Source organism: Shinella zoogloeoides, from assembly GCF_020883495.1.
In the GTDB taxonomy this organism is placed as follows: Bacteria; Pseudomonadota; Alphaproteobacteria; order Rhizobiales; family Rhizobiaceae; genus Shinella; species Shinella zoogloeoides.
On sequence record NZ_CP086610.1, the window covers coordinates 1201433 to 1315228 of the forward strand.

At 64.6% G+C, this 113796-nt stretch carries 105 protein-coding genes and 3 tRNA genes (2 of these 108 only partly in view); 64 read left to right on the forward strand and 44 right to left on the reverse strand.

The genetic code is table 11. The annotated features are described in order from the left end of the window. The 3 genes in view from K8M09_RS06035 to K8M09_RS06045 are tightly spaced (at most 45 nt apart) and all read left to right on the forward strand, a layout consistent with a single transcriptional unit that may run on beyond the window. Positions 1–536, forward strand: the 3' portion of a protein-coding gene (locus tag K8M09_RS06035; RefSeq protein ID WP_160784796.1) for an enoyl-CoA hydratase. 280 nt of this gene lie to the left of the window's left edge; only the last 536 of its 816 coding nucleotides appear in the window; its start codon lies beyond the left edge, outside the window; the stop codon is at positions 534–536. 45 nt (positions 537–581) lie between these two features. Next, positions 582–860, forward strand: coding sequence for a type II toxin-antitoxin system RelE/ParE family toxin (locus K8M09_RS06040; RefSeq protein ID WP_160784795.1), 279 nt, complete (start codon positions 582–584; stop codon positions 858–860). Positions 861–871: 11 nt separating this feature from the next. Continuing rightward, the gene (locus K8M09_RS06045; protein ID WP_160784794.1) at positions 872–1159 is read left to right on the forward strand and encodes a HigA family addiction module antitoxin; all 288 of its coding nucleotides are present in this window, start codon (positions 872–874) and stop codon (positions 1157–1159) included. Between the two features lie 4 nt (positions 1160–1163). Here K8M09_RS06045 and K8M09_RS06050 read toward each other — a convergent pair whose 3' ends face one another. Next, positions 1164–2000, reverse strand: a complete 837-nt coding sequence (locus K8M09_RS06050; protein ID WP_160784793.1) for an EamA family transporter — start codon at positions 1998–2000, stop codon at positions 1164–1166. A gap of 246 nt (positions 2001–2246) precedes the next feature. Here K8M09_RS06050 and K8M09_RS06055 point away from each other — a divergent pair, with 246 nt between their 5' ends. From K8M09_RS06055 to K8M09_RS06070, 4 genes are all read left to right on the forward strand, one after another. Beyond that, positions 2247–2684, forward strand: a complete 438-nt coding sequence (locus K8M09_RS06055) for a CoA-binding protein (protein WP_160784792.1) — start codon at positions 2247–2249, stop codon at positions 2682–2684. Between the two features lie 63 nt (positions 2685–2747). Continuing rightward, on the forward strand, positions 2748–3176 hold the full coding sequence (locus K8M09_RS06060) for a CoA-binding protein (RefSeq protein ID WP_160784791.1): 429 nt from the start codon (positions 2748–2750) through the stop codon (positions 3174–3176). A 116-nt stretch (positions 3177–3292) separates the two neighbouring features. Next, positions 3293–4576, forward strand: coding sequence for an O-acetylhomoserine aminocarboxypropyltransferase (locus tag K8M09_RS06065; protein WP_160784790.1), 1284 nt, complete (start codon positions 3293–3295; stop codon positions 4574–4576). Between the two features lie 56 nt (positions 4577–4632). After that, on the forward strand, positions 4633–4977 hold the full coding sequence (locus K8M09_RS06070; protein WP_160784789.1) for a cupin domain-containing protein: 345 nt from the start codon (positions 4633–4635) through the stop codon (positions 4975–4977). Positions 4978–5078: 101 nt separating this feature from the next. Here K8M09_RS06070 and K8M09_RS06075 read toward each other — a convergent pair whose 3' ends face one another. Together K8M09_RS06075 and ggt are read right to left on the reverse strand one after the other, a co-directional pair. Next, on the reverse strand, positions 5079–6329 hold the full coding sequence (locus K8M09_RS06075) for a cytochrome P450 (protein WP_160784788.1): 1251 nt from the start codon (positions 6327–6329) through the stop codon (positions 5079–5081). A gap of 66 nt (positions 6330–6395) precedes the next feature. Next, positions 6396–8147, reverse strand: a complete 1752-nt coding sequence (gene ggt, locus K8M09_RS06080) for a gamma-glutamyltransferase (protein ID WP_160784787.1) — start codon at positions 8145–8147, stop codon at positions 6396–6398. A 287-nt stretch (positions 8148–8434) separates the two neighbouring features. Here ggt and clpP point away from each other — a divergent pair, with 287 nt between their 5' ends. The 3 genes from clpP (at position 8435) to clpX (ending at position 10997) form a co-directional block, all read left to right on the forward strand. After that, entirely contained in the window at positions 8435–9067 is a 633-nt protein-coding gene (gene clpP, locus K8M09_RS06085; protein WP_160784786.1) for an ATP-dependent Clp endopeptidase proteolytic subunit ClpP, read from the forward strand. Between the two features lie 23 nt (positions 9068–9090). Further along, positions 9091–9447 (forward strand): MmcQ/YjbR family DNA-binding protein, encoded by a 357-nt coding sequence (locus K8M09_RS06090; protein ID WP_160784785.1) that lies wholly within the window; start codon positions 9091–9093, stop codon positions 9445–9447. A 272-nt stretch (positions 9448–9719) separates the two neighbouring features. Further along, positions 9720–10997, forward strand: coding sequence for an ATP-dependent Clp protease ATP-binding subunit ClpX (gene clpX, locus K8M09_RS06095; RefSeq protein WP_160784784.1), 1278 nt, complete (start codon positions 9720–9722; stop codon positions 10995–10997). A gap of 36 nt (positions 10998–11033) precedes the next feature. On the opposite strand, the gene K8M09_RS06100 is transcribed toward clpX, so the two are convergent. Then, positions 11034–11411 (reverse strand): YgiW/YdeI family stress tolerance OB fold protein, encoded by a 378-nt coding sequence (locus tag K8M09_RS06100; RefSeq protein ID WP_160784783.1) that lies wholly within the window; start codon positions 11409–11411, stop codon positions 11034–11036. Between the two features lie 372 nt (positions 11412–11783). Between K8M09_RS06100 and lon the strand changes: the two genes are divergently transcribed. The 3 genes from lon to K8M09_RS06115 all read left to right on the forward strand — a co-directional run bounded on the left by lon (position 11784) and on the right by K8M09_RS06115 (position 17036). Then, positions 11784–14207, forward strand: coding sequence for an endopeptidase La (lon, locus tag K8M09_RS06105; protein ID WP_160784782.1), 2424 nt, complete (start codon positions 11784–11786; stop codon positions 14205–14207). 182 nt (positions 14208–14389) lie between these two features. Then, positions 14390–14665, forward strand: a complete 276-nt coding sequence (gene hupB / locus K8M09_RS06110) for a DNA-binding protein HupB (protein WP_023516583.1) — start codon at positions 14390–14392, stop codon at positions 14663–14665. 178 nt (positions 14666–14843) lie between these two features. Next, positions 14844–17036 carry an esterase-like activity of phytase family protein gene (locus K8M09_RS06115; RefSeq protein ID WP_160784781.1) on the forward strand — a complete coding sequence of 731 codons (2193 nt, stop codon included), beginning with the start codon at positions 14844–14846 and terminating at the stop codon, positions 17034–17036. Between the two features lie 79 nt (positions 17037–17115). On the opposite strand, the gene K8M09_RS06120 is transcribed toward K8M09_RS06115, so the two are convergent. Beyond that, positions 17116–17583, reverse strand: a complete 468-nt coding sequence (locus K8M09_RS06120; protein WP_229342175.1) for a MarR family winged helix-turn-helix transcriptional regulator — start codon at positions 17581–17583, stop codon at positions 17116–17118. Positions 17584–17853: 270 nt separating this feature from the next. Here K8M09_RS06120 and K8M09_RS06125 point away from each other — a divergent pair, with 270 nt between their 5' ends. The 4 genes from K8M09_RS06125 (at position 17854) to secD (ending at position 25793) form a co-directional block, all read left to right on the forward strand. Then, positions 17854–19119: a metallophosphoesterase family protein gene (locus K8M09_RS06125; RefSeq protein WP_160784779.1), complete on the forward strand. Its 1266-nt coding sequence runs from the start codon at positions 17854–17856 to the stop codon at positions 19117–19119. Between the two features lies 1 nt (position 19120). Then, entirely contained in the window at positions 19121–22585 is a 3465-nt protein-coding gene (locus K8M09_RS06130) for an ATP-binding protein (RefSeq protein ID WP_160784778.1), read from the forward strand. 139 nt (positions 22586–22724) lie between these two features. Then, positions 22725–23147, forward strand: coding sequence for a hypothetical protein (locus tag K8M09_RS06135; protein ID WP_160784777.1), 423 nt, complete (start codon positions 22725–22727; stop codon positions 23145–23147). Positions 23148–23255: 108 nt separating this feature from the next. Further along, a complete protein-coding gene (gene secD / locus K8M09_RS06140; protein WP_160784776.1) occupies positions 23256–25793 on the forward strand; it encodes a protein translocase subunit SecD in 2538 nt (845 codons plus the stop codon). 52 nt (positions 25794–25845) lie between these two features. On the opposite strand, the gene K8M09_RS06145 is transcribed toward secD, so the two are convergent. The 9 genes from K8M09_RS06145 to hutI all read right to left on the reverse strand — a co-directional run bounded on the left by K8M09_RS06145 (position 25846) and on the right by hutI (position 36228). Then, on the reverse strand, positions 25846–26970 hold the full coding sequence (locus K8M09_RS06145; protein WP_160784775.1) for an NAD(P)/FAD-dependent oxidoreductase: 1125 nt from the start codon (positions 26968–26970) through the stop codon (positions 25846–25848). Between the two features lie 78 nt (positions 26971–27048). Beyond that, positions 27049–28005, reverse strand: a complete 957-nt coding sequence (locus tag K8M09_RS06150) for a LysR family transcriptional regulator (RefSeq protein WP_160784774.1) — start codon at positions 28003–28005, stop codon at positions 27049–27051. A gap of 401 nt (positions 28006–28406) precedes the next feature. Then, positions 28407–29183: an ABC transporter substrate-binding protein gene (locus tag K8M09_RS06155; RefSeq protein WP_160784773.1), complete on the reverse strand. Its 777-nt coding sequence runs from the start codon at positions 29181–29183 to the stop codon at positions 28407–28409. 113 nt (positions 29184–29296) lie between these two features. Then, positions 29297–30283 (reverse strand): aldo/keto reductase, encoded by a 987-nt coding sequence (locus K8M09_RS06160; protein ID WP_160784772.1) that lies wholly within the window; start codon positions 30281–30283, stop codon positions 29297–29299. 71 nt (positions 30284–30354) lie between these two features. Beyond that, entirely contained in the window at positions 30355–30933 is a 579-nt protein-coding gene (locus K8M09_RS06165) for a HutD/Ves family protein (protein WP_206366643.1), read from the reverse strand. Next, a complete protein-coding gene (gene hutU / locus K8M09_RS06170; RefSeq protein WP_160784771.1) occupies positions 30933–32609 on the reverse strand; it encodes a urocanate hydratase in 1677 nt (558 codons plus the stop codon). Before hutU ends, K8M09_RS06165 begins: the two co-directional genes overlap by 1 nt. A gap of 16 nt (positions 32610–32625) precedes the next feature. Further along, positions 32626–33426 carry an N-formylglutamate deformylase gene (gene hutG, locus K8M09_RS06175; RefSeq protein WP_160784770.1) on the reverse strand — a complete coding sequence of 267 codons (801 nt, stop codon included), beginning with the start codon at positions 33424–33426 and terminating at the stop codon, positions 32626–32628. 1 nt (position 33427) lies between these two features. Next, complete coding sequence (gene hutH / locus K8M09_RS06180; RefSeq protein ID WP_160784769.1) at positions 33428–34963, reverse strand: histidine ammonia-lyase; 1536 nt, start codon at positions 34961–34963, stop codon at positions 33428–33430. Between the two features lie 41 nt (positions 34964–35004). Next, complete coding sequence (gene hutI, locus K8M09_RS06185; protein WP_160784768.1) at positions 35005–36228, reverse strand: imidazolonepropionase; 1224 nt, start codon at positions 36226–36228, stop codon at positions 35005–35007. A 112-nt stretch (positions 36229–36340) separates the two neighbouring features. Between hutI and K8M09_RS06190 the strand changes: the two genes are divergently transcribed. The 3 genes from K8M09_RS06190 (at position 36341) to K8M09_RS06200 (ending at position 39005) form a co-directional block, all read left to right on the forward strand. Then, complete coding sequence (locus K8M09_RS06190) at positions 36341–37684, forward strand: formimidoylglutamate deiminase (RefSeq protein WP_160784767.1); 1344 nt, start codon at positions 36341–36343, stop codon at positions 37682–37684. A gap of 42 nt (positions 37685–37726) precedes the next feature. Continuing rightward, positions 37727–38524 (forward strand): histidine utilization repressor, encoded by a 798-nt coding sequence (hutC, locus tag K8M09_RS06195; protein WP_160784766.1) that lies wholly within the window; start codon positions 37727–37729, stop codon positions 38522–38524. A 217-nt stretch (positions 38525–38741) separates the two neighbouring features. After that, entirely contained in the window at positions 38742–39005 is a 264-nt protein-coding gene (locus tag K8M09_RS06200) for a hypothetical protein (RefSeq protein WP_160784765.1), read from the forward strand. 107 nt (positions 39006–39112) lie between these two features. Here K8M09_RS06200 and K8M09_RS06205 read toward each other — a convergent pair. Further along, a tRNA-Val gene (locus tag K8M09_RS06205) sits at positions 39113–39188 on the reverse strand. Between the two features lie 244 nt (positions 39189–39432). Between K8M09_RS06205 and K8M09_RS06210 the strand changes: the two genes are divergently transcribed. From K8M09_RS06210 to K8M09_RS06325, 24 genes are all read left to right on the forward strand, one after another. Further along, a tRNA-Asp gene (locus K8M09_RS06210) sits at positions 39433–39509 on the forward strand. 47 nt (positions 39510–39556) lie between these two features. Then, positions 39557–39633 (forward strand) — tRNA-Asp (locus K8M09_RS06215). 429 nt (positions 39634–40062) lie between these two features. Further along, positions 40063–40428, forward strand: a complete 366-nt coding sequence (locus tag K8M09_RS06220) for an NADH-quinone oxidoreductase subunit A (RefSeq protein ID WP_160784764.1) — start codon at positions 40063–40065, stop codon at positions 40426–40428. Continuing rightward, on the forward strand, positions 40419–41000 hold the full coding sequence (locus K8M09_RS06225; protein ID WP_160784763.1) for a NuoB/complex I 20 kDa subunit family protein: 582 nt from the start codon (positions 40419–40421) through the stop codon (positions 40998–41000). Before K8M09_RS06220 ends, K8M09_RS06225 begins: the two co-directional genes overlap by 10 nt. Before the next feature lie 18 nt (positions 41001–41018). Then, positions 41019–41624, forward strand: coding sequence for an NADH-quinone oxidoreductase subunit C (locus K8M09_RS06230; RefSeq protein WP_160784762.1), 606 nt, complete (start codon positions 41019–41021; stop codon positions 41622–41624). Between the two features lie 48 nt (positions 41625–41672). Further along, positions 41673–42863 (forward strand): NADH-quinone oxidoreductase subunit D, encoded by a 1191-nt coding sequence (locus K8M09_RS06235; RefSeq protein ID WP_160784761.1) that lies wholly within the window; start codon positions 41673–41675, stop codon positions 42861–42863. A 192-nt stretch (positions 42864–43055) separates the two neighbouring features. Next, positions 43056–44192 (forward strand): NADH-quinone oxidoreductase subunit E, encoded by a 1137-nt coding sequence (locus K8M09_RS06240; protein WP_160784760.1) that lies wholly within the window; start codon positions 43056–43058, stop codon positions 44190–44192. An 11-nt stretch (positions 44193–44203) separates the two neighbouring features. After that, complete coding sequence (gene nuoF / locus K8M09_RS06245; protein ID WP_160784759.1) at positions 44204–45508, forward strand: NADH-quinone oxidoreductase subunit NuoF; 1305 nt, start codon at positions 44204–44206, stop codon at positions 45506–45508. A gap of 4 nt (positions 45509–45512) precedes the next feature. Then, positions 45513–46157 carry an NADH:ubiquinone oxidoreductase gene (locus tag K8M09_RS06250; RefSeq protein ID WP_206366642.1) on the forward strand — a complete coding sequence of 215 codons (645 nt, stop codon included), beginning with the start codon at positions 45513–45515 and terminating at the stop codon, positions 46155–46157. Between the two features lie 120 nt (positions 46158–46277). Continuing rightward, complete coding sequence (nuoG, locus tag K8M09_RS06255) at positions 46278–48356, forward strand: NADH-quinone oxidoreductase subunit NuoG (protein ID WP_160784758.1); 2079 nt, start codon at positions 46278–46280, stop codon at positions 48354–48356. A 20-nt stretch (positions 48357–48376) separates the two neighbouring features. Further along, positions 48377–49423 carry an NADH-quinone oxidoreductase subunit NuoH gene (nuoH, locus tag K8M09_RS06260; RefSeq protein ID WP_160784757.1) on the forward strand — a complete coding sequence of 349 codons (1047 nt, stop codon included), beginning with the start codon at positions 48377–48379 and terminating at the stop codon, positions 49421–49423. 34 nt (positions 49424–49457) lie between these two features. Beyond that, positions 49458–49949, forward strand: coding sequence for an NADH-quinone oxidoreductase subunit NuoI (gene nuoI, locus K8M09_RS06265; RefSeq protein ID WP_023513863.1), 492 nt, complete (start codon positions 49458–49460; stop codon positions 49947–49949). Positions 49950–50048: 99 nt separating this feature from the next. Further along, positions 50049–50663 (forward strand): NADH-quinone oxidoreductase subunit J, encoded by a 615-nt coding sequence (locus K8M09_RS06270; RefSeq protein WP_160784756.1) that lies wholly within the window; start codon positions 50049–50051, stop codon positions 50661–50663. A gap of 25 nt (positions 50664–50688) precedes the next feature. Further along, a complete protein-coding gene (nuoK, locus tag K8M09_RS06275) occupies positions 50689–50997 on the forward strand; it encodes an NADH-quinone oxidoreductase subunit NuoK (protein WP_160784755.1) in 309 nt (102 codons plus the stop codon). Between the two features lie 7 nt (positions 50998–51004). Further along, complete coding sequence (gene nuoL, locus K8M09_RS06280) at positions 51005–53002, forward strand: NADH-quinone oxidoreductase subunit L (protein WP_160784754.1); 1998 nt, start codon at positions 51005–51007, stop codon at positions 53000–53002. Next, positions 53002–54513 (forward strand): NADH-quinone oxidoreductase subunit M, encoded by a 1512-nt coding sequence (locus K8M09_RS06285; protein WP_160784753.1) that lies wholly within the window; start codon positions 53002–53004, stop codon positions 54511–54513. The genes nuoL and K8M09_RS06285 overlap by 1 nt, the downstream gene beginning before the upstream one ends. A gap of 14 nt (positions 54514–54527) precedes the next feature. Further along, positions 54528–55970, forward strand: coding sequence for an NADH-quinone oxidoreductase subunit NuoN (gene nuoN / locus K8M09_RS06290; RefSeq protein ID WP_160784752.1), 1443 nt, complete (start codon positions 54528–54530; stop codon positions 55968–55970). A gap of 23 nt (positions 55971–55993) precedes the next feature. Next, complete coding sequence (locus K8M09_RS06295; protein ID WP_160785008.1) at positions 55994–56734, forward strand: biotin--[acetyl-CoA-carboxylase] ligase; 741 nt, start codon at positions 55994–55996, stop codon at positions 56732–56734. A gap of 15 nt (positions 56735–56749) precedes the next feature. After that, positions 56750–58417: a ribonuclease J gene (locus K8M09_RS06300; RefSeq protein ID WP_160784751.1), complete on the forward strand. Its 1668-nt coding sequence runs from the start codon at positions 56750–56752 to the stop codon at positions 58415–58417. Positions 58418–58658: 241 nt separating this feature from the next. After that, positions 58659–58928 carry a DUF1467 family protein gene (locus tag K8M09_RS06305; RefSeq protein WP_160784750.1) on the forward strand — a complete coding sequence of 90 codons (270 nt, stop codon included), beginning with the start codon at positions 58659–58661 and terminating at the stop codon, positions 58926–58928. 236 nt (positions 58929–59164) lie between these two features. Further along, the gene (locus tag K8M09_RS06310) at positions 59165–59422 is read left to right on the forward strand and encodes a hypothetical protein (RefSeq protein WP_160784749.1); all 258 of its coding nucleotides are present in this window, start codon (positions 59165–59167) and stop codon (positions 59420–59422) included. 211 nt (positions 59423–59633) lie between these two features. Continuing rightward, a complete protein-coding gene (gene proS / locus K8M09_RS06315; protein WP_160784748.1) occupies positions 59634–60962 on the forward strand; it encodes a proline--tRNA ligase in 1329 nt (442 codons plus the stop codon). Between the two features lie 28 nt (positions 60963–60990). Further along, positions 60991–62295 (forward strand): lipoprotein-releasing ABC transporter permease subunit, encoded by a 1305-nt coding sequence (locus K8M09_RS06320; RefSeq protein ID WP_160784747.1) that lies wholly within the window; start codon positions 60991–60993, stop codon positions 62293–62295. Positions 62296–62305: 10 nt separating this feature from the next. Further along, entirely contained in the window at positions 62306–62992 is a 687-nt protein-coding gene (locus tag K8M09_RS06325; RefSeq protein WP_160784746.1) for an ABC transporter ATP-binding protein, read from the forward strand. A 21-nt stretch (positions 62993–63013) separates the two neighbouring features. Here the strand turns inward: K8M09_RS06325 and K8M09_RS06330 are convergent, their stop codons facing one another. Beyond that, a complete protein-coding gene (locus K8M09_RS06330) occupies positions 63014–63592 on the reverse strand; it encodes an FG-GAP repeat protein (RefSeq protein WP_160784745.1) in 579 nt (192 codons plus the stop codon). A gap of 347 nt (positions 63593–63939) precedes the next feature. On the opposite strand from K8M09_RS06330, the gene dnaE reads away from it, so the two are divergent. Beyond that, a complete protein-coding gene (dnaE, locus tag K8M09_RS06335; protein WP_160784744.1) occupies positions 63940–67440 on the forward strand; it encodes a DNA polymerase III subunit alpha in 3501 nt (1166 codons plus the stop codon). Positions 67441–67515: 75 nt separating this feature from the next. Here the strand turns inward: dnaE and K8M09_RS06340 are convergent, their stop codons facing one another. After that, a complete protein-coding gene (locus K8M09_RS06340; protein ID WP_229342318.1) occupies positions 67516–68361 on the reverse strand; it encodes a LysR substrate-binding domain-containing protein in 846 nt (281 codons plus the stop codon). A 102-nt stretch (positions 68362–68463) separates the two neighbouring features. On the opposite strand from K8M09_RS06340, the gene K8M09_RS06345 reads away from it, so the two are divergent. Then, entirely contained in the window at positions 68464–69360 is an 897-nt protein-coding gene (locus K8M09_RS06345; RefSeq protein ID WP_160784742.1) for a DMT family transporter, read from the forward strand. Positions 69361–69372: 12 nt separating this feature from the next. Here K8M09_RS06345 and K8M09_RS06350 read toward each other — a convergent pair whose 3' ends face one another. The 3 genes from K8M09_RS06350 to K8M09_RS06360 all read right to left on the reverse strand — a co-directional run bounded on the left by K8M09_RS06350 (position 69373) and on the right by K8M09_RS06360 (position 72557). Beyond that, positions 69373–70680, reverse strand: a complete 1308-nt coding sequence (locus tag K8M09_RS06350) for a L,D-transpeptidase family protein (RefSeq protein ID WP_160784741.1) — start codon at positions 70678–70680, stop codon at positions 69373–69375. A gap of 131 nt (positions 70681–70811) precedes the next feature. Then, complete coding sequence (locus K8M09_RS06355; RefSeq protein WP_160784740.1) at positions 70812–72158, reverse strand: DNA polymerase IV; 1347 nt, start codon at positions 72156–72158, stop codon at positions 70812–70814. A 99-nt stretch (positions 72159–72257) separates the two neighbouring features. Continuing rightward, positions 72258–72557, reverse strand: a complete 300-nt coding sequence (locus K8M09_RS06360) for a DUF3572 domain-containing protein (protein ID WP_160784739.1) — start codon at positions 72555–72557, stop codon at positions 72258–72260. 141 nt (positions 72558–72698) lie between these two features. Between K8M09_RS06360 and K8M09_RS06365 the strand changes: the two genes are divergently transcribed. Next, positions 72699–73070: a response regulator gene (locus K8M09_RS06365; RefSeq protein ID WP_003547430.1), complete on the forward strand. Its 372-nt coding sequence runs from the start codon at positions 72699–72701 to the stop codon at positions 73068–73070. 7 nt (positions 73071–73077) lie between these two features. Continuing rightward, on the forward strand, positions 73078–74445 hold the full coding sequence (locus K8M09_RS06370) for a PleD family two-component system response regulator (protein WP_160784738.1): 1368 nt from the start codon (positions 73078–73080) through the stop codon (positions 74443–74445). 701 nt (positions 74446–75146) lie between these two features. Here K8M09_RS06370 and rpmG read toward each other — a convergent pair. The 6 genes from rpmG to topA all read right to left on the reverse strand — a co-directional run bounded on the left by rpmG (position 75147) and on the right by topA (position 82902). After that, positions 75147–75314, reverse strand: a complete 168-nt coding sequence (gene rpmG, locus K8M09_RS06375) for a 50S ribosomal protein L33 (protein WP_023512792.1) — start codon at positions 75312–75314, stop codon at positions 75147–75149. A gap of 93 nt (positions 75315–75407) precedes the next feature. Beyond that, positions 75408–76592: an MFS transporter gene (locus K8M09_RS06380; protein WP_160784737.1), complete on the reverse strand. Its 1185-nt coding sequence runs from the start codon at positions 76590–76592 to the stop codon at positions 75408–75410. 13 nt (positions 76593–76605) lie between these two features. Continuing rightward, the gene (locus K8M09_RS06385) at positions 76606–77268 is read right to left on the reverse strand and encodes an NUDIX hydrolase (RefSeq protein ID WP_170299400.1); all 663 of its coding nucleotides are present in this window, start codon (positions 77266–77268) and stop codon (positions 76606–76608) included. Beyond that, a complete protein-coding gene (locus K8M09_RS06390) occupies positions 77265–77735 on the reverse strand; it encodes a DUF983 domain-containing protein (RefSeq protein ID WP_160784736.1) in 471 nt (156 codons plus the stop codon). The genes K8M09_RS06385 and K8M09_RS06390 overlap by 4 nt, the downstream gene beginning before the upstream one ends. Before the next feature lie 138 nt (positions 77736–77873). Continuing rightward, positions 77874–80225 (reverse strand): ribonuclease R, encoded by a 2352-nt coding sequence (gene rnr / locus K8M09_RS06395; RefSeq protein ID WP_160784735.1) that lies wholly within the window; start codon positions 80223–80225, stop codon positions 77874–77876. 4 nt (positions 80226–80229) lie between these two features. Continuing rightward, positions 80230–82902 (reverse strand): type I DNA topoisomerase, encoded by a 2673-nt coding sequence (gene topA, locus K8M09_RS06400; RefSeq protein WP_160784734.1) that lies wholly within the window; start codon positions 82900–82902, stop codon positions 80230–80232. 268 nt (positions 82903–83170) lie between these two features. Here topA and K8M09_RS06405 point away from each other — a divergent pair, with 268 nt between their 5' ends. Continuing rightward, positions 83171–83479 carry a hypothetical protein gene (locus tag K8M09_RS06405; RefSeq protein ID WP_407697073.1) on the forward strand — a complete coding sequence of 103 codons (309 nt, stop codon included), beginning with the start codon at positions 83171–83173 and terminating at the stop codon, positions 83477–83479. On the opposite strand, the gene dprA is transcribed toward K8M09_RS06405, so the two are convergent. The 4 genes from dprA to K8M09_RS06425 all read right to left on the reverse strand — a co-directional run bounded on the left by dprA (position 83411) and on the right by K8M09_RS06425 (position 87579). Then, positions 83411–84562 (reverse strand): DNA-processing protein DprA, encoded by a 1152-nt coding sequence (dprA, locus tag K8M09_RS06410; protein ID WP_160784732.1) that lies wholly within the window; start codon positions 84560–84562, stop codon positions 83411–83413. The genes K8M09_RS06405 and dprA overlap by 69 nt on opposite strands. Positions 84563–84564: 2 nt before the next feature. After that, positions 84565–85170, reverse strand: a complete 606-nt coding sequence (gene plsY, locus K8M09_RS06415; RefSeq protein ID WP_229342322.1) for a glycerol-3-phosphate 1-O-acyltransferase PlsY — start codon at positions 85168–85170, stop codon at positions 84565–84567. 178 nt (positions 85171–85348) lie between these two features. Then, entirely contained in the window at positions 85349–86641 is a 1293-nt protein-coding gene (locus K8M09_RS06420) for a dihydroorotase (RefSeq protein ID WP_160784730.1), read from the reverse strand. After that, positions 86638–87579 carry an aspartate carbamoyltransferase catalytic subunit gene (locus tag K8M09_RS06425; RefSeq protein WP_160784729.1) on the reverse strand — a complete coding sequence of 314 codons (942 nt, stop codon included), beginning with the start codon at positions 87577–87579 and terminating at the stop codon, positions 86638–86640. The genes K8M09_RS06420 and K8M09_RS06425 overlap by 4 nt, the downstream gene beginning before the upstream one ends. Positions 87580–87770: 191 nt before the next feature. Between K8M09_RS06425 and K8M09_RS06430 the strand changes: the two genes are divergently transcribed. After that, positions 87771–89417 carry an acyl-CoA dehydrogenase family protein gene (locus K8M09_RS06430; protein ID WP_160784728.1) on the forward strand — a complete coding sequence of 549 codons (1647 nt, stop codon included), beginning with the start codon at positions 87771–87773 and terminating at the stop codon, positions 89415–89417. Here the strand turns inward: K8M09_RS06430 and K8M09_RS06435 are convergent. Continuing rightward, positions 89399–90334 carry an AEC family transporter gene (locus K8M09_RS06435; RefSeq protein WP_160784727.1) on the reverse strand — a complete coding sequence of 312 codons (936 nt, stop codon included), beginning with the start codon at positions 90332–90334 and terminating at the stop codon, positions 89399–89401. The two genes, K8M09_RS06430 and K8M09_RS06435, sit on opposite strands and share 19 nt — an antisense overlap. Positions 90335–90512: 178 nt before the next feature. Between K8M09_RS06435 and K8M09_RS06440 the strand changes: the two genes are divergently transcribed. Together K8M09_RS06440 and K8M09_RS06445 are read left to right on the forward strand one after the other, a co-directional pair. Continuing rightward, positions 90513–90674, forward strand: coding sequence for a hypothetical protein (locus tag K8M09_RS06440; protein WP_160784726.1), 162 nt, complete (start codon positions 90513–90515; stop codon positions 90672–90674). Further along, on the forward strand, positions 90671–91000 hold the full coding sequence (locus K8M09_RS06445; RefSeq protein WP_160784725.1) for a DUF6105 family protein: 330 nt from the start codon (positions 90671–90673) through the stop codon (positions 90998–91000). Before K8M09_RS06440 ends, K8M09_RS06445 begins: the two co-directional genes overlap by 4 nt. On the opposite strand, the gene ruvX is transcribed toward K8M09_RS06445, so the two are convergent. Both ruvX and K8M09_RS06455 read right to left on the reverse strand, forming a co-directional pair. Then, positions 90943–91431 carry a Holliday junction resolvase RuvX gene (gene ruvX, locus K8M09_RS06450; protein ID WP_160784724.1) on the reverse strand — a complete coding sequence of 163 codons (489 nt, stop codon included), beginning with the start codon at positions 91429–91431 and terminating at the stop codon, positions 90943–90945. The genes K8M09_RS06445 and ruvX overlap by 58 nt on opposite strands. A 9-nt stretch (positions 91432–91440) precedes the next feature. After that, complete coding sequence (locus tag K8M09_RS06455) at positions 91441–91737, reverse strand: alkylphosphonate utilization protein (RefSeq protein ID WP_160784723.1); 297 nt, start codon at positions 91735–91737, stop codon at positions 91441–91443. A 111-nt stretch (positions 91738–91848) separates the two neighbouring features. On the opposite strand from K8M09_RS06455, the gene K8M09_RS06460 reads away from it, so the two are divergent. The 5 genes from K8M09_RS06460 to K8M09_RS06480 all read left to right on the forward strand — a co-directional run bounded on the left by K8M09_RS06460 (position 91849) and on the right by K8M09_RS06480 (position 95521). After that, positions 91849–92553, forward strand: coding sequence for a metal-dependent hydrolase (locus K8M09_RS06460; RefSeq protein ID WP_160784722.1), 705 nt, complete (start codon positions 91849–91851; stop codon positions 92551–92553). Between the two features lie 105 nt (positions 92554–92658). Continuing rightward, a complete protein-coding gene (gene gatC / locus K8M09_RS06465) occupies positions 92659–92946 on the forward strand; it encodes an Asp-tRNA(Asn)/Glu-tRNA(Gln) amidotransferase subunit GatC (protein WP_160784721.1) in 288 nt (95 codons plus the stop codon). 3 nt (positions 92947–92949) lie between these two features. After that, positions 92950–93414 carry a GNAT family N-acetyltransferase gene (locus K8M09_RS06470; RefSeq protein WP_160784720.1) on the forward strand — a complete coding sequence of 155 codons (465 nt, stop codon included), beginning with the start codon at positions 92950–92952 and terminating at the stop codon, positions 93412–93414. A 17-nt stretch (positions 93415–93431) separates the two neighbouring features. Further along, the gene (gene gatA / locus K8M09_RS06475; protein ID WP_160784719.1) at positions 93432–94913 is read left to right on the forward strand and encodes an Asp-tRNA(Asn)/Glu-tRNA(Gln) amidotransferase subunit GatA; all 1482 of its coding nucleotides are present in this window, start codon (positions 93432–93434) and stop codon (positions 94911–94913) included. Between the two features lie 98 nt (positions 94914–95011). Next, positions 95012–95521, forward strand: coding sequence for a GNAT family N-acetyltransferase (locus K8M09_RS06480; RefSeq protein WP_160784718.1), 510 nt, complete (start codon positions 95012–95014; stop codon positions 95519–95521). A gap of 39 nt (positions 95522–95560) precedes the next feature. Here K8M09_RS06480 and K8M09_RS06485 read toward each other — a convergent pair whose 3' ends face one another. From K8M09_RS06485 to K8M09_RS06500, 4 genes are all read right to left on the reverse strand, one after another. After that, positions 95561–95821, reverse strand: coding sequence for a YjhX family toxin (locus K8M09_RS06485; protein ID WP_160784717.1), 261 nt, complete (start codon positions 95819–95821; stop codon positions 95561–95563). A gap of 191 nt (positions 95822–96012) precedes the next feature. Further along, the gene (locus K8M09_RS06490; protein ID WP_160784716.1) at positions 96013–96915 is read right to left on the reverse strand and encodes an NAD(P)/FAD-dependent oxidoreductase; all 903 of its coding nucleotides are present in this window, start codon (positions 96913–96915) and stop codon (positions 96013–96015) included. A gap of 87 nt (positions 96916–97002) precedes the next feature. After that, a complete protein-coding gene (locus K8M09_RS06495) occupies positions 97003–97446 on the reverse strand; it encodes an RrF2 family transcriptional regulator (RefSeq protein WP_160784715.1) in 444 nt (147 codons plus the stop codon). 56 nt (positions 97447–97502) lie between these two features. Further along, positions 97503–97808 carry a DUF1294 domain-containing protein gene (locus K8M09_RS06500; RefSeq protein ID WP_160784714.1) on the reverse strand — a complete coding sequence of 102 codons (306 nt, stop codon included), beginning with the start codon at positions 97806–97808 and terminating at the stop codon, positions 97503–97505. Between the two features lie 129 nt (positions 97809–97937). On the opposite strand from K8M09_RS06500, the gene gatB reads away from it, so the two are divergent. From gatB to K8M09_RS06520, 4 genes are all read left to right on the forward strand, one after another. Continuing rightward, positions 97938–99440, forward strand: coding sequence for an Asp-tRNA(Asn)/Glu-tRNA(Gln) amidotransferase subunit GatB (gatB, locus tag K8M09_RS06505; RefSeq protein WP_160784713.1), 1503 nt, complete (start codon positions 97938–97940; stop codon positions 99438–99440). 4 nt (positions 99441–99444) lie between these two features. Next, positions 99445–99945, forward strand: coding sequence for a GNAT family N-acetyltransferase (locus K8M09_RS06510; protein WP_160784712.1), 501 nt, complete (start codon positions 99445–99447; stop codon positions 99943–99945). Positions 99946–100096: 151 nt separating this feature from the next. Further along, the gene (locus K8M09_RS06515; RefSeq protein WP_160784711.1) at positions 100097–100495 is read left to right on the forward strand and encodes an NADH:ubiquinone oxidoreductase subunit NDUFA12; all 399 of its coding nucleotides are present in this window, start codon (positions 100097–100099) and stop codon (positions 100493–100495) included. Between the two features lie 73 nt (positions 100496–100568). Next, positions 100569–101009 carry a DUF2155 domain-containing protein gene (locus tag K8M09_RS06520; protein ID WP_160784710.1) on the forward strand — a complete coding sequence of 147 codons (441 nt, stop codon included), beginning with the start codon at positions 100569–100571 and terminating at the stop codon, positions 101007–101009. A gap of 243 nt (positions 101010–101252) precedes the next feature. Here the strand turns inward: K8M09_RS06520 and aat are convergent, their stop codons facing one another. The 5 genes from aat to K8M09_RS06545 form a co-directional block, all read right to left on the reverse strand. After that, positions 101253–101867: a leucyl/phenylalanyl-tRNA--protein transferase gene (aat, locus tag K8M09_RS06525; RefSeq protein WP_160784709.1), complete on the reverse strand. Its 615-nt coding sequence runs from the start codon at positions 101865–101867 to the stop codon at positions 101253–101255. 13 nt (positions 101868–101880) lie between these two features. Continuing rightward, complete coding sequence (gene accC / locus K8M09_RS06530) at positions 101881–103227, reverse strand: acetyl-CoA carboxylase biotin carboxylase subunit (RefSeq protein ID WP_160784708.1); 1347 nt, start codon at positions 103225–103227, stop codon at positions 101881–101883. 10 nt (positions 103228–103237) lie between these two features. Then, a complete protein-coding gene (accB, locus tag K8M09_RS06535; protein WP_160784707.1) occupies positions 103238–103708 on the reverse strand; it encodes an acetyl-CoA carboxylase biotin carboxyl carrier protein in 471 nt (156 codons plus the stop codon). 22 nt (positions 103709–103730) lie between these two features. Next, positions 103731–104168 carry a type II 3-dehydroquinate dehydratase gene (aroQ, locus tag K8M09_RS06540; protein WP_160784706.1) on the reverse strand — a complete coding sequence of 146 codons (438 nt, stop codon included), beginning with the start codon at positions 104166–104168 and terminating at the stop codon, positions 103731–103733. 149 nt (positions 104169–104317) lie between these two features. Next, positions 104318–105076, reverse strand: coding sequence for a DsbA family protein (locus K8M09_RS06545; RefSeq protein ID WP_160784705.1), 759 nt, complete (start codon positions 105074–105076; stop codon positions 104318–104320). Positions 105077–105283: 207 nt separating this feature from the next. On the opposite strand from K8M09_RS06545, the gene K8M09_RS06550 reads away from it, so the two are divergent. Beyond that, the gene (locus K8M09_RS06550) at positions 105284–106423 is read left to right on the forward strand and encodes a pyridoxal phosphate-dependent aminotransferase (RefSeq protein ID WP_160784704.1); all 1140 of its coding nucleotides are present in this window, start codon (positions 105284–105286) and stop codon (positions 106421–106423) included. Positions 106424–106498: 75 nt separating this feature from the next. Here the strand turns inward: K8M09_RS06550 and K8M09_RS06555 are convergent, their stop codons facing one another. Next, positions 106499–107263 (reverse strand): SDR family oxidoreductase, encoded by a 765-nt coding sequence (locus K8M09_RS06555; RefSeq protein WP_160784703.1) that lies wholly within the window; start codon positions 107261–107263, stop codon positions 106499–106501. Positions 107264–107390: 127 nt separating this feature from the next. After that, positions 107391–110252 (reverse strand): Rne/Rng family ribonuclease, encoded by a 2862-nt coding sequence (locus K8M09_RS06560; RefSeq protein WP_160784702.1) that lies wholly within the window; start codon positions 110250–110252, stop codon positions 107391–107393. A 636-nt stretch (positions 110253–110888) separates the two neighbouring features. On the opposite strand from K8M09_RS06560, the gene K8M09_RS06565 reads away from it, so the two are divergent. Together K8M09_RS06565 and K8M09_RS06570 are read left to right on the forward strand one after the other, a co-directional pair. Continuing rightward, on the forward strand, positions 110889–112127 hold the full coding sequence (locus K8M09_RS06565) for an N-acetylmuramoyl-L-alanine amidase (RefSeq protein ID WP_160785006.1): 1239 nt from the start codon (positions 110889–110891) through the stop codon (positions 112125–112127). Positions 112128–112402: 275 nt separating this feature from the next. Further along, on the forward strand, positions 112403–113796 hold the 5' portion of the coding sequence (locus K8M09_RS06570; protein WP_160784701.1) for a penicillin-binding protein 1A. 1054 nt of this gene lie beyond the right edge of the window; only the first 1394 of its 2448 coding nucleotides appear in the window; the start codon lies at positions 112403–112405; its stop codon lies off the right edge, out of view.

Below are 113796 nucleotides of genomic sequence, written 5' to 3' on the forward strand. Positions count from 1 at the left end.
AGAAGACCGTGCGCATGGCGGCCGATATCATGCTGAAGATCGCCGCGCTGCCGCAGCCCGTGGTGGCCGAGATCGACGGCCTTGCGACCGCCGCCGGCTGCCAGCTTGTGGCGAGTTGCGACCTTGCCATCTGCACCGACACCTCCACCTTCTGCACGCCGGGCGTCAATATCGGCCTCTTCTGCTCGACGCCGATGGTCGCCGTCACCCGCGCCGCCCATCCCAAGCAGGCGATGGAGATGCTGCTGACCGGCGAGACGATCGACGCCTCCACGGCCAAGGATTTTGGCCTCGTCAACCGCATCGTGCCGCAGCAATACCTACGCCAGGTCGTCGACAAATACGCCGCCGTCATCGCCGCCAAGTCGCCGCAGGCCCTGCGCATCGGCAAGGCGGCCTTCCGCGCGCAGGCCGGCCTGCCGGTGGCCGATGCCTATGATCTGGCCGTGGCGACGATGGTGGACAACCTGTTCGCCGACGATGCGAAGGAGGGGATCAGGGCGTTCCTCGACAAGCGTATGCCGGAGTGGAACTGACGTTTTACGTTAGACGTACTCCGGAAAGCGGAGTATGCTTGGCGGATGATCAAGTCCATTGCGGATACCGCAACACGGCAGTTCATCGAAGCGGGAAAGTCCCGATATTCCGGGCTCGATCCAGGCAAGGCAATGGCGCGCCTGAATGTGCTCAACGCGGCGCGGAGCCTGGACGATATATCTCCCTTGCGCTCGATCGGACTTCACAAGCTGAGCGGTGATCGCAAGGGACAATGGGCCATGACGATCAACGGCCCGTGGCGTCTGTGTTTTCGCTTCGAGAACGGTGACGCCTACGATGTCGAGATCGTCGATTATCACTGAGGAGAAAGCGGATGTTCGAGGTTCATCCCGGTTCCATCCTGAAGGAAGAGCTTGAGGCGCGGCAGATGAGCGGCAATGCACTTGCGCTCGCATTGCGCATCAATTCCGGGCGGGTGTCGGAGATATTGAGCGGAAAGCGTGGGGTTTCGGCCGATACGGCACTTCGTCTCGGTCGCTATTTCGGCAACGACCCACAGTTCTGGCTTGGGCTGCAGGCGGCCTACGACCTTGCCGTCGCCCGGCGTGAGAGCGGTGAACGGATTCTGCTCGAGGTTTTGCCGGCCCAGACAGCGGCCTGATGCTTCACGCCAGCTTCAGCAGCAGCACGCCGCAGGCGATGACCGCGCCGGCGACGTAGCGCCAGACGCTTGCCTTCTCCTTGAGGATGACGACGGAGATGAGGAGGGCGAAGATGATGGCGGTTTCGCGCAGCGCTGCGACGGTGGCGACGGGGGCCTTGGTCATGGCCCAGAGCGCAAGGCCGTAGGAGGCGATGGAGCCGGCGCCGCCGAAGAGGCCGCGCGCCCAGTTGCGGCGCACATGGTTCCAGACCGTGAACCGGCCACGGCGCGCGACGGCCCAGGCGAAAAGCAGTACCGGCGGCAGCAGCGCCATCCAGAGCGTGTAGGAAATCGCATTGCCGGAGGCGCGAGCGCCCGCGCCATCCACAAAGGTATAGGTGGCGATCACCATGGCGTTGGCGAGCGCCAGCAGGATGGCGTTGCGGCTGCCGTGGCGCGCCTCGAAGGCGAGCGTCAGCACGCCGGCCGAGATGGTGAGCACGCCCGCCATGGCGGCTGGCGTGAGGTGTTCGCCGAGCACCACGCCGCTCGTCGTGGCGACCAGCAGCGGGGCCGCGCCGCGCATCAGGGGATAGACGAGGCCGATGTCGCCGGCCCGGTAGGCGGCGGCGACGAGCTGGAAATAGGCGAACTGCAGGAAGGCCGAGACGAGGATGAAGGGCCATGCCTCGGGTTTCGGCAAGGGCACGAAGGGCAGGAAGGCAAGGCCCACCGCGCCTGCGCCAAGCGCCACCATCGCCGCGTCGAGCGATTTGTCCGTGCCGGATTTGACGAGGGCATTCCAGGTCGCATGCAGGGCCGCGCCGAACAGCACGAGAAAGAGAACGTCTAGCGGCAATCTGGGACCTCGGAGGGGCAGGCATGCGGACGGGAAGGCCCTTTCATCCGCCCAAAGCAGGCGATTTGCAATCGGCAATTTCGCTCTTTGCGCCGCGTGGCCGCCAAAACCCGGAAATCTGTGCAGGTTTGGCACAGAAGCTGCGGGCGAGGGCGCTGGCGGGCGGTCGTCTTCTTTAAGATTTCGGGCTAGATTGGGGCGGTGAAGAAACGTGCGAGACGGTCGCGAATGCCGGAGGAGGCTGCGATGAACCACGATCACTATTCCGATGGCTACATCCGCCACATCCTGAAATCCGTGCATACCATCGCCGTGCTCGGCGCCTCGCCGCAGGACGGGCGGCCGAGCCATGGCGTGATGGGCTTCCTGCTCGGCAAGGGCTATCGCGTCATCCCGGTCAATCCGGGCCATGCCGGCAAGACGATCCTCGGCCAGACCGTCTATGCGCATCTCGCCGATATTCCCGAACCTATCGATATGGTCGACGTCTTCCGTGCGGCGAACCAGTTTTCTGCCGTGGTGGACGAGGTTATGGCGCTTCGCCCGCTGCCTTCCGTGATCTGGGGCCAGTTCACGGTGCGCGACGATGCCGCCGCCACGCGGGCGGAAGCCGCCGGCATTCAGGTCGTCATGGACCGTTGCCCGGTCACGGAATATCCGGTGATGATGCTCAAGGCGTCCTGAGCGCCCGATATTGACTTCACGCAGCGTTACCCCAATTGTCCGCGCAACAAACGGGGCAGCGCCATGAATCACGATTCCTATCCGGACTACTATATCGCCGATATCCTCCGCTCGACGAAGGTGATCGCGCTCGTCGGCGCTTCGCCGAACCCGGAGCGCCCGAGCTATCGGGTCATGGCCTTCCTGTTGCGCAAGGGCTACCGCGTCATTCCGGTCAATCCCGGCCAGGCCGGCAAGGAAATCCTCGGCCAGCCGGTCGTCGCCCGCCTTGCCGATATCGTCGAGCCGGTCGACATGGTCGATGTCTTCCGCGCCGCCGATGCGCTGCCGGCCGTGGTGGAGGAGGTGCTGGCGCTTTCCCCGCTGCCCAAGGCCATCTGGGGCCAGCTTTCGGTGCGCCATGACGAGGCGGCAGCCGCGGCGGAAGCGGCCGGTATCAAGGTGGTGATGGATCGTTGCCCGGCCATCGAATATCCGCGCCTCGTCGCCTGAGACTTTCCGATGCGCAAAGCGCTTCGCCGTGCCGTCGCTTTCACGGAAAATCTTTCTTTGACCGGCCTTTAACTCTCTGAAATAGTCGCCCCGAATTTCATTTTGGGAGGCTATTTATGACCAAGAACAAGCCCGGATTTTCTACGCTCGCCGTTCATGCCGGTGCGCAGCCGGACCCGACGACCGGCGCGCGCGCGACGCCGATCTACCAGACGACGAGCTTCGTCTTCAACGACACGGACCACGCCGCCTCGCTCTTCGGTCTCCAGGCCTTCGGCAACATCTATACCCGCATCATGAACCCGACGCAGGCCGTGCTCGAAGAGCGCGTCGCCGCGCTCGAAGGCGGCACGGCTGCGCTTGCCGTCGCCTCCGGCCACGCTGCCCAGCTCCTCATCTTCCACACGATCATGCGCCCGGGCGACAATTTCATCGCCGCGCGCCGGCTCTATGGCGGCTCGATCAACCAGTTCGGCAATGCCTTCAAGAGCTTCGACTGGCATGTGCGCTGGGCCGACACCGCCGATCTTGCGAGCTTCGAAAGCCAGATCGACGACAAGACCAAGGCGATCTTCATCGAGAGCCTCGCCAATCCGGGCGGCACCTTCGTCGATATCGCCGGCATTGCCGAGGTCGCCCATCGCCACGGCCTGCCGCTCATCGTCGACAACACCATGGCGACGCCCTACCTGCTGCGCCCGCTGGAGCATGGCGCGGATATCGTCGTGCATTCGCTGACCAAGTTCATGGGCGGCCATGGCAATTCCATGGGCGGCGTCATCGTCGACGGCGGCACCTTCGACTGGTCCGCCTCCGGCAAGTATCCGGCGCTTTCCGAGCCGCGCCCGGAATATGCCGGCGTGGTGCTGCACGCCACCTTCGGCAATTTCGCCTTCGCCATCGCCTGCCGCGTTCTCGGCCTGCGTGACTTCGGCCCCGCCATCTCGCCCTTCAACGCCTTCCAGATCCTCAACGGCATCGAGACGCTACCGCTGCGCATGCAGCGCCATTGCGACAACGCGCTCGCCGTCGCCACATGGCTGAAGGCCCATGACAAGGTCTCGTGGGTCAACTATGCCGGCCTCGAGACGGACCCGAACCATGCGCTGCAGCAGCGCTATTCGCCGAAGGGCGCGGGCGCCGTCTTCACCTTCGGCCTGAAGGGCGGCTACGAATCCGGCAAGCGCTTCGTCGAGGGGCTGGAAATGCTCTCGCACCTCGCCAATATCGGCGACACGCGCTCGCTCGTCATCCACCCGGCCTCCACCACCCACCGCCAACTCAGTGAGGAGCAGCAGACTGCCGCCGGCGCGGGTCCGGATGTGGTGCGCCTGTCCATCGGTATCGAGGACGCCGCCGATATCATCGCCGATATCGAACAGGCCCTCGCCAAGGCCTGATGCCAATCGGGCGGTCCTTTCGGGCCGCCCTTTTCTTTTCAGCGAATGGGTAAAGCATGAGCAAGGCGCAACTTTTCGACACCTCCGGCATCGAGGCGGAGGAGGGCCGTCCGGCCGCCGATCGCCTCATTTCCGGCGATCCGGTCTTCACCACCTGGAATATCGAGGAGGCCGAGGGCGGCATCTATTCGGGCATCTGGCAATCGACGCCCGGCAAGTGGCGCATCCAGTATGACGAGTGGGAATATTTCCACATCCTCGAAGGTCACTCCATCGTGACCTCCGAGGAGGGGGAGACGTTCCATCTGAAGGCAGGCGACCGCCTGATCCTGAGACCCGGCTTCAAGGGAACCTGGGAAGTCGTTGAAACGACTCGCAAGGACTACGTCATTCGCCTCTAGAGTTTGTCAGGTTCATTCTGAACCAGGCAAACTCTAGATTCCCTTGTTTTCGTTTGTCTTATCGGGAAAACCGGATTCCACTTTTCCCTGACAAACTCTCGTCACCAGGTCAGGTCCAGCGCCTCCAGCCCGTGGAAATGGTACACATCCTTGACCACGGGGGCCTTGGCGATCTTGAGGCCCGGCAGGCGCTGGAAGAGGATCGGCAGGGCGATGTTCAGCTCTAGCCGGGCGAGCGGCGCGCCGATGCAGAAATGGATGCCGGCGCCGAAGGAGAGGTTCGCGCCCTCGTCGCGATCCGGCTTGAAGGCGAGCGGTTCGCTGAACTTCTTGGGATCGAGATTGGCGGCCGCGAGGATCATCGCCACCTTGTCGCCACGGCGGAACTGGATGCCGTCGAGTTCCACGTCCTCGAGCGCGTAGCGCTGGAAGATATGCACCGGCGCGGAGATGCGCAGGCACTCTTCCACCGTGCGTTCCGTCGCCTTCGCATCGGCGAAGAGCACGGCCGGATCGGCGTCGTTTTCGAGGATGGTGCGCACGGCATTGCCGATCTGATGCACCGTCGCCTCATGGCCGGCATTGAGCAGCACGATGGTCGTCGAGATCAGCTCGTCCTCGGTGAGAAGCTGCCCCTTATGCTCGGTGTGGACCATGTGCGAGAGCAGGTCGTCGCGCGGCTCGGCCCGGCGCTCGGCGATGACGCCGCGCACATAGTCGGAAAACTCCTGCGCGGCCCTGTCGGCGGCAAGCTCGTCCTCGCGGGTGCGGCCGAACATGTACATGCGCACATAGGCATGCGACCATTCCAGGAGCTGCGGCCCCATCTCGTCGGGAATGCCGATCATGCGGGCGATCATCGTCACCGGCAGGATATCGGCGAAGGCGGCGAGCAGTTCGACGCGCCCGTCCTTCTCGAAGCGGTCGATGGCCCGGTGGCAAAGTTCCGCGATCTCCGGCGTCAGCCGCTCGATCGTGCGCGAGACGAAGGCGCGGTTGACGAGGGTGCGCAGCCGCGTGTGCTCCGGCGGCTCCAGCTCCAGCAGCGACCAGGCCTCGGCCGCATCGAAGTGCCGCACATGGTCCTGCGGTTCCGGCATGCCGAGTTCTTCCCGCGTCGCCACATGCAAAATCTGCCGGCCGAAACGGCGGTCGCGCAGCAGGCCGTTCACATGGTCGTAGCCGGTGAAATACCACTGCTTCTGCTCTTCCCACCAGAAGGTGGGACAGTGCGCGTGCAGCGCCGCGTAGACCGGGTTCGGATCGCGGTAGAAATCGGGATTGCGGCCGTCGAGCGAGACGCGGCGGCTGGCGGGATCGATGGAGAGGAAGGGGAGATGTGTCGTTGTCATGATGGCTATGACCTAGCGGATTTCACCCTGCCGGGAAAGCGGGACGATCCGCGTTCAACAGCCGCGTCACTGTCCGACCGCCACGCCCTCCCGCCGCGGGTCCGCGGCACCCTTGAGGCCGTCTGCCGTCAGTTCGATGGCGTGCAGGCCGGAGTTCAAGTCGCGGGCCTGCACCTCGAAGCCGAGCGCCTTTAAAGGTTCGGCCAGCTTTTCGGCGTCGGTGCCGGCTTCCAGGTCATAGGGGCCGAAGCGGTTGATGAGATGGGGCATGGCGACGATCTCGCCGACATCCATGCCCCAGTCGATATAGGCGATGAGCGCCTGGGCGACATAGCCGATGATCTGGCTGCCGCCGGGCGAGCCGATGGCGAGCAGCGGTTTTCCATCCTTCAGCACGATGGTCGGCGACATGGAGGAGCGGGGGCGTTTGCCGGGTTCGACGCGGTTGGCGACGGGCACGCCCTCGTCATGCGTCTCGAAGGAGAAGTCGGTGAGCTCGTTGTTGAGCAGGAAGCCGCCCGTCATCAGCCGCGAGCCGAAGCCGTTCTCGATGGTGGTCGTAATGGAGACGACATTGCCGTCCCTGTCGACGATGACGAAATGGCTGGTGGAGGGCAGTTCGATGGCGGCGTCGCGGCCGAAGTTGAGGGCATGGTCCCATTCCGGCTCGCCGGCCGTTACCGCGTCGGTCCCGAGCGCCCTGTCGCCGTCGAGCAGTCTCGCCCGCTCGCCGAGATAGGTTTTTGCGAGGAGGCCCTTGATCGGGGCCGGTACGAAATCGGTGTCGGCGAGGTAGCGGCCCCGGTCCGCGAAAGCGAGGCGTTGCGCGTCGCCGATCAGCCGCCAGCTTTCGGGATTGTCCCTGCCGAGCGCCTTGAGGTCGAAATTCTCCAGCATGCCAAGCATCTGGCCGATGGCGACCGCGCCGGAGGAGGGCGGTCCCATGCCGCAGATATCGAGCGCGCGGTAGCGGGCGCATATAGGCTGCCGTTCCCTTACCCGGTAGTTCGCAAGGTCTGCGAGCGACAGCACGCCGGCATTCTTGCCGGACATGCGCACGGTATCCACGATCGCCTCCGCGATGGGGCCTGTGTAGAAGGCGTCGGCGCCGCCCTTGGCGATGGCCGCGAGCGTTTCGGCATAGGCTGGGTTCCTGAGCACGGCGCCGGCCTTGATCGGCGCGCCGTCGGCGCCGAAGAAATAGGACGCCGTCGCTTCGAAGGTCTTCAGGCGGTCGCCTTCGGCGGCGACAAGGCTGGCGAGGCGGGGAGAGACGGAAAAACCCTCGCGCGCCAGCGTCTCTGCGGGAGTGAAGAGGTCTTTCCAGTCCTTGCGGCCCCAGCGCTTGTGCGCCTCCTGCATCAGCATGACGGTGCCGGGCGTGCCGACCGAGCGTCCGCCGACGACGGCGTCGAAGAACTCCATCGGCTTGCCCTTGTCGTCGAGGAAGAGCGTGGGCGTGGCATCCATCGGCGCCGTCTCGCGGCCGTCGAGCGTGACGATGCGTTTTGCTGCCGCATCGTAGTAGACGAGGAACGCGCCGCCGCCGAGGCCGGAGGATTGCGGCTCGACGAGGCCGAGCACGGTCTGGATGGCGACCATGGCGTCGATGGCGCTGCCGCCTTCGGCAAGGATTTTCTCGCCGGCCTGCGCCGCCAGCGGATGCGCGGCGGCGACCATGTGCTCGCGCGCCGTGACGACCTTCGCCGCCGCAAGGCCGGTCGCGCGTTCGGGCGCAATGGTGTCCGAAGCCTGCTGGGCGGGCGCAACCGTGGCGGTCAGCAGGAAAAGCCCGAGGGCGACGAGGGATCGTTTCATCGTGATTGCCTCCGCTGGGGCGGATATAGTGCAGGCATTTACGCGGTGGAGGCAAGGCGGATGGGGAATTCACCCTTTCTTCACCCTGCCGCCACTTGGGTCGACGCCCGGCTTGTGGAAATCCTTGTCTGCCGTTGCGTGAGTTAACCGCATTCTCGCATAGAGCCTCGCAAAACGTGGGGCCGTCTTGAAGTCCGATACCCTGACACTCTATGTAGGGAAGACGAAACTTGCTGATTCCCAACGCTTGGCGAGGGTTTCAGGGCCACTTGAGATGAAGGATTGATATGAGAAATCCCGTAGATACCGCCATGGCTCTGGTGCCGATGGTCGTCGAGCAGACCAACCGCGGCGAGCGTTCCTACGACATCTATTCGCGCCTCCTGAAGGAACGCATCATCTTCCTGACGGGTCCCGTCGAGGATCATATCGCAACGCTCGTCTGCGCGCAGCTTCTCTTCCTCGAGGCTGAAAACCCGAAGAAGGAAATCGCGCTCTACATCAATTCGCCGGGCGGCGTCGTGACCTCGGGCATGGCGATCTACGATACGATGCAGTTCATCAAGCCTGCCGTATCGACGCTCTGCATCGGTCAGGCCGCCTCCATGGGCTCGCTGCTGCTGGCCGCCGGCCACAAGGACATGCGCTTTGCCACGCCGAATGCCCGCATCATGGTCCACCAGCCCTCCGGCGGCTTCCAGGGCCAGGCATCGGATATCGAGCGCCATGCCAAGGACATCCTCAAGATGAAGCGCAAGCTGAACGAGGTCTATGTCAAGCATTGCGGCCGCACCTATGAGGAAGTCGAGCAGACGCTCGACCGCGACCACTTCATGAGCGCCGACGAGGCGAAGGACTGGGGTCTGGTCGACCGGGTCATCACGAGCCGCGAAGTGATCGAGGGGCCCGACGCCACGTAATCCCGATTGCGCTGCGGGGTCCGATGACACTCGACGACTACAACGCCTTCTGTGCTTCGCTCCCCGCCACGACGCATGTCGTGCAATGGGGCGGGGCGCATGTCTGGAAGGTCGGCGACAAGGTGTTCGCCATCGCCGGATGGAGCGAGGCGGAAGGGCTTGGGGTCACGTTCAAGGTGTCCGAACTCGCCTACGACATTCTGCGCGAGCAGCCGGGGTGCCGCCCGGCGCCCTATCTTGCCTCGCGCGGCATGAAGTGGATCCAGCGGCAGACGGGCGAATCGGTTGATGATGCGGCCCTGTGCGACTATTTGTTGGAAAGCCACGGTCTGGTGGCGGCAAAGTTGACGCGCAAGGCTCGCGCCGATCTCGGCTTGTGACGGGAGTGTGAAGGGCCTTACGCGATTGTAATGATCGCGGGGCTTTATCCTCGCCACAAAGCCGGTAATATTGGCCGTTAATGCTATGTTGATTTGTAACGGCATAGCATTCGGTGTTTAGACGGGGAATGCGTTGCAATCGGTTCAAGGGCGTCGCCCGGGCCGGTCAGTACCCCTGGAGCCTTTGAAGGGCGCAAGCGCTTCCGACAAGGGCGGTTTGAGTGGTCCGGCCATCTTGCGAGGGATGGGCGGCGTGCTGGAAGGAAAGTGATATGAGCAAGGTCAGCGGCAGCAACGGCGGCGACTCCAAGAATACCCTTTACTGCTCCTTCTGCGGCAAGAGCCAGCACGAGGTCCGCAAGCTGATTGCCGGACCGACGGTGTTCATCTGCGATGAATGCGTCGAACTGTGCATGGACATCATCCGCGAGGAGAACAAGACCTCGATGGTGAAATCCCGCGACGGCGTTCCCACGCCCCAGGATATCATCAAGGTCCTCGACGAATATGTCATCGGCCAGCAGCAGGCCAAGCGCATCCTGTCGGTCGCGGTGCACAACCACTACAAGCGTCTGGCGCATGCCGCCAAGGGCTCGGATGTGGAACTGGCGAAGTCGAACATCATGCTGGTCGGCCCCACGGGCTGCGGCAAGACCTATCTCGCCCAGACGCTCGCCCGCATCATCGACGTGCCCTTCACCATGGCCGACGCCACGACGCTGACCGAAGCCGGTTACGTGGGCGAGGACGTGGAGAACATCATCCTGAAGCTGCTGCAGGCGGCCGACTACAATGTCGAGCGCGCGCAGCGCGGCATCGTCTATATCGACGAAGTCGACAAGATCTCGCGCAAGTCCGACAACCCGTCCATCACCCGTGACGTGTCGGGCGAGGGCGTGCAGCAGGCGCTTCTGAAGATCATGGAAGGCACGGTTGCCTCGGTTCCCCCGCAGGGTGGCCGCAAGCATCCGCAGCAGGAATTCCTGCAGGTCGATACGACGAACATCCTGTTCATCTGCGGCGGCGCCTTCGCCGGCCTCGACAAGATCATCTCCGCCCGCGGCGAGAAGACCTCCATCGGCTTCGGCGCGACGGTCCGCTCGCCGGAAGATCGCCGCGTCGGCGAAGTCCTGCGCGATCTGGAGCCGGAAGATCTGGTAAAGTTCGGCCTCATCCCGGAATTCATCGGCCGTCTGCCCGTTCTGGCGACGCTGGAAGACCTCGACGAGGATGCGCTGATCCAGATTCTGTCCGAGCCGAAGAACGCGCTGATCAAGCAGTACCAGCGCCTGTTCGAGATGGAAGACGTCGAACTGACCTTCCACGAGGACGCGCTGCGCGAGATCGCCCGCAAGGCGATCGTCCGCAAGACCGGCGCGCGCGGCCTTCGCTCGATCATGGAAAAAATCCTGCTCGACACGATGTTCGAACTGCCGACGCTGGAAGGCGTTCGCGAGGTCGTCATCTCCGACGAGGTGGTGAAGGGTTCGGCCCGTCCGCTCTACATCTATTCCGAGCGCACCGACGAGAAGGCCAACGTTTCGGCCTGAAGAAAAGCCCTCCCCGAAAGGGGAGGGCTTCGACCGTCATTCGATGATGGTCATACGATCCACGTCGAAGTCGGTTTCCTTGACGCGATGGGTATCGACCTCGCCTTGCAGCCGCACCCGGGTGGTCTCCGAGACAGGCTGGGCGGGAAAGTCGTCGTCGTCGATCTCGACCCGGATTTCACCCGTATCGTCCGCAAAGAGATATTCCTCGTCCGCCAGCTTGCGGATGATCCTTCCCTCGATCGTCGCTTTCGTTTCGTCCTCGGCGCCGGCCTTGATGGCCTCGACGGTCATGGCCGGATATTTCGCATCTCCGCCCTGCTGCACATCCGAAGGGCCGGTGAATTGCGCCAGGGCGGCCCCGGCGGGAAGGGCGAGAAGGATGGCGAGGGTGGCGAAGACGGGTTTCGACATTTGCGACTCCTGAGTTTGCTTGCAATCGGGCATAATGCCGGTACGGGCCATTCGGGTCCACACCCTTGGCGGCCCCGCTGCATATCGGCCGTTGCGAAACGCGCCGCGCCGCGCGATTATGGAAGACTTCGATTCTGTTCTGCGTATGCTCCGGCAATGAATGCCGGGGGAAGGCCGTAAGTTCCGCGACAGCGCGGAAGACTAGACTTCCCATGTTGGTTCGTCTTGTTCGGCGCGGGGTGGGGCACCCCGGCGCCGGGCTTGAAAATGCGTTTGCCGCACGCCACTTGTGGATGGAAAAGATCGCCGGCCCGGTGCCCCAAGCACCGACAGGACCGGTTCCCGGAAACGGGACGTTTGAAAGGAAATGACATGACGAAAAAGACGTCTGCGCCGCACGATTCCACGGCCTTCCCGGTCCTGCCCCTGCGCGACATCGTGGTGTTCCCGCACATGATCGTGCCGCTGTTCGTCGGTCGCGAAAAGTCGATCCGCGCGCTGGAAGAGGTCATGGGCACCGACAAGCAGATCATGCTTGCCACCCAGATCAACGCTTCCGACGACGATCCGGAGACCGACGCCATCTACCGCATCGGCGCCGTCGCCAATGTTCTCCAGCTCCTGAAGTTGCCCGACGGCACCGTCAAGGTTCTGGTCGAGGGCCGCGCCCGCGCGGAGATCGACGGCTATACCGATCGCGAGGAGTTCTACGAGGCGCTGGCCCATGTGCTGCCCGAGCCGGAGGAGGACCCGGTCGAGATCGAGGCGCTGTCGCGCTCGGTCGTCTCCGAGTTCGAGAACTATGTGAAGCTCAACAAGAAGATTTCGCCGGAAGTCGTCGGTGCCGCGAGCCAGATCGAGGATTACTCGAAGCTCGCCGACACGGTCGCCTCGCACCTGTCCATAAAGATCGTCGAGAAGCAGGAAATGCTCGAGACGACCAGCGTCAAGCTGCGCCTCGAAAAGGCGCTCGGCTTCATGGAAGGCGAAATCTCGGTTCTGCAGGTCGAAAAGCGCATCCGCTCGCGTGTCAAGCGCCAGATGGAGAAGACCCAGCGCGAATACTACCTCAACGAACAGATGAAGGCGATCCAGAAGGAACTCGGCGACGGCGAGGACGGCCGCGACGAGATGGCCGAACTGGAAGAGAAGATCGCCAAGGCCAAGCTCTCCAAGGAGGCCCGCGAAAAGGCGGATGCCGAGCTGAAGAAGCTGCGCCAGATGAGCCCGATGTCGGCGGAAGCCACGGTCGTGCGCAACTATCTGGACTGGCTGACGGGTATTCCGTGGGGCAAGAAGTCGAAGATCAAGACCGACCTCAACGCTGCGGAAAAGATTCTCGACGAGGATCATTTCGGTCTCGACAAGGTCAAGGAGCGCATCGTCGAATATCTCGCCGTGCAGGCCCGCTCGACCAAGATCAAGGGTCCGATCCTGTGCCTCGTCGGCCCTCCGGGCGTCGGCAAGACCTCGCTCGCGAAATCGATCGCCAAGGCGACCGGCCGCGAATATATCCGCATGGCGCTCGGCGGCGTGCGTGACGAGGCCGAAATCCGCGGTCACCGCCGCACCTATATCGGCTCGATGCCCGGCAAGGTCATCCAGTCGATGAAGAAGGCGAAGAAGTCCAACCCGCTCTTCCTGCTTGACGAGATCGACAAGATGGGCATGGACTTCCGCGGCGACCCGTCTTCGGCCCTGCTGGAGGTGCTGGACCCGGAACAGAACTCGACCTTCATGGATCACTACCTGGAAGTCGAATACGACCTGTCCAACGTCATGTTCGTGACGACGGCGAACACGCTGAACATTCCCGCGCCCCTGATGGACCGCATGGAAGTGATCCGCATCGCCGGCTACACGGAAGAAGAGAAGCTGGAAATCGCCAAGCGGCACCTGCTGCCCAAGGCGATCCGCGACCACGCGCTGCAGCCGAAGGAATTTTCGGTCACCGACGGCGCGCTGATGGCGGTCATCCAGCAGTACACCCGCGAGGCGGGCGTCCGTAACTTCGAGCGTGAACTGATGAAGCTCGCCCGCAAGGCGGTGACCGAGATCATCAAGGGCAAGGCGAAGAAGGTCGAGGTCACGGCGGAGAACATCCACGATTTCCTCGGCGTTCCGCGCTTCCGCCACGGCGAAGCCGAGCGCGAGGATCAGGTCGGCGTCGTCACGGGTCTTGCCTGGACGGAAGTCGGCGGCGAGCTGCTCACCATCGAAGGCGTCAGCCTGCCGGGTGGCAAGGGCCGCATGACGGTCACGGGCAACCTGAAGGACGTGATGAAGGAATCGATTTCGGCGGCGGCATCCTATGTCCGCTCGCGCGCCGTCGATTTCGGCATCGAGCCGCCGCGCTTCGACAAGACGGACATCCACGTGCACGTGCCGGAAGGCGCGACGCCGAAGGACGGCCCGTCGGCCGGTATCGCCATGGCGACCGCCATCGTTTCCATCATGACCGGCATCCCGGTCTCGAAGGACATCGCGATGACGGGCGAAGTGACGCTGCGCGGCCGGGTTCTGCCCATCGGCGGTCTCAAGGAAAAGCTGCTCGCAGCGCTTCGCGGCGGCATCAAGAAGGTGCTGATCCCGGAAGAGAACGCCAAGGACCTGGCGGACATTCCGGACAATGTGAAGAACAGCATGGAGATCGTTCCGGTCTCCCGCATGGGCGAGGTGATCGAGCATGCGCTGCTGCGCCGGCCCGAGCCGATCGAGTGGGACGGCACGCTTGAAGCGGCCAAGGTCCCGCCGGTCGAATCGACCGACGACGGCGCTGGCGCCATCGCGCACTAGGCTCTTTTGGACGCCAAACTGTGAAAGACCGGCCTTCGCGCCGGTCTTTTTCGTTGAAAAGCGTGTGTAACCCCCGGATTCTCAGGCTTTCCGGGCGAAATATTCTTGCGAGGCGAAGGCCGATGCGTATTCTGCCCCCGACTTGTATGAGTCGTTTCAAACCGTAAGAAAGGGGTGGAAACATGAACAAGAATGAACTCGTATCCGCAGTGGCTGAGAAGTCCGGCCTCTCCAAGACGGACGCAGCATCTGCTGTCGACGCCGTTTTCGAGACGATCCAGGGCGAACTCAAGAACGGCGGCGACGTTCGTCTCGTCGGTTTCGGCAATTTCTCCGTGTCGCGTCGCGAAGCTTCGAAGGGCCGCAACCTTTCGACCGGCGCCGAGATCGAGATCCCGGCTCGCAACGTGCCGAAGTTCTCGGCCGGCAAGGGCCTGAAGGACGCCGTCAACGGCTGATCCTCAGTTCGGGCAGAGCGGTTATCCACTCCGCCGCCAATCCTGAAATTCAGGGTCGGGGGTCCGGTTTTCCGGACCCCTTTTTATTTGCGGGGACGTGCGGGCGCATTGTCATGCGGCTGTAACACGAAGGCCTCAGAACCGCCGGGTTCCAATCGACCGGATTCCGGAGGCATTCATGAAGACCCGTTCGCTCACCGCTGCGCTGGCAGCGGTTCTCGCCGCATCGGTGGCCCCTGCCGCCAGCGCCGAGCCTGTATTCAACCGCATCGCATCCTTCGCCGTTGCCGGTAACCTGCCGGAAGGCGTGGACCGGGCGACGCCGAGTTCGTCGGAAATCATCGCCGCATCCGAGGACGGCAACACGCTCGTCTATTCCGACAGCCCCAACAAGGCGGTCGGCTTCATCGACATCACCGATGCGAAGGCCCCGAAGGCCGGCGGTTCCGTCGCCTTCGACGGTGAGCCGACCTCCGTGGCCTTCGCCGCCGGCAAGGCGCTTGTCGCCGTCAACACGCGCGAAAGCTTCGTCAAGCCGTCCGGCATTCTCGCCCAGGTCGACGTCGCTTCGAAGGCAATCGAAGCGACCTGCGATCTCGGCGGCCAACCGGATTCCATCGCGCTCAACAAGGACAAGACCCTTGCCGCGATCGCCATCGAGAACGAGCGGGACGAAGAGGTCAATGACGGCGACCTGCCGCAGATGCCCGCGGGCGATCTCGTTCTGCTGTCGCTGAAGGATGGTGTCGTCGATTGCGGCTCGATCCGGCACGTCGCCCTGACGGGCCTTGCCGAGGTTGCCGGCGAAGACCCGGAACCCGAATTCGTCTCCTTCAACAGCCTCGACGAAGTTGCCGTCACGCTGCAGGAGAACAACCATATCGTCATCGTCGATGGCAGGACCGGCGCGGTGAAGAGCCATTTCTCCGCCGGCACCGTCAGTCTTGAAGGCGTCGACACCAAAAAGGACGGTGCGCTGAAGTTCACCGGCAAGGTCGAGGAAATCGCCCGCGAGCCGGACGCCGTGAAGTGGCTGGACGACGACCGCCTCGTCGTCGCCAATGAAGGCGACTGGAAGGGCGGCGCCCGCGGCTTCACCATCTTCGACAAGCAGGGCAAGGTTCTCTACGAGAACGGCGCGGCCTTCGAGCGCGAGATTGCGAAGATCGGCCACTACCCGGACAAGCGCAACAAGAAGGGCGTCGAGCCGGAAGGTCTGGAAGCGGCGAAATTCGGCGAGGACAACCTGTTCTTCGTTCTGGCCGAGCGCGCCTCCATCGTCGGCGTCTACAAGGATACCGGCGCGGAGCCTGAGCTTCTCCAGCTCCTGCCCTCGGGCATCGCGCCCGAAGGCGCGGTCGCCATTCCGGGCCGCAATCTCCTCGTGACGGCCAACGAAGCCGATCTTGTCGAGGACGGCGGCGCGCGCTCGCATGTCATGATCTATGAGCGCGCGGAAGGGGAGGCTGCCTATCCGCAGATCGTCTCCGGCGAGAAGGACGGCGAGCTGATCGGCTTCGGCGCGCTTTCGGGCCTTGCTCCCGTCAAGGACAAGCCGGGCATGCTCTATGCCGTCAACGATTCCTTCTACGCCGCGCAGCCGACGATCTTCACGATCGATGCAACGGCCAAGCCGGCGAAGATCGTCGATGCCCTGCGCATTACCCGCAACGGGGCTCCAGCGCAAAAACTCGACAGCGAAGGCCTGACGCCGGATGGCGAGGGCGGCTTCTGGCTCGCCAACGAGGGCGATGCCGACAAGCTCTATGCCCATGCCATCATCCACGTGAACGAAAAGGGCGAGATCGACAAGGAAATCGCCATTCCCGCCGAGCTGCGCGCCGGTGAAAAGCGCTTCGGCTTCGAAGGCATCACCCGCGTCGGCGAAGGCGACGACACGGTGCTCTGGATGGCGATGCAGCGCGAATGGGGCGACGACGATAAGGGCTTCGTGAAACTTGTCTCCTACAAGCCTTCCGACAAGGAATGGGGCGCGGTGCGCTATCCGCTCGACAAGACGGAAAGCGGCTGGGTCGGCCTTTCGGAAATCAGCGCGAACGGCGATCATGCCTATATCATCGAGCGCGACAACCTCATCGGCGAAGCCGCGAAGCTGAAGAAGCTCTACCGCGTCGCGCTTGCCGACCTGAAGCCCGCCAAGCTCGGCGGCGACCTTCCGGTCGTGAAGAAGGAGGAGGTCCGCGACCTCATTCCGAACCTCAAGGCCACCAATGGCTATGTCGTCGACAAGGTGGAGGGCTTCGCCATCGATGCCGCCGGCAATGGCTATGTCGTGACCGACAATGACGGGGTCGACGATTCCTCGGGTGAAACGCTGTTCTTCGGCATCGGCCCGATCAACGCGATGTAATGTGCCGGAGGACGCGTGCCGCAAATGAAAAGGCCGGGATCGTGAGGTCCCGGCCTTTTCTGTTCTGTTGCGGCCCGGCTTAGCCGACGGCCTGCAGGGAGCGCGTGGATGCCGCCGCGGACGGGTCGCCTGCGTTCTGGTCTCTTTCCCGTTGCAGCTCTTCGGTCTTCTCGCTGAGACAGCGGATGATTTCCTTCATATGCTGCTTCTGGTCGTCGGTGAGGACGTTGAAGATCGCCTCGATCGTCTTGTGCTGCGGCTGCTGGGCGGCCGAAATGACCGTCCGGCCCATATCCGTGATCGAGACGATCTTGGCGCGGCGGTCCTTCGGGTCCGGCTCGCGCATGACGAGCTTGTCCCGTTCCAGACCGTCGATCGCTTCCGTCACCGTGCGGGGTGCGAAACCAAGCGCGCAGGCGATATCCGTCGACCGCTGCGGTCCCTGGCATTCCAGAAGAAGCAGGAACTTGCTGCGGGCGAGCGACACGCCTTCGTCCATCATGCACTCATTCACCAGGCGGCTCACCTGATGGTAGAGTTTGAACATGCCTTGGGAGATTTCTATCGTGCTATTCATGAGGGGAAATATAGGTATTATGAGGGACCATGTCAAATGATCGTGATGTATTTCGCTGTTCTCGATCATAGATATTGAACGATACCTGTAAATGCGACGGGCGGGGTCCCGGCGTGATTTTCCCGTCTCTTCTTTCGCTTTTGCGGTAAGGGGCGATTCTTTCCTGCATAACCTGCCCGCGTCTTGCCGGATGCTGCTGCAAGCATTGACCCGGAGAAGGGCGGAGGCGATGGTCCGGCCATGCCTTTCCGCTTCATCCATACAGCCGACCTGCATCTCGATTCGCCGCTCGCCTCGCTCGCCCTGCGCAATGCCGATCTCGGCGATCTCGTGCGCGGCGCGACGCGCAAGGCGCTGGAGCGCATCGTCGATCTCGCCATCGCCGAAGAGGTGGATATGGTGATTGTCGCGGGCGATCTCTACGATGGCTCGCAGACCTCCATGGCGACCGCGCTCTTCCTGATGGCGGAGATGCGGCGGCTGGAGGCGGCGGGCATCCGCGTCTTCATCATCCGCGGCAACCACGATGCGCAGTCGCAGATCACGCGCGAACTGACCTTTCCGCCGAACGTGCATGTCTTCGACGGGCGCGGCAAGCCGGTGAAGGCGGGCGCGCTTGCGAGTGGCCGGGAGGTTCACGTCCACGGCATCAGCTTCGCCCAGCCGCACGCGCCGAACTCGCTGCTGCCGGCCTTCCGCGCGCCGGTGCCGGATGCCGTGAATATCGGCCTCATGCACACCAGCCTTGCCGGTGCGAGCCGTCACGATCCCTATGCGCCGGTCGGCATTTCCGACCTTGCGGCGCATGGCTTCGATTACTGGGCGCTCGGCCATATCCACCAGCGCCGGGTGCATTCGCAGGCCCCATGGATCGTCATGCCCGGCAATCCGCAGGGAAGAGACATCAACGAGGGCGGGCCGAAGAGCGTGACGCTCGCCACCGTCGCCGAGGACGGCACGATCTCCTGCGAGGAGCGCCCCGTCGCCATCGCGGTCTTCGAGCGGCTTTCCGTCGATCTTTCCGGCATCGAGGACTGGCATGGCATGCTCGACCGCGTCGAGACCGCCCTTGGCGCGGCGAAAGCCGCCGCCGGTGCGCATCTCGTCGCCCGCCTGTCTTTGACGGGAACGACGCCGCTTGGCTGGCGGCTGCGGCGCGACGAGGACCTGCTTTCCGGCGAACTGCAGAACCTTGCCGCCTCGCTCGGCGATTGCTGGATCGAGGCGGTGGAGCTGGCGGTGGTCCAGCCGCAGGCCGTTACGGAGGCCGATGCCGGCCCGCTGGCGGAACTGGGCCGCCTGATGCATGACGATGTTGCGGCAAGCCACGCCTACCGCGAGGAACTGCGCGAGACGCTGGGCGATCTCCTGCGCCAGCTTCCCCGGGAGGCGCGCAGCCTGCTTGCGCCGGACGAGGCGGCGGAGGAAGCGCTGCTCGCGGAGCTTGCCCTTCACGGCGCCGACGCCGTGCTTGCCCGCCTCGGCGGCGAGAGCGGGAGGGCATAGGATGCGTCTCGACCGCCTCGATCTTGTCCGCTACGGCAAGTTCACCGACCGCAGCCTCGATTTCGGCGTGGCGGAACCCGGCAAGCCGGATTTCCACCTCGTCTACGGCCCCAACGAGGCGGGCAAGTCGACGCTGTTTTCCGCCTATCTCGACCTGCTCTTCGGCATCGAGAAGTCGAGCGCCTACGGCTTCCTGCATGCCTATGGCCTGATGCGCGTCGGCGGCCGGCTCTCCATCGGCGCAGAGCGGCACGAGGCCTATCGGCTGAAGCGCAACCAGGCCTCGCTGGTGTCCGCCGATGACCGGCCGCTGCCGGATACGCTCTTCGCCTCCGTGCTGGGCGGCATGGACCGCAATGCCTATCGGACCATGTTCTCGCTGGACGACGAGAGCATCGAGAAGGGCGGCGAGGACATTTTGAAGAGCGAGGGCGAGCTTGGCTCGATGCTCTTTTCCGCCAGTTCCGGCCTTTCCGACATGGCGACGGGCCTTGCGGCGCTGAAGCTGGAGGCGGATGAATTCTACCGCCCGTCCGGCCGCAAGCATGGTCTTTCCGCGCTCAAGGCCGAGATCGAGGCGCTGGCCGCCGAGCGCAAGGCGCTGGATGTGGCGGCGCGCGACTACGGCGCGCTGGTGCGCGAGCGAGACGCGGCCCTGCAGCGCCACGAGGCGGTGACGGCGGCCCGCGCCGAGGCGCGCACGGCGCTGGCGCAGCTCGAACGCAGCCTCTCGGCTCTTCCCAACCTGCGGCGCCTGCGCGCGCTGCGGGCGGAACTCGGCGCGTTCGACCTTGGCGCCTCGCCGCCCGCCGGGTGGCGCTCCCTGCTGGCCGACCTCGCCCGCGAGGAGGCGCAGATCGCGGCGCGCGCGACACGGGTCGTGACCGAGCGGGAGCAATGGGGCGAGGAACGCGCGGGGCTTGCCGAGGACGACGCGGTGCTGGCCGCCGAGGCGGATATCGCGGCGCTGTCCGGCTCCACGCTCGAAGCCCGCTTCCGCACCGCCGCCATGGACCTTGCCGCCCGCGAGGCCGAGCGCGACGGGCTTGCCGCGACCATCGGCGCGGCCATCGCCGCCCTCGGCCTGCCGCCGGAGGCCGATGCGGCGGAGATCGTGCCTCCCGCCGGGCAGGTCGAAAGGCTCAACGCGCTTCTCTCCCGGCACGCCACGCTGACCGAGCGCGGCGAAAGCGCCCGGCGCGAGCAGGCGGAAGCGGAAAAGGCGTTGGACGCCATCCTTCGCTCCGCTGCCGTTTCGGCTGAAGGGGCGCAGAACGACGAGACGCTTCAGGTCGCCCTCGGCGCAGCCCTGCGAGCCGCCCGTACCGCCGATTTGCCGGCCCGCCTGCGGGAAGGCCGCCGTCACGTCCTCCTCGCCGCGCAGGAGGCGGAAGGCGCATTGGCGCGTCTTGCGCCGTGGGACGGGGACGCTACGGCGCTTACGGCCATGAATGTTCCGACGCTGGAGGCCATCGAGAGCCTGCGCAAGCGCTCCGACGCGGCGGCAGAGGCTCTGCGCCGGCAAGGCGAACAGGTCGCTACGCTGGAACTGGAGGTCGCTTCGGCCCGCGCCGTGCTCGAGGCGCTGCAAAAGGCGACGGGCGCGACCGGCGAGGAGCAGGCATTGCAATTGCGCTCGGTGCGCGAGGCCGCATGGAGCGCGCATCTCGGCGCGCTCGACGCCGGCTCTGCCGCCGCATTCGAAAAGACGATGCGCGAGGACGATCGGGCGACGGAAGCGCGCCTGCGCAACGCCGACCGGCTTTCGGAAATCCGCGTCGTGGAACGCACGGTCGCGGAAGGGGCCGCGCGGCTCGATGTTCTTGGCGGCGAGACTGCCCGGCTGCTACGGGCGAAGGCGGATATCGACGCGGAGGCGGCCGCGATTGCCGGTGGCATCGGGCTTGCGCCGGTGTCCCTGGCGGAAGTGACCCACTGGCTCGGGCAGCGGCTTGTGGCGCTGGAGGCGTTGGAAACCCTCGCCCGGCGGAAGGGCGAGACGGGTCTTGTGGAAACGGAAGCGCGCGCGCTCGTGACGCGGCTCGCCGCCTTCCTGCCGGCCGGCATCGCTGCGGAGACGCCGCTGGATGAGGCGCTTTTCCTCGCCGAGGACCGGCTGGAAGGGTTGAAGGCGGCCGTTCAGGCGCGGCAGGCCGCTGCCGAGCGTCTGGCCCGGGCGAAGGCGGATGCCGAAACGCGCGAGAAGGCCGCGGAGGAGGCGACTGCCGGGCTTGCCGCTTGGCAGGACGCATGGGACCGCGAAATTGCCGGAAGCTGGCTGGCGAGCGAGGGCGCGCCGGCCGGGCCGGACCGTCTTGCCGCGCTGCTGCCCGCCCTGCAGGCGCTTGGCCGCAATATCGAGCGGCAGCAGGAACTGGAGCGCCGCATCGCTGCCATGCGCCGCGACCAGCAGGATTACTCCGCCCATGCGGAACGGCTTGCCGCGCGCCTGTCGGAGCGGTTTGACGCGAACGACCCGCTCTCCACCGTTGCCGGCGTCGCCGGCCGTCTGGCCGAGGCGAGGACGATCCGCGAGCGGCGCGAGGCGATAGACAAGGCGCTGGCGCGCCTTGCCGAGGAGGACGGGGCGCTGGAGGAGCGGCGCGCGGTCCTCGTCTCGCGCCAGTCCGAGGTCTTTTCCTTCCTCGGCTGCGACACGCTGACGGAAGCCGAAATGCTGCTCGAAGCCTATCGCAAGCGCGACGAGGTCTTGGGCCGCGTCGAGGATGCGGCGCGCACGCTGTTGCAGCAGATGCGCACCGAGACCGTCGAGGAGGCCGAGGCGCTGCTGTCCGCGGTCGACGACGATCAGTTGACGAGCGAAAAGGCCGACCTTGCCGCGCGCCTCGATGCACTGGACCGGGAGGTGCAGGAACAGCATCTGGCCCGCGTGCGGGCGGAGGAGGCGCTGGCCCGGATCGCCGGCAGCGATGCGGCGGCGGCGCTGGAGGAGAAGCGGCGCACGGCGCTCATCGACCTTGCGGACAGATCGCGCCGCTACCTTGCGACCCGCGCCGGCATTCTGGCGGCGGAGCAGGCGTTGCGGCTCTATCGCGAGCGTCACCGCAGCGCGATGATGGAGCGCGCCTCCAGGACCTTCCGCGAGATTACCGGCGGCGAATATGCCGGGCTTTCCACGGTGCTGGAGAAGGACAGCGAATTCCTCGTCGTCAACGCGGCCGCCGGCGGCTCGAAGCTGGCGAAGGATCTTTCCAAGGGCACGCGCTTCCAGCTCTATCTCGCGCTGCGCGTTGCCGGCTATCACGAGATCGCCGCCAGCCGCGAGATCGTGCCCTTCATCGCCGACGACATCATGGAGACCTTCGACGACCGGCGCGCGCTGAATGCCCTCAGCGTGATGGGCGAGATGGCAAGGGGCGGGCAGGTGATCTATCTTACGCACCACCAGCATCTGCGCGACCTTGCGCTGGAGGTCTGCCCGGACGTGACGCTCCATGAATTGTGAGGGCTGAAACGTCGATAGACGAGGCGGCCGGCAGGGCCGCGAACTTGACTCGGCGGATGGTAAATGGTTCTTGGCGCACCATCGCGACCGTGGCGAAGCATGCTTCGCCGGGCGCCGCGCCCTGGATGAACGGACAGGCATGACGATGAGAACCGGGAAAGAGGCGAGGATGTGGGAGCGGGGCCTTGCGCCTGCCGGCTTCCTCGTGCTGCTTTTCACCCTGTTCCTCTCGCAGTTCTCGCTGCCGGAAAGCATCGGCGGGCCGCGCCATCCGCAGCGCGCGGCAACCGAGGGCGGCGTCGCGCCGTCTCCGCTCACCGGCGCTGCCGATGAACTCTGGTTCCCCGCCAGCGGCCATGCCGAACGGCGCGCCGCCAAGGCCAAGACCGGCCTTCCCGATGGCGATGCCGGCGGCAAGGCGCTCCTTCCGGGCGCAGGCAGGCTGATCTACCCCTTCGAGACCGTCGCTGCGGAAGCGTCCCCGGCGGTTGACGATCCGGCGCAGGCCCGATCCGGCCCCGCGTCCTTCCGCAGCCGCGCGCCGCCCGTTCGCGCCGTCTGAGGCCCTGTGGCGTTCCTGACGCCGCGCCATTCGATTGAAATTCCGATCCCCACGGAGGACGCCGGCCCATGATGTCGCGTCCTTCCGGCAGTTGAAGTGGAACAACCCATGAAAACCTCCAAATGGGCATTGTTCGTCTCCGCCGCCATCATCCTCTTCGGGATGCTCGCGGCCGTGCCGAACGTGCTGACGCCTGAACAGCAGGCGCGATTCGGGCGCTACCTGCCCGCTAACCCCGTCACCCTCGGCCTCGACCTGAAGGGCGGCTCGCATCTCGTTCTGGAGGTGGATTCCGCCGCGCTCCGCAAGGCGCGCATGGACACGCTGCTCAACGATACGCGCGCCATCCTGCGCACGGCCGGCGAGCGCGCCTCCGCCGCGCGCCTGAGCGGTACGACGCTGACGATCACACTGCCGGACCAGGCCGCCTTCGACAAGGTCCTGCCGGAAGTGCGCAAGCTGGCCGCGCCGACCTCGACCCTCGGTTTCGGCGCCGGTTCGTCCGATATCGACGTCGCGACCAATGACCTCGTCATCAACGTCACGCTGACGGAAGCGGGCGTCAACGAGCGCATGTCGGCCGCCGTCGAGCAGAGCCTCGAGATCATCCGTCGCCGCGTCGACCAGGTCGGCGTTGCCGAACCGCTCATCCAGCGCGTCGGCGGCGACCGCATCCTCGTCCAGCTTCCGGGCCTGCAGGACCCGACGCGCCTGCGTCAGCTCCTCGGCTCGACCGCGCAGATGAGCTTCCACATGGTCGACCAGACCGTGGACCCGAACGGCGTCGCCCCGCGCGGCGTGATGATCCTGCCGGGCGCCAACGACAACAACAAATATGCCGTCGAAGAGCGCGTCGCCATTTCCGGCGACCGTCTTTCCGACGCCAAGGCGGGCTTTGACCAGCGCACGAGCGAGCCGATCGTCTCGTTCAGCTTCGATTCCACCGGCGCGCGCCAGTTCGCGGAAATCACGCAGGCCAATGTCGGAAAACCCTTCGCCATCGTCCTCGACGGCAAGGTGCTGACGGCGCCGGTCATCCGCGAGCCGATCATCGGCGGCCAGGGCCAGATCTCGGGCAACTTCAACCCGCAGGAAGCGACCGTGCTTTCGGCGCTGCTGCGCTCCGGCGCGCTGCCGGCCCCGCTCACCATCATCGAGGAGCGCACCGTCGGCCCGAATCTCGGTTCGGACTCGATCCGCATGGGCCTCTATACGGGTCTTGCCGGCCTTGCCGCCGTCGTGGTGCTGATGCAGGTGCTCTACGGCTCCTGGGGCATCATCGCCAATCTCGGCCTCGTGCTGCACACGATCCTGACCATCGGCCTGCTCGGCCTGCTCGGCTCGACGCTGACCCTGCCCGGGATTGCCGGTATCATCCTCGGCATCGGCATGGCGGTGGACGCCAACATCCTGATCAACGCCCGTATCCGTGAAGAGACGGCGGGTGGGGCAGGGGCCATGAAGGCGCTCGATGTCGGCTTCAACAAGGCCTATGCCACCATCGTCGACGGCAACATGACGACCATGGTCGGCATGATCCTGCTGTTCATGTTCGGCTCGGGTCCGGTGCGCGGCTTCGCCATCACCATGATCATCGGCCTTGCGATCTCGATGTTCACCTCGATCACCTTCGTGCGCTTCCTGATGCGCGAGGCGGTCATCGTGCGCAAGATGAAGAAGATCGAGATTCACTCGCTCTTCGGCAAGGTCTGGGAAATCCCGACCTTCTCCTTCATGCGCGGCCGCTATATCGCAATCGCCATGTCGGCCTTCATCTCGACGAGCTCGATCATCCTGTTCTTCACGCCGGGCCTCAACTACGGCATCGACTTCGTCGGCGGTATCCAGGTGGAAGCGACGTCCAAGACGCCCATCGACCTCGCGCCGCTGCGCACGAAGATGGAAGAGCTGAACCTCGGCGAAGTGGCGCTGCAGGAATTCGGCCAGGGCACGTCGGTCCTCGTTCGCGTCCAGCGCCAGCCGGGCGGCGAAGAGGTGCAGACCGCAGCGCTCCAGAAGATCCGCGACGGCGTTGCCGAAGTGATCCCGGACGCCAATTTCGAGCGTACGGAAGTGGTCGGCCCGACGGTCAGCACCGAGCTTGCCCGCTCCGGCTTCCTCGCCGTCGGCCTCGGCATGCTCGCCATCCTGATCTACATCTGGTGGCGCTTCGAATGGCACTTCGCCGTGGGGGCCATCGCGACGCTGATCCTCGACATCACCAAGATGATCGGCTTCTTCTCGCTGATGCAGATCGACTTCAACCTGACGGCCATCGCCGCCGTGCTGACGCTGATCGGCTACTCGGTGAACGACAAGGTGGTGGTGTACGACCGCATGCGCGAGAACCTGCGCAAGTACAAGTCGATGCCCTTCTCGGACCTCATCGACCTGTCGATCAACCAGGTGGTCATGCGATGCATCTTCACCTCACTCGCCGTCGCGGTCTCGCTGCTGCCGATGGCGATCTGGGGTGGCGATACGGTCAAGCCCTTCGCCTGGCCGATGCTGTTCGGCGTCATCGTCGCGACGACCTCGTCGATCTATATCGGCGGCCCGATCCTGCTGTTCCTCAACCGCTTCTGGAAGGACCGCGAAGGCTCGCGGGCGCCCGGTTCGGCCGGAACGCCGGCTGCGGAAAGCTGAAACAGAAACGGGCGCCCTCGGGCGCCCGTTTTCGTATCGGGAGAATTTCGTATCAGGAGAAGCGTGCGGGACTGAAGGTTTCCGCCCCGATGCCCTCGCGGGCGAGCGGCTCCGGCACCGGCTGGCCGGCAAGGAGCGCGGCGGCAAGGCTGCCGAGGGCGGGCGAGGTGAGGATGCCGTAGCCGCCCTGGCCCGCGAGCCAGAAGAAGCTCGGCTCGTCCGGCGCGGGGCCGACGACGGGCAGGCGGTCGGCGGCAAAGCTGCGCATGCCGGCCCAACTGCTGAAGACGCGCCGCACCTGCACGGTCGTCGCCTCTTCCACATAATGGGCGGCATAGGCGATATCGAGTTCTTCCGGCTGCACGTCGGCCGGTTCGCAGGGCGTCTCGTCGGCGGGCGAGGCGAGCAGGCGGCCGCCCTCCGGCTTGAAATAAAAGGTGTCCTCGATCTCGTTCATCTCCGGCAGGCGGCCGGCATCGATGCCCTCGGGCAGGTCGATAGTGACGGCCGTGCGCCGGTTCGGCACGACGCCGAGGGGGGCGACGCCCGAAAGCGAGGCGACGCTGTCGGCCCAGCCGCCGGCCGCGTTCACCAGAATGTCGGCCGCGATGGTTTCGCCGTTCGTCTCGATCAGCCATTTCTCGCCGACCCGGCGGGCGCTCGCGAAGGCGCGATTTTCCAGAATCTGCGCGCCCTTGTGCCGGGCATGGCGGGCATAGGCCTGCAACAGGGCGTCGACCTCGATATCCCAGTAGCTCGGGTCGAAATAGGCGGCGGCGCAATAGGCGGGGTTGAGGATCGGCGCGCGGGCCAGCAATGCCGCCTCGTCGAGCCATTCCACGGCCACGCCGAGCGCCGTCGCTTCCTCGAAGCGCTTTCGCACCAGCGCTTCCTTGCCCTGCGTGCCGAAGATGATGCTGCCGCGCGCAATGAGCAGGGGAACGGCGACGAAGCCTTCCGGCGGCGTCGTCATGAAGGCATGGCTGGCCCGGGCGAGGGCATTCACGAGGGGCGGGTTGTCACGCAGGGTGAATTCGGCGGCCGACCGGCCGGTGCTATGATAGCCGAGCGCGCTTTCCTGCTCCAGCACAGCGACGGACCGATGCGGGGCGAGGAAATAGGCCAGCGAAATGCCGGCGATGCCGCCGCCGATGATTGCGATGTCGAACGTCTGCATGACCGCCTCCTGTCGTTTGTCCTTCTGGCGTAGGGAAGCGCTCGCCATTCTTCAAATTTATAAGAGTGAAGGTCGATATCAGTTGGATTGATGTGGCTCGCCCCAGTGCCACGGCGCGACGTCCGCGACATGGGCAAGGAAGGCCCGTTCGGCCGGATTGAGCGCCGAGCCGGGATTGGTGATGCGGAAGGTTTCCGTGACGGGAAGGTTCTCGTGGGGCGGCAATTGCCAGAGTTCGCCGGCGGCAAGAGCCGGCCCGGTGAGATGGATCGGCAGCATGCCGATGCCCGCATTGGCAACGACGAGCCGCAGCACCTCCTCGACATTGAAGGCGAGCGCGCGCACCTGCTGGCCGAAGGAGCCGACCGCGCGCACCGCCGTCACCGGCCCCATATGCGGCCCGCCGAGAACATCGGCGAGGAAGCTGACATAGGGCTCGCCCCGCAGATCCTCCAGCCGGGCGTCCGGCGCGCCGAACAGCCGGTGCCCGCGGCCGCAATAAAGCGCATAGCGCTCGTAGCAGAAGGGGGCCTTGTCCAGCCCTTCCGGAATGATGCCGTCCGAAAGGCCGAGCGTCGCCACGCCCCGCTCCACGGAACGGATGACGTCGGTCGTCGTCTCGATCGTCACGCCCACGGTGACGCGCGGATGCAGCTGGAAGAAATCGGCGATGGCCCGGTCCCAGGCCGGGTTCAAGGCGTGGCTGACGGCGTGGATGGCGATGTGCCCGGCAATGTCCTCGCCGGAGGAGACCATGGCTTCCGGCAGGCGCACGATGGCGGTGAAGATGTCGTGACAGAGCGTATGCAGGCGCTCGCCGGCCTCCGTCAGCTCGAAGCGGCCCGGTCCCCGGTCGATCAGCCGGTGGCCTACCGATTGTTCCAGCCGCTTCAGCGCCATGCTGACGGCCGGCTGTTGCAGGAGCAGCCGGTTCGCCGCGCGCGTGATCGAGCCTTCCTCCACCACGACGACGAAGGTGCGCAGCAGATTCCAGTCGAGATTGTGGGCGAAGCGTTCGAGGCGGTTGATCGGCATGCGTGTAGCTAGGACGGGCGCGTGGCGAAAGGCAAGGGGAGGCGGAAACGAGTGGACCGATTATAGGAGCGAATCGGTGCTTTTTTCAGGGAACGAAAACAGCGCCCGCGCATTCCCACGCTTCGGAAGATGGGGAAATGCATTATGTGGGAAAGGTTTAGCTCCAGCGGGCTCGCGGGGAGCTATGTCGATGAATTGTCGAAGGCTGGCGTGAGGGCCGCAATGGAATTCCGGCCGCGGCGGGCGCTGGATCCCTATCCGTTTCTGGTCACTGCGGTGGAAGGAAATGGAGAGGAGACGCCTCCGTCCTGGCCCTGGCACGGGGATACGGGGGAAGGCGATATACAGGCCGGCTCGTAAGAGCGGGCGGCAGGAGGCGGCCGAAGCCGCCTCCGCGTCGCTTACTTCATCGTGTAGACGTCGATGGAGAAGTACTTGTCGTTGATCTTCTTGTAGGTGCCGTCTTCGCGGATCGCCTGCAGGGCCGCATTCAGCTTCTCGCGCAGGTCGTTGTCGTCCTGGCGCACCGCGATGCCGACGCCTTCGCCGACGAACTTCTTGTCGGTGATCGGCTCGCCGATCAGCTCGCAGCAGGCCTTGCCATCCTCGTTCTTGGTAACCCAGTCGAGCAGCGGGATCATGTCGCCGACCTGTAGGTCGAGGCGGCCGTTCACCATGTCGAGGTTCACTTCGTCCTGCGTCGGGTAGAGCTTGACGTCCGCATCGGGATAGGTGGCCGTGGCGTAGTCGGCCTGCGTGGTGCCCTGCTGGGCGCCGATCGTCTTGCCCTTCATGCCCTCATTGGTGAAATCCGTGATGCCGGAATTCTTCGGCGCGGCATGGGTCATGGCGGCGAGATAGTAGGGATCGGTGAAGGCGACCTGCTTCTTGCGCTCGTCGGTGATGAACATCGAGGCGATGATCATGTCGTACTTTTTGGCGAGAAGGCCCGGAATGATGCCGTCCCAGTCCTGGCCGATGACTTCGCACTCGACCTTCATCTTCTCGCAGAGCGCAAGGCCGATCTCGACGTCGAAACCGCCGAGCTTGCCGTCCGCAGTCTGGAAGTTGAAGGGCGGGTAGGCGCCTTCCGTGCCGATCTTCAGCGTCTCGGCCGAAGCCTGCGCGGAAAGGAGCGTGGAGCCAGCAAGAGCCAGTGCGAGCAGTATTTTCTTCATGGTCTTCCCCTGTTCTGATTGTGACCGGAAGGGACGGTAGCGCGCGCAAGCGCATAAACGAAATAGATAGCCATGATGTTCGCTATTATTCTCGTTTATGCGCTCTGCGGCGTTTACCAGCGCTGGTGAACGTGGGGCGCGACGAGGCGGTCGTAGACCGCGCGCGTTGCGTCCATCACGTCCTGCGGGATGGCGGGCAGGCCGGCGGCGGCCGCATTGGCCTTCGCCTGCGCGGCGTTGCGTGCGCCCGGAATGACGACGCTGACGGCATCCGCCATCAGGATCCAGCGCAGCGCGAAGGCGGCCATGCTTTCGCCCGCCGGCACCAGCGCGCGGATTTCCTCGACGGCTTCAAGGCCCGTCTCGAAGGGCACGCCGGCAAAGGTTTCGCCCACGTCGAAGGCCTCGCCCTGGCGGTTGAAGTTGCGATGGTCGTCGGCGGCAAAGGCGGTGTCCCGCGTGATCTTGCCGGAGAGCAGGCCGCTTGCCAGCGGCACGCGGGCGATAACGGCGACCTGCCGGCGGGCGGCTTCCTGGAAGAAGAGCCGCGCCGGGCGCTGGCGGAAGATGTTGTAGATGATCTGCACGCTGACGACGCCGGGATATTCGATGGCCTTCAGCGCTTCCTCGACCTTCTCGACGCTGACGCCGTAATCGGCGATCTTGCCGGCGGCCTTGATCTCCTCGAGCGCCTGGAAGACTTCGGGGCGGTAGTAGACTTCGGTCGGCGGGCAATGAAGCTGCACGAGGTCGAGGCACTCGACGCCGAGGTTCTTCAGGCTCCGGTCGATGAAGCCTTCGAGATTGGCCCTGGTATAACCGTCCGCGACATGCGGGGAGAGCCGGCGGCCGGCCTTGGTCGCCACCATCGGGCGGTCGCCGCCGCGTTCCTTCAGCACGTCGGCGATGATCTTTTCCGAGCGGCCGTCGCCGTAGACGTCGGCGGTGTCGATGAAGGTCATGCCGGCATCGAGCGCGGCGTGGAGGGCGGCGCGGCCATCCGCCTCGCTGACGTCACCCCAGGCGCCGCCGATCTGCCAGGCGCCGAAGCCGATATCCGTGGTGACGAAATCCGTGCGGCCGAACTTGCGATGTCTCATGAAAATCTCCCGGCAAAAATGAATTTGCCGGGAGGTAGCACCCTCGGGAGAGGCGGACAAGGAAGCGCCGGTCAGACCGGCGCGATTTCGACAAGGTAGAAAGCGGCGTTTTCTCCTGCCGGCACCACTTCGGCCGCTTCCGCGCCGCCGAGCAAAAGGGCATCGAGCGGCTGGAGGCCGGTGAGGCCATCCACCGTGGAGACGCCGAGCGGTTCAAGCGCCAGCAGCAGACGCTGGCCCGACGATGCCGGGAGCGCCTTTGCGCCCGTGGCTATGTGGTGGACAAGCGTGTGCCGGAAAACGCCGCGCCGCGTCATCACGTTGAGGTCGGTAATCGGCCCGCCGGGAAGGCGAGCCGATGTCGGTGCATCGGCCGGGAAGGGCAGCGGCGCGGATTGCGGCGTCAGCAGCCTCTCGCCAAGCCCTTCGATGGACAGTTCCATCCCGTCGCCCGTCAGCACCGCCAAGGTGCGGTCGATGCCGGGGAAGACGGAGAAGGGACCGTCGCTCGCCACGCCCGCCATGCTGACGCGCCAGCCGAAATCCGAAAGGCTCGCGCCTTCCGGATGGACGATCACCTCGACCGTCTCGCCGCCGCCGTTCTTCCACGGCATGCGGCGATGGTCTGCGTTGCGGAGCAACCGGCTCATCAGTTGCCGAGGATGCCGGGCAGACGCAGGCCCTTTTCGCGGGCGCAGTCGAGCGCGATGTCGTAGCCCGCATCGGCGTGGCGCATGACGCCGGTCGCCGGGTCGTTCCACAGCACGCGGCCGACGCGCTCGGCGGCTTCATCCGTGCCGTCGCAGCAGATGACGACGCCCGAATGCTGCGAGAAGCCCATGCCGACGCCGCCGCCGTGGTGGAGCGACACCCAGGTCGCGCCGGATGCGGTGTTGAGCAGGGCGTTGAGCAGCGGCCAGTCGGACACAGCGTCCGAGCCGTCCTTCATGGCTTCCGTCTCGCGGTTCGGCGAGGCGACGGAGCCCGAATCGAGGTGGTCGCGGCCGATGACGATCGGAGCCTTCAGCTCGCCGTTCTTCACCATCTCGTTGAAGGCGAGGCCGAGGCGGTGGCGGTCGCCGAGGCCGACCCAGCAGATGCGCGCCGGCAGGCCCTGGAAGGAGATGCGCTCCTTCGCCATGTCCAGCCAGTTGTGCAGGTGCTTGTTGTCGGGCAGCAGCTCCTTCACCTTGGCGTCGGTCTTGTAGATGTCTTCCGGATCGCCCGAGAGAGCGGCCCAGCGGAACGGGCCAATGCCCTGGCAGAACAGCGGGCGGATATAGGCCGGAACGAAGCCCGGGAAGGCGAAGGCGTTCTCGAGGCCCTCGTCCTTGGCGACCTGACGGATGTTGTTGCCGTAGTCGAAGGTCGGGATGCCCATGTCCTGGAAGGCGATCATGGCTTCGACATGCTCGCGCATGGAGGCGCGGGCGGCCTTCTCGACAGCCTTCGGGTCGCTTTCGCGCTTGGCCTTCCATTCGCCCATCGTCCAGCCCTTCGGCAGGTAGCCGTTGATCGGGTCGTGGGCGGAGGTCTGGTCGGTGACCATGTCGGGGCGGATGCCGCGGCGGATCATCTCGGGAAGGATTTCGGCGGCGTTGCCGAGCAGGCCCACGGACTTGGCTTCACCGGCCTTCGTCCAGCGGTCGATCATCGCCATGGCTTCGTCGAGCGTCTCGGCCTTCTCGTCGATGTAGCGGGTGCGCAGGCGGAAATCGATCGAGTCCGGGTTGCACTCGACGGCAAGGCAGGAAGCGCCGGCCATGACGGCTGCGAGCGGCTGGGCGCCGCCCATGCCGCCAAGGCCGCCGGTGAGGACCCACTTGCCCTTGAGGTTGCCATTATAGTGCTGGCGGCCGGCTTCCACGAAGGTCTCGTAGGTGCCCTGAACGATGCCCTGCGAGCCGATATAGATCCACGAGCCGGCCGTCATCTGGCCGTACATGGCAAGGCCCTTCTTATCCAGCTCGTTGAAGTGATCCCAGGTAGCCCAGTGCGGCACGAGGTTGGAGTTGGCGATGAGAACGCGCGGCGCATCCTTGTGCGTGCGGAAGATGCCGACCGGCTTGCCGGACTGCACGATCAGCGTTTCGTTGTCTTCAAGGTCGCGCAGCGAGGCGACGATCTTGTCGAAATCGGCCCAGGTGCGGGCGGCGCGGCCGATGCCGCCATAGACGACCAGTTCGTGCGGGTTTTCCGCGACGTCGGGGTCGAGGTTGTTCATCAGCATGCGCAGCGGCGCTTCCGTCAGCCAGCTCTTGGCGGTGCGTTCGGTGCCGGTGGCGGCGCGGACTTCGCGGATATTGTGGCGGGGATTGTCGGTCATGGCTGGTTCTCCCGGATCAGCGTGTGAGGGTGGAGGCAAGGGCCTCGATACGTTGCAGAATGTCTTTCAGATGAATGCGCAGGCGTGCGGCCTTCTCTTCGTCCAGATCGAAGGGCGGAGCCTCCGTGGACAGATGGCTCACCTGCGCGAGTTCCATCTGGATGGCGTGCACGCCGGTTTCCGGCTTGCCGTAGTGGCGCGTCGTCCAGCCGCCCTTGAAGCGGCCGTTGAGGATGCTGGTATAGCCCTCCGCCTTCGCGCAGGCTTCGAACGTCGCCGTTTCGATTTCTTTCGCGCAGGTGCGCCCCATGTCGGTGCCGACGTTGAAATCCGGCAGCCGGCCTTCGAACAGGAAGGGGATCAGCGAGCGGATCGAGTGGCAATCGTAAAGGATCGCCACGCCATGGATCGCCTTCACACGCTCGATCTCGGCGGCGAGGGCCGCGTGGTAGGGCGCATGGAAATTGGCGAGCCTATAGGCGATGTCGGCCTCGGTCGGGGCCTCGCCGTCCTTCCAGATCGGCTTGCCGTCGAAATCCGTTTCCGGAACGAGGCCCGTCGTGTTCTGGCCGGGATAGAGGCTGACGCCGGCCGGATCCCGGTTGGCGTCGATGACATAGCGGTGGAACGTGGCGCGCACGGTCGTCACGTTCGGCAGGAGGCCGTCATAGAGACGCTCGATGTGCCAGTCCGTATCCGCGAGGATGCGGCCATTGTCGTTCAGGCGCTCCCGGATATCGGCGGGAACATCGGTGCCGGTATGCGGGAAGGCGAGAATGACGGGCGAGGTGCCCTGGTGGAGTTCGAAGAGCGCCATGTCAGGCTTCCAGAACCGGCAGGATACCCTTGGTGACGGAAGCGGCGAGCGCGCCCGAGGAGACGAACGTGCCGGCAGCGGCGAGGTCCGGGGCCATGTAGCGGTCTTCCTCCAGCGTCGCCACGACCGTGCGCAGCGCGGCGACGACCTTCTGAAGCTCCGGGCTGGTGGTGAGCGGGGCGCGGAACTCGACGCCCTGTGCGGCCGTCAGCGCCTCGATGCCGATGATGGCGGAGAGGTTTTCCGTCATGCGCAGCAGGCGATGCGCACCGTGGCAGGCCATGGAGACATGGTCTTCCTGGTTGGCGGAGGTCGGCGTCGAATCGACCGAGGCGGGATGCGACATCTGCTTGTTCTCGCTCATCAGCGCGGCCGAGGTGACTTCCGCGATCATGAGGCCCGAATTGAGGCCCGGCTTCTTGGCGAGGAAGGCCGGAAGGCCGAAGGAGAGGGCCGGATCGACCAGCAGCGCGATGCGGCGCTGGGCGATGGCGCCGACTTCGCAGGTCGCGATCGCGATCTGGTCGGCGGCGAAGGCAACGGGCTCGGCATGGAAGTTACCGCCGGAAACGACGCTGTTATCCGAAAGGACGAGCGGGTTGTCGGTCACGGCATTGGCTTCGATTTCGAGCGTGCGGGCGGCCGAGCGCAGGAGATCGAAGCAGGCGCCGTCGACCTGCGGCTGGCAGCGGATGCAATAGGGGTCCTGCACACGCTCGTCGCCGTTTATGTGGCTGTCGCGGATGACCGAGCCGGCCAGCAGCGCACGCAGCGTGGCGGCGGCGTCGATCTGGCCCTTGTGGCCGCGCAGCGTGTGGATATCGGGATGGAACGGTGCCGAGGAGCCCATGGCGGCATCGGTCGACAGAGCGCCGGTAACGAGGGCGGCCTGTGCGGCGCGATGGGCGCGGAAGAGGCCGGCAAGCGCGAGGCCGGTGGAGACCTGCGTGCCGTTGATGAGGGCAAGGCCTTCCTTGGCGGCGAGCACGACCGGCTTCAGGCCGGCCTTTTCGAGCGCCTTGCCGCCCGGCAGGCGTTCGCCGGCATAGATGGCTTCGCCTTCGCCGATCATCACGGCCGTCATGTGGGCGAGGGGGGCAAGGTCGCCGGACGCGCCGACGGAACCCTGTTCCGGAATGACCGGGATGACGCCCTTGGCCTGCATGGCTTCCAGAAGGCGGACGATCTCGATGCGCACGCCGGACGCGCCGCGGCCGAGCGAGATGAGCTTGAGCGCCATGATGAGGCGCACGATGTTTTCCGCGAGCGGCTTGCCGACGCCGCAGCAGTGCGACAGGATCAGGTTGCGCTGGAGCGTGGCGACATCGGCCGGGGCGATCTTGATGGAGGCGAGCTTGCCGAAGCCGGTATTGATGCCATAGACCGGCTCGTCGCCGGCGGCGATTTCCGCGATGCGCGCGGCGGCCTTCTGGATGCCGGCGTCGAAGGACGCGTCGAGCTTTGCGGCCTCGCCGGTCCAGTAGATGGTTTCAAGGGTCTTGAGGGGCACGGAGCCCGGGTGAAGCGTGATCGTCATGGTTCATTCCCCGATGCAGCGAAGGCTGCGACTTGACTTGATTAGTATCCGCTGCGGATGCGGGCATGCATGGGGTTGAAGCCCATGCGATAGACCAGTTCCGCCGGCCGGCCGATGTTCCAGAGAACGAAATCGGCCCATTTCCCGGCCTCAAGCGTTCCCACCTCGTCGACCAGCCCAAGCGCGCGGGCGGCTTCGCGCGTCGTGCCGGCGATGCATTCCTCGACGGTCATGCCGAAGAGGGTTGCGGCCATGTTCATGGTGAGGAGGAGGGAGGTGAGCGGCGACGTGCCGGGATTGGCGTCGGTGGCGACGGCCATCCTGACGCCGTGCTTGCGGAAAAGATCGACCGGCGGCTTCTTCGTCTCGCGGATGAAGTAGAAAGCGCCCGGCAGGATGACGGCGACGGTGCCGGCCCTGGCCATGGCGGCCGCGCCCGCATCGTCGGTATATTCGAGATGATCGGCCGAAAGCGCGCCATAGCGGGCGGCAAGCTCCGCGCCGTGGAGATTGGAAAGCTGGTCGGCATGGAGCTTGACCGGCAGGCCATGGGCCTTGGCGGCCTCGAAGACTTCGGTCATTTCCGCCGTCGAGAAGGCGATGCCCTCGCAGAAGCCGTCCACGGCGTCCGCAAGTCCTTCGGCCGCGACGGCTGGCAGCATCTCGGTGACGACCTGCTTTATATAAGCCGTCTTGTCGCCGTTCATCTCGGGCGGCAGCGCATGGGCGCCGAGGAAGGTGGTGCGCACGGTGACGTCGCGCTCATCGGCGATGCGGCGGGCCGCGCGCAGCGACTTCAGCTCGTTTTCCGTATCGAGACCGTAGCCCGACTTCATCTCGACCGTCGTCACGCCCTCGGCGATCAGCGCATCGAGGCGGGGCAGGGTTTCCCGCACCAGATCGTCCTCGCTCGCCGCGCGCAAGGCCTTCACGGACGAAACGATGCCGCCGCCGGCCCGCGCAATCTCCTCATAGGAGGCGCCGGCAAGGCGAAGCTCGAATTCGTGGGCGCGGTCGCCGGCATGCACGAGATGGGTGTGGCAGTCGATGAGGCCAGGTGTGATCCAACGGCCTTCGCAATCCACGCTCTCGGCCTTGGCGAATTCGGCGGGAAGCTCGGCTTCCGGCCCTGCAAAGGCGATGCGTCCGTCGATGACGGCAATCGCGCCGTTTTCCACGATACCGAGGCCGGGCAGGCTTTCCTTGAGCGTCGCGAGCCGGGCGTTGCGCCAGACGCGGGCGATGTCGTTTTCCGTTGCCGTCATCGTGATTGCCTCTTCCCTGTGATGGAGATAATGTATATACATAATCACATCGGACGCAAGAGCCATTTTTCGGATCGGCGTCAGGCATGCATATCGGGAGAGGAGACCGGCCATGGCCGTCATTCATGCAAGGCAGGCGCTGCTGGCGAGCGGCTGGGCGAACAATGTCCGTATCAGCATCGAGGGCGGCCGCATCGTCGGGATCGAGAGCAGGGCCGCTGCGCCCGGCGACGAGCGCCACGACACGATTGTCGCCGGCATGCCGAACCTGCACAGCCACGCCTTCCAGCGCGGCATGGCGGGCCTTGCCGAAACGCGTGGCCCGGGCAATGACAGCTTCTGGAGCTGGCGCAATGTCATGTATCGCTTCGCGCTCTCCATGACGCCGGACGATGTCGAGGCCGTCGCCGCCCAGCTCTATGTGGAAATGCTGGAGGCCGGCTTCACCCGCGTCGGCGAGTTCCACTACCTGCACCACGACAAGGACGGCGGACATTATGGCGATATCGCCGAAATGGCCGCGCGAATCGCCTCCGCCGCATCCGCCACCGGCATTGCGCTCACGCTGCTTCCCGTCTTCTATGCCCATGCCGGCTTCGGCGGCACCGCGCCGGGCGAGGGCCAGCGCCGCTTCATCAACGACCGCGATTCCTATGCGGCCCTTCTGGAGCGCTGCCGCGCTCTCACGAATGCGCTGCCGGGCGGCGTCACCGGTGTCGCCCCGCACAGCCTGCGCGCCGTTACGCCCGATGAGCTGACCGACGTCGTCACCATGGCTGGCGACAAGCCCATCCATATCCACATCGCCGAACAGGTGAAGGAAGTGGAGGACAGCGTCGCCTGGTCCGGCCGCCGCCCGGTGGAGTGGCTGCTCGACAACCAGAAGGTCGACGGCCGCTGGTGCTTCATCCACGCGACCCACATGACGGATGCCGAAACGCTCGGCATGGCGAAAGCCGGCGCCATCGCCGGCCTCTGCCCGATAACGGAAGCCAATCTCGGCGACGGCACGTTCCCCGCGCCCGATTTCCTCGCTGCCGGCGGCCGCTACGGCGTCGGTTCCGATTCGAACGTGCTGATCGGCCTGCCGGACGAGTTGCGCCAACTCGAATATTCCCAGCGCCTCCATCACCGCGCCCGCAACGTGCTGGCTGCGCCCGGCGGCTCGACGGGCCGCGCGCTCTTCGACGGCACGCTTGCCGGTGGCGCGGCGGCGCTTGGCGCCGAGGCCGCGATTGCGGTCGGCAATGCGGCCGATGTCGTCAGCCTCAAGGCGCGCCACGGCCTCGACCTTGCCGGCGACGCCCTGCTCGACGGCTGGATCTTCGCCAATGGCGCGGCGGTCGATTGCGCCTGGGTGGATGGCCGCAAGCAGGTCGAGGGCGGCCGGCATGTCGCGCGAGAAGCGGTCGGCCGGCGCTTCACGGCGACCATGCGGGCGCTCGCCGAGGGCTGAGCGTGCTATTGAAAGGTGCAGCGGCCTTTTCTAAAAACGCGTATGGGCCGGGCGAATCCATGCCCGGCGGAAGCGGAGGCGGCCATTTCCATCGTTGAGGACAGAACGGGACCGGAGGCCAGGGAGCCCTCGCTGCACCGCCGCATCCTGGAGGATGTGGAGGGCCGGATCCTTTCCGGCGAATGGCCTCCCGGCTACCGCATCCCCTTCGAGCACGAACTGACCGAGCAATACCAATGCTCGCGCATGACGGTGAACAAGGCGATCACCGAACTCGTCAAGCGCGGTCTCATCGAGCGCCGCCGCAAGTCCGGCAGCTTCGTCACCCATCCGCACGCCCAGTCCGCCGTTCTCGAAATCCACGACATCCGACTGGAGGTCGAATCGCTCGGGCTTCCCTACCGCTACCAGCGCCGCACGCGCCTCGATCGCGCCGCCAAGGCGGCGGACCGACGGCTATTGGACCTGCCGGACGCCGCCCGGCTGACGGAAATCTCGGCCCTTCATTTCGCCGGCGCGCATCCCTTCTGCCTGGAAGACCGCCTGATCAACCTCAAGGCCGTGCCGGAAGTCGCCAGTGAAACCTTCGAGGATCACGCGCCCGGCCCCTGGCTGATCAGCCGCGTGCCGTGGAGCGCCGCCGAGCACCGCATCCGCGCTGTCGGCGCCGACACCCGCGCCGCCGAACTTCTTGCCATCGCCCCCGGAACGCCCTGCCTGGTCGTCGAGCGCCGCACCTGGAGCGGCGGCCTCTATGTCACCCATGTGCGCCTGACCTATCCGGGCGAAATGCATGAACTCGTGGCCGAATTCGCCCCGACGCACCCCAAGCAGCCTTGAGGCCGGGCAGCCTTGAGGGTGGACGAGACGCTTCCACTCTGTCACAAGGCTTTGAGAACGCGACTGCCGGTATTTATAGATCGGGGTCGGGCGACCGATTGACGTCACGTCGCTGCCGCGAGACCACGCTGGCCGTTCTACATTCCGCCGTTTCCCATCCTTACCCATTCGATCCAGCCGGACCCTCGATCCGGTGATACCCGCAGGACCGCCAGCCATGAGCAAGAAAACGAAACTGGAGCATTCCGAGCTTTCGGGAGAATTCACCGAAGACGGAATCACGGTCCTCGTCGACATCTCCCGTCCCGCCGGCACGCAGAACGACTGGAAACTGGAAGTCATCACCCAGAACGAAGACCTCTTCGAGTGGGACGAACCCTTCGCCACGGACCGTGAGGCCTTCGACGAATTCCTTGCGACTGTAGCAAGGGACGGAATCGGCTCGTTTCTGGAAGAAGACGATATCCCGACGACGCATTGACGGGGCGAGGCTGGCGGATTTTCAGGAAACCCGCCGGCAGCCTTTCAATGGCCCGAAACGACAAAAGCCCCGCTTTTGCAGGGCTTTACAGGTTATCTGTATGAAAATGGTGGGCGATGAGAGACTCGAACTCCCGACATCCTCGGTGTAAACGAGGCGCTCTACCAACTGAGCTAATCGCCCGCCGCGTTGGTGGCTGTGATCTATGCGGAACCGGATCGAACCGCAAGAGGCAATCGCAAAGTTTTTTGCATTTTTTTGAATGGCCCCATGAAGATGGACAAGGGTGTGGAAACATTTCGCCATGCGTCATTCTTTTGTCTTGAAACCTGCTTGACACCCAAACACGAACCCCGTAGTTAGCCGCTCATCGAACGGCTCAGGCCGCTCGGGACGGGTGCTTCGCCATCCGGACGCTTTCGAGAATGCGGGTGTAGCTCAGTCGGTTAGAGTGCCGGCCTGTCACGCCGGAGGTCGCGGGTTCGAGCCCCGTCACTCGCGCCACTCGAAAGGCCGGACGAACAACCGGGGCCGCAAGGTCAAGAAGATGCGCGGGTGTAGCTCAGTCGGTTAGAGTGCCGGCCTGTCACGCCGGAGGTCGCGGGTTCGAGCCCCGTCACTCGCGCCATTTCTTCTCTTTCAGCGCGTTACCGCTGTTTTCTCATCTTTCACTTGAAGCATTTCGCCAGATGATTCTCGTCGTCGTTCGGCCGATGGCTCGCGCGGGATTCGCTCTGTCTCTGTCGCGGTGACGGGCATGTCGCCGGCCGGCAAATCCCTGTGGGTGGCGGGGAAGGGCGGCGGTGCCCGCCTTGCGCTGCGGCGAAACGTCCCGCGTGCCGCCTTCATGAAATCGTAACGATTTAAATGGCTTTGCCGCCAGCTTTTCCATGGGGTCGGGAAAAGAACACAATGATTGCGGCGAAAGCCGGACAAAGCCTTGCGCGGGGACGCTCGCTGCGCTAACGACATCCCGTTGCAACATACTTTATCGGCTTGCAGGTCTTTGGGCCAACAGGCGTCTCTCCGGCGCCACGAGCAGGCAGGATGGACGCCAATGACTGAACTTCTCGGTTCCTATATCCCGATCGCCATCTTCATCGGTATCGCGCTCGTGATCGGCATTGCACTGCTGGTCGCGCCGTTTGCCGTCGCATACAAGGCCCCCGATTCGGAAAAGCTCTCCGCTTACGAGTGCGGCTTCAATGCGTTCGACGATGCGCGCATGAAATTCGATATCCGCTTCTATCTGGTGTCGATCCTCTTCATCATCTTCGACCTGGAAGTCGCCTTCCTCTTCCCCTGGGCCGTTTCCTTCGGTGAACTGGGCTGGTTCGGCTTCTGGTCCATGATGGTCTTCCTCGGTGTCCTGACCATCGGCTTTATCTACGAATGGAAGAAGGGGGCGCTCGAATGGGAGTAGCTCATACCAACTCGACGCTCATCGCGCCGCAGGCCAAGGGGATCATCGATCCCAACACCGGCAAGCCCGTCGGCAGCAACGACGCTTTCTTCGGCGAGATCAACAACGAGCTCGCCGACAAGGGTTTTCTGGTCACCTCCACGGATGAGCTCATCACCTGGGCCCGTACCGGCTCGCTGATGTGGATGACCTTCGGTCTCGCCTGCTGCGCCGTGGAAATGATGCAGCTTTCGATGCCGCGTTACGACGTCGAGCGCTTCGGCTTTGCGCCGCGCGCCTCGCCGCGCCAGTCCGACGTCATGATCGTCGCCGGCACGCTGACCAACAAGATGGCCCCCGCGCTCCGCAAGGTCTACGACCAGATGCCGGAGCCGCGCTACGTCATCTCGATGGGCTCCTGCGCCAATGGCGGCGGCTACTATCACTATTCCTATTCGGTGGTGCGCGGCTGTGACCGCGTGGTGCCGGTCGACATTTACGTACCAGGCTGTCCTCCCACGGCGGAAGCGCTCCTTTACGGCGTGCTGCTGCTGCAGAAGAAGATCCGCCGGACCGGTACGATCGAGCGTTAAGGGCAGGGGACTTATACGATGAGCGAAGCCCTCCAGGAGCTTTCCTCCTATATCGGCGAAACGGCCGGCGGTCTCGTCGCCTCCGCCGATATCGCCTATGGCGAACTCACGCTGAAGACGGATGGCGCGCGCGTCATCGCGCTTCTGACCTTCCTGCGCGACGATGTGCAGTGCGGCTTCGTCAATCTCGTCGACATCTGCGGCGTGGACTGGCCGGCGCGCGCCGAGCGCTTCGACGTGGTCTACCACCTGCTGTCGCCGCGCCAGAACCTGCGCATCCGCGTCAAGGTCGCGACGGGCGAGGACCAGCCGGTCCCGTCCGCCTGTGCGGTCTATCCGGGCGCGGACTGGTTCGAGCGCGAAGCCTACGACATGTACGGCATCCTCTTCACCGGCCATCCGGACCTGCGCCGCATCCTCACCGACTACGGTTTCGAGGGGCATCCGTTGCGCAAGGACTTCCCGACGACCGGCTTCGTGGAAGTGCGTTATGACGACGAGGTCAAGCGCGTCGTGTACGAGCCTGTCGAACTGAAGCAGGAATTCCGCAACTTCGACTTCCTCTCTCCCTGGGAAGGCACGGACTATGTGCTGCCGGGCGACGAGAAGGCGAAGACGAACTGATTTTGGGTCGCGCGGCCCGAACGGGCGGCGGCTTCTGGAGCAAGCGGCATGAACGAGCACAACGTTCGTAATTTCAATATCAACTTCGGCCCGCAGCATCCTGCGGCGCACGGGGTTCTGCGTCTCGTCCTCGAACTCGACGGTGAAATCGTCGAGCGCGTCGACCCGCATATCGGTCTTCTGCATCGCGGCACCGAAAAGCTGATCGAGACGAAGACCTATCTTCAGGCCGTGCCCTATTTCGACCGCCTCGACTATGTGGCGCCGATGAACCAGGAGCATGCCTTCGCGCTCGCCGTCGAGAAGCTGACCGGCACCGAGGTTCCGATCCGAGGCCAGCTTATCCGCGTGCTCTATTCGGAAATCGGCCGTATCCTCTCGCACCTCCTCAACGTGACGACCCAGGCCATGGACGTCGGCGCGCTGACGCCGCCGCTCTGGGGCTTCGAGGAGCGCGAGAAGCTGATGGTGTTCTATGAGCGCGCCTGCGGCGCGCGCATGCACTCGGCCTATATCCGTCCGGGCGGCGTCCACCAGGACCTGCCGCACGAGCTGGTGGAAGATATCGGCAAGTGGATCGACCCGTTCCTGAAGACCGTCGACGATATCGACGAGCTGCTCACCGGCAACCGTATCTTCAAGCAGCGTAACGTCGATATCGGCGTCGTGAAGCTGGAAGACTGCTGGGCTTGGGGCTTCTCCGGCGTGATGGTGCGCGGCTCTGGCGCTGCCTGGGACCTGCGCCGCTCGCAGCCCTACGAGTGCTATTCCGACCTCGACTTCGACATTCCGATCGGCAAGAACGGCGACTGCTACGACCGTTACGTCATCCGCATGATCGAGATGCGCGAATCGGCCAAGATCATGCGCCAGTGCGTCGACCGCCTGCTCGGCGACGCCAAGGTCGGCCCGGTCTCCTCCATCGACGGCAAGATGGTTCCGCCGAAGCGGGGCCAGATGAAGCGTTCGATGGAAGCGCTCATCCACCACTTCAAGCTCTACACCGAAGGCTACCATGTGCCGGCCGGCGAGGTGTATGCGGCCGTGGAAGCGCCGAAGGGCGAATTCGGCGTCTATGTCGTCGCCGACGGCACCAACAAGCCGTATCGCTGCAAGATCCGCGCCCCGGGCTATGCCCACCTGCAGGCCATGGACTTCATCTGTCGCGGCCACCAGCTCGCCGACGTCTCGGCGATCCTGGGCTCCCTCGATATCGTGTTCGGCGAGGTAGACCGCTGATGTCGAACGCAGCCCTTGCCGTGACCGTCGCGATCCCGACCGCCGCCTTAGCCAAGGCCGGTGCATGGGGTCGTGCGTCCGCTGGCTGCGCTCCCGTATTCCTTCAGAACGACACGCCGGCCCATGCCCGCGCCTCCGCCGACAGGGCGGGAGCGCGGCGCCGGCAGATTAACTGAGACAAGGCGTTACAGAATGTCCGTTCGTCGACTAGCCGATGACAATGTCCAGCCCGCCAGCTTCGCCTTCTCCAAGGAGAATGCGACCTGGGCCAAGGCCACGATCAACAAGTATCCGAAGGGTCGCCAGCAGTCGGCGGTCATTCCGCTCTTGATGCGGGCGCAGGAACAGGACGGCTGGGTCACCAAGGCGGCCATCGAATATGTCGCCGACATGCTCGACATGGCCTATATCCGCGTGCTGGAAGTTGCGACGTTCTACACGCAGTTCCAGCTTCTGCCGGTCGGTACGCGCGCCCATGTGCAGGTCTGCGGCACGACGCCCTGCATGCTGCGCGGCGCGGAAGACCTGATCAACGTCTGCAAGAAGCGCATCCATCCCGAGCCCTTCCATCTCAACGAGAGCGGCACGCTTTCCTGGGAAGAGGTCGAGTGTCAGGGCGCCTGCGTCAACGCGCCGATGATCATGATCTTCAAGGACAGCTACGAGGACCTGACGCCGACGCAGCTCGAGCACATCATCGACCGCTTCGATGCCGGCAAGGGTTCCGACGTCACGCCCGGCACGCAGGTCGACCGTATCTATTCGGCTCCGGCCGGCGGCCTCACCAGCCTGAACGAGCCGGAACCGGCCGCGAAGAAGACCACGACGCGTGCCAAGAAGGCCGACGAGGACAGCGTCAGCGTTCCCCCGTCGAATGCCGCCCGCGCCAAGACGGATGCCGAGGAAACCGATCCGAAGCTCAAGACGCCGGCAACCGCCAAGGCGGAAGCTGCCGCCAACACCAAGGCGAAGGGCGAGACGCGCGCCGAAGGTGGCGATGCGAGCGCCAAGCAGCCGATCGCGGCTGCTGTCGGCAAGCCTTCGCTGGAAGATAAGAATCGCCCGGCCGGCATCGAACGCCCGGCAACGCTCGATGACCTCAAGCTCATCTCGGGCGTCGGCCCGAAGATCGAGGGTACGCTGCACGAACTCGGCATCTTCACCTTCGCGCAAGTCGCGGGATGGAAGAAGGCGGAGCGCGAGTGGGTCGATCTCTATCTGAATTTCAAGGGCCGCATCGAGCGCGACGACTGGGTCAAGCAGGCCAAGGCGCTCGCCAAGGGCGGTGAAGCGGAATACATCCGCGTCTTCGGCAAGAAGCCGCGGTAAAGGGGTGAATCATGCTTAAAGACCAGGATCGCATCTTCACCAATATCTACGGCACCAAGGACAAGTCGCTGAAGGGCGCCATGGCCCGCGGCCATTGGGACGGCACCAAGCAGCTTCTCGAAAAGGGCCGCGACTGGATCATCAACGAGGTCAAGGCCTCCGGCCTGCGCGGCCGTGGCGGCGCCGGCTTCCCGACCGGCCTCAAGTGGTCCTTCATGCCGAAGGAGAGCGACGGCCGTCCGCATTACCTCGTCGTCAATGCCGACGAATCCGAACCCGGCACCTGCAAGGACCGCGATATCCTGCGCCACGATCCGCATACGCTGATCGAAGGCTGCGTCATTGCCTCCTTCGCCATGGGCGCCCATGCGGCCTATATCTATGTGCGCGGCGAGTTCATCCGCGAGCGTGAGGCCCTGCAGGCCGCCATCGACGAATGCTACGAGGCCGGCCTTCTCGGCAAGAACAACAAGCTCGGCTACGATATCGACGTCTACGTCCACCACGGCGCGGGCGCTTACATCTGCGGTGAAGAGACCGCGCTGCTCGAAAGCCTCGAAGGCAAGAAGGGCCAGCCGCGCCTGAAGCCGCCGTTCCCGGCCAATATGGGTCTCTACGGCTGCCCGACGACCGTCAACAACGTCGAGTCCATTGCCGTCACCCCGACGATCCTGCGTCGCGGCGCAAGCTGGTTCTCCAGCTTCGGCCGTCCGAACAATGTCGGCACCAAGCTGTTCATGATGTCCGGTCACGTCAACAAGCCGTGCACGGTCGAGGAAAGCATGGGCATCTCCTTCAAGGAGATGGTCGAGAAGCATGGCGGCGGTATTCGCGGCGGCTGGGACAATCTGCTCGCGGTCATCCCGGGCGGTGCATCGTGCCCGGTCGTCAAGGGCGAGGACATGATGAACGTCACGCTCGACTTCGACGGCCTGCGCGACGTGAAGTCCTCCTTCGGCACCGGCGGCATGATCGTCATGGATCGCTCGACGGATATCATCAAGGCGATCTGGCGCATCTCGGCCTTCTTCAAGCACGAGAGCTGCGGCCAGTGCACGCCCTGCCGCGAAGGCACGGGCTGGATGATGCGCGTCATGGAACGCATGGTGCGCGGCAATGCGCAGAAGCGCGAGATCGACATGCTCTTCGACGTGACGAAGCAGATCGAGGGCCACACGATCTGCGCGCTCGGCGACGCGGCGGCCTGGCCGATCCAGGGCCTCATCCGCAACTTCCGCCCCGAGATCGAGGCGCGTATCGACCAGTACACCGCCAATGCCATGGCGCATGGCGCGGTGCTGGAAGCCGCGGAGTAAGGCGATGACCAAGCCGGTTGGACAGGATGCGAATGCGACCAACGTCCCGCCGGCTGAAGCTGCCGGCGACGACCCGTTCGGTCTGTCGCCGTGGCTGAAGGAGATGCCGGACGTGCCGCTGCACCCGCTGATGGCGCATCCGATGGCGGCGATGGCCGCCACGACCGCGATCGGTTTCGGCATTGCGGGCCAGATGGCCGGGGCGATGCTGGGCGTGATGCAGAGCGCGGCGGAGCGGACGAAGGCGATGCTGGACGAGGCGGCGGAACTCGCCGCCAAGGCCGAAGCCGCGAAAGAGACGGCAGCGCCGGTGAAGGCGAAGCCGGAGCTGCGGGTGGTTCCGAAGGCGGAACCGGAGATGAAGGTGGCGCGCGAAAAGAGCGCGACGCCGAAGGCGGCGGAAGCCAGGCCGGTGCGCAGAGCGCCGGCGGCTAAAGCCGCAAAGGCCGATGACCTGAAGGCGATTTCGGGCATCGGGCCGAAGCTGGAGCAGGTGCTGAACGGCATGGGCTTGCGGCGCTACGCCGACATCGCGGCCCTGACGGACGCGGATGCGGCAAGGATCGAAGCCGAACTCGGCCTCGACGGGCGGATTGCCCGCGACGGCTGGGTGGAGCAGGCAAGGACGCTGGCGAAGGGCAGGGGCTAGACCCCACCGGAACCGGCAGATGGAACAAAGGCCGAAGGGAAGGGCGAAGGCCCGGAACGGAAGCTGGAGAATGGCGCTGGCAGGGCGCGGGATCGCCCGCGCCAAAAGCGGGATTGAGATATGGCAAAGCTGATAGTCGACGGAAAAGAAATCGAAGTCCCGGATCACTTCACGCTGCTTCAGGCGTGTGAGGAGGCGGGCGCCGAGGTTCCGCGCTTCTGTTTCCACGAGCGGCTGTCGGTTGCCGGCAACTGCCGCATGTGCCTCGTCGAGGTGAAGGGCGGCCCGCCGAAGCCGGCGGCCTCCTGCGCCATGGGCGTGCGTGACCTGCGCCCCGGCCCGAACGGCGAACCGCCGGAAGTCTTCACGACCACGCCGATGGTCAAGAAGGCGCGCGAAGGCGTCATGGAATTCCTGCTGATCAACCACCCGCTGGATTGCCCGATCTGCGACCAGGGCGGCGAATGCGACCTGCAGGACCAGGCGATGGCCTTCGGCATCGATTCGTCGCGCTACGCCGAAAACAAGCGCGCGGTCGAGGACAAGCATATCGGTCCGCTCGTCAAGACGGTCATGACGCGCTGCATCCACTGCACGCGCTGCGTCCGCTTCACGACGGAAGTGGCCGGCATCAGTGAGCTTGGCCTCATCGGCCGCGGCGAAGACGCCGAGATCACCACCTATCTCGAACAGGCGATGACCTCCGAGCTGCAGGGCAACGTGGTCGACCTCTGCCCGGTCGGTGCGCTGACCTCCAAGCCCTTCGCCTTCACGGCCCGTCCGTGGGAGTTGAACAAGACGGAATCCGTCGACGTCATGGACGCCGTCGGCTCGGCCATCCGCGTCGATACGCGCGGCCGTGAAGTCATGCGCATCCTGCCGCGCGTCAACGAACAGATCAACGAAGAGTGGATCTCCGACAAGACCCGCTACATCTGGGATGGCCTGAAGACCCAGCGCCTCGACCGCCCCTATGTCCGCAAGGACGGCCGCCTCCAGCCGGCAAGCTGGGCCGAGGCCTTCGGCGCCATCAAGGCCGCCGTCGCCGGCAAGGCGGGCGACCGCATCGGCGCTATCGCCGGTGATCTCGCCTCCGTCGAGGAAATCTACGCGCTGCGCGAACTGATGACCGCGCTCGGCTCGAAGAACGTCGACTGCCGTCAGGACGGCTCGGCGCTCGATCCGTCGCTCGGCCGCGCCAGCTACATCTTCAACCCGACCATCGAAGGCATCGAGCAGGCCGACGCGCTGCTCATCGTCGGCTCTAACCCGCGCCTGGAAGCGGCCGTGCTCAACGCCCGCATCCGCAAGCGCTGGCGCATGGACAACTTCCCGATCGGCGTGATCGGCGAAGAGGGCGAACTGCGCTACGGCTACGAATATCTCGGCGCCGGCACGGACACGCTTTCCGGCCTCATCGACGGTTCGGTCAAGTTCGCCGCCAAGCTGAAGAAGGCCGAGCGCCCGATGATCATCGTCGGCCAGGGCGCGCTGTCGCGCGCCGATGGCCTTGCCGTTCTCTCGGCCGTCTCCGCGCTGGCGGAAAAGGTCGGCGCGGTGAAGGCGGACTGGAACGGCCTTGCCGTGCTCCATACCGCGGCCTCGCGCGTCGGCGGCCTCGATCTCGGCTTCGTGCCGGGTGAGGGGGGCAAGACCGCTGCCGACATGCTGACGGGCACCGACGTGCTCTTCCTGCTCGGCGCGGACGAGATGGACTTCTCGAAGAAGACCGCCTTCACGGTCTATATCGGCTCGCACGGCGACAATGCGGCGCATGTCGCCGACGTCATCCTGCCGGGCGCGACCTATACCGAGAAGTCGGGCATCTGGGTCAACACCGAAGGCCGCGTCCAGATGGGCAACCGCGCCGGCTTCGCGCCGGGCGACGCCCGCGAGGACTGGGCGATCCTGCGTGCGCTTTCCGACGTGCTCGGCAAGAAGCTGCCGTTCGATTCGCTGGTGCAACTGCGCGCGCATCTCTATGCCGCGCACCCGCATTTCGCGGCGATCGACGAGATTGCAGCCGGCGATATCGCCGATCTTTCCGCCCTTGCGAAAAAAGGCGGGACGATGGCGAATTCCGGGTTTGCGTCTCCGGTCAAAGACTTCTATTTGACGAACCCGATAGCGCGCGCCTCCGCGGTCATGGCCGAATGCTCGGCGCTTGCCCGCAACAATTTCAAAGCCGCGGCGGAATGAGCGCGAAGGAATAAGACGTTATGGACGCTTTCGTTTCGACCTATGTCTGGCCCGGCGTGATCATGGTGGCGCAGTCGCTGCTGCTGCTGGTCGCGCTTCTGGTCTTCATCGCCTACATCCTTCTTGCCGACCGCAAGATCTGGGCGGCCGTGCAGCTTCGCCGCGGCCCGAACGTCGTCGGCCCCTGGGGTCTGTTCCAGTCCTTCGCCGACCTTCTGAAGTTCGTCTTCAAGGAGCCGGTGATTCCGGCGACGGCCAACAAGGTGATCTTCCTGCTCGCCCCGCTGGTCTCCGTGACGCTGGCGCTCGCCACCTGGGCGGTCGTGCCGCTCAACAATGGCTGGGTGATCGCCAATATCAATGTCGGCATCCTCTACATCTTCGCGATTTCCTCGCTCGAAGTGTACGGCATCATCATGGGCGGCTGGGCTTCGAACTCAAAGTACCCGTTCCTCGGCGCGCTGCGTTCGGCCGCACAGATGGTCTCCTATGAAGTGTCCATCGGCTTCGTCATCGTCACCGTGCTGCTCTGCGTCGGCTCGCTGAACCTGACGGATATCGTCATGTCGCAGAGCGATGGCCTCGGCACGCGCCTCGGCCTGCCGTCGTCCTTCCTCGACTGGCACTGGCTGTCGCTGTTCCCGATGTTCATCATCTTCTTCATCTCGTCGCTTGCCGAGACGAACCGTCCGCCCTTCGACCTTCCGGAAGCCGAATCCGAACTCGTCGCCGGCTTCATGGTGGAATACGGCTCGACCCCGTACATGATGTTCATGCTCGGCGAATATGCCGCTATCTGCCTGATGTGCGCGCTGATGACGATCCTGTTCCTCGGCGGCTGGCTGCCTCCGGTCGACGTCTGGTTCCTCAACTGGGTCCCGGGCATCGTCTGGTTCATCCTCAAGGCATCCTTCGTCTTCTTCATGTTCGCGATGGTGAAGGCCTTCGTGCCGCGCTATCGCTACGACCAGCTCATGCGTCTCGGCTGGAAGGTCTTCCTTCCGATCTCGCTGGCCATGGTCGTCATCGTCGCATTCGTGCTGAAGCTCACGGGCTGGTCCGCATGACCGCCCGGAACCTCAGCAGCATTGGAGCTTAAGCATGGCTAGTCTTTCGCAAGCCGTAAATTCGCTGTTCCTCAAGGAATTCGTCGGCGCGTTCTTCCTGTCGATGCGCTACTTCTTCCGCCCGAAGGCGACGGTGAACTATCCCTTCGAAAAGGGCCCGGTCTCCCCGCGCTTCCGCGGCGAGCACGCGCTGCGCCGCTACCCGAACGGCGAGGAACGCTGCATCGCCTGCAAGCTGTGCGAGGCCATCTGTCCGGCCCAGGCCATCACCATCGAGGCCGGCCCGCGCCGCAACGACGGCACGCGCCGCACGGTGCGCTACGACATCGACATGGTGAAGTGCATCTATTGCGGCTTCTGCCAGGAAGCCTGCCCGGTCGACGCCATCGTCGAAGGTCCGAATTTCGAATTCTCGACCGAGACGCGCGAAGAGCTCTACTACGACAAGCAGAAGCTCCTCGAGAACGGCGATCGCTGGGAGCGGGAAATCGCCCGCAACATCGCTATGGATTCGCCTTACCGCTGATCGGCGGAAGGGCAAAATGAAAGCAAGTGCCTGACGAAAGGTCGTCAGGCTTCGACGGGGGAGGGGGACCTCTTCCGGGGAAGACGAAAAGGCACCAAAATGGGTCTGCAGGCTCTATTCTTCTATCTGTTCGCCTTCGTGGCGGTGGCGTCCGCCTTCATGGTGATCGCGTCCAGGAACCCGGTCTATTCCGTGCTGTTCCTGATCCTCACCTTCTTCAATTCGGCGGGCCTGTTCCTCCTGACGGGCGCCGAGTTCCTGGCGATGATCCTGCTGGTCGTCTATGTCGGCGCCGTCGCGGTTCTCTTCCTCTTCGTCGTCATGATGCTGGACATCGACTTTGCCGAGCTGCGCGCGGGCGCGCTGGAATATGCCCCGGTCGGCGCGCTGATCGGCATCATCCTCGCCATCGAGCTGGTGGTCGTGGTCGGCGGCTCGACGCTCTCGCCGGAGATCGCCGCCAACGCCTCGATGCCGATCCCGCCGGTGGCTGAGCGCCAGAACACCGCCGCCCTCGGCGACGTGCTCTATACGCATTACGTCTACTACTTCCAGATCGCCGGCCTCGTGCTGCTCGTCGCCATGATCGGCGCGATCGTGCTGACGCTGCGTCACAAGCCACATATCAAGCGCCAGAACATCTCGCAGCAGGTCGCCCGCACGCCGGAAACCGCCGTCGAGGTGGTCAAGGTGAAGCCCGGGCAGGGCATCTGAGGCCGCGCGGACAAGGAAAAGCACAATGGAAATCGGTATTTCCCACTATCTCACCGTCAGCGCCATCCTGTTCGTCCTCGGCGTGTTCGGCATCTTCCTGAACCGGAAGAACGTCATCGTCATCCTGATGTCGATCGAACTCATCCTGCTGTCGGTCAACATCAACATGGTCGCGTTCTCGCACTTCCTGAACGATATCGTCGGCCAGGTCTTCGCGCTGTTCATTCTGACCGTCGCGGCTGCGGAAGCGGCCATCGGTCTTGCAATTCTCGTCGTCTTCTACCGTAACCGCGGTTCGATCGCCGTCGAAGACGTCAATATGATGAAGGGCTGATCGGGTCATGGATACCATCATCAAGGCAATCGTCTTCCTTCCGCTGATCGGCTTCCTGATCGCCGGCCTCGGTGGCAACGCCATCGGCGCCAAGGCGTCGGAATACGTCACTTCCGGCTTCATGATCATCGCCGCCGCGCTGTCCTGGCTCGTCTTCTTCGACGTCGCCATGGGCGAGACGGAGGTGATCAAGGTCTCCGTGCTGCGCTGGATCCAGTCCGGCAGCTTCGATGTCGAATGGGCGTTCCGCGTCGATACGCTGACGGCCGTCATGCTCGTCGTCGTGAATTCGGTCTCGACGCTCGTGCATGTCTATTCTATCGGCTACATGCACCACGACCCGCATCGGCCGCGCTTCTTCGCCTATCTCTCGCTCTTCACCTTCGCCATGCTCATGCTGGTGACGTCCGACAACCTTCTCCAAATGTTCTTCGGCTGGGAAGGCGTGGGCCTGGCCTCGTACCTGCTGATCGGCTTCTGGTACAAGAAGCCCTCGGCCAGCGCCGCCGCCATGAAGGCCTTCATCGTCAACCGTGTCGGCGACTTCGGCTTCGCGCTCGGCATCTTCTGCGTCTTCGTGCTGTTCGGCTCGATCAATTTCGAGACCATCTTCGCCACGGCCGCGACCTACCTGCCGGCCGAAGGCGCTGCGGATGCCGCAGAGCCGGTCATCAACCTCTTCGGCATGAGCCTCGATAAGTCGCAGGCGCTGACGGCCACCTGCCTGCTGCTCTTCATGGGCGCGATGGGCAAGTCGGCGCAGTTCCTGCTGCACACCTGGCTGCCGGACGCCATGGAAGGCCCGACCCCGGTCTCGGCCCTCATCCATGCCGCCACCATGGTCACCGCCGGCGTCTTCCTCGTCGCCCGCATGTCGCCGATCTTCGAACTGTCGCACAATGCCCTGATGGTCGTGACGCTCGTCGGCGCCATCACCGCCTTCTTCGCGGCGACGGTCGGCCTCGTGCAGAACGATATCAAGCGCGTCATCGCCTATTCGACCTGCTCGCAGCTCGGCTACATGTTCGTGGCGCTCGGCATCGGCGCTTACGGCGCGGCGATCTTCCACCTCTTCACGCACGCCTTCTTCAAGGCCCTCCTGTTCCTTGGCGCCGGCTCGGTCATCCACGCCGTCGATGGCGAGCAGGACATGCGCTACATGGGTGGCCTTCGCAAGCACATCCCGGTCACGTTCTGGATGATGACCATCGGCACGCTGGCGCTCACCGGCGTCGGCATCCCGGGCACCGTCATCGGCTTCGCCGGCTTCTTCTCGAAGGACGCGATCATCGAATCGACCTTCGCCTCGCATAGCCCGGTCGCCGGCTTCGCCTTCGTGATGCTGGTCGTCGCCGCGCTCTTCACGAGCTTCTATTCCTGGCGTCTGGCCTTCATGACCTTCTTCGGCAAGCCGCGCGCTTCCGCAGACGTCATGCACCACGTCCATGAATCCCCGGCCGTGATGCTGATCCCGCTCTACCTGCTCGCCGCAGGCGCGGTCGCAGCCGGCGTGATCTTCGTGGAATATTTCTACGGTCATCACTACGAGGAATTCTGGCAGGGCGCGCTCTTCACGGGTGCCGAAAACCACCTTGTGCATGAGTTCCACAACGTCCCGCTCTGGGTGAAGTGGAGCCCGTTCGCCGCCATGGCCATCGGCTTCGTCACCGCCTGGTACATGTATATCCGTTCGCCCGAAACGCCGAAGGCCCTCGCAGAGCAGCACCGCGGTCTCTACCAGTTCCTGCTCAACAAGTGGTACTTCGACGAACTCTACGATTTCCTCTTCGTTCGTTCGGCGAAGGCGCTCGGCAAGTTCCTCTGGAAAAAGGGTGACGGCGCCGTCATCGACGGTCTCGGCCCGAACGGCATCGCCGCCCGCGTCGTCGACGTCACCAACCGCGTTGTCCGCCTGCAGACCGGCTACCTCTATCACTACGCATTCGCGATGCTGCTCGGTATTGCAGCACTCGTCACCTGGATGATGCTCGGGAGTTCCCTCTGATGACCGATTGGCCCATTCTTTCAGCGGTCACCTTCCTCCCGCTCGTCGGCGTGGCGCTCCTGCTGCTGACCCGCGAGGACAGCCCGTACGGCCGCCGCAACATCCTGAACGTGGCGCTGCTGACGACGGTCTTCACCTTCGTGCTCTCGCTCTTCATCTGGGTCGGCTTCGACTATTCGAACCCCGGCTTCCAGATGGTCGAGAAGCATGAATGGCTCGGCACCGGCATTTCCTACCACCTCGGCGTCGACGGCATCTCCATGCTGTTCGTCATCCTCTCGACCTTCCTGATGCCGTTCTGCGTGCTGGCAAGCTGGAACACCATCGAGAAGCGCCTGAAGGAATACATGATCGCCTTCCTGCTTCTGGAAGTGTTCATGGTCGGCGTGTTCGTCTCGCTCGATATCGTCCTCTTCTACGTCTTCTTCGAAGCGGGCCTCATTCCGATGTTCATCATCATCGGCGTGTGGGGCGGTAAGGATCGCGTCTACGCATCCTACAAGTTCTTCCTCTATACGCTGCTCGGCTCGGTGCTGATGCTGCTCGCCATCATGGCGATGTACTGGCAGGCCGGCACGACGGACATCACGGAACTGCTCGCCTACAATTTCCCGGCCCATATGCAGACCTGGCTGTGGCTCGCCTTCTTCGCCTCCTTCGCGGTGAAGATGCCGATGTGGCCGGTTCATACCTGGCTTCCCGACGCGCACGTTCAGGCGCCGACGGCAGGTTCGGTCATCCTGGCCGGCGTCCTTCTGAAGCTCGGCGGCTACGGCTTCATCCGTTTCTCGCTGGCTATGTTCCCGCTCGCCTCCGACTATTTCGCGCCCTTTGTCTTCGCGCTGTCGGTCATCGCCATCATCTACACCTCGCTGGTCGCGATGATGCAGGACGACATCAAGAAGCTGATCGCCTATTCGTCGGTCGCGCATATGGGCTATGTCACCATGGGTATCTTCGCGGCGAACGCGCAGGGTCTCCAGGGCGCCATCTTCCAGATGCTCTCGCACGGCATCGTCTCCGGCGCGCTCTTCCTTTGCGTCGGCGTCGTCTACGACCGGCTGCATACCCGCGAGATCGCGGCCTATGGCGGCCTCGTCAACAACATGCCGAAATACGCCGTCGCCTTCATGATCTTCACCATGGCGAATGTCGGCCTGCCCGGCACCTCCGGCTTCGTCGGCGAAATCATGACCCTGCTCGGCGCCTTCCGCGCCAACACCTGGGTCGCGCTCTTCGCCACCACCGGCGTCATCCTCTCGGCCTCCTACGCGCTGTGGCTCTACCGCCGCGTGATCTTCGGCGCGCTCGAGAAGGAAAGCCTGAAATCGCTGCTCGACCTGTCGGGCCGTGAAAAGGCGCTGCTCTACCCGCTGGTGATCCTGACGATCTTCTTCGGTGTCTATCCGGCGCCGGTCTTCGATGTGACGGCGGCTTCGGTCGACGCGCTTCTCAATCAATACTCCGCGGCTCTGCAAGCGGCGCAATCCGTTGCGCTCTCGGCGAACTGAGGACGGGACCAAACATGACTGCTGATACTCTCCTTGCCAGCCTTCAGCTCTCGACGCCCGAGATCATCCTCGCCGTCGGCGCCCTGGTCCTGCTGATGATCGGTGTATTCTCGGGCGAGCGCTCGGGCACCACCGTCACCGGCCTTGCCGTCGCCCTGTTCATCATCGCCGGTCTCTGGCTCGTGCTCGCCACGGGCGAGGGCCAGGCTTATGGCGGCGCCTTCGTCTCCGACGCCTTCGCCAAGTTCATGAAGGTGCTGGCGCTGATCGGCTCCATCACCGCCATGGTGATGACCGTCGGCCACGCCCGCTCGGAACAGCTCGACCGCTTCGAGTTCCCGGTGCTGGTCGTGCTGTCGACGCTCGGCATGCTGCTGATGATCTCGGCCAACAGCCTGCTGTCGCTCTACCTTGCGCTGGAACTCCAGTCGCTCGCCCTCTACGTGGTCGCCGCGATCAACCGCGAGAGCCTGCGCTCCACGGAAGCGGGCCTGAAGTACTTCGTGCTCGGCGCGCTCTCCTCGGGCATGCTGCTTTACGGCATGTCGCTGGTCTATGGCTTCACCGGCCATATCGGCTTCCAGGAAATCGCCGCGGCGCTCACGGCCGAAGGCCGCTCGCTCGGCCTCGTCTTCGGCCTGGTGTTCATCCTCGCCGGCCTTGCCTTCAAGATCTCGGCCGTGCCGTTCCACATGTGGACGCCGGATGTCTATGAAGGTGCGCCGACCCCGGTCACGGCCTTCTTCGCCGCCGCTCCCAAGGTCGCCGCCATGGCCATGCTGGTGCGCATCGTCATCGACGCCTTCCAGCCGGTCGTCGCCGACTGGCAGCAGGTCATCGTCTTCATCTCCATCGCCTCCATGCTGCTCGGCTCCTTCGCGGCCATCGGCCAGAAGAACATCAAGCGCCTGATGGCCTATTCGTCCATCGGCCACATGGGCTATGCGCTGGTCGGCCTTGCCTCCGGCTCCATGGCCGGCGTGCGCGGCGTTGCGCTCTACATGCTCATCTACATGGTCATGACGCTCGGCACCTTCGCCATCATCCTCGCCATGCGCCGCAAGGAAGGCGGCAATGTCGAGGAAATCAGCGATCTGGCGGGCCTGTCCTCGACCAATCCGTTCATGGCGACCGTCATGACGATCCTGATGTTCTCGCTGGCCGGCATCCCGCCGATGGCAGGCTTCTTCGCCAAGTACTTCGTGTTCATGGCGGCCATCGAAGCCCAGCTCTATGCGCTCGCCATCATCGGCGTGCTCTCCTCGGTCGTCGGCGCCTACTACTACCTGCGCGTCATCAAGGTCATGTGGTTCGATGAGCCGACCGCCGAATTCGCCCGTACCTCGGGCGAGCTGAAGCTGGTCTTCGGCCTCTCCGGCCTCTTCGTCCTCGGCTATGTGCTGATCGGCGGCCCGATCGGCAATGCGGCCGAGGCTGCGGCGCGGACCTTCTTTTGAGCGGGTCTGAAAACCCGCGCCGGATGTCGCTCGACGACTTCCGGCACGAGGCGCTCGCGGATGTGGGCTCGACCAATACAGAATGCCTGGAGCGCGCCCGAAAGGGCGCGCTTTCCGGTCTCTGGATCACCGCCGACCGCCAGACCGGCGGACGCGGCCGGCGCGGGCGGGTGTGGTTCTCCGAGCCCGGCAACCTCTATTCCTCGCTGCTCCTGATCGACGCCGCGCCAATGGACCGGCTCGGCTCCCTGCCGCTGGCGGTCGCCGTCGCCGTGCAGGATGCCGTCAGCCGCGTCATGCCGCTGGGTGCGCCAGAAGTGCTGGTCAAATGGCCGAACGACATCCTCATCGAGCGCCGCAAGGTCTGCGGCATCCTGATCGAGGGGGAGGCCCTGCCGGATGGCCGGCACGCGCTGGTGATCGGCATCGGCGTCAATGTCTCGGTCGCCCCGGATGCCGGCCTCTACCCCGTCGCGACCTTGCGGGATTTCGGTGTCGCCGCATCGCCGGACGAACTCTTCGCCCATCTCTTCCGGTCGATGGCGCAAACGCTTTCGCTGTGGAATCGCGGCCGCGGCATCGCCTTCATTATGGAGCGCTGGAAAGAGGTGGCGGGCGGCATCGGGGAAAACATCACGGTCAATCTGCCCGACCGTTCTATTTCCGGGCGCTTTGCCGGAATTGATGATACAGGTCTCCTGAAACTGGAGACGGATGACGGCGGCACGCGACTGATCGCGGCCGGCGACGTGTTTTTTGGATAGGAATTTTTGAACGCGATGGCAAAAGAAGACGAACTGGTGTTCCTGCCGCTTGGCGGCGTCGGCGAAATCGGCATGAACCTGGCGCTCTACGGCTACGGCCCGAAGACGAACCGCCAGTGGATCATGGTCGATTGCGGCGTCACCTTCCCGGGACCGGACCTGCCGGGCGTCGATCTGGTGCTGCCCGATATCCGCTTCCTCGCCAAGGAGCGCGAGAAGCTGAAGGGCATCATCATCACCCATGCGCACGAGGACCACTACGGCGCGCTGAACGATCTGTGGCCCGGTCTCAACGTGCCGGTTTATGCCTCGCCGTTTACGGCCGGCATGCTGGAAGCCAAGCGCGACTACGAGCGCAGCCGCGTCGAAATCCCCGTGACGATCTTCAAGCAGGGCGACCGCATCAATGTCGGCCCCTTCGAGATCGAAGCCATCGGCGTCAACCACTCCATTCCCGAGCCGATGTCGCTGGCGATCAAGACGCCGCTCGGCACCGTCATCCATACGGGCGACTGGAAGATCGACCTCGATCCCTCGCTCGGCCCGCTGACCGACGAGGCGCGCTTCCGCAAGCTCGGCGACGAGGGCGTTCTGGCGCTGATCTGCGACAGCACCAATGCGGTGCGCGACGGCATCTCGCCCTCCGAACACGAGGTCTCCGAGAGCCTCACCAAGATCATCGAGGCTGCCGAGGGCAGGGTGGGCATCACCACCTTCTCCTCGAATGTCGGCCGCATCCGCTCCATCGCGCAGGCAGCCGAAGCCGCCGGCCGCGAGGTTCTGCTGCTCGGCAGCTCCATGAAGCGCGTGACGGACGTGGCGCGCGACATCGGCCTCATGGAAGGCCTGAAGCCCTTCATCGCCGAGGACGAGTTCGGCTATATCCCGCGCGACAAGGTCGTCGTCATTCTCACCGGCAGCCAGGGCGAGCCGCGCGCCGCGCTGGCGAAAATCGCCCGCGACGAGATGCGCAACGTCGCCTTCACGGATGGCGATACGATCATCTTCTCCTCGCGCGCCATTCCCGGTAACGAGAAGGCGATCAACGATATCAAGAACGGCCTGATCGAGCAGGGCATCAACATCATCACCGACGCCGAGGCGCTGGTGCATGTTTCCGGCCACCCGCGCCGGCATGAACTGCAACAGATGTACGGCTGGGTGCGCCCGAAGATGGTCGTACCCGTGCATGGCGAAGCGGCGCACCTGACGGCCCATGCCGAGCTTGCCGAACAGTCCGGCATCGGCGAAGTGCCGCGCGTGCGCAACGGCGATGTGCTGAAGCTCGCGCCGGGTGCGCCCGAGGTGGTGGACCACGCGCCCTTCGGCCGTATCTTCAAGGACGGCAATCTCATCGGCGACTATGAGGAAATGGGCATCGGCGACCGCCGTAAGCTCGCTTTCGTCGGCCATGTCGCCGTCAGCATCCTGCTCGACAGCCGCTACGATTTCCAGGGCGACCCGGAGGTCGAGCCTTTCGGCCTGCCGCAGTTCGACGACGAGGGCGAGGACATGGGCGATACGCTCTATGACGCCGTGCTCGGCGCCGTCGAAAGCATTCCGCGCGCCCGCCGCAAGGATCTGGAGATGGTGCGCGAGGCCGTGCGCCGTGCGGTGCGCTCCACGGCCAATGAAATCTGGGGCAAGAAGCCGGTCGTCACGGTGTTTCTGACCAAGGTGTGAGGCGGGGCGGTCCGCCCCTTCATCCGCCTGCCGGCTACCTTCTCTCCGCATGCGGGGAGAAGACGCATATGGCGGCGTCGCCTTCCATCGATCCCCGGCTTGCAGGAGACCGGCCCGGTCCGCAGTCGCGAGGTGAGGGGCGCGAGCCCGGGGCCGAGGGTGCGACGGCACGCCACTCTTCCGCCATTTGAATTTCCCCGGCAGACGGCGTAAAAGGCCGGCTGTCGCACGAGGACCACCCATGCAGCTCTTTTCCTACTTCGCCGTCTATTTCATCGTCTGGTGGATGACGCTCTTTGCGATTCTCCCCCTGGGGCTGAAGACGCAGGCGGAGGCCGAGGAGGTTGTGCCCGGTACGGTCGAGAGCGCGCCGGCGCGTTTTCGCGGCGGTCGCGTGGTGTTGCTGACGACCATCGTATCGGCGCTTCTTTATGGCGCCTGGTACATTCTGTCGGTGCGTCTCGGCCTCGGCATTGACGCGATCCCGCAGATCATGCCGGACTTCAAGTAGTCCTCATCAAAGATTAACGGCGTTATGACGCCCCGGGTAATCCATTCCGGGAGCTTCGGGCTGCGCTGGAAAAGTCTTCCATCCCCATTCGGCGGCGTTCGCCCCTCCGGCAGGCCCATATGGCGCTTCCCGGCGGACCTTTTCGCCAAGTCCCGTTCCCCGCGCTCGGTAACATGCCGCTACGTCACCCGGACTGCGCGACCTTGCCGCATGGACACGGTGGCCGGAATTGCTAAATGAAAGGGAGCCTGATCGAAAGGCAAAAAAAAACAAGGCCAAAAGCCTTGTTTTACAGGTATCGCGTGATCTTTATCCGTTGTGCGGTGGCAGCGTCTGCGCGCGCCAAAGGTCTGATCCTCCCAAGACTTGACCGCGAAATTGGCTGGAATTTGTACTTCCTGCCTGTTTTGTGGCCTGAAACTAGCCCAAAGCTTGGGCGTTGTCATCCGCTTTTTTTGCATTTTTGCTACAGTGGAATAAAGTTTTTCGATTGACAACCAATGCGCAATTTTCGTTATTGGCGGCCCTGTTTTTCCGCCGTCTTCGGCGAAACCGCCCAAGAGCGGTGGACAGTGCTTCCCACCGTGACGCCCACTGGGCCTGCCGGGTTTCCTTCCTCCGGCGAAGCGTTTATGAACGCGTGAAAATCAACGTCATTTTGCCCGATTCCCGAAATAGGGCGGATCAGTCACTCCGGAACCCGATATGCGTCTTTCCCGATTCTTCCTGCCCATCCTCAAGGAAAACCCCAAGGAAGCCGAGATCGTCTCGCACCGGCTCATGCTGCGTGCGGGCATGGTCAAGCAGCAGTCCCAGGGCATCTATACCTGGCTGCCGCTCGGCAAGCGCGTGCTCGACAAGGTGAACGCGATCATCCGCGAGGAGCAGAACCGTTCCGGCGCCGTCGAGCTTCTGATGCCGACGCTGCAGTCCGCCGAACTCTGGCAGGAAAGCGGCCGCTACGACGCCTATGGCAAGGAAATGCTGCGCATCAAGGACCGCCAGGAGCGTCCGATGCTCTACGGCCCGACCAACGAGGAGATGATCACGGACGTCTTCCGTTCGTTCGTGAAGTCCTACAAGGACCTGCCGCTCAACCTCTACCATATCCAGCTCAAGTTCCGCGACGAGATCCGCCCGCGCTTCGGCACCATGCGCTCGCGCGAGTTCCTGATGAAGGACGCCTATTCCTTCGACCTGAACCGCGAAGGCGCCGTGCATGCCTATAACCGCATGTTCGCGGCCTATCTGCGCACCTTCTCGCGCATGGGCCTGCGCGCCATCCCGATGCGCGCCGACACCGGCCCGATCGGTGGCGATCTCAGCCACGAATTCATCATCCTTGCCGATACGGGCGAGTCGGAAGTCTTCTGCCACAAGGACTTCCTGAACTTCGACATTCCCGGCGTGGATACCAATTTCGAGGACGTCGCGGGCCTGCGCGCGATCTTCGACAAGTGGACCTCGCGCTACGCCGCGACCTCAGAAATGCACGACGCCCCGGCCTTCGAGGCGATCCCGGAAGGCGAGCGCCTGTCGGCCCGCGGCATCGAGGTCGGCCACATCTTCTATTTCGGCACGAAATATTCCGAAGCCATGGGCGCCAAGGTTCAGGGACCCGACGGCAAGGAGCATACCGTGCATATGGGCTCCTACGGCATCGGCCCGACGCGCCTCGTTCCGGCGATCATCGAAGCCTCGCATGACGAGAACGGCATCATCTGGCCGAAGGCCGTCGCACCGTTCGAAGCCATCGTCATCAACATGAAGTCGGGCGACGAAGCCTGCGACGCGGCCTGCGAAAAGATCTACGGCGCGCTGCTGAATGCCGGCGTCGACGTGCTCTACGACGACAAGGACGAGCGCGCGGGCGCCAAGTTCGCCACCGCCGACCTCATCGGCGCGCCGGTGCAGGTCATCGCCGGCCCGCGCGGCGTGGCGAGCGGCGAGGTCGAGATCAAGGATCGCAAGACCGGCGAACGCGAGACGCTGACCATCGAGGCGGCCATCAACCGCCTGACGTCCGGCAACTGATGAAAAGCCGGCGGTAACGGGAGGAATCATGGCTGACGCAGCGAGCGGTGCATCTGCAACCGAGGCTCAGGCCTTCAAGAAAAGCCGCCCGTTTTCCGCCTTCGAGCGGATGGTCGCCTGGCGCTACCTGCGCTCGCGGCGCAAGGAAGCCTTCATCTCCGTCATCGCCGGCTTCTCCTTCATCGGCATCATGCTGGGGGTCGCGACCCTCATCATCGTCATGGCCGTCATGAACGGCTTCCGCACGGAGCTGATCTCGCGCATCCTCGGCATCAACGGCCACATGATCGTCCAGCCGATCGATACGCCGCTGAACGACTACGCCAAGCTCGCCGAGCGCCTTTCGGCGGTCCCGGGCGTCACCATGGCGATCCCGCTCGTCGAGGGCCAGACGCTGGCGCAGGGCACGGTCGGCGGCGGTTCCGGCGCGCTGGTGCGCGGCATCCGCGCCGACGACCTCGCCAAGATGAAGGCCGTTTCCGATCACATCAAGGAAGGCGATCTCGTCGGCTTTGCCACCGGCGGCGTCGCCATCGGCTCGCGCATGGCCGAAGCCCTCGGCCTCAGCGCCGGCGGTCAGATCACGCTCGTCGCGCCGGAAGGCGATGTCACGCCGCTCGGCGTGAACCCGCGCGTGAAGACCTATACGGTCTCCGCCATCTTCGAGATCGGCATGTCGGAATACGACGCCTCGATCATCTACATGCCGCTTGAGGAAGCGCAGCTCTACTTCAACTCCGAAGGCGTCGTGCAGTCGATCGAGCTGTTCGTCTCCCATCCGGACGCCGTCGACGATCTGCGCCAGCCCATCGAGGCGGCTGCCGAGCGGCAGATTTTCATCACCGACTGGCGCCAGCGAAACCAGACCTTCTTCTCGGCCCTCCAGGTCGAGCGCAACGTCATGTTCATGATCCTGACGCTCATCGTGCTCGTCGCCGCGCTCAACATCATTTCCGGCCTCATCATGCTGGTAAAGGACAAGGGCAGCGACATCGCGATCCTGCGCACCATGGGCGCGACATCGGGCGCGATCATGCGCATCTTCTTCATGACAGGCGCGGCCATCGGCACGGTCGGCACCTTCGCGGGCGTGTTGCTCGGCGTTCTCGTCTGCCTCAATGTCGAATCGATCCGCCAGTTCTTCTCGTGGATTTCCGGCACGACGCTGTTCAACCCGGAACTCTACTTCCTCAGCCAGCTTCCGGCCGACATGAATTTCGGCGAGACGGTCTCGGTCGTCGTCATGGCGCTGGCGCTGTCGTTCCTCGCGACGATCTTCCCCGCCTGGCGCGCCTCCAAGCTCGACCCCGTCCAGGCCCTCCGGTACGAATAGGAAAGAACGCATGGCTGCGCGCGTCGCTTTGGAACTGAAGGGCATCGAACGGCACTACGGCCAGGGCGAGACCGTGCTGTCGATCCTCAAGGGAGCCGATTTCGTCCTGAAAAGCGGCGAGACCGTTGCGCTCGTCGCGCCCTCGGGCACCGGCAAGTCGACGCTGCTGCATGTCGCGGGCCTGCTCGAGAAGCCCGATAGCGGCGAGGTTCTCGTCAACGGTCATTCCTGCGCCGATCTTTCCGACGACCAGCGCACGGCGATCCGCCGCAGCGAGATCGGCTTCGTCTACCAGTTCCACCATCTCCTGCCGGAATTCACCGCGCTGGAGAACATCATGATGCCGCAGCTTATCGGCGGCCTCTCCAAGGGCGAGGCGCGCGAGCGCGCCGCCCAGTTGCTCGACTATATGCGCATCGGCCACCGCGCCGATCACCGCCCGTCGGAGCTTTCCGGCGGCGAGCAGCAGCGCGTCGCCATCGCCCGCGCCGTCGCCAATGCGCCGCTGGTGCTGCTGGCCGACGAGCCGACTGGCAACCTCGACCCGGAAACCGCCGGCTACGTCTTTGAGGCGCTGGAAGCGCTCGCCCGCCAGTCGGGCCTTGCCTCGCTCATCGCCACGCACAACCACGAGCTTGCCGGTCTCATGGACCGCCGCGTGACCATCGAGGATGGCCTCGTGCGCGAACTCGCCTGAGTCTGCGCGCGCTTCGTCCGGTCACTCGTCGAGCCCGCAGATCGAGCGGCCGATCCCGTCCTTCCAGTCCTTGAGCAGCACGAACTGCGCCTTGCCGGCGACAGGGCCTCTGTGCGTCTTGCCCTTGCCGGTGAGCACGTTGAGGTCGCATTCGCTTCCGCCATTCGGGTCGAGCGTGTCGTAGGACGAATAGGTGTAGCCCGCGACGATAAAATCGAAATTGCGATAGGCGACGGTCAGCGATTGCCGCCAGCGGTCGCGGCCCACCGCGTCGTTCTTGGTGGTGATCGTGAAGGAGCCGTTGGCGAGCGCCGCCAATTCCGGTTCCTGCCCGTACATGGTGAGATTGCCCCAGGCGACATTCGGCGCGGCAAGCGCCAGCGTCAGGCGATTTTCTTCCGGCTTGGCGAGATAGACATAGACCCCGTTGTCCTCATCGCTGCCGTCGCCCGGCGTCGCCACCACGGCAAGATCCGGCGTGCCGTCCTTGTTCCAGTCGCCGCTCGCCATGGCGATGATCCGGTCGGCCGGAAAGTCGTCGGCAGCCGCCATCGCGGGCAGCGCGGCCGAAAGCAGAAGGGCGGCAATCCAGGGCTTCATATTGTGTCCTCCATTTGATCGGGGCGACCTTATTGCGGCAATACGCGCCGGTCCAGAGGGGCTGTGGAAAGCTGTTGACATTGGAACAATAATAGAACAAAATGAAAACATAAAAGGAAAGGGAGCCACAATGACCGATTTTCTTCGTGATCTTGCAGCATTCACCTCCATGCTGATGTTCGTCGCCAGCTTCTCCGTCATCCTCTTCGGGATGTAACGTCTCACTGAACAATTATGTGCCCGCAATGCATCCCGCGCGTGGAAAGCGGGTGCAACGGGCAAAGCCCTCTGGACGAGCCGGGTCCGAATCCGTTTAAGCTTTCCGTCTTGATCGGAAGGAAGATGAGATGGCGGACGCAGCGCAGACGGCAGAGGGCGGTATGATCGCGGAAGCGCCGGAATTCGTGCATCTGCGCGTGCATTCGGCCTTCTCTCTGCTCGAGGGCGCGTTGCCGATCAAGAAGATCATTGGCAAGGCCATATCCGACCAGCAGCCGGCCATCGCCATCACCGATACGAACAACCTGTTCGCGGCGCTCGAATTCTCGCAGAAAGCGGTCGGCGACGGCATCCAGCCGCTGATCGGCTGCCAGCTTTCGATCGACATGGAAGACGAGGGCGAGGGCGGCGAGCGGCGCGGGCCGCAGGCGCAGCTTGCCAAGCTGCCGTCCATCGTTCTCCTCGCCGCCAGCGATGCGGGCTATACACGTCTCGTCGATCTCGTCAGCCGCGCCTATCTCGGCGGCGAGAGCGGGCAATCGATCCGCATAGCCTATAGCTGGCTGGTGGAAGAGGGGGCGGAAGGGCTGATCGCGCTGACGGGCGCGCTTGGCGGCCCGGTCGACATGGCCTTCCTTGCCGGCCAGCCTGCCGTTGGCAAGGCACGGCTGGAGGCGCTGAAGCGCGTTTTTGGCGACCGGCTCTATATCGAGTTGCAGCGCCACGGCCGCTATGACCGGCAGCATGAGCGGCGCATGGTCGAGCTTGCCTATGCCGAGGACGTGCCGCTGGTCGCGACCAACGAGCCGTTCTTCCCTGCGCCGGACGATTACGACGCCCACGATGCCCTGATGGCGGTGGCGCACAATGCCATGGTCTCGGACGACAACCGTTTCCGCCTGTCGCCGGACCACTATCTCAAGAGCCGCAAGGACATGGCGAAGCTCTTCGCCGATCTGCCGGAGGCGCTGGAGAATACGGTGGAGATCGCGCGACGCTGCTCCTTCGTCCTGAAGACACGCGGCCCCATCCTGCCGCGCTTCACCGGCGCGACGGACGACGCGGAGGAAGCCGAGCGCGCGGAGGCGGCGGAATTGCGACGGCAGTCCGTCGAGGGGCTTGAAAGCCGCATGGCGCTGCTCGGGCTGACGCCGGGCTATAGCGAGCAGGATTACCGCGAGCGGCTGGATTTCGAGCTTTCCGTCATCGAGCGCATGAAGTTCCCCGGCTACTTTCTTATCGTTGCCGACTTCATCAAATGGGCCAAGCAGCACAATATTCCCGTCGGGCCGGGCCGCGGTTCGGGTGCGGGGTCGCTCGTCGCCTATGCGCTCACCATCACCGACGTCGATCCGTTGCGCTTCTCGCTGCTCTTCGAACGCTTCCTCAACCCGGAACGCGTTTCGATGCCCGACTTCGACATCGACTTCTGCCAGGATCGCCGCGAAGAGGTGATCCGCTACGTGCAGCAGAAATACGGCCGCGAGCAGGTGGCGCAGATCATCACTTTCGGTTCGCTGCAGGCGCGCGCCGCGCTGCGCGACGTCGGCCGCGTGCTGGAAATGCCCTATGGCCAGGTCGACAAGATCTGCAAGCTCGTACCGAACAATCCGGCCAACCCGACGCCGCTCTACAAGGCCATCGAGGAAGAGCCGAAATTGCAGGAAGAGGCGGAGAAGGAGCCGGTCGTCGCGCGCCTGCTCGATATCGCCCAGAAGATCGAAGGCCTCTATCGCCACGCTTCCACGCACGCCGCCGGCATCGTGATCGGCGACAGGCCGCTCTCCAAGCTCGTGCCGATGTACCGCGATCCGCGCTCGGATATGCCGGTCACCCAGTTCAACATGAAATGGGTGGAGCAGGCCGGTCTGGTGAAGTTCGACTTCCTTGGCCTGAAAACCTTGACGGTGCTGAAGACGGCGGTGGATTTCATCCGCAAGCGCAAGATCGAGGTCCATCTCGAAAGCCTGCCGCTCGACGACCAGCTTACCTACGAGATGCTCTCGCGCGGCGAGACGGTCGGCGTGTTCCAGGTGGAAAGCGCGGGCATGCGCAAGGCGCTGATCGGCATGCGGCCCGACTGCATCGAGGACATCATCGCGCTGGTGGCGCTCTACCGCCCCGGCCCGATGGAAAACATCCCGGTCTACAACGCCCGCAAGCACGGCGAGGAGGAGATCGAGTCGATCCACCCGATGATCGACCATCTGCTGAAGGAAACGCAGGGCGTTATCGTCTACCAGGAACAGGTGATGCAGATCGCCCAGGTCCTGTCCGGCTACTCGCTCGGCGAGGCCGACCTTCTTCGCCGGGCCATGGGCAAGAAGATCAAGGAGGAAATGGACAAGCAGCGCGCTCGCTTCGTCGACGGCGCGGTCAAGAACGGCGTGTCGAAGCCGCAATCCGACCTGATCTTCGACCTGCTCGCCAAGTTCGCCAACTACGGCTTCAACAAGTCGCACGCCGCCGCCTATGCCATCGTTTCCTACCAGACGGCCTATCTGAAGGCGCATTACCCGGTCGAGTTTCTCGCCGCGTCGATGACCTACGATATGTCCAACACGGACAAGCTGAACGACTTCCGGCAGGATGCCGGCCGTCTCGGCATCGAGGTCATCCCGCCGTCGGTGCAGACGTCCTTTGCCCATTTCGAGACGGGCGAGAGCCGCATCTACTATGCGCTCGCCGCCATCAAGGGCGTGGGCGAGGCCGCCGTGCAGCATATCGTGCAGGTGCGCGGCGATGCGCCCTTCAAGAGCCTCGAAGATTTCTGCGTGCGTATCGATCCGAAATTCGTCAACCGCCGCGTCTTCGAAAGCCTCATCGTCGCCGGCGCCTTCGATTGCTTCGGCCATGACCGCGCCGCCATGATCGCCGGCCTCGACCGTCTGCTCGGCGCCGCCCAGCGCGCGCAGGAGAACAAGACGAGCGGGCAGGGCGACATTTTCGGCATGGGCGCGGCGACGGGGCCGGAGGTCATCACGTTGCCCTCCTACACGCCCTGGCTCGCCTCGGAAAAGCTGCACCGCGAATTCCAGGTGCTCGGCTTCTATCTTTCGGCCCACCCGCTCGACACCTATGCGCCGATCCTCGCCAAGATGCGCGTGCAGACGTTCGGCGATTTTGCTGCGGCGGTGAAGCGCGGCGCGACCGCCGGCCGCCTTGCCGGCACGGTGACATCGAAGCAGGAGCGCAAGACGCGCACCGGCAACAAGATGGGCATCGTCGCCTTCTCCGATTCCTCCGGCCAGTTCGAGGCGGTGCTGTTCTCCGAAATGCTGAACCAGTACCGCGACCTGTTGGAGCCCGGCAAATCGCTTGTCATGACCGTGCAGGCGGAAGAGCGCCCGGAAGGCATCGGCCTTCGCATCCAGACGCTGCGCTCGCTGGAGGAGGAATCGCTTCACACCCAGAAGGCGCTGCGCGTCTATGTCCGCGACTCGGGCCCGCTCCGCTCCATCGCCGCCCATCTCAACACCAAGGGCGACGGCCTCGTTTCCTTCATCGTCATCAAGGACAGCGGCCAGCGCGAGATCGAGGTGGAGTTGACGGAACGCTTCCGCATCTCCCCCGAAATCGCAGCCGCCATGCGCTCGACGCCGGGTGTGCTGGATGTGGAGCTTGTGTGAGGAGCGCCCCGGTGTCTTGAGCGCTGGGGACTGAAGTCGGATTTGGTGGCATTGCCGTAGACGCGCTGCCGGCTCTTAGGACAGGGCGCGGCGAAGAAAGTCGTTCAGGCGTTCCACGGCCGGGCTGGCCGATCGCGGGTTTCGCAGGATGCTGATTTCCAGCGCGTCCAGACGCGGCAGCCCCTCGTTGGCTCCGATGATGCGCAAAGACGGCGGCACGCTGCACAGGGCGAGGCCCGCGATGGCAAGGCCTGCCTGCACGACAGCGACGAGACCCAGCAGGCTCGCGCTGGAATAGGTGCAGCGGTAGGCGCGGTCTCCCTCGGCAAGGGCTTTCAGGACATTGATGCGCGCGGTGCAGCCGGGCTCGAAGAGCGCGACAGGCAGCGGGTCGTTGTCCCAGGCAATGTGGGAAGGAGAGGCGACCCAGACGAAAGGCTCTCGCCTCAGGACCTCGACAGGTTGTTCCGCCAGACGGGTGACGATGGCCAGGTCGATGCGACCGTCTTCGATTGCCTTCGTCAATGCGGTCGAGGGTTCACACACCAGTTCGACGGTGACCCGCGGATGCTCCGCCGCAAACTGGGCCAGTGCCGGCGGCAGCAGGAAGGCCGCGTAGTCGTCGGGAACGCCGAGGCGCACGCTGCCGCTTTCTTCCGGCCGCGTGACGCTCGCCCATGCCTCGTCCGACAGTTTCAGGAGCCGTCGGGCATGGACCAGAAAGTCCGAGCCGGCCGCATTGGGGGTGACGGCCTTCGGGCCGCGGATCAGCAGTTGCTTGCCGACGGCCTGCTCCAGCCGCTGCATCTGCATGCTGACGGCCGACTGGCTGCGTCCGATCCGGGGCGCGGCATTGGAGAAGCTGCCCGTTTCGATAACGGCAACAAAGGTTCGCAGCAGATCGATATCCAAGGGGTTCATCATAGCGCTATCAGCATAACGAATAGGAGTCTCCAAATCTATTCGTTTGATTGAGTTTCGTCTGGCGGCAATAAATCTCTCGACCCGCTTTGAGAGGCCAGCATGGAAAGAGCACACAACACTCGTCTCCCCGCCGCAAAACTCGTGGCAGCGATGATGATCGTCGGCACGGTCGGAGCCTTCGCGGTTGAGGCCGGGCTTGACCCGGTGACGACGGTTTTCTGGCGATGCGCCTTCGGCACCGTCTTTCTCGGTGCGTGGTGCCTGATACGCGGCTATCTGCCGGACAGGAACCTCTCGCCGGCCCGGCTGGCGCTCGCCGCACTCGGCGGCGTCTGCATGGTCCTGAGCTGGATCGCGTTCTTTGCCGGCTTCGCGATGACCTCGATCGCCACGACGACGATCGTCTATCACATTCAACCCTTCTTCGTGGTCCTGATCGGCGTGCTGTTCCTCAAGGAGCGCATCACATTCGACCAGATCGTCTGGATGGTCGGTGCATTCATCGGCGTCGTTCTCGCAAGCGGCCTCGTCGTTTCCTCCGGCGCGGTCGACACGACCTGGGTGATCGGGATTGCGCTGACGCTCGCCGCCGCGCTGCTTTATGCGATCGCGACCATTCTTGCGAAGGGCCTTGGGCAGCAGCGCCCGGAGGTGACGGCCTTGTGCCAGACGATTGTCGGCACAATCCTGCTTGCACCGTTCGCCGATCTGTTCCAGTCCGTTCCCGCGGCGTCATGGGGATGGCTTCTCGGCATCGGCATCCTGCACACGGGCATTGCCTATGTGCTGATGTATTCAGCCTATCCGAAGCTGTCGACGCCGGTTATCGGCGTGCTGACCTTCATCTATCCGCTCGTTGCCATTCTCATCGACTGGATCGTCTATGGCCATCCGCTCGGGATCGCGCAGGCGCTCGGCATGGTGCTGATCGCTCTCGGAACGCTCGGTGTGCGGCTTGGATGGCGCTTTCCTGTCGGCAGGACCGCGCCAGTCTGAATGCCGGTCGGCTCAGTTCACGACCGTGATCGAGGACTTCTTCTTTTTCTTCTTCTTGCCCTGCACGACGGAGGCGTCCGCCTTCTGCACCTTGCGGGTCACGGTGATGAAGTCCGTGCCGTCGCCGGTTTCCGGGCCGAGGCCCGTGTCGGAGATGGAGAGCGACGCGCCTTCGCCCATCAGTCCGGAAATGCGGCTGCGCATGTCCTGCGGGATATCCAGGCGGTCGAGCGTCTTCGTCAGGGCATCCGGCGCGCTGGCGTCGGCCTCGGTGGTGATGCCGAGGCGCTTCAGGGTCGCGGGCGAAAGCTGGTTATCCATGCTGACGCCGTACCACTCGGCCTTGCCCTTGTCGGCATCGACCTCGCGGGCGAGCAGGAAGTGGGTGCCGAGCGCGATGTCCGGGTTGCGGATGGTGATCGGCTCTTCGATCAGCGGCGCGAACTTCTGGCGAACGAGGATCTGGCCGTTCGGCGGCGTGCCCTTGCCGGCCTTGGCATAGACGGCGGCGAGAAGTTCGGGCGTCACCATGCCGTCCTCCTTCAGGCCCTCGGCAAGCTGGAAGGCGCGGATGGCGATCACGGTCTGCTTGCCGTGGCGGCCGTCCGGCACGCCGGCATCGTAACCGAGCGAGGATAGCAGCGTCTGCAGGTCGATCATCATCTCGCGGTCGCCGCGCCGGGTGATGAGGATGCGGATCGGGTCCTGCTCGGTCTTCTGCACGGCGGGTGGCAGGACCTCCGGCTTCGGCTCGGTCATCGCCACCTCGACGCTCTTGCCGCCGGTTTCGATCAGCGTCGGGCGCAGGCCGGCATCGGCGAGAAGCGGGGTATCCGGCACCACGATGGAGGGCTTGAACAGCGCCTCATGTACGATGCGCTGCGGCGCGGCCTCGCGGTCGGTGATCAGCACATGGCCGCCGCGGCGGGTGACGGAGAAGAGCGTCTTTGCGAAATCGTTCGGCAGGCGCACGCAGCCGTGTGAGGCGGGATAGGAGGGCACGCTATTGGAGGCGTGCAGCGCGATGCCCGACCAGGTGAGCCGTTGCATGAAGGGCATCGGCGCGCTGTCATAGATATTGGAGAAATGCGTGCGCTTCTTTTCGAGGATGGAGAAGATGCCGGTCGGCGTCGAATGGCCGGCCTTGCCGGTGGAGACGCGCGAAGTGGCGACCACCACGCCGCCATCGTAGATCTTCAATTCCTGCAGGTCCTTCGACACCATGATCTGGAGCGGACCTTCGAGCGTTCCGCCGAGTGCGGTGGCGCAACTCAGCATCAGGCCCAACATGCTCATGCCAGTGGCGAGGCGAAACTTCATGTTACCCATCCGTACGCAATACAAACCGGCTGGGAGGCTAGTGCATCTCGCTTAAGGAAGGCTTGATGCACTGAGGCGATCCCCCGATTCGTGCCGTCCCGATGCAGTCAAGAACGCTGCCTCGCCGGGATTTATTCGCCGGGATCGCCGATTTTTCCGGAGGTCTTGACGGTCAATTTTCCGTGAAAACGCTCGGGGCCGGATTTGCCGAATGTATAGCCGGTCTCCACGGTGGCCTTGCCGAACTTGTCGCGCAGCGTGTTCATCGCGGCCTCCGCCGCGGCGCGGCGCGTGGCGGCGGGATCGACCAGATCGGGCGGGTCGGCGCGGCCGGGATCGGTCAGGTCGGTGACGCCGATGCCGATCAGCCGGAATTTCGTGCCGTCCGTTTCCTTGCGCAGCAGCTCCATGCCGATGCGGAAGATCTTGTCGGCCAGCATGGTCGGGTCTTCGAGCTTGCGGTTGCGCGTGCGGCCCTTGAAGTCGGCGGTCTTTAGCTTGAGAACGACGGTGTGGCCGGCAATGCCGGATTTGCGCAGGCGCACGGCCACCTTCTCGCTCAGCCGGCGCAGATGCGCGACCAGTTCGTCATGGCTGGAAATATCGTCGAAGAAGGTGGTCTCGGCCGAGACGCTTTTCGCCGGATCGTTCGCATGCACCTCGCGGTCGTCTTGCCCGCGCGAAAGGTTGAAGAGCCGCTTGCCCATGATGCCGTAGCGGCGCATCAGGTCGGTTTCCTCCATGGTCTGGAGCTGGCCGACGGTGCGGATGCCGTCGCGCTCCAGCGCCTCGGCAAAGGCCTTGCCGACGCCCCAGATGAGCCGCACCGGCTTTTCGCGCAGGAAGTCCAGCGCCTCGGCTTCGCCGATGATGGAAAAGCCGCGCGGCTTGTTGAGGTCGGAGGCGACCTTGGCGAGGAACTTGCAGTAGGAAAGGCCGACGGAGATGGTGATGCCCACCTCCTTCTCCACCCGCTGCACGAAGCGCGCCAGCACGCGGGCAGGGGGATCGTGGTGCAGGCGTTCCGTGCCCTTCAGCTCCAGGAAGGCCTCGTCGATGGAGAGCGGCTGCACCAGCGGCGTCAGGTCCTGCATCATCGTGCGCACCTGCCGCCCCACCGCGACGTATTTTTCCATATTCGGCTTGATGACGACGGCGTTCGGGCAGGCCTCCAGCGCCTTGAACATCGGCATGGCCGAGCGCACGCCATGAATGCGCGCGACATAGCAGGCGGTGGAGACGACGCCGCGTTTGCCGCCGCCGATGATCACCGGCTTGTCGGCAAGGGTCGGGTCGTCGCGTTTCTCGATGGCCGCGTAGAAGGCGTCGCAGTCGATATGGGCGAGCGTCAGGCGATAGAGTTCGTCATGGTAGAGCAGGCGAGGGCTGCCGCAGGCGCGGCATCGGCGCAATCCGGCAGGCTGCCCGGAAAGACAGTCTCGGCAGAAGCCCGGAAAACGTGTGTCGGCGGTGCTCATGGTGCGGAACAAATATTGAACATCGCGACATTAAGGCTTAAATTCGCGAGTCTCAATAGTCGCCGGGGCCGAATGCATGACCGTACACAGGCCTGCCGTTCAGAAGTCGCCTCCCTCATTCGGCCCGGAAAGGACCGCATGGGCATGGACGACCGCCTCCGGCTTGATGCCCGTGGCGTCGCTGAAGGCGAGCAGCGTCGGCTCGTGGCTCATCAGGAAATCGATGAGGCCGGCGAGGAAGCCGGGATCGTTCACGGCGTTGCGGACTTCGGCCGGCATGACGCCGGTCAGTGCGAGGAAACGCGTTAGAAGCTCCGGCTCGCCGGCAAGCCAGCCGAGGATGGCGACAGCGATTGCCTGCGCGTCCTGCGCCGCGGTTGTATCTTTTTGGCTTTTCATCGTTTTCCCTCGGGAAATTTACCTTTTAATCAACCAAGCGGCGCTAAAGTGGCTGCGGTCGGGCTGGGTGATTTCGGCTTTGCCGCAACTTATCCATCTCCAGGCAGGTTGCAAGGCCGGTCAGAGGAACAGGGACGCACGATGCCCAAGCAGGTCATGATTGTCGAGGACAACGAGCTGAACATGAAGCTCTTCCGGGACCTCATCGAGGCATCCGGCTATACGACCATCCAGACCCGGAATGGCATGGAAGCCCTTGATCTTGCGCGCAAACACCGCCCCGACCTCATTCTCATGGACATCCAGCTTCCCGAGGTCTCCGGCCTCGAGGTGACCAAGTGGCTGAAGGAGGACGACGAGCTTCACGTCATCCCCGTGATCGCCGTGACGGCCTTCGCCATGAAGGGAGACGAGGAGCGAATCCGGCAGGGTGGCTGCGAGGCCTATGTCTCCAAGCCGATCTCCGTTCCGAAGTTCATAGAGACGATCAAAACCTATCTCGGCGACGCATGAGGCGGATATGACAGCACGCATTCTCGTCGTCGACGACGTTCCGGCCAATGTAAAACTCCTCGAAGCGCGGCTGCTGGCCGAATATTTCGACGTGCTGACGGCCGCCAACGGCTATGACGCGCTGTCGATCTGCGAGCGCACCCAGGTCGATCTCATCCTGCTCGACATCATGATGCCGGGCATCGACGGTTTCGAGGTCTGCGAGCGGCTGAAGGCCAATCCGCGCACCGCCCATATTCCCGTCGTCATGGTCACGGCGCTCGACCAGCCGTCCGACCGCGTGCGCGGCCTCAAGGCCGGCGCCGACGATTTCCTCACCAAGCCCGTCAACGACCTGCAGCTCATGTCGCGGGTCAAGAGCCTGGTGCGCCTGAAGACGCTGACGGACGAGCTGCGCATGCGCGCGATGACCGCGCGGGCCATCTCGATGGAGGAGGGGCTGGAGACCGATCTCGGCAGCGAGCCGGGCGATATCCTGCTCGTCGACGGCCGCGCCAGTTCGCAGGAGCGTATCGCCCGGGCGCTGAAGCCGATTGCCGACGTCACCTGCATGTCCGATCCGCAGGCGGCGCTGTTCCAGGCGGCCGAGAGCAATTACGAGCTTGTCATCGTCAATGCGAATTTCGACGACTACGATCCGCTGCGGCTCTGCTCGCAGCTTCGTTCGCTGGAGCGCACGCGCTTCCTGCCCATCCTGCTGATCGCCGAGCAGGGCGACGACGACGTGGTCGTGCGCGCGCTCGATCTCGGCGTTACGGACTATCTGATGCGGCCGGTCGATCCGAACGAACTGATCGCCCGCAGCCTCACCCAGATCCGCCGCAAGCGCTGCAACGACCGGCTCCGCTCGAGCGTGCGCCAGACGATCGAACTTGCCGTCACCGATGGCCTGACGGGCCTGCACAATCGCCGCTATCTGGACAGCCACCTGAAGCTTCTGATCGACCGGGCGACGGCGCGGGGCCGGCCGATGTCGGTTTGCATCACGGATATCGACCGCTTCAAGCTCGTCAACGATACCTATGGCCACGACGCCGGCGATGCCGTGCTGCGGGAGTTCGCCAACCGCGTCCGCTCCACCGTGCGCGGCGCGGACCTCGCCTGCCGTTATGGCGGAGAGGAATTCGTGCTGGTGATGCCCGATACCTCCGCCGAGATGGCGGCGGGCGTTGCCGAGCGCCTGCGGTCCATCGTCGAGCGTGAGCCGTTCCGTATTCCCGGTACGGATGCCTTCCTGCCGATTACCGCCTCGCTCGGCATTGCCTCGGTCCTGCCCGAAGGCGACAGCCCGGAGGCGTTGCTGAAGCGCGCCGATGCCGCGCTCTACGAGGCCAAGCGCTCGGGCCGCAACCGGGTCGTTGCCGCCGCCGCCTGAGCGGCTCTGGCGGCATCCGATCCCTGTTTGTCCACAGGCCTCGAAGGGGCATTGCGCACTCGTCTGCAATTTCAGGCACTTATCGCGCAGACCTGCGCAAGGCTAACCGGCGGCGCGGCGCGACTGCATACAGGCGCTGCGGCGGATTTCGGCAATAAATCGCATGATTTATTTTTGATGAGCCTTATCAAGGGCTTGCTTTTGTGCAATCTGGCCGTGTGGCTTCCGGGACCTTCATGGAGGTTGTGAGGCTCTAGCGTCATGGTTGCCGGAAAGAGCGCGCCGTATTGTTGTTTTCCATAACGGAAATGCCGCCCGATGAGACAGTTGCAACTTCGGCGGTTAACTATGAGACAAGGACGCGTTGTCCGAATATTAAGAATTCGTTGATTTTTTTTCTTTTTCGCGCGATGCTCAATTTGTGGGCGGCAGATAAGGCCGCACAACCGGTTACCCCATGATGCTAGGTCCGCCGCATCTCCTGGGTCGTGGGGTCGGTCGGTCAGCCATGACAAAAACGGAATCCTCGTGCCGTCGTCATGCCTGACCGACCCCCAATTCAACGCCGCTCCCGATCTGGGGGCGGCGTTTTTGATTCGGGCGGTTGCAATCCGGTGAGGAGGGCTGCCGGGAACGCTGCAAAAGAAAAGGCGCCGGACGTTTCCGTCCAGCGCCTTTGCGAACCTATAAGGCCCCCAAGATTACTTGATCTTGGTTTCCTTGAATTCGACGTGCTTCTTGACGACCGGATCGTACTTCGTCTTGGTCATCTTGTCCGTCATCGTACGGCTGTTCTTCGTGGTTACGTAGAAGAAACCGGTGTCGGCCGTCGACAGCAGCTTGATCTTGATGGTGGTAGCCTTGGCCATGGTCGTCCTGCCTTTATGAAAAACGAAGCCGCGGACAACCAGTCTGCTCCACGGCTTAAATCTGGGGGGAAACTACAAATCGCGCCCGAAAAGTCAACCCCGTTTCGGCCGGAAAACCATCCGCCCGAGAGAAAGTACGAGGTAAAAGCCGAAGAAGGCGACGATGGCCCAGGCAAAACCGTCATTGCCGGAGACATCCATGGCCGCGCCGATGACCTGCGGGCCGACCACGGTGCCGACCGCATAGCAGAAGATGAAGGCGGCATTGGCGGCTGCGAGGTCCGCGCCGACGAGTCGCGAGCCGAGGTGGCTGAGGCCGACCGTATAGAGGCCCGCCACGCATCCGCCCCACACCAGCAGCACGCCCGCCATCAGCAGCCAGTTATACGAGATGAGCGGCAGGGAGAGGGAGCCGGCGAGGCCGATGGCCGCCATGATGGTGAGCAGGCTCCTGCGGTCGCGCATGCGGTCGGAGAGCAGGCCGAGCGGGATCTGGAACGCCATGCTGCCGACGCTCATGACGGTGAGCAGCAGCGCCGCCTGCGCTTCGGAGAAGCCGGCGCGGGTGGCATAGATCGGCAGGAAGGAAAGCCCGCCCACCTGGACCGCGCCGAAGATGAAGACGGCGGCCGTCGCCGTCGGCACGAGCAGGATGTAGCGCATGAAATGCAGCTCGGGCTTCTCGTCGATGATCGGGCTTTCGCCGCGGGCGAAGAAGATGGGCAGCGCGGCGAGCAGGATGATGACCGCGCCCACCGTGAAGGGCAGCACGCCCTCGCTGCCGATCAGCGAGAAGAGCAGGGGGCCGGTGGCGAAGCCGAGCGCCAGCACGGTTGCATAGATGCCGAGCACCAGCCCGCGCCGGCTCGGCGGCGCGGCGGCGTTGATCCAGAATTCGGAGAGGATGAAGAGCATCGTCGTCGCGCCGTGGAAGACGAGGCGGAGCGGGAACCAGAGCCAGAAATTCTCGATATAGTAGAAGCCGAGGCCGCTGACTGCTGCCATCAGGACGGCGCAGATCATGGTGGTCGAGGTGCCCCATTCATGGGCGAGGCGCGTGGTGAAGGGCGCGGCGATCATGGCGGCGACCCCCGCCATGGCGGAATTGATGCCGATGAGCGTGGAGGAGATGCCGCGCTTTTCCATGATGAGGGACAACAGCGGGAGGCCGAGGCCCATGGCGATGCCGACGGCGGAAATGGCGGCGATGGCTGCAATGAGTGACCGCCAGTGAATATGCTCCACCGGGCCGGAGGTTCCCGATTGCGGCTGCGTCATATGCTGTCGATCCTCAAAGAAGGTCCCGTAGAAAGCGCCCGCGCTGGGTGTGGTACAGCGGCGCGGCCCTTCCGAAGGGGAGAGACTTGTCTTCCTGAAGGCTTTTTTGAAGCTCTTCAAGGATCAATACGGTTATGTCGGGCATCTCGATGCCCGCGGGATCAAAAATATCCACCCAGCGCAGGTCTTCCAGCTCATGGCTGGCGGCCGCGCCCGTCGGGTCGATGCCGGCCTCGTCGGCAAAAAGCGTAAAGAAGCGCGTATCGAAGCGGCGGACCATGCCGGCGGGCGTGATGGCCCGGGCAAGGAAGCGCAGGCGCGAGAGATCGGGCCGGAAGGGCAGCACGGATTCGGCCGAATCGAGGAGCGGCGCGCCCACGGCGATGCCCGCTTCCTCATAAAGTTCGCGCAGCGCCGCGACACCGAGCGCGCGCAGCCGCGAATCGGGACAGCGCGTGCCGGTCTTCAGCGCCAGCCGTTCGCGGGCATGCGGATTGAGCGGATTGGCGACCGGAATGCGGCGGTCCTCCGCATCGCGGCGGCCACCCGGGAAGACGTAGACGTTTGGCATGAAGACATGCCTGCTGCTGCGCCGGCCCATGAGCACGCGCATGCCGCTCCCCGACCGGTCGAGGAGCAGGATCGAGGCCGCATCGACGGGGCGGATGGCGGTCATGCCTGCCGGTCGCCATAGGCGGCCGGCTCTTCCGTCTCCTCGGGCGTGTCGCCGAAGCCGTGCATCTTCAACGCCCATTGCAGGCCGATCGCGCCGCCCTTGACGGGTTGCAGCAGAAGCAGGGACAGGATGAGCGTGAGCGGTATCCAGATGGCGAGATGCTGCCAGGTGGTCAGCGGCCAGATGAGGTCCGTCCCCATATAGCCGCCAACGACGATGTGGCCGACGATGGTGATGACGAGATAGGGCGGCAGGTCGTCGGCGCGCTGGTGGGTATAGTCCTCGCCGCAGGCCGCGCAATGATCCACCGGCTTGACATAGGCGCGGAAGAGGCGGCCGGTGCCGCAGGCCGGGCAGCGGCTGAGAAGCCCGCGCTTGATGGAGCGTCCGACGGGGCGTTCCCGGGAGGGGGCGTCGGGCGCGCCGCCGAAATGCATCGTGCCGCCGGTCGTCTCATTCGCCTGCATGTCCATGTCCTTCCTGCCGGTCCACCGGCGTCGGCCTAGAGCATTTCCAGCCGAAGCGGCATCGCTTCGGCGTCGGATAATGCGGCAACAACAAGGGGCCAGAGTAAATCCGGTGAACTGGAGTTCATCGGATTTGTTCTAGCGTCTCCCGCGGGGCGGGCGCGTGCCCGGCTGGCGCTTCGGCGCGCCGTTCCTGCGCCGGCCCGACTTGTGGAACGAGCGCACCGCCGTCGGCATCTGGCGTCCTTCGCTGATCATGTCGAACCGCAGCGAGCCGGCAAGCGGCACCGCTTCAGCGAGTTTCACGCGCACCTCGTCGCCGAGGCGGTAGCCAAGCCCGGTCTTCTCGCCCGAAAGCGCCTGATGGGCCTCGTCATAGATATAATAGTCGCGTCCGAGCAGGGATATAGGCACGAAACCGTCCGCGCCATATTCCGGCAGGGTGACAAAAAGTCCCGCCTTGGTGACGCCGGAGACGCGGCCGTCGAATTCCTCGCCGATGCGCCCGGCAAGGTGATGGGCGATGAGCCGGTCCACCGTGTCGCGCTCGGCCGCCATGGCGCGGCGCTCGAAGGTGGAGATTTCGGCGGCGATATCGTCGAGCACCGCTTCCTCGTCCGGCGTGATGCCGCCTTCGCCAAGCCCGAGCGAACCCACCAGCGCCCGATGCACGATCAGGTCCGCATAGCGGCGGATCGGCGAGGTGAAGTGGGCGTATTTCATGAGGTTCAGGCCGAAATGGCCGATATTCTCCGGGCTGTAGATCGCCTGGCTCTGCGAGCGCAGCACCATTTCGCTGACCATCTGCTCGAACGGCTTGTCCTTGGCTTTGGCGAGGACCCCGTTGAAGTGGTTGGAGCGCATGCTGCCGCCCTTGACGAGCGAGATGTCGAGTGTCTGCAGGAACTCGCGCAGCACCTCCTGCTTGGCAAGCGAGGGCGCGTCGTGGATGCGGTAGACGAGGGCCTGTTTCTTCTTCTCCAGCGTCTCGGCGGCCGCGACGTTGGCCTGGATCATCATCTCCTCGATGAGCTTGTGCGCATCGAGCCGCGGCGGCACGAAGACCCGGTCCACGGTGCCGTCCGGCTTCAGCAGGATCTTGCGCTCGGGCATGTCGAGTTCGAGCGGCTGGCGGCGGTTTCGGCCGACCGTCATGATGCGGTAGGCCTGCCAGAGTGGCTTCAGGATCGTCTCGAGGATCGGGCCGGTCTTGTCGTCCGGCGCGCCGTCGATGGCCGCCTGCGCCTGCTGGTAGGAGAGCTTGGCCGCGCTCTTCATCATGATGCGATGGAAGGTGTGGCTCGCCTTGCGGCCCTCATGGGAGAAGACCATGCGCACGGCAAGAGCCGGGCGGTCGACGCCTTCCTTCAGCGAGCAGAGATCGTTGGAGATGCGCTCCGGCAGCATGGGCACCACGCGGTCCGGGAAATAGACCGAGTTGCCGCGCTTCAGCGCCTCGCGGGCGAGCGCGGATTTCGGGCGCACATAATAGCTGACATCGGCGATGGCGACGGTGACGATCACGCCGCCCGGATTGTCGGGCGAGGTATCCGGTTCGGCATAGACCGCGTCGTCATGGTCCTTGGCGTCGGCCGGGTCGATGGTGATGAGCGGCAGGCTGCGCCAGTCCTCGCGATGCGACATGGTGGCGGGGCCGGCGGCCTCCGCCTCGCGGATGACCGCATCGGGGAAGATATAGGGAATGCCATGGGCGTGGATGGCGATCATCGAGATCGCCTTTTCCGAGGCGACCGAGCCGACCACGGCCTTGATCTGCGCGCGCGGCAGGCCGTAGCGGCCCATGCGCACGACATCGATCTCCACGAGGTCGCCGTCCTTGGCGTCCGCCGTGAACTCGGCATCGACCTCCATCTCCTCGCCGCGACGGTCGATGGGCATGATGCGCCCATTGCCGCCCGCCGTGGAGCGGAAGACGCCCATGCCGGAATTCTTCTTCTTGTCGAGAACCTTGATGACGCGGCCCGTATAGGCCGGTCCGCCGCGTTCCTTCGCCGGGAAGATCTTTGCGAGCACCCGGTCGCCGAGGCCGGCCACGGGGGCCTTGTCCTTGCGCGGGCCGCTCGACTGGCGGATGAGTACGGCGGGGGCGACGCCCGCATCGTCGAGCCATTCCGCCGGACGGCCGATCAGTTCGCCGTCGACGTCGCGGGTGGTGATGTCGAGAACGGTGACGGGGGGAAGCGCGCCGGGCCGCACCAGCGACTTGCGGCGCTTTTCCAGAAGCCCGTCTTCCTCGAAGGATTTAAGCAGCGCCTTCAGCTCCACGCGCGCCTCGCCCTTCAGGCCGAAGGCCTTGGCGATCTCGCGCTTGGAGGCCTGTTCCGGGTGCTCGGAAATGAAGCGCAGCAGCACGTCGCGCGGCGGGATGACGCCGTGGATGATCGGGGTGTCGTCGGCAGGCGGCAGGTCACGGCCCGCGCGGCCGGGCCGCTTTTCGTGTCCTGCCCGGCTGCGTGGTTCCTTCGTCATGGCGTCAAGCCTTCTTTGCCTTGGTTGCGGCCTTGGGCTTGGCCGCAGCCTTCGCCTTCGGTTTCGCCGTCTTGGTCTCGTCGGACTTGGCCTTTTCGGTCTTGGCCTTGGTCGTCTTCGCCTTGGCCGGAGCCTTCGCCTTGCCCTTGGCCGGCGTCTTGCCCGCCTTCTCGGCGATCAGCACCAGCGCCTCTTCCAGCGTGATGCTGTCGGCGGCCTTGCTCTTCGGCAGGGTGGCGTTGACCTTGCCCCAGTTGACATAGGGACCGTATTTGCCGTCGCGAACGGTGATCGCGCCGCCATCGGGATGGTCGCCGAGCGTCTTCAGCGCGGCCGGCGCGGCGCGGCCGCGGCCCGGACCCTTCGACTGCTTGTCGGCGATCACCGTCACGGCGCGGTTGAGGCCGATGGAGAAGACGTCCTCGACGGTCTCCAGGTTCGCGTAGCTGCCGTCATGCAGCAGGAACGGCCCGTAGCGGCCGAGGCCCGCCGAGATCATCTTGCCCGTCTCGGGATGCTGGCCGATGTCACGCGGCAGCGAGAGCAGGGCAAGCGCCTTCTCGTGGTCGATGCTCGCCGGCGTCCAGCCCTTCGGCAGGCTGGAGCGCTTGGCCTCCTTGCCGTCGCCGCGCTGGACGTAAGGCCCGAAGCGGCCGGAGCGAAGCGTGATGTCCTCGCCGGTATGCGGGTCCTTGCCGAGATTTTGCGGCTCGTTGGAGGCGGCCGCCTCCGCATCCGAGCCGCCATCGGCGGAAAGCTGGCGCGTATAGTTGCATTCCGGGTAGTTCGAGCAGCCGACGAAGGCGCCGAACTTGCCGAGCTTCAGCGAGAGCTTGCCGGTGCCGCAGACCTGGCAGATACGCGGATCGCTGCCGTCCTCGCGCTTGGGGAAGACGAGCGGGGCCAGTTCCTCGTTCAGCGCGTCGAGAACGTTGGTGACGCGCAGTTCCTTGGTGTCCTCGATCTGGGCGAAGAAGTCCTTCCAGAAATCGCGGAGAACCTGCTTCCAGTCGAGTTCGCCGGCGGAAATCTTGTCGAGCTTTTCTTCGAGATCGGCCGTGAAGTCGTATTCGACATAGCGGGTGAAGAAGCTTTCGAGGAAGGCTGTGACGAGGCGGCCCTTGGCTTCCGGGATCAGCTTGCGCTTGTCGATGATGATGTATTCGCGGTCGCGCAGCGTCGCCAGCGTCGCGGCATAGGTCGACGGGCGGCCGATGCCCAGCTCTTCCATCTTCTTGATGAGCGAGGCTTCGGAATAACGCGGCGGCGGCTCGGTAAAGTGCTGCGTGGCGTTGATCTTCTGTTTGGCGACCGCCTCGTTGGCATTGATTTCGGGCAGGCGGCCGTCATCGTCACCATCGTCCGACTGCTCGCCGTCTTCCTTCTGGTCCGTATAGGCGGCGATGAAGCCGTCGAAGCGGATGACGGAGCCGGTGGCGCGCAGGCCCGCCTTGCGGCCGCCATTGTCCGCCTCGATCTCGACGGTGGTGCGCTCGATCTCGGCGGACGCCATCTGGCTGGCGATACCGCGCTTCCAGACGAGGTCGTAGAGGCGGAGCTGGTCGGGGTCGAGATAGCGGCGAACCAGGTCGGGCGTGCGGTCGAAGGAGGTCGGGCGGATCGCCTCGTGCGCTTCCTGGGCGTTCTTCGCCTTGGTGGAGTAGAAGCGGGGCTTTTCCGGCACGTAGCGCGCGCCGAACTGCTCGCCGACGGCCCGGCGGGCCGCGTCGATCGCCTCGGGGGCCATCTGCACGCCGTCGGTACGCATATAGGTGATGAGACCGACCGTCTCGCCGCCGATATCGATGCCTTCATAGAGCCGCTGCGCGACCTGCATGGTGCGCGAGGCCGAGAAGCCGAGCTTGGAGGAGGCGGCCTGTTGCAGCGTGGAGGTGGTGAAGGGCGGCGCGGGGTTGCGCTTCGTGGGCTTGGCCTCGACACTCTCCACGCGGTAGGCCGCGCCGTCGAGCAGGGCCTTGAGGCGGTTCGCCTCCTCGCCGTTGCCGATGGATTTCGCCTGCAGGCGCTTGCCCTCGGCCGAGACGAGGCGCGCCTCGAACTCGTCGCCGCGCGGCGTCTTCAGGAGGGCGGAAAGGTTCCAGTATTCTTCCGAGACGAAACGCTCGATCTCGGACTCGCGGTCGCAGACGAGGCGCAGCGCAACCGACTGCACGCGGCCGGCCGAGCGCGCGCCCGGCAGCTTGCGCCACAGCACCGGCGACAGGTTGAAGCCGACGAGATAGTCGAGCGCGCGGCGGGCGAGATAGGCATCCACCAGCGCAATGTCGATGTCGCGCGGATTGCGCATGGCATCGAGCACGGCCGACTTGGTGATGGCATTGAAGACGACGCGCTGGACCGGCTTGTCGCCGATGACGCGCTTCTTCTTGAGCACGTCCAGAACGTGCCAGGAAATCGCTTCACCCTCGCGATCCGGGTCGGTCGCGAGAATGAGGCCGTCGGAGGATTTCACCGCGTCGGCGATGTCCTTCATGCGCTTGGCCGAGGCGCTGTCCACTTCCCAGGACATTTCGAAGTCCTCGTCCGGGCGTACGGAGCCGTCCTTGGCGGGCAGGTCGCGCACATGGCCGAAGGAGGCCAGCACCTTGTAGCCGGGGCCGAGATACTTGTTGATCGTCTTGGCCTTGGCAGGCGATTCCACAACTACAACATTCATCGTCATTTTCTCTGATGCCGGGCGCCGCGCGGTGGGGCGCAGGGCGAAAGGGGCGGTTGTCCGCCGGAAAGTCGTGGTCTCGACATGAACAGGGAAAGCGTCCCGGTCAAGAGGTGGGGGCGAAATTTAGTGATACAACGCGATGCAACCATATGGGGATATTTTGCGTGGCGCACCAATAGATACAACTGGCGTTGCGAAATATACAACCGATAAGGGAATTACATATTATTGCAATTGTTGATATTGGTTGTATGGTCGTATATGCATGAATGACGCAACCTATGAGGGATTTCCGCGTCGTGGATGCAACGGGGGAGCCATGAACCTGAAGCCAGCCAAACCCGCCCAGCCGCCGCATGCGGTGGAAGAAAATATCGCCTCTGTGCGCCAGATGCTGGGGGAGCTGCGCGCCGTCGCGCACAATGAAGGCGCCGACATGCTGCGGTATTTCATCGAAATGGCCTATGTGGAGGCAGGCGACATCCTGTCCGGCTTCCGGCCGCTGTCAATCCGGGAGAATCGAGACCGCGCCCCCGGCGTGCCGCTGAATCCGGCCGGCAAGGTCAAGCTCTAGCAGCACCAGATAGACGGTCGCCGGCGCAATGCCCGTATGGCGGACGATATCGTCGATTTCAGCCGGCACCTGGCTCAAGGCATCCGCGATGCGCTCGCGCTGGCTGTCGTTCGGCGGTGCGAGCAGGCCCGGCCTTGCATCTTCCGCCGGCTCGCGCGCACCGGGGCGAGGGGTGAAAAGATCGGGTTCGCAAAGCGGGCGAAGCGCCTCCAGCACATCCTGTGGCGTCGTGACGATCGTCGCCCCGTCCTTCAGCAGGCCATTGGTGCCCTCGCAGCGCGGATCGAGCGGCGAGCCGGGCACGGCGAAGACCTGCCGGCCGAAATCCCCCGCATTGCGCGCCGTGATCAGCGAGCCGGACCGCATCGCCGCCTCGACCACCACGAGGCCGAGCGACATGCCGGCGATCAGCCGGTTGCGGCGGGGAAAGTCGCGCGCCCGCGGCTCCCAGCCGAAGGGCATTTCGCTGATGGCGAGGCCCTGCCCATGCGTGAGTTCATCGAGCAGGCCTATATTTTCCGGCGGGTAGGGTTTGTCGAGGCCGCCGGCCATGGCGGCGACCGTGCCGGTGTCGAGGCTGGCGCGATGGGCTGCCGTGTCGATGCCGCGCGCAAGGCCGGAAACGATGGTGTAGCCGGCGCGGCCGATCTCCCGCGCCAGCAGGCTTGCGAATTTCATGCCGGAGATAGAGGCGTTGCGCGCGCCGACGATCCCGACGGCCGGGGCCGCGACGACCCGGCGGTCACCCTTGACGGCAAGCAGCGGGGGCGCACCGTCAATCTGGCGCAGGAAGGGCGGATAGTCCGGTTCGCCGATGCCGACGAAGGCAGCGCCGTGCCGCTCGGCGATTTCCAGTTCGCGTTCCGCTTCGCCTCTGCTGGCGACGCGGATGCTGCGCGATGCCCCGCCGCGGCGGGAAAGCTCGGGCAGCATCTCCAGCGCCGTCTCGGCGCTGCCGAAATGATTGATCAGTTCGCGGAAGGTGACCGGCCCGACATTGTCGCTGCGGATGAGCCGCAGCCAGGCGATCCTCTGTCTTTCCGTCAGCGCAATTCCCCGTGTCCCTGCGCTGCGGTCGTCCATGGCTATCCCTTGCTGCCGATCCTGCTTTCGGTGCCGCCCAGCAGACGGCCGATATTGGCGCGATGCTTCCACCAGGTAATCACGGTCAGGATGGCGAAGAGCAGCGCCACCTTCTCGTTTTCGGTGAACCACAATACAACCGGAGATACGGCGGTTGCAACCAGCGCCGAGAGGGACGAATAGCGCGTGAGATAGGCAAGGCCGATCCACACCACGGCGAAGACCGCGACCATGACCGGCACGAGGCCGAGCAGCACGCCGACATAGGTGGCGACGCCCTTGCCGCCCTTGAAACCGAGCCAGACGGGGAAGAGATGGCCGAGGAAGGCGGCAAGGCCGGCCGCGATGCCGGCATCGAGGCCCCAGCGCGAGGCGATGGCCGCCGCCGCCGTGCCCTTCAGCGCATCGAGCAGCAGGGTCGCGGCGGCGAGCTTCTTGTTGCCGGTGCGCAGCACGTTCGTCGCGCCGATATTGCCGGAACCGATCTGGCGCACATCGCCGAGGCCTGCCATGCGGGTAAGGATCAGGCCGAAGGGGATGGAGCCGAGAAGATAGCCGAAGGCGAGGGCGGCAAGCGTCGGCAGGCCGCCGAGCTGCCAGGTGAAGATGTCGGACACGTCAGTTCCCCCGTTTATACACTCGCATTCGCCGCTGTAGATCCTCGGGTCAAGCCCGAGGATGACGACAGGAACGTGGTGCGAAGTCAGGAAGGAGGGGGAAGTGCCCCTATCCTCCGTCATCCTCGGGCTTGACCCGAGGATCTACCATCGCTGAAGCCGCGTCCCGTCAGCCGAGCGAATGCACCCGTTCACCGGCAACATAGGTGCTAACGGCGCGCCCCGTAAAGCGGGCATCTTCGAAGGGTGTGTTCTTCGAGCGCGAGACGAAGCAGTCCTTGGTGGCAAGCCACGGTTCATCGACGTCGATCAGCACGATATCGGCGCGTGCGCCCGGTGCGAGCGTACCGGCGTCGAGGCCGAAGATTTTTGCCGGGCGCGTGGAAAGCGCATCGATGAGGCGCATCAGGGGAACTTCGCCGCTGTGATGCAGCCTGAGCGCCGCTGCCAGCATGGTTTCGAGGCCGATGGCGCCGTCCGCCGCATCCGCGAAGGGCAGGCGCTTGGTGTCGACATCCTGCGGATCGTGCGAGGAGACGATGATGTCGATCTCGCCCCTTGCAAGCGCATCCACCATCGCCTTGCGGTCGTCCTCGCCGCGCAGCGGCGGGGAGAGCTTGAAGAAGGTGCGGTATTCGCCGATGTCGTTCTCGTTCAGGGTCAGGTGGTTGATCGAGGCGGCGCAGGTGACGTTCGCGCCGCGCTCGCGGGCGATCTTCACGGCCTCGGCCGATTCCGGCACCGAAATCTGCGCGGCATGGTATTTCGCGCGGGTGAGGGCGGCGATGCGCAGGTCCCGCTCGAGCGGGACGAGTTCGGCTTCGCGCGGCGTGCCGGAAAGGCCGAGCCAGCTTGCCAGCAGCCCCTCGTTCATCACGCCGCCGGCGCCAAGATGCTTGTCGCGGGTCTCGAGCGCGATGACGCTGCCGAATTCGCGGGCATAGGTCATGGCGCGGCGCAGAACCTGCGCATTGTGCATCGGGTTGCGGCCATTGGTGAAGGCGACCGCGCCGGCATCGCGCAGCAGGCCGAATTCGGTCATCTCCTCGCCGGCAAGGTGCTTGGTGAGCGCCGCGGCGGGATGCACGTTCACGATGGCCTTGTCGCGCGCGGCCTTCAGCACGAATTCGACCAGTGCGATATCGTCGATGACGGGATCGGTGTCGGGCATCACGATGAAGGTGGTGACGCCGCCGGCCGCTGCCGCGCGGGCGGCGGATTCGATGGTCTCGCGGTGCTCGCCGCCCGGTTCGCCGGTGAAGACGCGGGCATCGACGAGGCCGGGGGCGGCGATCATGCCGCGGCCGTCGACGATCTCCGCGCCCTCCGGCGCGCCCTGGTTCTGCACGCCGCTGCCGATGGCGGCGATCCTGCCGTTCTCGATGACGATGGAGCCGTTTTCATCGAGGTTGCGCGAGGGGTCGAGGATGCGGAGGTTTTTCAGGACAATGGTGCGGGTCATGTGCGGGCACCCTGGTTCTGCGAGAGAAGAAGCGTTTCCATGACGGCCATGCGGACGGCGACGCCCATCTCGACCTGTTGCTCGATCACGCTCTGCGGACCGTCGGCGATCTCGGAGGCAATCTCGACGCCACGGTTCATCGGGCCGGGATGCATGACGAGCGCATCTTCCTTGGCGGCTTTCAGCTTTTGCGCGTCGAGGCCGTAATAGTGGAAATATTCGCGTACCGAGGGCACGAAGGCCCCGGACATGCGCTCGCGCTGGAGGCGCAGCATCATCACCACGTCGGCGTCCTTCAGGCCCTCTTCCATGGAATGGTAGACCTCCGCGCCCATATCCGCGATGCCGGAGGGAAGCAGCGTGGCCGGAGCGACGACGCGCACCCGCGCGCCCATGGCGTTGAGCAGCAGGATATTCGAGCGGGCGACACGCGAATGCAGCACGTCGCCGCAGATGGCGACGATGATGCGCGAGAGCTTGCCCTTGGCGCGGCGGATGGTCAGCGCGTCGAGCAGGGCCTGCGTCGGATGCTCGTGCTGGCCGTCGCCGGCATTGACCACCGAGCAGGAAACCTTCTGCGCCAGCAGCGCGGCGGCGCCGGCCGAGGAGTGGCGCACCACCAGCACGTCGGGATGCATGGCGTTCAGCGTCATCGCCGTGTCGATCAGCGTTTCGCCCTTCTTCACCGAGGAATTGCCGACCGACATGTTCATGACGTCCGCGCCGAGGCGCTTGCCGGCAAGCTCGAAGGAGGATTGCGTGCGGGTGGAGGCTTCGAAGAAGAGATTGATCTGCGTCAGGCCCCGAAGGGTCGACGTCTTCTTCTCCCGCTGGCGGGAGATTTTCACCGCCTCGTCGGCGCGGTCGAGCAGGTGGGTGATCTCCTGCTCGGTCAAACCCTTGATACCGAGAAGGTGGCGATGCGGAAAGAAGTCCATGGGGGCTCCGCCTCAACTGTCGTGGATACGCGGGGTCTATAGAGCGTCGATCCGGCCCCGGCAAGGCGAAGAGGGCGAGCATTCGCGCCTTCCCACGTTTTTGTGCTGGCCCACGTTTTTGTGCGGGGCAACGGTGCCGCAGGGCCTTGCGCCCCGTTTCGCCCCGCCGCGACTTGGGCTAGAACCCGCTCATGACTCGCGACACCGAACAGAAACTTGCCGATCTCAACCAGCCCTTGCTCTGGTCGGGCATCAATGCCTATCGCTCCGACCCGCTGCTGGTCGACGCCACCGATGCCATGCCCAAGCCGCTGCGCGACGAGTTCGACGCCATCGGCCGCTATGTGACTTCGCCGGAGGCGCAGGAACTGGCCCGCATGGCGAACGAGGGCACGCCGAAGCTGCGCACCCACGGGCCGCGCGGCGAGCGCATCGATACCGTCGATTTCCACCCGGCCTGGCACGCACTGATGCGCCGCTCCATGGCGAGCGGCCTGCATTCCTCGCTCTGGGAGAATGTGCCGGACGAGCAGGGCAGGGCGCACAAGGCGCGCGCGGTGCGTTTCTACCTGACGGCGCAGCTCGAATGCGGCCATCTCTGCCCGCTGACCATGACCAGCGCCTCGGTCGCCGCGCTTTCCGCCTCGCCGCAGGTGCAACGCGAATGGGGCCGCAAGATTCTGTCGCGCAAATACGATTCGGCCAACAAGCCCGCCATGCAGAAGAGCGCCATCACGCTCGGCATGGGCATGACGGAAAAGCAGGGCGGCACGGATGTGCGCGCCAATACCTCCACCGCCGAGCGGGTGGGCGAGGGCATCTATCGCCTCTCGGGCCACAAGTGGTTCATGTCCGCGCCGATGAGCGACGGCTTCGTGATGCTTGCGCAGACGCGCGAGGGCGTCGGTTGCTTCCTCGTGCCGCGGCTCCTTGAGGACGGCTCCAGCAACGGCCTGCGCTTCCAGCGCCTCAAGGACAAGATCGGCAACCGCTCGAATGCGTCTTCCGAGGTCGAGTTCTCCGAGACCTTCGGCTTCCTGCTCGGTGCGCCCGACGCCGGCATCCGCACGATCCTCGACATGGTGACGCTGACGCGGCTCGACTGCGCGCTCGCCTCGGCCGGCATCATGCGCGCCTCGCTGGCGGAGGCCGTGCATCATACGCGGGGCCGCAGCGTCTTCGGCAAGCCGCTCGTCGCCCAGCCGATCATGACGCGCGTTCTCGCCGACATGGCGCTGGACGTCGCCGGCGCAACCGCGCTGGCCTTCCGCCTTGCCGACGCCTTCGACAAGGCGCGCGACAGCGCAGAAGACGCCGCCTATGCCCGCATCATGACGCCGGTCACCAAATACTGGTGCTGCAAGATCGCGCCCGCCCTCATCTACGAGGCGATGGAGTGTATCGGTGGCAGCGGTTATGTCGAGGAGCGGCCCATCGCCCGCCATTATCGCGAAGCGCCGGTCAATGCGATCTGGGAAGGCTCCGGCAATGTCATGGCGCTCGACCTGATGCGCGTCATCGGCCGGGGCAAGGACCTCTTCGAAATGCTCTTCGCCGGGCTTGCCCGCGATCTCGGCCCGGCCGGCAAGAAGACGGTGGACGTGCTGCGCGCCTGCCTGTCGCTCTGCGAGCGCGACGAGGGCGCGGCCCGCATGCTGGTGGAGCAATTGGCGCTCGCCGCCGCCGCCGCCGAGCTTTATCGCGCCGGTGCCGGCCGCGTCGCCGATGCTTTCCTCGAAACGCGCCTCGCCTCCGGCTGGCGCGCGACCTATGGCATGCTCGATTCGCGTTTCGATTCGGCCTACATCGTCGACCTGCTCTATCCGCCGGCGAGATAGGCGGTCGCCGTCAGCACCATTGGAATGGTGAAGAACGAGGCGATGGTCTGCAAGGTCGCGACGGCGGCATAGAGCGGCGCGTCGCCGCCCATCTGCTTGGCGAGCACATAGCCGTTCATCGCGGTCGGCACGCTCGCGCCCATGGCGATGGTGAGAAGCTGTTCGCCGCGCAGGCCCAGCGCATAGGCCGCGCCCGTCATGACCAGCGGCATGAAGACGAGTTTCAGCCCCACCGGCAGCAGCGCCAGCGGGCGGGGCTTCAGCGCATCCGCCAGCTTCAGTCCCGCGCCCACCATGATCAGGCCGAGGCTGAGCGAGGTGTCGGCGACGAATTCCACCGTCTGCATCAGCGGCGCATAGATATGGACCCCCGACAGGTTGACGAGGACGCCGAGCACCGAGCCGATGATCATCGGATTGGTGAGGATCTTCTGCGCGAAGGTCTTCAGGCTGCGCGTGCCGCCGCCGAACCAGACGAGGATGGCGATATTGTAGAAATTGAGGGGGATGATGATCAGCGTCGCCACGAGCGCGACGAGGGCAAGGCTCTCCGCGCCGTAGAGCTTTTCGCCGATGGCAAGCGCGATGAAGGCGTTCCAGCGCGTCGAGGTCTGGAAAACGGTCGTATAGGACGCGCCGGAAACCTGGGCTGCGCGAAACAGCGGCCAGGAGAGGATCAGCAGCAGGGCGATCAATGTCACGGAGCCGATGGAGCCGAGCGCGATTGCGCCCGCGTCGATGCCGGAAAACTCCGCCTTGGCGAGCGTGATGAAGAGCAGCGCGGGAAACAGCACGAAGAAGCCGAGCTGTTCCAGCCCGTTCCACATGTCGCGGTCGATCTGCCGCCAGCGCTTGAGCAGCGCACCCAGCACGACGAGCAGGAAGACGGGAAGGATGGTTTCGAAGATGGCGAGCATGAAGCACCGGCGGGACGCGATGCCTGCTCATTCCACGCTGCGGCGTGTGTGGCAAGGGGCGTCCCGTCCCGGTGGCAATGTGGAAATTAACCTTAACAACGGGTTTGCGTTGCGTGGCGAGGGTTAACGGGCAAAGGTGCTGTTTACCTGGTGTTAACCATGTAGGCGAGTACCTGATATGGCCAGAACGGCCCGCATTTCGGTCATGACGACCCTGTTCTCCTTCGCGGCGGTGGATATCGTCGTGCCGCTCCTCGTGCTCGTCGCGGGGGTGGCGGTCAGCGAAATGATCTTCACGGCCGGCGATCTTCTCGCCCTGAAGAGGAGGGCGGCGGCATGAAGTGGTTCCTGATTCTCTGGGCGGGTCCCATCGCGCTGCTGGGAAGCTGGTACGGGCTTTCCTACTACGACATGAGCTTCGGCATCTTCATGCTGACGCGGGACGCCCATGATCTGGTGTTCCGCATCTACGGCCATATCCTCGGCATTCCGCCGGAGAGCATCCCGCCGCTCGTGCTGCGCGCCATCATCTTCGACAGCATGCTGGTCTTCGCGCTCATCGCCTTCCGTCGCCGCAAGAAGATCGCGGCCTGGTGGCAGGCCCGCCGTCAGTCCTCTTCCCGCGCGGCCCTCGCCAGCGACGAAAGCCTGTCCAGCGCGCCCTGAAGGATGAAGGAGGCGGCGGCCGAATCGATGCGTTCGGCCCGCTTCTTGCGCGAAACGTCCATCTCGATCAGCGTGCGTTCCGCCGCGACCGTCGAAAGCCGCTCGTCCCAGAAGACGAAGGGGATGTCGGTCTTGTCGGACATGGAGCGCACGAAGGCGCGCGTCGCCTGAACGCGCGGGCCGGCGCTGCCGTCCATGTTCATCGGCAGGCCGATGACGAAGGCGACGACCTTCTCCTTGTCGGCAAAGGCCAGCAGGGTTTCCGCATCCTGCGTGAATTTCACGCGCTTGAGCACCGGCCGGGGCGTCGCCAGACGCCGGCCGAGATCGGAGACCGACAGGCCGATGGTCTTGGTGCCGAGGTCGAGGCCGGCGATGGGCTGGCCGGGGGCAAGGATTTCAGCCAGTTCTTCCAGTGTCAGCGTCGCCATCGGACTCTCTCAGCGCTTGCGGACGAACTCGGTGCGCAGCACCAGTCCCTTGATCGCGTCGTGCCGGCAGTCGATCTCTTCCGGATTGTCGGTGAGGCGGATCGTCTTGATGACGGTGCCTTGCTTCAGCGTCTGCCCCGCGCCCTTCACCTTCAGGTCCTTGATGAGCACGACCGAATCGCCGTCGGCCAGCACATTGCCGGCGGCATCATGTACGACATTCGCCGCGGCCTTCTCCGCCGCGATCTCCGAGGCCGGACGCCATTCGCCGGTTGCTTCGTCATAGATGTAGTCGTCGTCGCTCATGGCGGTGTTCCTTCAATATGGTTTAGGTCACGCTTATAACGTTCGCGCCATGGATGGAAACGGCCTTCGCCGCTCTATATTGCTGACTGGCAATCAAACGGGAGAATATGCATGAAAATCACCTGGCTCGGCCATTCCGCCTTCCGGATCGAAACGGCAAAGGCCCGGATCCTCATCGACCCGTTCTTCACCGGCAATCCCGCCTTCGACGAATCGACCCGCAAGGATGCCGTCGCCGGCCTCACCCATGTGCTGCTCACCCACGGCCACGGCGACCATGTCGGCGATACGATCCGGATCGCCGCGGAGACCGGCGCGACCGTTCTCGCCAATGCGGACCTTGCCGCATGGCTCGGCGCCAAGGGCGTCGAGAAGGTCGACATGGGCAATACCGGCGGCACCGTGCATTTCGACGGTTTCTCGACTACCTTCGTCAATGCGCTCCATTCCTCCGCGCAGATCACCGAGGACGGCGTTTCCCATTCGCTCGGCAATGCGAACGGCCTCGTGCTGCATTTCGAGGACGAGCCGACGCTCTACCACATGGGCGACACCGACATTTTCTCCGACATGGCGTTGATCAACGAGCTGCACCAGCCGGAAATCGGCCTGGTGCCGATCGGCGACCGCTTCACCATGGGCGGTGCCGTGGCGGCGCTCGCCTGCCGGCGCTTCTTCAAGTTCGATACCGTCATTCCCTGCCACTACGGCTCCTTCGGCATCATCGACCAGACGGCCGACCTCTTCGTGCAGGCGATGGACGGCGCATCCACGAAGATCGAGGTGCCGAAGGCCGGCGGTTCGGTCTCGCGCTGAGCGGCCGGAAAAGCGGCGAGGGGGCGTGGAAGCAACCATTCCCCCGTTGCGCCCCTTGGGCTTGGTCAGTATAGCGGGTAGGAAATTTCCTGTCGGAGACCATCCATGTCCGTAGATCTAGCCACCGTGAAGCGCGTCGCGCGCCTTGCCCGCATCGCTGTCAGCGAGGAAGAGGCAAACCGCATGACCGGCGAGCTGAACGGCATCCTCGGCTTCGTCGAGCAGCTTTCCGAGGTGAATGTCGAGGGCGTCGAGCCGATGACCTCCGTCACGCCGATGGAGATGCGCAAGCGCGAAGACGTCGTCAACGACGGCAACAAGGCCGACGCCATCGTCGCCAACGCGCCGGCCTCCGACCGCAACTTCTTCCAGGTTCCGAAGGTGGTGGAGTAATCCTTGCCCGTCACCCTCGCCATCGAGAGTCCCTTGCAGGATGAGGTTCGCACGCTGATTGCGGAGCTGAACACGACCCTGCTCGAACTCTCGCCGCCGGAGGCCTGCTACCACCTCACCGTCGAAGAGATGGCCGAGCCGACCGTCACGGTCTGGGTCGCCCGAGACGGGGATGCCGTTGTCGGCTGCGGCGCGCTGAAGCGCCACTCCGACGCGGTGGGTGAGGTGAAACGCATGTTCACCCGGCCCGAGTGGCAGGGGCAGGGCGTCGGCCGCCGCATCCTCGGCGAGATCGAGGCCGCTGCCGGACGGGAAGGGCTGCAAACCCTCGTCCTCGAAACCGGCGACCAGCATCCGGCCGCCTGGGCGCTTTACGAGAAGGCGGGCTTTGCCCGCTGCGGCCCCGTGCTCGACTACCCGGATTCGCCCTATTCCATATTTTATCAAAAGCAGCTTCGCGCTGCCTGACCCGAAGTGACTGCACCATGACCGATCTGACCCGCCTCACCATTGCCGAAGCCCGCGACAAGCTTTCCTCGAAGGAGATCAAGGCCGTCGAGCTGACGGACGCGTATCTGGCTGCGATCGACGCGGCCAATCCGGCGATCAACGCCTATGTCACCGTCACGCCGGAAAAGGCGCGCGAGATGGCAAAGGCCTCTGACGCCCGCCTCGCGGAAGGCAAGGCCGGTGCGCTGGAAGGCATTCCGCTCGGCATCAAGGACCTCTTCGCCACGGAAGGCGTCCACACGCAGGCCTGCAGCCACATCCTCGACGGCTTCAAGCCGAAATACGAATCGACCGTCACCCAGAACCTCTGGAACGATGGCGCGGTCATGCTCGGCAAGCTGAACATGGATGAGTTCGCCATGGGCTCCTCCAACGAGTCCTCCTATTACGGCGTCGTCAAGAACCCGTGGCGCGCGGAAAATTCCAACGCCGACCTCGTGCCCGGCGGCTCCTCGGGCGGCTCGGCTGCCGCCGTCGCCGCGTTCCTGTGCGCCGGCGCGACCGCGACGGACACCGGCGGCTCGATTCGCCAGCCCGCCGCCTTCACCGGCACCGTCGGCATCAAGCCGACCTATGGCCGCTGCTCGCGCTGGGGCATCGTCGCCTTCGCGTCCTCGCTCGACCAGGCCGGCCCCATCGCCCGCGATGTGCGCGATGCCGCGATCCTCCTGAAGTCCATGGCCAGCGTCGACAGGAAGGACACGACCTCCGTCGACCTGCCGGTGCCGGATTACGAAGCCTCGCTCGGCCAGTCGCTGAAGGGCATGCGCATCGGCATTCCGCGCGAATACCGCGTCGACGGCATGCCGGACGAGATCGAGGCGCTCTGGCAGCAGGGCATCGCCTGGCTGAAGGATGCCGGCGCGGAGATCGTCGATATCTCCCTGCCGCACACGAAATACGCCCTGCCGGCCTATTACATCGTCGCCCCGGCGGAAGCCTCCTCGAACCTCGCCCGTTACGACGGCGTGCGCTACGGCCTGCGCGTCGATGGCAAGGACATCGTCGACATGTACGAGAAGACGCGCGCTGCCGGCTTCGGCCATGAGGTCAAGCGCCGCATCATGATCGGCACCTATGTGCTTTCGGCCGGCTATTACGATGCCTATTACCTGCAGGCCCAGAAGGTGCGCACGCTCATCAAGCGCGATTTCGAACTGGCCTTCAATGCCGGCGTCGACGCCATCCTGACGCCCGCCACGCCGTCCTCCGCCTTCGGCATCGCCGACGAGGACCTCGCGGCCGATCCGGTGAAGATGTACCTTCAGGATATCTTCACGGTGACGGTGAACATGGCCGGCCTGCCGGGTCTTTCGGTTCCCGCCGGCCTAGACCACAAGGGCCTGCCGCTCGGCCTGCAGCTCATCGGCAAGCCCTTCGAGGAGGAAAGCCTCTTCAAGACGGCCCATGTCATCGAGCAGGCCGCCGGCCGCTTCACGCCGGCCAAGTGGTGGTAAGGGGCGCATAGCCCTTCGATCATCTCCGTGGATAGCGGTTGGCGTCTCTCGCCAACCGTTTCGCACAATGCTTTGATGGCGGCGGAGAAAACCGCCCCATGATCACCGTTCGCAACGCCCTTGAGGAAGATGTCCCGGTCCTGATCGGGATCGGCGTCAGGGCGTGGGAACAGGCCATTGTCGGCGTTTCCGTTCAGGTGCGGCGTGATCACGCCCGCAATGCCTTCCAGCAATTCCTCGCCAATCGCTGGCTGCGCGTCACCGTCGCCGATTTCGACGGTCAGCCTTCCGGCTGGGCCTCGCGCGAAAAGCTGGACGACGAGATCAGCGATCTCTGGGTCGATCCCCCGCAGCAGCGAAAGGGCCTGGGTTCGGCCCTGCTTTCCGCCATGGAGACCGAGATTGCCGGTGCCGGCTTCGAAGCGGCGCGGCTCCAGACCCATGCGCGCAATCTTGCCGCCGTCGGCTTCTTCCAGAAGCACGGCTATGCGGTGAACTGGCTTTCCGTCGATTATTCGCAGCGCCTCGATCGCAATATCGAATCGGTCGGCCTGCGCCGGCAGTTCGTCGCGGACGCGCCGGTCGCCTACGGACCGGGCGGCTTTTGAGGAAGGAGGAGGCGGGCTTTCGCCGCGCCTCCCATAGGTTCACTGGTTGTCCAGTTGGGCGCGAACCAGTTCCAGCCCGCGCTGCGTGATGCGGTAGGGCCTGCCTGCGGAAGAGGCGATGCAGCGCCGTCGTTTCAGCTTGCGGAAGAGCGCCATGTCGAGGCCGCTTGCCCGCCAGCCGTCCCGCGTGATGCAGACGACCGCTACGATCTTCCGGGTGTCTTCGTCTTTTTCGATGTCGATCCTGCCGCCCTGGGCGAGCAGGTGAAGGATGCGCTGTTCGGCGCGCGAAATGTCCATTGTCTTGAGAATCCGTCCGGCGTTCGAATGAACGCGAAAAAACGTTCCGCCACCGAAGGGTGGCAGGGCTCATCGTTTTTTCGACCCTGCGCGCAAACTTGAGCGGGCAGGGTCCTCAGCAGGACTCAGACGAGTTGAACATCAAAACTCCATGACGGATGCCCAGGAAATAACCGGGGCATCCGCAAAGGTCAATGCGTCGGCCAGATCAGCGAGTGATGCAGGAAGACGCCGGTCTTCACGCCATTGGCCGAGGCGAGCGAGATATTGGCCGCGCCGAGTGCGATGTCACCGGCGGCATAGAGGCCGGGCAGGGAGGTCTGGCCGGTGTCGTCGGTATGGAGGATGTTGCCGATGGGCGTCTCCTTCAGCTTCAGGCCGCGATCGGCCGGGATGGCGCTGCGCACCCGCGCTTCCGGCATGATGAAGAGCGCCTTGACGAGCGTCGGGATGCCGGGGCCGGTCTCGACGGAGAGCATGCCGTCCGGCCCATCGGTGACGGCCGTGACGCGGCCCGGCCGCAGCTTCACATTGCGCTCGGCAAGAACGGCAAGAGCTGCGTCGTCCGGCTCCGGCGCCGCATTGGTGAAGAGCGTGACATGGCCCCAGTCCGCGACCACGGCCGCAAAGCGCGCCGCTTCCGCGGTGCGGGCGAGCACTCCGACCGGCCCGCCGCCGACTTCATAGCCGTGGCAATAGGGGCAATGCAGCACCGTCTTGCCCCAGCGTTCCGCAAGGCCGGGAATGGCGGGCAACTGATCCTCGAAGCCCGTTGCGAGCAGCACCCGCCGTGCGTCGATCCGTCCGCCATCGCCGGCGATGACGGAGAAGGCGTCCCGTTCGCCGTCCAGCCGCTCGGCCGGGGCGTTACGGAAGGTGACGGTCTCGTAGGCGGCAAGCTGGCGGCGGGCGTCGGCGAGGATTTCGCCGCCCGGCCGGCCATCCTGCGCGAGGAAGCCGTGCGAATGGGAGGCGAAGCGGTTGCGCGGTTCGCCGGTGTCGAGAATGGTGATGCGGCGGCGGGCGCGGGCAAGCTGCATGGCGGCGGAAAGGCCGGCAAAGCCCCCGCCGATGATGATGGCATCTTCGGTCATGGTTCATCCTTTCTATGGAGCGAGCGGCATCGTTCGGCCAGCGGGTACCGGCCGTTCGATGCGGGGAGTATCGGGCGTGACGACGGCTTAGCCGGTGTCGGTCCGGCCGTGCCTTGCCGATGCGCGGAAATCGACCGCGAGGTCGGCGAGCGTCGTGCCGGCAAAGCGCGCCATCAGGATCGCCTCGGCGTCCTTCAGGGCGTCGCCGATCACCCGGTTGACGGATTGTTCGATCACGCAGCCCGGCATTTCGGTGGCCGGGCCGATCTGGAAGAGGATCGGCTCGCCAAGCGCGTTGTAGATATCGAGCAGCGAGATTTCGGTGAGCGGTTTGGCGAAATGCCAGCCGCCGCCATGGCCGCGGCCGGATTGCACTATGCCGGCGTCGCGTAGCCCGGCCATGGTGCGCCGGACGACGACGGCATTGGTATCGAGGCAGAGCGCGAGGTCGTCCGAGGTCATCGGTTCCTCGCGTTCGGCCATGTGCATCAGTGCGTGAAGCACGGCGGAAAGGCGGCTGTTTCTTTTCATGTAACAATAATAGTTACGAATCCTGCAGCGTGTCAACATGCGTTGGCGAAAGGCCGTCAGCCAGCGAGCAGCATCCGGTACAGGTCGGGGCCGAAGATCAGGACTATCGGGATCAGCAGTACATGCAGAATCAGGATTGCCATCAACTGCGTGCGGAACGGCTCCTTGCGCGTCTTGTGCCGCAGTAACCGCTGCGCGGCGAAAGCGCCCAGGCTGCCGCCGAGAAATGCGAACTGCAGCAGTTGCGCTTCGGAAACGCGCCAGCGCCCGCTCCGCGCGGCTTCCTTGTCCCACCAGTAAAGGCAGAATGTCATGATGTTCAGCAGGAGGAAGATGATCAGAAGCGTTGCCGTCGTATCCATGGCACGCTTTTAGCCGGTCATCCTTGCGGCTTGGCTAACGAGGTCGGTCAGCGCCGCTGAAAACCTTGCGCCGCCTGCCCATATGTTCTACCGAGACAGCACCGAAGACACCACAACAAGAGCCTACAAATGACCCTCGTCGACGTCCGCACCCCCGATCCGAAACGCTTGATCCCCGGCGCCACCGGCGACTGGGAAGTCGTCATCGGCATGGAGGTGCACGCGCAGGTCCTTTCCAATTCGAAGCTCTTCTCCGGCGCATCGACGGAATTCGGCAAGGCGCCGAATGCCAATGTCTCGCTGGTCGATGCCGCCATGCCCGGCATGTTGCCGGTCATCAACGAGGAATGCGTCCGGCAGGCGGTGCGCACGGGCCTCGGCCTGAAGGCTGAGGTCAATCATCGCTCGATCTTCGACCGCAAGAACTACTTCTACCCGGACCTGCCGCAGGGCTACCAGATTTCGCAGTTCAAGGACCCCATCGTCGGCGAGGGCAAGATCACGATCTCGCTCGGCCCGGATCGTCAGGGCAATTTCGAGGATATCGAGATCGGCATCGAGCGCCTGCATCTGGAGCAGGACGCCGGCAAGTCGATGCACGACCAGCATCCGACCATGTCCTATGTCGACCTCAACCGCTCGGGCGTCGCGCTGATGGAGATCGTCTCCAAGCCGGACATGCGCTCGTCCGACGAGGCCAAGGCCTATATGACGAAGCTGCGCTCCATCGTGCGTTATCTCGGCACCTGCGACGGCAACATGGACGAAGGCTCCATGCGCGCCGACGTCAACGTCTCCGTGCGCCGTCCGGGCGAAGGCTTCGGCACGCGCTGCGAGATCAAGAACGTCAACTCCATCCGCTTCATCGGTCAGGCCATCGAATATGAGGCCCGTCGCCAGATCGGCATTCTGGAGGATGGCGGCAGCATCGATCAGGAAACCCGCTTGTTCGATCCCGGCAAGGGCGAGACGCGCTCGATGCGCTCCAAGGAAGACGCGCACGATTATCGCTATTTCCCCGATCCGGACCTGCTGCCGCTGGAGTTCGACAACGAATTCGTCGGGAAACTGCTCGCCGACCTGCCGGAACTACCGGACGACAAGAAGATCCGCTTCGTGAAGGATCTCGGCCTTTCCGTCTACGACGCCTCGGTGCTCGTCTCGGAAAAGGCGATTGCCGACTATTACGAGGCCGTGGCCGCCGGCCGCGACGGCAAGATTGCCGCCAACTGGGTCATCAACGACCTCTTGGGCGCCTTGAACAAGGACGGCAAAGCCATTGAAGAGACTCCGGTTTCGCCCGCCCAGCTCGGCGGCATCATCGATCTCATCAAGGACGGCACCATTTCCGGCAAGATCGCCAAGGACCTCTTCGAGATCGTCTGGAACGAGGGCGGCGAGCCGGCGGAAATCGTCGAGAGCCGCGGCATGAAGCAGGTCACGGATACCGGCGCCATCGAGAAGGCCGTGGACGAGATCATCGCCGCCAACCCTGACCAGGTCGCCAAGGTGCTGGCCAAGCCCACGCTTGCCGGCTGGTTCGTCGGCCAGGTTATGAAGGCGACGGGCGGCAAGGCCAACCCGCAGGCCGTTCAGGCGCTGGTCAAGGCCAAGCTCGGCATCGAGGAATAATCCGGTGTTCTTCGTCCGCACGGCCTCCGAGCGCGATCTGGCGAAGGTCAGCGCGCTTTTGGCCGAGACGTGGCACGCGACCTATGACGCGCTCTACGGCGTCGACAAGGTGAGTGAAATCACCGCGCGCTGGCATTCCGTGCCGGCGCTGAAGGCCCGGCTTGAGCGTAAGGACAGCGAGTTCGTCGTCGCCGATAACGGCAGGGAGCTGGCTGGCATGGGCTATGTCGCCATGTCGAAGGACCGGCCGAAGGTCGCCTTCCTGCACCAGCTTTATGTGCTGCCGCGCTACCAGCGTAAGGGCATTGGGCGCGACATGTTCGCCGAGCTCGAAACCTGCTTCCCGGACGCGAAGACCATGCTACTGGAGGTCGATCCGCGCAACGAGGCGGCGGTCGCCTTCTACTATGCGCACGGCTTTGCCAAGGTGGGCGAGGCGCAGCATACGGCGGACAATGTCTCCGGCGTGCCGCTGGATGTCTACGAGAAGCCGCTTCACGGTTGACGCTCACGAAAAGCCGTGGGCGAAGGCGTGGGAATCGCTGGACATTCCGGCGTCTTGGGGCCATAAGCGGAAGAAATATCGCCCGTGACGAGCGGGCAAACCATCAGTCTCGGGCCGCCCCTGCGGCATGGCCCTGCCAAGGACGCCACCCATGAGCCTTCTCAAGCAGATTTTTACCTGGTGGAACGGTCAGACGATCGGCACCCGTTTCCATACCTGGCGCTTCGGCACCAAGGTCGGCCAGGATGAGTTCGGCAACGTCTACTATCAGGGCGGCGGCAAGGATTCCGAAGGCCGCACACGCCGCTGGGTGATCTACAACGGCTATGCCGACGCCTCCGCCATCCCCCCGGGTTGGCACGGCTGGATGCATCACCGCACGGACGTTTCCCCGGCCGACGAGAGCTACAAGGCGCGCGAATGGGAAAAGGCGCATCGCGCCAATCCGACCGGCACCTCGCAGGCCTACCGCCCGCCGGGCTCGCTTGCCGCGACCGGCGAGCGCCCGCGCGTGACCGGCGACTACGACGCCTGGACCCCGGGCAACTGATACCGATTTGGCCACATTTCGCCGGTAGCTGGAAGCTGCCGGCGGACGCCGGAACGGATCAGGAGACGGCTTCATGACATCAGGGTTTTCACGGGCAAACGCCGGGCGGCGCTTCGGTTCGGTGGCGCTTGCGGCCTTTGTCGCGGGGCTTGCCCTGACGCCTGCCTCCGCATGGGCGGCGCGTGTCGAGAACCCGGTCGCCGCCTTTTCCGGCATCGACAAGATCACCGGCCGCATCACCAATTTCGATGTCTATATCGGCGAGACCGTGCAGTTCGGCGCGCTGCAGGTGACGCCCAAGGTCTGCTACAGCCGCGACGATGCCGAGGCGCAGAAGATCACCTCCTTCGTCGAGGTCGACGAGATCACCCTAGACCGCAAGATTCGCCGCATCTTCACCGGCTGGATGTTCGCCGACAGCCCCGGCCTCAACGCCGTCGAGCACCCCGTCTATGACGTCTGGCTGACCGAGTGCAAGGCGAAGTCGGACGTGCCGCCGCCGGAAGGCAAATGAGACTTCTGAAGTCGCTGTTGGATTGAGCGGCGGAAATGGTGGTTCGGTACATTTGCGCAGCCGCTGCCGCAGGGGTGATCGGTTTTATCGCTGTACTGGTTTGGGGCTTGTCTGAATTGAACGGATACATCGACCGTTGTGACGATCCGACGTCAGGCAAATATATCGTCGATGCTGTCCGCCGCCAGACCGAATGCCGATAAGGCAAGCGTTGCTGTCGCTGCCATTGATAGCGGCGGCAATCTAAAACGGCAGATGCGGCGAGGCCAGCGCGTTCGCCAGCATATCCTCGTAATCGATCTTCGGCACCTCGATGGCCCCGAATGTCTTCAGATGTTCGGTGGTGAACTGCGTGTCGAGCAGGCGGAAGCCGTTCGCCTTCAGGCGCTCCACGAGATGGACAAGGCAGATTTTCGAGGCGTCGGTGCGCCGCGAGAACATGCTTTCGCCGAAGAAGGCCGCGCCGAGCGAGACGCCGTAGAGGCCGCCGACGAGCCGATCCCCCTCCCACGCTTCGACGGAATGGGCATGGCCCATGCGGTGCAGGGTGCCGTAGAGCGACTTGATCTTGGCGTTGATCCAGGTGGACGGCCGGTCCGGGGCAGCCTCGGCGCAGGCGGCGACCACCGCGTCGAAGGCAGTATCGAAACGGATATCGAAGGGGGCCTTGCGGATCGTCTTGGCGAGGCTGCGCGAGACGTAGAATTCGTCGAGCGGGATGACGCCCCGCATGTCCGGCTCGACCCAGAAGAGTTCCGGGTCGTCCGCCGAATCGGCCATCGGGAAAAGCCCGATGGAATAGGCGCGCAGAAGGAGTTCCGGGGTGATTTCCGGGTGCCGTCTGCGCCGCCCTGCCATCGACCGACGCTCCTTAAGCGTCGGTCTTGCTGGCCAGATAATTTTCCAGCCAGTGGATGTCGTAGTCGCCGTTGGCGATGTCCTGGTTGCCGATCAGGTCCTGGAAGAGCGGCAGCGTCGTCTTGATGCCGTCGATGACGAACTCGTCCAGCACGCGGCGCAGTCGCATCATGCATTCGACGCGCGTGCGCCCATGCACGATGAGCTTGCCGATCAGGCTGTCGTAGTAGGGCGGAATGCGATAGCCCTGATAGGCGCCCGAATCGACGCGAACGCCCAGACCGCCCGGCGCATGGAAATGCGTGATCGTGCCCGGGGAGGGAACGAAGGTGCGCGGGTCCTCGGCGTTGATGCGGCACTCGATGGCATGGCCGGAGAAGACGATGTCCTCCTGGCGGACCGAAAGCCCCCCGCCGGAAGCGACGCGAATCTGCTCATGCACGAGGTCGATGCCGGTGATCGCTTCGGTGATCGTATGCTCCACCTGAAGACGGGTGTTCATTTCGATGAAATAGAACTCGCCGTTCTCGTAGAGGAACTCGATCGTGCCTGCGCCGCGATATTTCAGCTTCTTCATGGCGTCGGCGCAGATCTGGCCGATCTTCATGCGCTGCTCGACATTGAGGGCCGGGGAATTGGCTTCTTCCCAGACCTTCTGGTGGCGGCGTTGCAGCGAGCAGTCGCGCTCGCCCATATGCACCGCGTTGCCCATGCCGTCGCCCATGACCTGGATTTCGATATGGCGCGGCTTGCCGAGATACTTTTCCATGTAGACGGCGTCGTTGCCGAAGGCGGCGAGCGCCTCGGAACGGGCGGTCGAGACGGCTTCTTCAAGGTCGGCCTCGGTCCGGGCGACCTTCATGCCGCGTCCGCCGCCGCCGGCGGTGGCCTTGATGAGCACGGGGAAGCCGATCTTGCGGGCGATTTCCAGCGCGTCTTCCGGCTTCACCTCGCCATCGGAGCCGGGAACGACGGGAATGCCGAGTTCCTGCGCCGTCTGCTTGGCGGTGATCTTGTCGCCCATGACGCGGATATGCTCCGCGGTCGGGCCGATGAAGGTGATGCCGTGCGCGTCGAGGATTTCCGCGAACTTGGCGTTCTCCGACAGGAAGCCGTAGCCCGGATGCACGGCGTCGGCGCCGGTGATCTCGCAGGCGGCGACGATCTGGTGGATGTTCAGGTAGCTTTCGCGCGACGGGGGCGGGCCGATGCACACGCTCTCGTCGGCAAGGCGCACATGCATGGCGTCGGCATCGGCCGTCGAATGCACGGCGACCGTGGCGATGCCGAGCTCCTTACACGCCCGGAGGACGCGAAGGGCGATTTCGCCGCGGTTGGCAATGAGGACTTTGGAGATCATGGGACCCGCCTTATTCGATGACGATCAGCGGTTCGCCATATTCGACCGGGCTTGCATCCGAGACGAGAATTTCGGTGACCTTGCCCGAGCGCGGCGCGGGAATCTGGTTCATCGTCTTCATGGCTTCGATGATGAGGATGGTCTGGCCTTCCTTGACGGTGGAGCCGACCTCGATGAAGGGGCGGGCGCCCGGAGCGGGCGAGAGGTAGGCGGTGCCCACCATCGGCGCCGTCACGGCGTTCTTGTTGCTGCGGGCGTCGGCCGGCGCTGCGGCGACGGCGGCCGTGGCGGCGACGGCAGCCGGTGCGGCGAAGGCCGGCGCTGCGATCGGGGCCTGGACATATTGCGGGGTGCCGGCGCGCGAGACGCGGATGCGCAGGTCGTCCTGCTCCACTTCGATCTCGGTCAGGTCCGTCTCGTTGAGGATGTTGGCGAGATCGCGGATCAGAGCCTGATCGATGCCGTGTTTCTTGTCAGCCATGGAAATGAGCCTCTGGTTCTTCTTATGTCGTGATGGACGAAAGCGCATGGAGCGCGAGGATATAGCTATGCGCGCCGAAGCCGCAGATGACGCCCTTCACGGCGGGCGCGATCATCGACGTGTGGCGGAACTCCTCGCGGGCATGCACGTTGGAAAGGTGCAGTTCGACGACCGGGATCTTCACGGCGCGGATGGCGTCGTGCAGCGCGATCGAGGTGTGGGTATAGGCACCGGCGTTGATGGCGATGCCGGCGGCGGTGTCGCCGGCCTCATGGATCCAGTCGACCAGATCGCCTTCGTGGTTGGATTGGCGGAACTCGACGGCACAGCCCAGCTTCTCGCCCTCCGCCTTGCAGAGCGCTTCGATATCGGCGAGCGTCTGGCCGCCATAGATACCGGGCTCGCGCTTGCCGAGGGCGTTCAGGTTGGGGCCGTTGAGCACGAAAAGGGTCGAAGCCATTCGCAATTCCGCATGCTGGATAGACAATTACCTATAGACCGGCGGTTTGCATGAGGAAAGCCCCAAGCAGCGAGGCTTTGCCGGTCGAAAGGGCTGTCCACAAGCCAAAGGCTCAAGAGGGCCAGCGTGGCGGGAGGATGGGGCGGTTCTCAGCAGGTTGCCTTGCCGCAGGCGCGGACATTGGCGATCTTCTGCTTGAGTTCGTCCACGCCGACGGCGCCGAAGACCATCTCCTCGCCCAGCACATAGGACGGGGTTCCGGTGATGCCGAGGTCGTTCGCCAGCGTATAGGCTTCGCGCACGGCGTCGTCATGCGGCTTTTCCGTCATGGTCTTGCGGATATCGGCTTCGGCAAGGCCCATGGTGGCGGCAAGCGCGATGGCGCTTTCTTCCGTCGCGCGGCCTTCGCCGCCAAGCAGGGCGCGGTGGAACTCGCCGTATTTTTCCGGGGCAAGGTCACGCACGGCGGCGCTTACCTTGTGGGCGGCGGACGAATCGGGGCCGAGGATCGGCAGTTCCTTCAGGACGAAGCGGACGTTCTTGTCTTCTTTCAGGACCTCGTCCATGTCGGAGAGGGCGCGCTTGCAGTAGCCGCAATTGTAGTCGAAGAACTCGACGATGGTGACATCGCCCTTCGGATTGCCGAGCGCGATGTCATAAGGCGAGGAGAAGATCGCCTTCGCGTTGTCGGTAATCGCGGACTGGGCCTTGGCCTGCTGCTGCTCTTCCTGCTTCTTCTGCAGGGCTTCCTGCACGTCGATCAGGATTTCCGGGTTCTCGACGAGGTATTCCTTGATGAATTCGCCGATTTCCTTCTTCTGCGCGTCGTCCAGGGCGAGAGCGGGAAGGGGGGCTGCGGCCGCGATTGTAAGAGCGACGGTGGCCGCGAGCTTGGTCTTGAATGTCATATCTTTCCTGTCCTCGTCCGTGATGCGCCGGAGAACTGCCACCGGCGGGGCCTGCGCGTCAATGCGCGCGGCGCGCTTTCAACGACCTTATGGTTCGTCGCGCGCAAACGATAGGGCAAAAGCGGCGGATTTTCGGCCCTCGCGGGATTGTGAATGCGCGTGTCTTGCGGCAGGAAGGCGGCATCTCATGAACCGGAAGAAAAGCCCATGAAACTCTCCCGCCGCGGCGCCGTCGAACCCTTTCACGCCATGGACGTGCTCGCCGAGGCGACGAAGCGCCGGGCCGCCGGCCGGCCGGTGATCTCCATGGCCGTCGGCCAGCCCGTCCATCCCGCGCCGGAAGCCGCCCGCAATGCAGCCCGCCGGGCGCTGGAGATCGGCCGCATCGGCTATACGGATGCGCTCGGCCTTCTTTCGCTGCGCACCGCCATTTCGGATTTCTACAAGGCCCGCCATGGCGTTTCGGTCGATCCGGGCCGTATCGCCATCACGACCGGCTCTTCCGCCGGCTTCAACCTTGCCTTCCTCGCTTTGTTCGATGCCGGCGACCGGGTCGCCATCGCGCGCCCGGGATATCCGGCCTATCGCAATATCCTCGCCGCGCTCGGCATCGAGACGGTGGAAATCGAGGTGAGCGCGGAAAACGGCTTCACGCTGACGCCCGAGGCGCTGGAGGCGGCAGGTTGCATCGACGGCGTGCTGCTCGCCAGCCCCGCCAATCCGACGGGCACGGTGACGGGCCGCACCAATCTCGCAGCGCTTTCCGCCTATTGCCGGGAGAACGGCATCGCCTTCATCTCGGACGAGATCTATCACGGCCTCACTTTCGTCGGCGAGGAGGCGACGGCACTGGAATTCGGCGAGGAGGCGGTGATCATCAACTCCTTCTCGAAATATTATTGCATGACCGGCTGGCGGATCGGCTGGATGGTGCTGCCGGAAAAGCTGGTGCGCCCGGTGGAGCGCATCGCCCAGAGCCTTTATATTTCCGCGCCGGAACTTTCGCAGATCGCGGCGCAAGCGGCGCTCGGCGCGGAGGCGGAGTTGAACGTCTATCGCGACGCCTACCGCGCGAACCGCGATTTCCTCGTCAAGCGCCTGCCGGAACTCGGCTTCACCATCGCCTCGCCGATGGACGGCGCCTTCTATGCCTATGTGGATGTCCGCCGCTTCACCAATGACAGCATGGCCTTTGCCCGCCGCATGCTGGCGGAGACCGATGTCGCCGCGACGCCCGGCATCGACTTCGACCCGCTGGACGGCCACCACACGATGCGCTTCTCCTATGCCGGCTCGTTCGAGGAGGTGAACGAGGCGGTCGACCGCCTCGCGCGCTGGCTGGCCTGAAATCGGAAAGCGATTCCGCTTCAAAGGTTTGCGACACGAAGCGGAATCGATCTTTCAGGCACCTGATTCACTTTCTCAGACGCGGTTGATCGAAACGCCGCCATCGACCAGCATCGCCGTTCCCGTCGTGAAGCTGGAGGCGGGTGAGCAGAGGAAGAGCGCGGCCTCAGCGATTTCTTCCGGCGCGGCGATGCGCTTGAAGGCGTTGAGGCCGGCGACGAACTGCAACGCCTCGGGCGTGTTCGCCACGTCGCGGCCCATCGGCGTGTCCGTTGCGCCCGGCAGCAGCGCATTCACGCGAATGCCCCTCGGCCCGTATTCGGACGCGAGCACCTGCACCAGGCCGACAAGACCGGACTTCGACGCGGCATAGGCCGCAAGACCGGGAAAGCCTGCCGTATAGCCGACGAAGGTGGAGGTGAAGACGAGGCTGCCGCCACCGCGCGCTTCCAGGGCCGGGAGCTGGTACTTGGCGGCAAGGAAGCCGCTTGTCAGGTTGATGTTCAGGACCTTTTGCCATTCCGCCATGGAAAGCGAAGGCAGCGCGCCGACAGGCCCCGTCGTGCCGGCATTGTTGAAGGCGATGTCGAGGCCGCCGAATTCGGCCTGCGCGGCAGCGACCAGCGCCTCGTGATGGGCTTCTTCGCCGACGTCGCCGGGAACGGTCATGGCCGCACCGCCGGCGGCGCGGATTTCATCGGCGACCGCCTCCAGCCGCTCGTGCCCGCGTGCCGAAAGCACGACCTTCGCGCCCTGCCGGGCGAACAGCAGCGCGGCAGCCCGGCCGATGCCGGAGCTTGCGCCGGTAATGATGGCGACCTTGTTATCGAGACGTGTCATGGGGAGCTCCTCCTGGTTCTGACGACAGCGATGTCGCAGAAGGAGAGGGGTGCAGCCACCCGATTCCCGCGCATGAAAAAGGCCCGGCAAAACCGGGCCTTCTCAATTCCTGACTATATGCCGGCTCTTAGAAGAAGCCGCGACGCTGCCACCAGCCGCCCTTCTTGGGCTTTTCCGGTTCGTCGTCCGTTGCCGCTTCCTTGGCCGTCGTGGACTTCACGACCGGCTCGGATGCGATCTTCGAGAGGTCGCGGTTGGCGCGCACGGGCTTGGCCGGCTCTTCGAGGTCGGCGGCTGCCTGCTCGACTTCCGGTTCTGCCGGCGCTGCGGTTTCTGCCGCGACAGCCGGTGCGGGCTGGGCCTCGACTTCGCTGCGGGCAGCTTCGTCGGCAACGGCTTCCTCGGCCGCCTTGGCGCGGCTGCGGCGAGCGCGCTTCGGCTTGGCGGGTGCCTCTTCGGCAGCGGCTTCGACCGGCGCTTCTTCAGTGGTGACAACCGCTTCGGCGGCTTCCACCTCGACGGCCTCTACCGTTTCGGCTTCGGCGTCGTCATCGTCTTCCGCCTCATCGGAACCTTCCGCGCCGGCTTCGACCGCGCCGTCCTCGGGACGGTTGCGGCGGCCGCCGCGCTTGCCGCGACGGCGGCGCTTGCGGCGCTGATCGCTGCTCTCGCCGGAATCGGCCTGGGTCGCTTCCGCACCCTCTTCGCCATCGCCTTCGGCGTCATCGTCGTCGAGTGCGTCTTCGTCGCCGGCCTGTTCACCGCCGAAGGAGGCGGTATCCGTGCCATCGCCGTTCTCGCGGCCACGACCGCGACGGCGGCGGCGGCGCTTGCGCTTGTTGCGGCCGTTCTCGTCGGAGGAGGCGGACTGCGCGGCGGCGGCCGGGCGGGCTGCTTCTTCCTCTTCCTCGTCGATCTCTTCCTCGATCACGACGTCGTCGTCTTCCGGCTCCGGCTCGAAGTGCAGGATCTGTTCGATCTTGACCGGATTCTCGACGGCTTCGCCGCGATCGATCGCGAAGTGCTGCGCGCCGACATGGGCATCGGCCTCGATGATGATGACGACGCCGAAGCGGGTTTCATAATCGATGATCGTGCCGCGCTTGTGGTTGAGCAGGTAGAGCGCGATGTCCGGCGTGGAGCGGACGGTGATGTTGTGCGTCGTGTTCTTGAGGAGATATTCCTCGATGCCGCGCAGGACATGCAGCGCGACCGACGACTGCGAGCGGATATGGCCCGTGCCGTTGCAATGCGGGCAGGTCTGCATCGTCGATTCGAGAACCGAGGCGCGGATACGCTGGCGCGACATTTCGAGCAGGCCGAAATGCGAGATGCGGCCGACCTGGATGCGCGCGCGGTCGTTCTTGAGATGGTCCTTCAGACGCTTCTCGACGGCCCGGTTGTTGCGCTTCTCCTCCATGTCGATGAAGTCGATGACGACGAGGCCGGCAAGGTCGCGCAGGCGAAGCTGGCGCGCCACTTCTTCGGCCGCTTCCAGGTTCGTCTGGAGCGCGGTCTCCTCGATGGAGTGCTCGCGGGTCGAACGGCCGGAGTTGACGTCGATCGAGACGAGCGCCTCAGTCTGGTTGATGATGATGTAGCCACCGGACTTCAGCGTCACCTGCGGCTGCAGCATGCGGTCGAGCTGGGCTTCGATGCCCGAGCGCGAGAAGATCGGATGCACGTCGCGGTAGGGCTGGACGACCTTCGCGTGGCTCGGCATCAGCATCTTCATGAAGGCTTTCGCTTCGCGATAGCCTTCCTCGCCGGCAACGACGATCTCGCTGATGTCCTTGTTGTAGAGGTCGCGGATCGAGCGCTTGATGAGCGAGCCTTCCTCATAGACGAGGCAGGGGGCGGTGGAGGCGAGCGTCAGCGTGCGGACGTTCTCCCACAGGCGCATCAGATATTCGAAGTCGCGCTTGACCTCGACGCGGGTACGGTTCGCGCCGGCGGTGCGCAGGATTACGCCCATGCCCTGCGGAACTTCCAGATCGCGGGCGATCTCCTTCAGGCGCTTGCGGTCCTGCAGGTTGGTGATCTTGCGGGAAATGCCGCCGCCGCGCGCCGTGTTCGGCATCAGGACGGAGTAGCGGCCGGCGAGCGACAGGTACGTGGTCAGCGCCGCGCCCTTGTTGCCGCGCTCTTCCTTGGCGACCTGCACGAGCAGGATCTGGCGGCGCTTGATGACTTCCTGGATGCGGTACTGCTTGCGCGGCTTGCGCTGCACGCGATCCGGAACCTCTTCCATGGCGTCTTCGGCGCCGACGGATTCGATGACTTCCTTCTCTTCGCCGTTGTGATCGTCGTCATCGTCGTCGTCATCGCGGCGGCGGCGGCCGCGCGAGCGCTCGGCCGGCTCGGAGATTTCGTCGGTGTCGACGGCCATGGCCATCGCGCCGCCGGGCGTCTCGTCGTCGCTGCCTTCAGCAGGAGCGGCGGCTTCTTCGGCGGCTGGGGCTTCTTCCTCGGTCTTCGCCTTGGCCTTGCGGGTACGGCGCGGCTTCTTCGGCTTTTCGGCCGGAGCCTCTTCGGCGGCAAGGTCTGCGGAGGCTGCGACGACGTCCGGCTCGGCCGGCGCTTCGACAACGGTTTCCTCGACGGCGGCGACGGCTTCAACCTCGATGTCGGCCGGCGCTTCGCTCTCGTCGGAAGCGCGGGTGCCCGTCTCGATCGGCTCGATGTCGTCGTCGCGGCGATGCTCCTCGGCTTCGGCCTTCAGGAGGGCCTGACGGTCGGCAAGGGGGATCTGGTAGTAATCCGGGTGGATTTCGGCGAAGGCCAGGAAGCCATGGCGATTGCCGCCGTAATCGACGAAGGCCGCCTGGAGCGACGGTTCGACGCGCGTGACCTTGGCAAGGTAGATATTGCCGCGGATCTGCTTCTTGTATTGGGATTCGAAGTCGAATTCTTCTATGCGGTTCCCGCGTACGACGACAACCCGCGTCTCTTCAGCGTGAGACGCATCGATAAGCATTTTCTCTGCCATTTAATTTGAACTCCTCGGCGCAGCCGCAATCCTGGCGGCGAGCTGTTCCCTGAAGGGGACGAGCCGGGGGAGGAGAAGGATGCGCCGGATGGGTAAGTTCCCGTCGGGTCACGGTGAAGGGCGGGCGAACGAAGGGTGGTCGGTACGCGAGCGTCCCGGTGCCTGTTACCCTCTGATAGAATCCGCCGTGACAACATCAACGTCCAACGAGAATGCCAGTGCCATAGACCTATAAGGGTCCGATGAAATTGCCCTTGGGTAAGGGCGAGTGGTGGAAATCCACCTTGACTGTTCCGGCCACCGCCGGTTTACGCGATCTAATCGGCCGGGAAAAAGCGGTGCGACGGCGGATGAAGGCCCGGTTCGGCGCCAAGGTCCCGAAGGGGTGGCTGCCTGCTCTAAGCGATTCTATCCCGTCTATTCTTTTTCCCTGATTTTGCTTTTATGGCGGATATGTCACAATGGCAAGGGAAAAGCCAAAAGCGTCATAATCTTGATGGATTTGCCATGATCTGTGCGCCACGCCGCGCACGGCCGCCCCCGGCAAGCTTTGGTTAACCATATGGGGGCATCTATGGATTTCGTCCAGCGCCGCGCCGCGCGGGTTTCACGCGTTCGAACGGACTGCCAGTGGTGATGCTACGCCTCCTGACCAAGACCCCTTATCGCCTTGCTGCGGGAGCGTTCGCCGCAAGCCTCTGCCTTGCCGTCGCGATGCCCGCGCTCGCCGCTTCCGCCTCTGCCGCGCCGCTGCTCGCCTTCGGCGCCCGCATTGCCGGTGACGACGCCCGCACGCGCCTCGTCATCGATTTCGACCGCAAGCCGGACTTCAAGGTTCATTACGTCGCCAATCCCTATCGCATCCTCATCGACCTGCCGGAGACCGATTTCGGCATCAAGGCGGAGGAACTGGAGGCGAGGGGCATCTTCTCCGATATCCGCTACGGCACCATGGCCGCCGGCCGCGCCCGCATCGTGCTGACCGCCTCGCGCCCCGTCGGCGTCGTGCTGGCCGAGGTGCAGGAAGATAAGGGGGCGAAAAGCTATCGTCTCGTCATCGACACGGCTCTCGTCACCGGCGAGGTCTTCCAGGGCCAGATGGACAAGCAGAGCTGGCAGGCGAGCGCGCCCGCCGCAAGCGAGGAAACGCCCGTGCTGCTGCCGGGCAGCCGCCCGGACGGCCCCTTCGTCATCGCCGTCGACGCCGGCCATGGCGGCATCGACAACGGCGCGCGCGGCGGGGCGACGAAGACGGAGGAGAAGAACGTCACGCTCGCCTTCGCCAGAGAGCTTGCCGACGCCCTCAACAAGCTGCCCGACACCAAGGCGATCCTGACCCGCGACAAGGACGAGTTCCTCTCGCTTTCCCAGCGCGTGCAGCTTGCCCGCGGCGAGGGCGCGAACCTTCTGATCTCCATTCATGCCGATACGCTGAAGCAGAAGGATACGCGCGGCGCGACGGTCTACACCATTTCCGACAAGGCCTCCGACAGCCTCGCTGCAAGCCTTGCCGAGCGGGAAAACCTCTCCGACCAGATCGCCGGCATCTCCTTCACCGACGAGCCGGCCGAGGTGGCCGACATCCTGCTGGACCTGACGCGCCGCGAGACGCAGGCCTTTTCCATCAATCTCGCCCAGAGCGTCGTCGGCACCTTCAAGGACGAGGTGCTGCTGATCAACAATCCGCACCGCCATGCCGGCTTCCGCGTGCTGACCGCGCCGGACGTGCCGTCCATCCTGCTCGAACTCGGCTTCATGTCGAACAAGGACGACGAGCAACTGCTGATCGATCCCGCCTGGCAGAAGAAGGTCGCCGGTCTCGTCGCCAAGGCCGTGGCGGAATACCGCGCGACCGTGGTCGCCAACGGCGGTTAAGCTTGTCCTTAAAAACGTGGGCGTCGGACCGGCGAACATGCTAGTGTTTCCTGTGCCGGAAAAGTGACATCGCCGTCCATTGTGCGGTGGCGAAGCCCTCAGGCATGCTGTAAGCCCTATTTTCCTCACAATCCGATCGCTAGACGGAAGCGGAAACTGGGGACGAGTCGTCTTCGACGGGCAGGGCGCGGCGGCTGGATACGGCCGGAGCGGCACAGGCCGGGCAGCAGGTCTGCCCGATGAATTCATAAGCATAAGGCACCGGTAACTGGCTCATGATCAGACTGATTGGATATTTCTTCGGGATTGGCGCCGTGTTCTTTCTCGGCGTGGCGGCATTGGTTGCCCTCTATCTCGGAAGTGTCGCAAAGGATCTCCCCGATTATGAGGTGCTCAACAGCTATGCGCCGCCGGTGACGACCCGCGTGCATGCCGGCAACGGCGCGCTGATGGCCGAATATGCTCGCGAACGCCGCCTCTACCTGCCGATCCAGGCGATCCCCGACCGCGTGAAGGCGGCCTTCCTTTCTGCCGAAGACAAGAATTTCTACCAGCATCCCGGCGTCGACGTGACGGGCCTCTTCCGCGCCATCGTGGTCAACCTGCAGAACTTCGGCTCGGGCCGCCGCCCCGTCGGCGCGTCGACCATCACGCAGCAGGTCGCGAAGAACTTCCTGCTCTCCTCCGACCAGACCATGGACCGCAAGGTCAAGGAAGCGATCCTCTCCTTCCGCATCGAACAGGCCTATTCCAAGGACCGCATCCTTGAGCTTTACCTGAACGAGATCTTCTTCGGCCTCAATTCCTACGGCATCGCCGGCGCGGCGCTCACCTATTTCGACAAGTCCGTCACCGAGCTGACCATCGCCGAGACCGCCTATCTTGCAGCCTTGCCGAAGGGGCCGTCGAACTACCATCCCTTCCGCCGTGCGGAAGCGGCCATCGAGCGCCGCAACTGGGTCATCGACCGCATGGTCGAGAACGGTTACGTCACCCAGAGCGACGGCGCGGAGGCGAAAGCCCAGCCGCTCGGCGTGACCCCGCGCCATCGCGGCACCTATCTCTTCGCCTCGGATTATTTCTCCGAGGAAGTCCGCCGCCAGATCATCGAACGTTACGGCGACAACGCGCTTTACGAGGGCGGCCTTTCGGTGCGCACCTCGCTCGACCCGCGCATTCAGGTCGCGGCCCGCAAGGCGCTGCAGCACGGCCTGCTGAGCTATGACGAGCGCCGCGGCTTCCATGGCCCGATCAAGACCATCGAGATCGGTGGCGACTGGGGCGTGGAACTCGCCAAGATCGACGCCTTCTCCGACGTGCCGGAATGGAAGCTCGCCGTCGTTCTGGCTGTCGATGACGGCGGCGCGGATATCGGCCTGCAGCCGAGCAAGGAAGCCTCCGGCAAGGTTGTCGAGGAGCGCGTGACCGGCCGCATCGAGGCCAAGGCGATGAACTGGGCCTATCGCTCCGCCAAGGGCGACCGCAAGACGGCGAAATCGCCGGTCGGTGTCTTCAATGTCGGCGACGTCGTCTATGTCGAACCGGTGGAAGGCGGCACCTATCGCCTTCGCCAGCCGCCGAAGGTGCAGGGCGGCCTCATCGCCATGGACCCGCATACCGGCCGCGTGCTCGCCATGGTCGGCGGCTTCTCCTACGGCCAGTCGGAATT

Coding starts and splice junctions, on each gene's coding strand:
- K8M09_RS06480 (WP_160784718.1), top strand. CDS start 95,012: ATGATCACCGTTCGCAACGCCCTTGAGGAAGATGTCCCGGTCCTGATC.
- aroQ (WP_160784706.1), bottom strand. CDS start 104,168: ATGGCTTCGACCCTTTTCGTGCTCAACGGCCCCAACCTGAACGCCCTC.
- K8M09_RS06565 (WP_160785006.1), top strand. CDS start 110,889: ATGCTACGCCTCCTGACCAAGACCCCTTATCGCCTTGCTGCGGGAGCG.
- K8M09_RS06165 (WP_206366643.1), bottom strand. CDS start 30,933: ATGAGCCGGTTGCTCCGCAACGCAGACCATCGCCGCATGCCGTGGAAG.
- K8M09_RS06520 (WP_160784710.1), top strand. CDS start 100,569: ATGACATCAGGGTTTTCACGGGCAAACGCCGGGCGGCGCTTCGGTTCG.
- K8M09_RS06380 (WP_160784737.1), bottom strand. CDS start 76,592: ATGACGCAGCCGCAATCGGGAACCTCCGGCCCGGTGGAGCATATTCAC.
- nuoI (WP_023513863.1), top strand. CDS start 49,458: ATGGCTAGTCTTTCGCAAGCCGTAAATTCGCTGTTCCTCAAGGAATTC.
- K8M09_RS06250 (WP_206366642.1), top strand. CDS start 45,513: ATGACCAAGCCGGTTGGACAGGATGCGAATGCGACCAACGTCCCGCCG.
- K8M09_RS06060 (WP_160784791.1), top strand. CDS start 2,748: ATGAATCACGATTCCTATCCGGACTACTATATCGCCGATATCCTCCGC.
- nuoK (WP_160784755.1), top strand. CDS start 50,689: ATGGAAATCGGTATTTCCCACTATCTCACCGTCAGCGCCATCCTGTTC.
- nuoF (WP_160784759.1), top strand. CDS start 44,204: ATGCTTAAAGACCAGGATCGCATCTTCACCAATATCTACGGCACCAAG.
- gatA (WP_160784719.1), top strand. CDS start 93,432: ATGACCGATCTGACCCGCCTCACCATTGCCGAAGCCCGCGACAAGCTT.
- nuoL (WP_160784754.1), top strand. CDS start 51,005: ATGGATACCATCATCAAGGCAATCGTCTTCCTTCCGCTGATCGGCTTC.
- K8M09_RS06370 (WP_160784738.1), top strand. CDS start 73,078: ATGACAGCACGCATTCTCGTCGTCGACGACGTTCCGGCCAATGTAAAA.
- K8M09_RS06310 (WP_160784749.1), top strand. CDS start 59,165: ATGAAAGGGAGCCTGATCGAAAGGCAAAAAAAAACAAGGCCAAAAGCC.
- nuoN (WP_160784752.1), top strand. CDS start 54,528: ATGACTGCTGATACTCTCCTTGCCAGCCTTCAGCTCTCGACGCCCGAG.
- K8M09_RS06200 (WP_160784765.1), top strand. CDS start 38,742: ATGAGCAAGAAAACGAAACTGGAGCATTCCGAGCTTTCGGGAGAATTC.
- gatC (WP_160784721.1), top strand. CDS start 92,659: ATGTCCGTAGATCTAGCCACCGTGAAGCGCGTCGCGCGCCTTGCCCGC.
- K8M09_RS06270 (WP_160784756.1), top strand. CDS start 50,049: ATGGGTCTGCAGGCTCTATTCTTCTATCTGTTCGCCTTCGTGGCGGTG.
- K8M09_RS06330 (WP_160784745.1), bottom strand. CDS start 63,592: ATGAAGCCCTGGATTGCCGCCCTTCTGCTTTCGGCCGCGCTGCCCGCG.
- K8M09_RS06550 (WP_160784704.1), top strand. CDS start 105,284: ATGAAACTCTCCCGCCGCGGCGCCGTCGAACCCTTTCACGCCATGGAC.
- K8M09_RS06365 (WP_003547430.1), top strand. CDS start 72,699: ATGCCCAAGCAGGTCATGATTGTCGAGGACAACGAGCTGAACATGAAG.
- K8M09_RS06460 (WP_160784722.1), top strand. CDS start 91,849: ATGAAAATCACCTGGCTCGGCCATTCCGCCTTCCGGATCGAAACGGCA.
- hutH (WP_160784769.1), bottom strand. CDS start 34,963: ATGACGATCACGCTTCACCCGGGCTCCGTGCCCCTCAAGACCCTTGAA.
- aat (WP_160784709.1), bottom strand. CDS start 101,867: ATGGCAGGGCGGCGCAGACGGCACCCGGAAATCACCCCGGAACTCCTT.
- K8M09_RS06425 (WP_160784729.1), bottom strand. CDS start 87,579: ATGGACTTCTTTCCGCATCGCCACCTTCTCGGTATCAAGGGTTTGACC.
- K8M09_RS06555 (WP_160784703.1), bottom strand. CDS start 107,263: ATGACACGTCTCGATAACAAGGTCGCCATCATTACCGGCGCAAGCTCC.
- K8M09_RS06305 (WP_160784750.1), top strand. CDS start 58,659: ATGCAGCTCTTTTCCTACTTCGCCGTCTATTTCATCGTCTGGTGGATG.
- K8M09_RS06155 (WP_160784773.1), bottom strand. CDS start 29,183: ATGAAGAAAATACTGCTCGCACTGGCTCTTGCTGGCTCCACGCTCCTT.
- hutC (WP_160784766.1), top strand. CDS start 37,727: ATGGGCCGGGCGAATCCATGCCCGGCGGAAGCGGAGGCGGCCATTTCC.
- K8M09_RS06495 (WP_160784715.1), bottom strand. CDS start 97,446: ATGAAAAGAAACAGCCGCCTTTCCGCCGTGCTTCACGCACTGATGCAC.
- K8M09_RS06130 (WP_160784778.1), top strand. CDS start 19,121: ATGCGTCTCGACCGCCTCGATCTTGTCCGCTACGGCAAGTTCACCGAC.
- nuoG (WP_160784758.1), top strand. CDS start 46,278: ATGGCAAAGCTGATAGTCGACGGAAAAGAAATCGAAGTCCCGGATCAC.
- gatB (WP_160784713.1), top strand. CDS start 97,938: ATGACCCTCGTCGACGTCCGCACCCCCGATCCGAAACGCTTGATCCCC.
- accB (WP_160784707.1), bottom strand. CDS start 103,708: ATGGCTGACAAGAAACACGGCATCGATCAGGCTCTGATCCGCGATCTC.
- K8M09_RS06065 (WP_160784790.1), top strand. CDS start 3,293: ATGACCAAGAACAAGCCCGGATTTTCTACGCTCGCCGTTCATGCCGGT.
- K8M09_RS06120 (WP_229342175.1), bottom strand. CDS start 17,583: ATGTTCAAACTCTACCATCAGGTGAGCCGCCTGGTGAATGAGTGCATG.
- K8M09_RS06300 (WP_160784751.1), top strand. CDS start 56,750: ATGGCAAAAGAAGACGAACTGGTGTTCCTGCCGCTTGGCGGCGTCGGC.
- K8M09_RS06515 (WP_160784711.1), top strand. CDS start 100,097: ATGAGCCTTCTCAAGCAGATTTTTACCTGGTGGAACGGTCAGACGATC.
- rnr (WP_160784735.1), bottom strand. CDS start 80,225: ATGACGAAGGAACCACGCAGCCGGGCAGGACACGAAAAGCGGCCCGGC.
- K8M09_RS06090 (WP_160784785.1), top strand. CDS start 9,091: ATGACACTCGACGACTACAACGCCTTCTGTGCTTCGCTCCCCGCCACG.
- K8M09_RS06350 (WP_160784741.1), bottom strand. CDS start 70,680: ATGAAGTTTCGCCTCGCCACTGGCATGAGCATGTTGGGCCTGATGCTG.
- clpP (WP_160784786.1), top strand. CDS start 8,435: ATGAGAAATCCCGTAGATACCGCCATGGCTCTGGTGCCGATGGTCGTC.
- K8M09_RS06435 (WP_160784727.1), bottom strand. CDS start 90,334: ATGCTCGCCATCTTCGAAACCATCCTTCCCGTCTTCCTGCTCGTCGTG.
- accC (WP_160784708.1), bottom strand. CDS start 103,227: ATGATCTCCAAAGTCCTCATTGCCAACCGCGGCGAAATCGCCCTTCGC.
- K8M09_RS06145 (WP_160784775.1), bottom strand. CDS start 26,970: ATGCAGACGTTCGACATCGCAATCATCGGCGGCGGCATCGCCGGCATT.
- K8M09_RS06045 (WP_160784794.1), top strand. CDS start 872: ATGTTCGAGGTTCATCCCGGTTCCATCCTGAAGGAAGAGCTTGAGGCG.
- K8M09_RS06345 (WP_160784742.1), top strand. CDS start 68,464: ATGGAAAGAGCACACAACACTCGTCTCCCCGCCGCAAAACTCGTGGCA.
- K8M09_RS06445 (WP_160784725.1), top strand. CDS start 90,671: ATGAAGTGGTTCCTGATTCTCTGGGCGGGTCCCATCGCGCTGCTGGGA.
- hutU (WP_160784771.1), bottom strand. CDS start 32,609: ATGACCGACAATCCCCGCCACAATATCCGCGAAGTCCGCGCCGCCACC.
- ruvX (WP_160784724.1), bottom strand. CDS start 91,431: ATGGCGACGCTGACACTGGAAGAACTGGCTGAAATCCTTGCCCCCGGC.
- K8M09_RS06485 (WP_160784717.1), bottom strand. CDS start 95,821: ATGGACATTTCGCGCGCCGAACAGCGCATCCTTCACCTGCTCGCCCAG.
- K8M09_RS06420 (WP_160784730.1), bottom strand. CDS start 86,641: ATGACCCGCACCATTGTCCTGAAAAACCTCCGCATCCTCGACCCCTCG.
- dprA (WP_160784732.1), bottom strand. CDS start 84,562: ATGGACGACCGCAGCGCAGGGACACGGGGAATTGCGCTGACGGAAAGA.
- K8M09_RS06240 (WP_160784760.1), top strand. CDS start 43,056: ATGTCCGTTCGTCGACTAGCCGATGACAATGTCCAGCCCGCCAGCTTC.
- K8M09_RS06055 (WP_160784792.1), top strand. CDS start 2,247: ATGAACCACGATCACTATTCCGATGGCTACATCCGCCACATCCTGAAA.
- K8M09_RS06500 (WP_160784714.1), bottom strand. CDS start 97,808: ATGGATACGACGGCAACGCTTCTGATCATCTTCCTCCTGCTGAACATC.
- K8M09_RS06135 (WP_160784777.1), top strand. CDS start 22,725: ATGACGATGAGAACCGGGAAAGAGGCGAGGATGTGGGAGCGGGGCCTT.
- K8M09_RS06490 (WP_160784716.1), bottom strand. CDS start 96,915: ATGACCGAAGATGCCATCATCATCGGCGGGGGCTTTGCCGGCCTTTCC.
- K8M09_RS06320 (WP_160784747.1), top strand. CDS start 60,991: ATGGCTGACGCAGCGAGCGGTGCATCTGCAACCGAGGCTCAGGCCTTC.
- proS (WP_160784748.1), top strand. CDS start 59,634: ATGCGTCTTTCCCGATTCTTCCTGCCCATCCTCAAGGAAAACCCCAAG.
- K8M09_RS06385 (WP_170299400.1), bottom strand. CDS start 77,268: ATGACCGCCATCCGCCCCGTCGATGCGGCCTCGATCCTGCTCCTCGAC.
- lon (WP_160784782.1), top strand. CDS start 11,784: ATGACGAAAAAGACGTCTGCGCCGCACGATTCCACGGCCTTCCCGGTC.
- hutG (WP_160784770.1), bottom strand. CDS start 33,426: ATGGCGCTCTTCGAACTCCACCAGGGCACCTCGCCCGTCATTCTCGCC.
- K8M09_RS06230 (WP_160784762.1), top strand. CDS start 41,019: ATGAGCGAAGCCCTCCAGGAGCTTTCCTCCTATATCGGCGAAACGGCC.
- K8M09_RS06100 (WP_160784783.1), bottom strand. CDS start 11,411: ATGTCGAAACCCGTCTTCGCCACCCTCGCCATCCTTCTCGCCCTTCCC.
- K8M09_RS06115 (WP_160784781.1), top strand. CDS start 14,844: ATGAAGACCCGTTCGCTCACCGCTGCGCTGGCAGCGGTTCTCGCCGCA.
- K8M09_RS06285 (WP_160784753.1), top strand. CDS start 53,002: ATGACCGATTGGCCCATTCTTTCAGCGGTCACCTTCCTCCCGCTCGTC.
- K8M09_RS06160 (WP_160784772.1), bottom strand. CDS start 30,283: ATGAGACATCGCAAGTTCGGCCGCACGGATTTCGTCACCACGGATATC.
- hupB (WP_023516583.1), top strand. CDS start 14,390: ATGAACAAGAATGAACTCGTATCCGCAGTGGCTGAGAAGTCCGGCCTC.
- clpX (WP_160784784.1), top strand. CDS start 9,720: ATGAGCAAGGTCAGCGGCAGCAACGGCGGCGACTCCAAGAATACCCTT.
- K8M09_RS06070 (WP_160784789.1), top strand. CDS start 4,633: ATGAGCAAGGCGCAACTTTTCGACACCTCCGGCATCGAGGCGGAGGAG.
- K8M09_RS06190 (WP_160784767.1), top strand. CDS start 36,341: ATGGCCGTCATTCATGCAAGGCAGGCGCTGCTGGCGAGCGGCTGGGCG.
- K8M09_RS06455 (WP_160784723.1), bottom strand. CDS start 91,737: ATGAGCGACGACGACTACATCTATGACGAAGCAACCGGCGAATGGCGT.
- K8M09_RS06360 (WP_160784739.1), bottom strand. CDS start 72,557: ATGAAAAGCCAAAAAGATACAACCGCGGCGCAGGACGCGCAGGCAATC.
- dnaE (WP_160784744.1), top strand. CDS start 63,940: ATGGCGGACGCAGCGCAGACGGCAGAGGGCGGTATGATCGCGGAAGCG.
- rpmG (WP_023512792.1), bottom strand. CDS start 75,314: ATGGCCAAGGCTACCACCATCAAGATCAAGCTGCTGTCGACGGCCGAC.
- K8M09_RS06390 (WP_160784736.1), bottom strand. CDS start 77,735: ATGCAGGCGAATGAGACGACCGGCGGCACGATGCATTTCGGCGGCGCG.
- nuoH (WP_160784757.1), top strand. CDS start 48,377: ATGGACGCTTTCGTTTCGACCTATGTCTGGCCCGGCGTGATCATGGTG.
- K8M09_RS06150 (WP_160784774.1), bottom strand. CDS start 28,005: ATGCCGATCAACCGCCTCGAACGCTTCGCCCACAATCTCGACTGGAAT.
- secD (WP_160784776.1), top strand. CDS start 23,256: ATGAAAACCTCCAAATGGGCATTGTTCGTCTCCGCCGCCATCATCCTC.
- K8M09_RS06220 (WP_160784764.1), top strand. CDS start 40,063: ATGACTGAACTTCTCGGTTCCTATATCCCGATCGCCATCTTCATCGGT.
- K8M09_RS06325 (WP_160784746.1), top strand. CDS start 62,306: ATGGCTGCGCGCGTCGCTTTGGAACTGAAGGGCATCGAACGGCACTAC.
- K8M09_RS06040 (WP_160784795.1), top strand. CDS start 582: ATGATCAAGTCCATTGCGGATACCGCAACACGGCAGTTCATCGAAGCG.
- K8M09_RS06340 (WP_229342318.1), bottom strand. CDS start 68,361: ATGAACCCCTTGGATATCGATCTGCTGCGAACCTTTGTTGCCGTTATC.
- K8M09_RS06125 (WP_160784779.1), top strand. CDS start 17,854: ATGCCTTTCCGCTTCATCCATACAGCCGACCTGCATCTCGATTCGCCG.
- K8M09_RS06430 (WP_160784728.1), top strand. CDS start 87,771: ATGACTCGCGACACCGAACAGAAACTTGCCGATCTCAACCAGCCCTTG.
- topA (WP_160784734.1), bottom strand. CDS start 82,902: ATGAATGTTGTAGTTGTGGAATCGCCTGCCAAGGCCAAGACGATCAAC.
- K8M09_RS06545 (WP_160784705.1), bottom strand. CDS start 105,076: ATGACATTCAAGACCAAGCTCGCGGCCACCGTCGCTCTTACAATCGCG.
- K8M09_RS06560 (WP_160784702.1), bottom strand. CDS start 110,252: ATGGCAGAGAAAATGCTTATCGATGCGTCTCACGCTGAAGAGACGCGG.
- K8M09_RS06235 (WP_160784761.1), top strand. CDS start 41,673: ATGAACGAGCACAACGTTCGTAATTTCAATATCAACTTCGGCCCGCAG.
- K8M09_RS06295 (WP_160785008.1), top strand. CDS start 55,994: ATGTCGCTCGACGACTTCCGGCACGAGGCGCTCGCGGATGTGGGCTCG.
- K8M09_RS06355 (WP_160784740.1), bottom strand. CDS start 72,158: ATGAGCACCGCCGACACACGTTTTCCGGGCTTCTGCCGAGACTGTCTT.
- K8M09_RS06405 (WP_407697073.1), top strand. CDS start 83,171: ATGAATGACGCAACCTATGAGGGATTTCCGCGTCGTGGATGCAACGGG.
- K8M09_RS06440 (WP_160784726.1), top strand. CDS start 90,513: ATGGCCAGAACGGCCCGCATTTCGGTCATGACGACCCTGTTCTCCTTC.
- hutI (WP_160784768.1), bottom strand. CDS start 36,228: ATGACGGCAACGGAAAACGACATCGCCCGCGTCTGGCGCAACGCCCGG.
- K8M09_RS06225 (WP_160784763.1), top strand. CDS start 40,419: ATGGGAGTAGCTCATACCAACTCGACGCTCATCGCGCCGCAGGCCAAG.
- K8M09_RS06075 (WP_160784788.1), bottom strand. CDS start 6,329: ATGACAACGACACATCTCCCCTTCCTCTCCATCGATCCCGCCAGCCGC.
- ggt (WP_160784787.1), bottom strand. CDS start 8,147: ATGAAACGATCCCTCGTCGCCCTCGGGCTTTTCCTGCTGACCGCCACG.